Source organism: Trichocoleus sp. Lan, from assembly GCF_039961855.1.
Classification (GTDB): domain Bacteria; phylum Cyanobacteriota; class Cyanobacteriia; order Cyanobacteriales; family FACHB-T130; genus FACHB-T130.
In genome coordinates this window covers 57,672-168,601 of record NZ_JAMPKA010000016.1, presented here as the reverse complement: position 1 = coordinate 168,601, position 110,930 = coordinate 57,672, and the positions used below count along the sequence as shown (strand labels likewise).

Here is a 110,930-nt window from a genome sequence, read left to right as displayed (position 1 = left end):
TTTCGGACAGCGATGTCTTTCCGTTTTATGGAGTGGGTGAACGCTAATCGAGATGTATTCTCAGCCTATAAAGCTGCTTTGGGTTTTATTTGGGCTTGAAATCTGTTTAAGTCCCGCTAACTACTCCAGTGCTTTTCCCTAATCTTCACCAAAAATATATATCTTTAGATAGGTAACTTCTGACTGAATACCAGTGTGAATGTGCAAGCTTGGCAGACTGTACAAGGTTTTCAGCTGTACTCAAACGTAGAAAAAGATGCTGAGGCTGTGTGAAGTTTAAGGAAAGGTTTTATGTTGAAGAGCGCACGTTGCTGACGATAGTGTACACCAGAGCGTTGCGCTGAAAGAGTCAGTTCGCACCTGGTTCATACACGCAGAAGAAGCGATCGCTCTGGTAGGGACACTCGAATTCAACATCCCTTCTCAAAAAAACTGCCGTGCCTCCGGATGGAAGACACAGCAGTTCTCAATATTGGTTTTAGATTCACTTGGGCCTGTTTTCCTAAACTTTGTTTTACTGTTGTTTCCGCAATAGCCACGAAACGGAACCTAACGCACCAAACGCTAATATACTCAAGCCAAAAGAGGATTCAGGAACAGCCGCAACTGTACGGGATGCCAGACGAAACTCAGCCATGCCAAACCCATGAGCAGCACCGTTCGAGAGATCAGTAATTTTGATGGTGGAAAGCAAATCTCCCTCAGTGGCGTAGAACCCAAAATACTTAGCACCTGACAAACCACTGACTTTCTGCAATAGGGTTGTCGAGGTACCATTCATACCCGTTACGGCGATGTCGAATAAGCCAAAGAGGTTTGGCTCCACATATAAATCAAATGCACTAATACCGCCAGGCAGTGTAATCGTCGTGGTTAAGACATTCCAGCCGCTAAAATATACCTCCCCGGTGTAGCCATGACTCCAGGTTGTCCAACCGGAATTAATATTTATTTTCTGAACCTGGGGGCTGAAGGTCAAATCGCCCAAGGGCGAGGAGAGAGTCGAGAGAATCGAAAACTCTGGTAGGGAACTATTTTCTACCTGAACCATATTGAAACCCAGCTTAGATAGGGCATTTGACCCTGTTGCCCATGACGCTGAATCATCCACTGCGAGAATTGCCGCTTTGAGGGGGGGTGCATTCGCGCACATCCCTCCCACGGAGAAACAGGCTACTCCAGCAGCAGTCATAGATAGTTTTTTCATAAAACTCAAGGCACTCATAAAACTTTTTTCTAAAAAAGTGAATATTGACTGTATAGGTTGCCCGTTCGGATTGAGGGAATCTTGAGGATTTCGTGGCGATCGCAAGTCCAAGCACCGGCAAGGATGACTAATGAGGATTTCGGTTACTCTCAGATAGAATCAATCGCTACAGATGAATTTTGAAGGTTTTGTCTCAACCGTTCGTCAAAGCCGCTCTGGATATAACTTTTTACAACTTCGTGCCTATACAGTTAAATGTTGATAACCGTATATTCTCTGACGTGCCAATATCACTGTTGTTTCAATAAAACCTACAAAGCTCCTTGTGTCTTTGTATACTTTTAAAAATCAAAATTTTGTTGTACATATTTCTGTGCAAAGTCTGGCATATTTTTTGAATAGATTACCAGTACCTTTCGATAATCTTTATTGAAACAATATATTAAAATCGCTAATTTGAATCAAAATCGGAAGCCGAAATCAGCCCTCAGACTGAATTTATATGACTCGGTTAATGCTAAATCGTAAAAAATTATACGCAGGCTTCATGAATTTTTAATAAAGGCTCGCTGTTGAGAATAGGAGTTTAATAGCCTTTCACCGCGATCGCCCTGCAACTTTACTTTCTAGAGGCGATCGCATCGGGTTTTAGGGATGCAGAACGCTGATTTGGCGCTGATTTGGCGCTTTTTCGGCTCGCGCCGTGCAGATACTCCCCAATCCGCCATAAACTACGCAAAGTCGTTATTGGATATCCCCCACCCCCCCTTAAATAAGAGGCTTTGACGAAATTTTCTCCTTTGAAAAAGAGGTTTGGGGAGAGCAGCCAAATCATTGCGGCATAGGCTAACTGCAAAGTAGCTGCTTTGCAGCTAGGGTGTTGGATGTAACGTGAAGTAGCAAATAGTATTGCCCAATACACCTCTCATCTCTGGGAACAATTGCGATGCCTTCCAAGGAAGATCCGGCAATTGCTAATTTTTCCTTGCAGTTAGTTAAGGATGTTTATCCCTAGCTTTCTGTTCCCATTTTCGCTTCAGCATTTCATTGTGATTATTAGCACTAATCACCCATCCCCTGAATGCAGAATCTGGTTCTCCAGACACTTCCTAAACCTGTGGATTCCACGTCATCCCATTTTGAACTTTAGATTTGGGATTATTGATTTGGAAATGCCGCTTGATAGGCAGTTTCAGAGATTCAAACCATACAAGGGTCGCACCAAATATATGACTTTCCCACATGGTTGCTACCTAGCCATTTGAAAAGCTACTGTACGATTTGTAACTGAAATTTTTCCCTTTTTTAGTCCTACATAAACTTATATGGAATTTCCCGTTTATAAATTGGGGAGAAGCAATATGCTCCTAGCATTCGCTTCGCTACGCACATTTAGGAAGACTCCACCCCAATCTAAAGGGGTCCTGCTTCCCTTTCCCTTTCGCTCACGGTGGTTGAGGGTGTTAAGTTTGCTGTATCCAAATTGGGTTGGAGCCGTTCAGATGCGTAGCGAAGCGGATGCTAGGAGCATATCGCTTTTTGACAAAATTTTTATCTAGATATGAGAAATCAGCAGGTTGGGCTGTGCCAACCTGCCTAACCAAGAAGCTAATTTTTTAGGGATGTTTGCGCTTGCGGATAGCACCCGCACCAACAGCACCAAACGCCAATAGAGCGATCGCACTCGAAGGTTCGGGGACGTGTTCAACCGTCACATCAAAAGCACTGAAAGCAAATCCACCATCGCCATCAGAGACTCTCAAGGCAACGGTATAAGTCCCGCTATTGCTAAAAGCCCACTGCCCCGCTGTGCCAGTGAAGTCATCAAAAACGCCATCATTATTGATGTCCCAATCAAAGCTGAGCAGATCCAGGATGCCCGGATCGGTTGCGGTAGCAGCAAAATCAAACTTCTGGTTTTCTAAAACCGTGAGTGCTGAAGTGATGCTAGTAATGGTGGGGGCAACGTTCTCAACCGTCACGTTAAAACCACCGTTAGCATACCCGCCATCGCCATCTGAGACTTGCAACCCGATCGGGTTGAAACCTTCATCGGCAAAGGAAGATTGCCCGTTGGGTCCAGTGAAGTTATCAAACAGACCGTTGTTATCTAAGTCCCAATTGTAGGTGAGAACATCATAGATTCCCGGATCGGTTGCGGTGCCATCAAAATTAAAGCGATCGCCTTCTTTAATGGTTAAATTTGGGGTCAGGCTAGTGATGGTGGGGGCAACATTCAGAACCGTCAGCGTTCGAGTGACGGGTACACTATTCTCACCTCGACTATCCTGTGCTTGCGCCGTTAAGGCAAAACTTCCCTCATCTGCATAAGTCCCTAAGGGTACGGACAATGCACGGACTCCTGAAGTATTTGGATCGCTACCAACGACATTCCCATTTAGCAAGAAGGCGATCGAGTCGGGATCGGGATCGGTCGCATACAGTATCGGCGATACCGATTGACCCTCATAAATTGTGTAATTGTCGAAACTTAGAACCGGCGCGATGTTTGGAGGTGGCGGTGGTGGTGGCGGTGGTGGTGACGGTGGCGGCGGTGGTGGCGGTGGTGGTGGCGGTGGTGGTGGTTCTAAGGGCTTCACTGGATCGGCGGTGGTGCCGCTATCCGTATCGGCGATAAACCGCATTGTCCCGTTAAATCCGCCGTTCCAGGACATCGAAAGTGCCCCAAATAAGTCGCCTTTTGAAATGTCAATCGGGACTGAGTAGGCATAGGCAGAGGGAGATTGCCCTGATAGTACCTGGAATTCCCAACCCTCTGCTGACCCAGGCGTATTCTGAGGGCCATCTAAATAAGGATAAGTATCAAAAACGGCATTTCCAGGAATTGCATTGATTAGCAGTGAGGCAATAGGGCTGACGCCGGAGTTGGTTAATCTCCAGCCGTATGCACCATAGTCTGGATCGTAACCGTATGTGTTACCCGCTTGGGTGAGAGACCAGCCACTCCCAAATGCGCCGCCCGAAATAGAATCTGTGACCCCCCAAGTTGCCGTTTGGGAAGTTCCATCCAGGAAACCAACTGTAATCTGCATCCCACTCATCATGTTTCCGGTCGTTGCATAACCGGAGAGAGTGGTTGCTAGGGAGGGTGCGGCTGTTCCCAAAGCGATACAGGTGGAAGCGATACAGGTGGTCGCAATACCGGCTGATAGATGTTTCCACAAAGAGGTAGTCATTAAACCGGCTCATCCTCAAAAGTAGATATTTTAATGCTGCAACGGGTTTTCTCGATGCCCTAATCAACCGACTCCTGAAAAGCTCTTTTTTTGTGGAAAAAGAGTTTTAAATGCTGGAGTGATTCTCTTTTTATTGTTAAAGGCAACCCATAAATTTCCTATCCACCCACAGCAGTAAAAACAGCCAATCCGTTTAAGTTTGGCTTTAGAGAGAGGATTAAGTTAGATGACAAATTAGACCAATTCGCCCTAAGTTTGCATGATAACTTAGTTTGCTCTTAGGAGATAGGAGAGCATAAAAGGCTGAAAAAGAAGCTGATTTATTTTAGTTTCAAGAAATAAAAATAGGATTAAAAACTTGGTGAAGGCATTGATAGGATGAGTGCCCCCCTCCCGCAGATGTCAGGAAGTTCCTATGCACAGTAGCGAACTGACTCTTTCAGCGCGAGGCTAACGCCTCGCTTCGCATGAGCGCGATCGCATTGAGCGCATTCAGGAGCGATCACTATTATGTATCCCCAGGCTCCGCATCTGCTTTGACCCGCCGGATGGGCAAATTGGCAATCAATGCCGTTGCCCGTTGGTTACTTTCTAGAGAAAACTCCAACCCCTCTGCCTCGATTTCGACATAGCGAGAGACGACTTCCAGGATTTCCTTCCGCATTGACTCCACCATCTCTGGTGTTAAATCAGCTCGATCGTGGGCAATGACCAATTGCAGGCGGCGCTTGACTTCCGCGCGGCTGTTGTCAGCACTAATGCGAGGAAAAAGTCGTTCTAAAAGTTCGCTAATCATGGATCGGGCAGATGTGAAGGTTAGATAATCTTAGACCACAATAATTTTCGGATGCGAGAAAAGAAGTTATCATTCCCAGCATCCAAATTCAGAAACTCAATTGGCTCCCCTTCTAGGCGGCGGGCAATGTTGAAAAATGCCGTTCCCGGTAGGGTGGGATTTTCAGCCAGTACCAGAGGTTCGCCCCGATTGGTGGAGACAATGACCCGCTCATCGTCAGGAATCACACCAATTAAAGGAATGGCGAGAAGTTCCTGCACATCTTCTACCGACATCATGTCATTGGCTTGCACCATTGCCGGTCGAATGCGGTTGACGATCAGGTGGGCACGCTTAATGTTTTGGGCTTCTAGTAAGCCGACAACCCGGTCAGCATCCCGCACGGCGGCAATTTCTGGCGTTGTCACAATCAAGGCTTCCTGGGCGGCAGCGATCGCATTCTTGAAGCCCATCTCAATCCCCGCCGGAGAGTCAATCAAGACATATTCGTACTTCGCAGCTAATTCATTAACCAGCTGTTTCATCTGATCTGGGCTGATTGACTCCTTGGTTCGGGTTTGGGCAGCGGGTAATAATACCAATCCCGGTTGCCGCTTATCTTTCACCAATGCTTGATCTAACCGACATTCGCCTGCCAAGACTTCAACCGCCGTGTAGACAATCCGATTTTCCAGCCCCAGCAGCAAATCCAAATTTCTCAAGCCAAAATCTGCATCGACTAGAGCAACTTGACGCCCCGCCCTAGCTAAAGCCATACCTAAATTTGCCGTTACGGTGGTTTTCCCCACCCCTCCTTTGCCGGAGGAAATCACAATAATGCGACTCATGTTGAAAAGTTCTTAGCTTCGTTTTAGTGCGTGAATGTATAGGGGCGAGTTTAATCGAATTGTCTATTCTCCCACAGCTATGCCTCGTAAATTCGCCCTTGAGAGAGTTTTGATTTTGGCGTTTTAAATTAGGTTAATCAATTATTTTTGAGTTTTTTTGTTTTGAGTTCAGTATATACTTACTCCTCAAAAATAATAATGCCTTCACTTAAAACTAGCGCCAAACTGAGGGCAGGCACCGAGTAGACACTGCCCTTACAACCCCTACAGAACTTATCACTCGCCCTAGATTGCCTCTTTAACGTCCAACCCCCATCGATAAAGACTGAGTTTTAGAAAACTCAGTCGTTCTAGCGATCCGAATTCCTTCCGGCGTTACGTAGGCAACTTCCGGATAAAATTGAGCGGGTGGATTTTCCGGTGCCCTCGCCAGATAATCAGCGATTCGCAGTTGGGTGGGTTCCATCTGTAGCGCCATAATTAAACACTCTTGATTGCCCTCGGCACCAGCATGAGCAATCCCGCGCAGACGTCCCCACACTAAGATATCGCCGGATGCGATGATGCTGCCGCCCGGATTCACTTCTCCCAGGATAATGACAGTACCGGGATGACGAATTTCCACTCCCGAACGCACGGTCGTTTGCACATATAGGGGTTCAGCTAATACAGTCGTTGGCGGCGAAGGCGGTTGATTGAGGGGGGAAACCGGAGGTGCCTGTTCCACCGAGTAACCGGCTGCTGCTGCCGCAACAGCAGTTTGACGGCGACTGGTGTAGACACGCTTGAGTTGCAACCGATCTTCGGCAAGGGCATCTGCGATCGCTTGCAGCTGGCGTCCATCTAATAAGCGATCTTTTGCCACCAAATGCACCTCTGTATTCGGCTGCCAGAAGCGTTCACCGGCATTGAGGCGCTGCTTCAGCTGTTGCCAAAGGTCAGACCAGCTAGCCGTGGTGGGTGTCTCCGCTTCTGGGGGCAAAATTAATGTCAGCCACCTCTGGTCGCTTTTGATGCGGACTTGTTCGTGGCAATTTACTTCCCCTGTATTTTCGGGAACAACTGAAACAGCGATTGGAACGGACGAATCAGAAGTCATGGACGAAAAGCCTGACCTGGGCGGATTGACTAATTATCCATGATATAGGCAAGCGGCATCAGGGCAAGGAGACAAGAGGGCAACAGGAGAACTTCTTATCCCTCAACCTTCAACCTTCCTGATGACTAACGATGCTGGCTCAGACGCCGATAAACCGTGGCTAATCCATCCGCATCCCCCACGTTGCCGGGAAACAGCACCACGGGCAAATTGGGAAATTGGGGATGATTCTCTGGAGTCCGTACCATCGAACATCCGGCCAAAATTTGACCGAGTAACCGCGCTGAGGTTAACGCCAAACCTGTACTCAGAACATCATTAGAAGTAATGCCGCCTTTGCTGATGAGAAACCCAATATTTGCAGGTAAACCCTGTACGATATCCATCAACAAAGCAGAAACATCTTCCCCAAACAGTAACCGCGTTTGCACATCCTTAAAAGTAAGTTCTTTGCGGCTAGTGTAAACTACAGGCGTTTTCCCCGAATTGTACGCTGCATGAACTTTTTCCAAAGTTTCCTTAAGGAGACTTTCTAACCCAGTGACAGAATCATCAAGTAAACGTTCAATCTCTACTTCAATGCCAACTGTACCCAGTTCTTTTAGCAGTTGTTCTAGCTGTTGTGTCGTCTTTTTGACATGAGAACCGACAATCACTGCGCCCGGTTTGCCTTCCCGCACATATTGCGCCATATCTTCTGCGGCTACAGGTTGCGGAGGCAAAGCAGCCAAGGCGGTTAAGATACTGGCAGCACTGCGAAATAGGAAGCGTTTTCCCTGACTGGCTGCTGCTAGAATATCTTCTGCAAAGCGGTTTAAATCTGCTTGAATTTCCCCATCTACGACGCCGCACCGATTGCCACTGAGGTTCATCAGCCGTTCCAAACTTCCAGCCCGAATATCTGCAAGTAAAAAGCGTTCTACTTCGTTAGCTGGAATTCTATCCTTTGTCTTTTCTTCCACATAATCAGGCAAATAACTATGGTGGTAGCCAAAGACTGAATCGCGGGCAAACTCAGTTTCATGAACAGGTGTCGGATCGCCGTCAATTATCAGATAATGTACGCTGTCGCGGGTCACTCGTCCCCCCTCGAAGAAGGCAGGAACCAGGAAATGAGCATCAAAGGAACCCAATTCTTCTGCAATCACATCCGTTTCGACTGGGTAATGTCCGCGCAGAGTGGAGTCAGAACGACTGACAATTAGAAAGTCATGGATGTTTGATTGGGTAATGGCTTCCTTCAAGTTATGGCAAGCTTCTCTAGTAACCTTTGCCGCTTCTTCTGGAGTCAGCGCCCTCGTATTCGTCAGTACAAAGAAAATCGGTGACTCGTCCGCCAACCCCAACCGCAAGGTATCTACATCCCAGCGCGTCAGCAGCAAGCAGCCGTGAACCGTCTGAGAACCAGTAGGGTCATCATCAAGGACAATAATTTTTGGTTTGGTTGTCATGCTAAATCCGAACGCTGCCCCTATAATTTTCTCATCTCTTTCTGCACGCTGACTCCAATCTCCAACGCTTCAAATTCGTGACAGGAAGTTTCAATTTATTAGTATAGGCGATCGCCTGTACTAATTCGTTTTGCTAGAAGGATGCGATCGCTCTTTTATAACCCATCACCTTCATGTACTAGACCGAGTGAATGATGATAGCAATCGCCTTAAAATTAAGTTAAATATTTATAGCTAAATCCAGTTTTCTAACTGTAGTCCCGGAATGCGCTCATAGTGACGAGTGTTATTAGTAACTAAAATATAACCTTCTGCAAGCGCAACACTAGCAATTAGCAAGTCAAAATCAGCAACGGGTCGTCCTATCCTGCGAAATTCCGCCTTAAATTCTCCAAAGCATCTGAGAGCAGTATCATTTAAAGGTAAAACAGGTAACTGTTGAATAAATATTTCTGCACGAGCTAGATTTTCTACGACTCGATTGGAATTGTATGCACCATAGTACAACTCCGCAGCGGTAATGACACAAATGCCAATCTCACCCCATCCTACTGCCAAGAGTCTATCTCTAACTGACTGACGACCATTGAGCCAATAGATACAAATGTCAGTATCGAGTAAATAGTTCACTGCTTATTTTTGACTATTCAGATAAAGTCCGACTGCCATAGATATCGTCAATTATTTCTTCTGTGGTACGTGTATCTTCCCAAGTTCCAAATGTTTCCAAAAAGGCTTCGGGTGGATTTTCCGCCTGTCCTGTTTCAACTTGCACCTCTTCGTCTTTTATCCTAAGTGTTTCTTGTTTGAGAACCTGCTGAACAATTTTGACGATCATACCTTCTAAGTCAGCTACCGTAAAAAGACTAGTAGGCTGGCTTGACTCTGATTTAGAGTTTTCCATAAAAACCAGATTGACTCCTTTTGAATCTAAAACTATTCTAGTGATTGCCTACAATAAATTTAATTTTGAGGAGGGCACTCTTTTCCAACCATTGCCTTCTCACCCAGTCAGGTGTGTGAAGGCAATAGAGAATTTTCTACAGCCAACTCGTTCTTTATTACTGCTACAAATCGCTTGCCTGTGATATTTCACGCCAAAACTCTAGTGCTGTTTGGGTTCGATCTTTAACGTGTCTACGTAGTGCTTTTGCTATAGCAACTCCATAGGGTGAATTAATGTTCTCACCTAATTCACGTGGTCTACCTTCACATATCTCTTGATGTGTAAATTGTGGCACATTGCCAAGAATTAAACTTAATAACAATAATCCTGTGTGATATATATCGACCTGTCGCCCAATCCGACCAAATTCCTCTGGATTAAGAAATTCCGGCGGTAACATCCATTCTGCGAGTATTGTATTAAATATGTTAATGTCGCTCTCTAATCTACTTATTCCCAAATCCCCTATTTTGAAAAGATAAATAGGCTTTTTATCCGCTATCATTTTATCTTTTACTTGAGAGATAAAAACATTGCCAGGATGTATGTCTTTGTGAACATAACCTTCGCTAGAAATAAATTCAACTGCTTGCAAAATATCTCGTGCCACGTAGGGCAACCAAATATTCCTGTCTTCTTGTGGCAGTTCTATAAGCTCTTTTAGTGTACCGAAACAGCGTTCAATTATTAGGTAAAATGTATTATTGCACTCAAAAGCATCATAAACATAAGTGATGTTTGGATGCCTTAAATGAACCAAATTATATAGTTCATGAAGCCAGTGTTTCTGAACCTCTTTATATGTCTGATTTTTAGGTACAACTACTTTTGCTACAAGTTCATTTCCCAATTCATCTTCACATTCGTATACCTTTCCAAAAGACCCTTGCCCAATCTTCTTACCGATAAAGTATGAATACCCATTATGTTGAATGACATCGCCATGCTTAGGAGGAGAAAAAACCTTTGGTAGTTGAAAATTAGGTCGATTAATCATTACTTTTTAACCCTCATCATTCAAACCACTATGATAGCAAACCCCCACCTAGAAACTAGGCAGGGGCATCACTTCCAACTTAATGCACTAACTCAATCGCGCGTTTCGTTAACGCTTCGGCAGTTAATCCATTAAATGCCATCAATTCACCCGCACTCGCTGTCGTTTCGCCACGCTTCCAGGCGAAAGTATCGCGCTTGCAGTTACTCCGCAGCATGATGGGTTCTAGCATCCCAGAAGCGCCACCTGTGACGCCAACTAAAGCATCACCATTAAATAGTTTGGCAAAGCCAGCATCGTCCAAGAAGCCGCCATCAGATTCGGAACAGGTATCCCAGGAGACATCATGGGGACGATACAAGCGGCGGGGATTAACAATCGAGACAATCCGCGCGCCAATTCCTTCGGTTTCTAAAAACGCAGCGGCTTCAAAGACTGGCATCAGCGTCATATCGCCAATCACGGCAAACACCACCATCTTGTCACCGGGGATTTCATGCAGCACAATGGCACCGTCGCGCAACCCTTGGCGAGTTTGTTCAAAAGTCGTGCGAATCGGTAGCGGTGACTTGCTGGCAGTAATCACAATTCCCTTATTCTTCGTTGTCAGCGCCCATTCGTAGCAGACTTGGATACTATTCGCATCGGGGGGAAACAGGGGGAAAACGTTGCCATTCCGCATCATGGCGGCGAAATACGCTTCAATTTCCGGACGTTGGTGCGTCCAACCGTTGCGCCCTTGTTCCAATGCTCCAGCAGTGTATAAAGTAATCGTAGAGGGAGTGGGACGGCGTAATTCTGCCATCGCTTGCGTTACGGTTTGCCAAATCGGTAAGCCGTTGATGGCAAAGGATTCGTAGGAACACCAGAGAGTTCTAGCACCCATGAGGCATAAGCCAACCGCTAACCCGGCACAAGCGTCTTCACTCAGGGGTTCGTAAACTTGCCCTTGGGGTGTTTGATTGTAGAGATCGTCCACTGTGGGGTGGATAATCTTGAGGGCTTGGTTAATATTGGCAATCCCAGAAGCTTCGTTGCCATCGGCGTTGGTAACGAGGAAATTGCGATCGCTTTCTCCCACTTTCCCCACCAAACGCCCCATTGCTGTCGTTGACACCTTTGCCTCGCCACCGACAGAATATTCTTCCAAGGGCAATTCACCCAAGTCTGGCAACGGTAACTCAAATTCTGTCACAACCGTCTTAGAGGCAGGGCCACCACCAGCGCGTTCGCAATTCGTCCGCACCAATTCCCACGCCGCAGATGATAAGGCGCGTGTTTTCAAAGCGTTGGAGATGTGGGCACTATCCAGGGTGTCTTTAGGATAGAGGTTGTGGGATTTTGCGCCTTTGGCGTGGACACCAGCACCCTTGAGCTGTTTAATAATCAGTACGGTGAGTTTGCCGCCGAGTGCAGATTTCGCTGCTTTATCTACTGCCAGTAGCACCGCTTTGGTGAATTCCAGACGCTTCTCGAAGGAAAAGGCTGTGCTATCAACATAATCTCCTGGCTGATTTTGATCGTCGAAGTCTTTGGCGTTAATTAAGACAACTTCTTCAAACCCATTGCCACGCCAGTAACCGATCATCTGCTCGTTGGATTTGGTGGACACCATGCTATGGTGTTCCTGGCTGTAGCCGTTCCAAACCAGTACGGGCAAGAAATTCGTGGCTTCGGGATAGGCGGTGTGGAAGTGTCCCATCCCACTCATAATGTAGGGTTCGCCTAAGCCTCCGTCGCCGAGGGTGAAGGGGAAAAGCTTGTCGCGATGCAGCTTTGCTGCTGCCATTGCGAAGTGTTGCCCTTGTCCCAAGGGGCCAGCGGGTGCGAGAATGCCCGGAATGTAGCCGGAGAGGTGTCCTAAGAGTCCGTGTTTTTCCCGGAAGCGATCGCGCAATTGCTGCACGGTCGTGATTCCCATGTCCTCTAGCGACCGATCCAAGAACATGGCACTATAAAATCCGGGGGCGTGATGCCCGACTTCGGTGATGATATTCTTGTAACCGAGCATAACCAATGCGGCATACGCTTCCGCTTGACTCGCAAAACCGCCAGGGTGCCCAGACGCCTTACTTGCAGTGACTTGCAGGGTCAAATAGCGTAAAGCATCTGCATACAATAAAGTTTGGAAGACAGCAGCCGGATCGGTGGGAGATGCGATGCTTGGCTTACCTTCTTCTATGGCAGGAGATTTTCCAGCCGTCTCAAATCCTGGCAAATTCTCGCCAAAATATTGAATTCCATCGCAAAAAGCAGGCGTCGCTAACATCGCCTCTTGAGTCGGTGCGGTCATAATCTCAGATTCCTCTTGTAAATTAAGTGCGCGAGAAGCTAAAAACGTAAAATGGCGTTGGCTTCCCGTAGGGTAGGTTCGTCAGCAGTGCTAGGATTGCGCGATCGCTACTCGCACCCATCCCATTGCTCGCTCTGTTGTATGGTTATTTCAGCCGGTAGGCGCTCATCAACCCAAAAACCGTTTTCCTGAAGACATTCGTACTCCAGACGCTAAGAAGTCCGTCCTTCAGCCAACTCCTAGCCTCTTAACCCTCGATCCTACAGCCTTCTAGGTCTATAAATCTCTTTTCTTTCTCCAGTTGTGAAGATTAAAATCTTATTAGAAATTAAACTTCTACTTATCTTTGTGTGAAATTCAATCAGAGGCTAACAAATTAGAATAATTTTTTACAACTAACAGGCAATTCCGGTTGTCAGTGCGGGTATAACTCAGATAGTCCGCGATTTTTTGTAAAATGGCGATACCCCGCCCCCCCGTGGCATTCTTGCTGATCTCCTCTGGTTTTTTAAGGCGGGCTTCTAAATTAAAAGGCGGTCCTTGATCCCAAATTCTGATTTCTAAACATTCCGAAAACAAATTAACTTCAATATCAATTGGAACATCTGAAGTTTTGCCTTTGTGGGCATGACGAACTGCGTTAGTAAAGCCTTCGGCCAAAGCTAATTGGCACTGTAGCCAAACTTTTTTAGGAATCTCAGGTTGATTTAAACCTTCAAACCATGACAAAACACCATCTAACGCCTTGAGGTCGCTGGAAACTTGTACAGAGATTTTTTTGATGAGTTTCAACTGTTCAAAGCCTTTTTAATCAACGACACTGAAACTTTGTATTAAACATCGGCACAAATTAGAGAGAATCCAGTCTAGCCTATAGGTAATCGTTGCGATCGCAATGAATTTTCTGGTTAGTGGGCAGCGTGCCACTTTCTCATTAGCCTCATGAATGGGTGGCATGAGTGAAGAAGTCGGAGGTGCTTAGACTGGAAGTATTGATAGCTTTGGGCGTAGAACTTGCTAGATTTGGTGATGACGGCTCTCAAAATATCTACATGAGCATTTTCGATCGCAGTAACAATGTTGATCATCATAATGCGAGTCAGTAACGAGTGGAAAGCCTAGATAACTTCGAGCAACCGATGACTATACTTGTTTATGATTGGGCATATTTTCGGTGAAGTTTAGCGATCTTCACACTTGCCTCAGGTGTCATCCTTCAGTTTTAACTGCCTTCCATCTTAAGCGACCTGTAGTCCCTCTATCTCATGGTTCAAGTTCTGATTATTGATGATGACCCGGCGATTCAGCTATTGCTCAAAAGAACGCTAAAAAGCGAGGGTTATGAGTTAACCGTCGCCAGCGATGGCGAAGCCGGTTTGACCCTAGCGCAAAAGTTACGACCCGCACTGGTAATTTGCGATTGGATCATGCCGCGCATGAACGGACTGGAAGTGTGCCGTCAGGTCAAGGCAACCGCAGAACTTTCAACAACTTTCTTTATTTTGCTGACATCGATGGGTTCCGTCGAGGATCGGGTGAAAGGGCTGGATGCTGGGGCAGATGATTTTTTGTGCAAGCCCATCGATATGTATGAGTTGAAGGCGCGAGTGCGCGCAGGCTTGAGGTTACACCAACTCAGCCACGACTTGCAGCACCAAAAACTGCTGTTGGAGGCGGAATTAGCAGAAGCAGCCGAGTATGTGTGTTCCATCCTTCCTTCTCCGCTGACCTCACCTCCTGTAACCATTGATTCTCGTTTTGTTCCTTCCCGCCAATTAGGAGGGGATGGCTTTGATTATTACTGGCTAGATCCAGATCATTTAGCGATTTATCTGCTAGATGTCGCCGGACATGGATTGCGGGCTGCTTTACCGTCTCTTTCTGTAATGAACTTACTCAAAAGCCAAGCCCTTCCTAAAATTAATTACTATGAGCCTAGCGATGTCCTGAAGGCGTTGAATGAAACGTTCCAGATGACTCAGCGAAATGATAAATATTTCACTATCTGGTACGGAGTCTATAACCGAGTTAAGCGCACCCTAGTTTACGCCAGTGCTGGGCATCCACCGGCAGTTTTAATCTCTGCAAACTCGAATTTAGTAACCCAAGTCAAACGCTTAAAAACCCCAGGGTTGCCAGTTGGGATGTTTCCTGATGCTGAATTTATGGATGGTAGCTGCGAGGTGGAAAAATCCAGCACACTTTACATTTTCAGTGATGGGATTTATGAAATTAACCAACCAGATGGCACGATTTGGGGTCTTGATGCATTCATCGAGCTGCTGACGGAGTTTCCGAAAAATCATCAGAATAATCTAGATGGGATAGTGAATTCTGTTCAAGATAAGAATCCAAAAGACTATTTTGACGATGATTTATCGTTGCTGCAAATCAACTTTGATTAGTCAACTGCTAAGTGCTAATTGCTAAGTGCTAATTGTCGATCGCGATTAGCCATTAGCGATTAGCCATTAGCTATTGACTAATCGCGTTATTAAATTCTTCACGATTCGGAAAGATTTCAAAGACGCGATCCATACTGGTCAGTTCAAATAACATTCTTACTTGCTCATTAATCGAGCAAATAAAGAGTTTACCACCGGCGGCGCGAACAGTTTTGAGTGCAAGCACTAGCGCCCCCAACCCAGAACTATCCATAAAGGTAACGTCCTTAAAGTCAATTAACACCATATTGCCTCCGTTTTCAACAATATCGCTAATTTCTTGACGAAACTGAGTCGCCTTCATACCGTCTAAAATGCCAGAGGGTTGAACAATTTTGACAACAGGATTCATATTCTGTAGTGCTGACCCGTTCCAAGACGATGTAGACCTAGCCAGTATAACTGCGAGAATTGCTTTGGGCTAGAGTTTAGCCGCGGTTAACGAAGAAAATCAGCGAACTGACTTTTTCTGCGCTAGGCTAACGCCTCGCTTGGCATGAGCGCGAACTGACAAGTCAGCGCTTCGCTATCGCGCCTCTTACCATCTCTCACCACCTCTCACGATTCTGTCCGCTTTGCCCTACGCCTCTCCGAGTAGACGCCATGCCCTTAGCGGCTGCTTGCCCTGTGCTTGCCCTGATATTCGCGCCTCATCACAAACAGCCCTAAAGGCGTTTTCTCCCGCGTCTAGCTGGCGGCTCCGGGCGGAGGATATCCTTCGAGTGATAGACCCTTTAAAGTTCTTAACTTTCTTAGAATCGGGGATATACACGGGTCTGAGAGTATTGTCCATGCAAGAGTACGATGTTGTCATTATTGGTGCCGGTCACAACGGACTTGTCTGTGCCGCCTATCTGCTCAAAGCAGGCTATAGCGTTCTGTTACTAGAAAAGCGCTCCATTCCGGGCGGCGGCGCAACAACCGAAGAAATCTTACCGAAAGAGGCACCGGGTTTTAAGTTCAACCTCTGCTCGATTGACCACGAGTTCATTCACTTGGGTCCGGTAGTCGAAGAGTTAGAACTCACTAAATATGGCTTGGAATATTTATATTGCGACCCAGTCGCTTTTTGCCCCCATCCTGATGGCAAATACTTTTTAGGTCACAAATCCGTTGAAAAAACTTGTGCAGAGATTGCACGTTATAGCGATCGCGATGCCAAAAAATATGCCGAATATACCGAGTACTGGCAGCGCGTACTGGGTGCAATGATCCCGGTGTTCAACGCACCGCCAAAATCGATCGTTGACATTGCTGGCAATTACGACCTCAAAAAGCTGCAAGATTTATTCTCCGTCTTGGGTGGGCCAAATAAGACGTTGGATCTGATTCGTACCATGCTCACCAGCCCGGAAGATATCCTCAACGAGTGGTTTGATTCCGAGTTTCTGAAAGCGCCCTTGGCTCGACTCTCCGCAGAGCTTGGCGCACCTCCGTCCCAAAAAACCATTTCTGTCGGTTCAATCATGATGGCGATGCGCCATGACCCCGGAATGGCGCGACCTAAAGGTGGTAGCGGCGCACTGGTTGATGCTTTGCTGAAGTTAGTGAAAAGTAAAGGCGGTGTCGTCCTGTGCGACCAGACCGTTGAAAAAGTATTAATCGATGACGGTCGTGCAGTGGGCGTGCGGGTGGCAGGTGGCACCGAATACCGCGCTAAAACTGGGGTGATCTCCAACATTGATGCCAAGCGCTTGTTCCTACGCCACATGGATGAGAGCGATGTTGATTCAGCCGACCCGAATTTAAGGGAACGCTTAGAGCGCAGAATTGTCAACAACAACGAAACGATTCTCAAGATCGATTGCGCCCTCTCGGAGCCTTTGCGTTTTGAACACCACAACCACCAGGATGAGTACCTGATTGGCTCAGTTTTGATTGCTGACTCGGTGCGCCATGTGGAAATTGCTCACAGCGAGGCTTCTATCGGCAACATTCCCGATGCCGACCCCTCAATGTATGTGGTCGTACCCACGGTACTCGATCCGTCGATGGCTCCGGAAGGCAAGCATACGCTGTGGATTGAGTTTTTCGCACCTTATCAGATTGCCGGTGCGGAGGGTACGGGTTTGCATGGTACTGGCTGGACGGATGAACTGAAAAACAAAGTCGCAGACCGGGTGTTAGATAAGTTAGCCGACTATTCGCCGAATCTCAAGCACTCGATTATCGCTCGTGCTGTTGAAAGTCCAGCGGAACTCGGCGATCGCTTGGGCGCTTATAAGGGGAACTACTACCACGTTGATATGACCCTCGACCAAATGGTCTTTTTCCGTCCGTTGCCGGAATTGGCGAACTACAAAACTCCGATTGAAGGGTTATTTCTCAGCGGTGCGGGTACTCATCCAGGCGGTTCTATTTCCGGGATGCCGGGACGCAACTGCGCTCGTGTGTTCCTGCATACTCAGCAGCCAATTGCCCAAAAGCTGAAGGATGCGGGAAATTCTCTCAAATCTACGGTTGAGTCTGTGTTTAAAATTTCGTAGCGATAAATCGGGGCACGGCATTGCCCGTGCCCCTACCAATGGAAGGATTAGGAGATAATTTGAGCTGAGCGATCGCTCGGTAACTCGAGGATAAAGCAGGTCTGACGATCCTTACTTTCCACTCGCAGAGTCCCTTTCAAATGGGCGATTAATCTTTTCACGATCGTCAACCCTAATCCCGTTCCCCCTTGCTTCCACGGGTCATTACTGGGAATGCGGTAAAACTTGTCAAAGATATGCGGAAGTTCGCGTTCCGGAATCTCCACGCCGGAATTGCTGACGCTAAACTGAACGCTCCCTGGCTGACTCTGGACTTTGAATGCGATCGTTTCTGATGCGGGGGTGTACTTGCAGGCGTTTTCTAGTAACTCGCTCAAAATCCTGCCTAGCGTCGTGGGGTCGCAGATGAAGCGAGGGAGGTCGCGAGGGAGGTCAAGGAGCAAGGTTTGCTGGTGGTTTCTGGCTCGCTCTTGAAAAGGTTCTACAATGGGCGGCAGCCATTCCTGGAGCTGAATCGCACTCAGTAATAAAGGGTGAGCGCCTGCATAGAGTTTTTGTAAATCCAGCAGGTCATCAATCAGGCGAATTTCTCGTTCGCACTCGTTCTGTAAAATCTGAAAGTAGCGAGCGACTTTGCTTTGTTGTTCCCTCGGCTTGCCCATTTCGGCAAATAAGGCATAGTCACGATTCAAAGCAATGGACAACATCTGAATCGCCATTTTCATGTTAGAGACTGGTGTGCGTAACTCGTGGGGAACGGTATTGAGAAAGTCATCTTTGAGGCGATTGAGTTTTTCCAGTTCCTCGACTTGCGATCGCGCTGCTTGATGCAGTCGGGCTTGCCGAAGGGCGATCGCGCACTGATTTGCGACTTGTTGCACCAGTCGAATTTCTAACTCGCTGAAGACTTCTTGCTGGGGCTTAAATAACCATAAATCTCCCAATACTCCTTGGTCGTCAACAATGGGGCAAGCGAATCTGGTCAGCGCACCTCGACTATCGGGCACCATCTGACAAAATTGGAAATATTTGCCTTGCAGCAGCTGAGAATAACCCTCCCAGAAGTCTGCCATCTGCACTACCTGTCCCTGAGCAGAAGGGATTCCTAGGGTGTATTCGTAGCTGATGGTAGACGTGGTCTGGTCGGCATCGTATAAACCTGTATCGCAGCCATCAATATTCAGCCCGACGCCTAATTCCCAGACGACGACTTGTAAAATCTGGTTTTCATCAAGGCGATCGCGGACATCGTCGGTGATGCGTTTGAGCAGTGCTTCAAAGTCGAGCGCTTGTTGCAATTGGGCAGTGCGATCGCGTACCTGGCGTTCCAGGTTCGTATTCAGTTGCTGGACTTGCCGATACAGTTCTGATTGCTGAATGCCAATAGATACTTGGATTGCCAATTGCTTGAGCAGATCGATCTCTAGCGGTTCCCAGTGACGCGGTGCCGAACATTGATGAGCTGCAAGTAACCCCCAAAACCGACCGCCATGCATGATGGGAACGCCTAAGGCGGCGTTGACTTGCGACGAGTGGAAAAACTCAGTGATATCTGCTGGAAACCCTACTTGTTGAATGTCATCAATTACTCTAGCGTTCCCCTGCCGATAGAGGGGCATACATTCTCTAAACATGGCTGCGGGTGCGGTATTGCCTAAGAATGAGAGCCAATCTGCATCTACTGATTCAGCCACCACGACGCCATCCCCATTCGGCTCTGTGCGGAAAATCAGTACGCGATCGCTCCCTAGAACTTGTCGAATTTCTGCTACCGTCGTGTTGAGAATTTCCTCTAGGTTGAGCGACTGGCGGATGCGTTCGGTAATCACCCGGATCGCCCATTCCCCTTCCGCCCGCTGCCACAGCGCTTTTTCAGCCCGCTGACGTTTAGCGATCTCCTGTTTGAGCCGCTCGTTGGTTTCCAGAAGCTCAGCGGTTCGTTGTTCGACTTGGGTTTCAAGAAGATGGCGATCGCTCTGAAAAGCCGCTTCGTGCCGCTTGCGCTCGGTAATGTCTTGTAACAGCCAGAGCAGTTCTACCACCCGCCCGCTTGAGTCGCGCACTGCTTTAACTTTGAAGGTGGCGGGAAAGCGCGTACCCTGCCGGGTTTGAATCTCAACCTCCCATTTGCTTACTTGGTCAGTTGCGAGGAATTGGCTTAAGTTTGTATAAAAGTTTTGCAAAGCCTTACCCGTTACAAAAATAACTAACGGTTTGCCGAGCAAGTGTTCCTGAGAAATATTCAGCAAGTGCGCTACCGCTTGGTTGGCTTCTAGAATCACGGCATCAAGATTCGTCGCCAAGTAAGCGTCTGGAGCCAGCTCGAATAAATCTTGGTAGCGCTGTCGCTGGATTTCCACAGTCTGACGGCTGGCGATTAGCTCTTCATTCTGCGATCGCAGTTCCTCTAAAGTTACTTGCAATTCTTCTAGAGTTTGGTCGTGTTCTTGCAAACTTTCCACCAGTAGTTGCTTGTCCTGGGTGGGAAATTCCTCAGTTCGTTGCCAAAGCTCTTTCCGGCGTTGTGAGGTCGCCTCAATCTGCTGCTCGAAAATTTCCTTTTTCACCGCTGGACACTTCCATTGAGAAGTTATACCAAATCCAGCTAATTACTCCCTTCATTCGCAACTCAATGATGCCAACCTAAAGTTATCTTTAGAATTTAGGAGTTCTTAGCAATTAAAAAAAAGATTTTATTTTCCTTGATTCACGAACGATTGATGCCCGCTTTATGGGTACTTCATGGGTATTTGTTTGTTTATCATAGAAGATTTTTTTATACATCTTTCTTAAGTATAGTGTAACAAAGTGAAGTTTTCGGGTAGATACTACTTCCCAAAGCTGGGTGTAAAAGTCATCTAATATCTCATGTAGGTCAGCCGATCGACAAATTGATCTTCCGGATTTCGATAAAATTTGTCTGTTCTACTGAAAAAAAGTCTGCCTTGGTACCGATGGAGAGAAGCAGGCAAACCTGATGAACTGAAGATAGCGTTAACAACTTGATTAATGACACGGGTTTTAATTCTGGGAGGAAGCGGACGGATTGGTAGCAATGTGGCGGCGGATATCGTCGCTCACACACAGGCGCAAATTACCGTTACTGGCAGAAACCCAATCGGGGCGCACGGTGTTGCAAGCTTGCCAACGTTGGTCAGCGAAAAGCTGGGATCGCAAGTGCAATTCCAGGTTTTAGATTTAGCGGATCGAGAAGTGTTGAGGGATGCGATCGCTGCTTGCGATCTTGTAATCCACTGTGCGGGACCATTTCACTACCGAGATGCCCAAGTCCTAAAAACTTGTATAGAAGTGGGTGTCAACTATCTGGATGTCAGCGATCACCCATCTTTTACTCGCAAAGCATTGGATTTCCGAGACGAAGCTGCTGCTGCTGGAGTTACGGCAATTATTAATACGGGTATTTTCCCCGGTATTTCTAATAGCATGGTACGCCAGGGCGTCGAGCAACTAGATGAGACAGAACGCATTCATCTGAGCTATCTAGTATCGGGGTCGGGGGGCGCTGGCATTACGGTGATGCGAACAACATTTTTAGGGCTACAAAGCCCTTTTAAAGCTTGGATAAATGGTCAGTGGCAGATAATCAAGCCGTATAGCGATCGCGAAACCATTGAATTTCCTGCTCCCTATGGTCGCATCGGCGTTTACTGGTTTGATATGCCAGAAGCCTTCACGCTACCCGACACTTTTCCTGTTAAAACCGTCATTACCAAATTTGGTACAGTTCCCGATTTTTACAATTATCTAACTTGGAGCGTTGCCCACTGGTGGCCCTCTAGCTGGCTCAACAATCCAAAAGTCATCGAATTTTTAGCTCGCGTCAGCCACCGAATGACAGATGTTAGCGATCGCTTCACTGGCATCGGTGTAGCAATTCGCTCTGAAGTCAACGGTTATAAAGATGATCGGCCAGCAAGTTATTGCTCAACTTTAGTGCATGAAAATACGGCCGTGGCAGCCGGTTATGGCACCGGCACCCTTGCCGAATTATTGCTAGCAGGCAAACTCAAAAAACCAGGCGTCTGGCCTGTAGAACAGGCACTTTCCACCGATTTATTTGAACAAACTATGCAGAGCCGAGGAATAAAAATTCATCATGAATGGTTAAAAAAATAAACGAATGTATCCTGCGGCAGACGGCATAGATGTAACTAGATAAGTACGATTCATTTCGTACTTAATAAATGGTGTTAGTAGTCCTATCTACTCGCGCATCATCAATTCTCACAAAAAGCAATTGGGAGGAAATTTCCATGCAACGAATTTTAGTAACTTTAAAACAAAAACTCCATAAAAATATTTTTGTTTTAAGTTTAATGACTTTAATCAGTGTGGCAAGTTTATTCATCGCCGCACAGCCTAGTTATGCAGTATTACATTCAAGAGATAAGCTGACATCAGACGACCGAGTTGACCGCGCCTATCAATATAGCGAAGCAACAGGTTTTCTTGAAGAGGATAAGCAGCAAAAATCAGCAAACCCCAATGAACCCTTTGACTATAGCGAAAAGGCAAACGAAAAGACTGTACTCAATTCCACAGAAAACAATAACGACTCTAATTTAATCGAAAAAGCACAAGACTTGATTCAAAAGGTCACAGGCAACGACTAAATCCAATCTTTAGCATTCTAAGAGTACGGGATTTTCAGTAAAAGAGCTGAATGAAACGATGTCATTTTTTAGTATTAGGTTGGGTTTCATTCCTAAACCTAACCTACAACAGCAGTCCCAAATGATTCGTTAAAGCGGGATCCCCGACTTCTCTAAGAAGTCGGGGATCTAAACCACTGGATATCACCCCTAGCATTGCTAGCGATTAAAGGTAAAGCGACCGTTCACTTTTTCGCCATTAATTTCAGAGAGGATAACCACTTTATACTCTCCTGATGCTTGTTCGGGTAGCAAAACAGCGTAGTGCTTACCCTGAACATCGTATTTCATGTCTAAGGTTTTTTGGCTCCCATTGGGTAACTGAACTTGAGCCGTCACGTTGGCATTAGAAACTGCTTCGTGGGTGTCCCCTTTCTGTAGATATAAATCTAAGTGAGTGCCGTTCGCTTCTTTTTCAGGCACAAACTCTAAATGATATTTTCCTGTCTCGACGACTTTACCGCCTTTGGAGGGTTGTGAGTGATCGGGTTTGGCTGCTGTTTTTGAAGGAGAAACAGCAGGAAGATTAGTTTTCGCTTCTGTGGGAGTATTATCAGGTTGTGCTGTCTGCTGTTCCCCAGTGCAAGCTCCTAAAAAAAGCACTCCGACACTACTCAAAACAATTAAACTTACTTTCAATAATTTCATTTTTTCTTCGCGTCCTCTGCGTCTTTGTGGTTTAAATTTTTCTTTTTGCAACTTATAACTCAGGCACAGGTTTTTCCTGTTTCGGCACCAAAACTTTGCCAAACTTGGCGTACAAAGCGGGTAGAACTAACAGCGTTAAAGCTGTAGAAGTAAACAACCCTCCTAATACAACCACCGCCAACGGTTGTAGGATTTCCTTTCCTGCACCTCCTCCCACGACCAGAGGTGCTAACCCCAAAGCGGAGGTAAAAGCCGTCATTAGAATGGCATTGAGCCTTTCCATTGAACCTTGAATGATTACTTCCCAAAAAGGCATTCCCGTGGCAAATTTAGCGTTGTAATTATCAACTAATAACAATCCGTTGCGAGTGGCAACTCCAAATAGAGTAATAAAGCCAACCAGAGAGGCGACGGAAATAATCCCACCCGTTAATGCCACTGAAATGACACCTCCCACCAATGCCAAGGGTAAATTAATCATAATCATCGCAGTTGAGGGGATGGACTTAACAGACAAGCAGATTAAGACCGTAATCACCACAAATGCGATCGCACTGAATATCAAGATGTTTTGAGTAGCGCGTTGTTCCGACTCAAATTGACCGCCGTATTCGATAAAGTAACCAGCTGGTAATTGTACTTGTTGTTTAACTTTGCCTCTGATTTCATCAACGACAGAGCGCAAATCTCGACCGCTAGCATTAGACGAGACGACAATTAAGCGGGAAACATTCTCGCGGTTGATGGTATTCGGGCCAGTGCCGTAGCCAATTTGTGCTAACTGAGCTAAGGGAATCTTTTGATTTGTTGGTGTACTCACTAATAAATTGCGGATGGTTTCTAGATTGCTCCGAGCATCTTCTTTTAACCATACAACCAGGTCAAAAGTTTGTTGTTCCTCCAAAACTTGAGAAACTACACGTCCATTGAGCGCAGTTTCAATCGTTTCGGAAAGTTCTCCGACGGTTAAGCCATAACGAGCTGCTTGTTGGCGATCAAACTGAATTTGTACTTGTCTAATGGGCAGTTGGGGTTCGAGTTGCAAGTCTACAACACCCTCAACAGTTTTCATAATCTCTTCGACTTGTTTACCCAGAGTGCGGAGTTGTTCTAAATCCGGACCAAAAATTTTGACAGCGATCGCACTCCTCACTCCAGACAGCACTTCATCCATCCGGTGAGAAATAAATCCGCCAATATTTGGCGCAACTCCTGGCAATCTAGCAAATTCCGCTCGCAACTTTTCAATGCTTCCTTTCCGGTCTTTTATCCCCTTTTCACTCAGTTCTACATCCAAGTGCGCCAAGTTAACACCCGCCGCATCCGCATCTCCCGGCGCACGTCCCGATCGCAACTGAATAAAATCAAAGCGCGGGTCATCCTTAAGCGCATCCTGAAGGGCGAAACCGGCGCGATTAGTCGATTCTAGGGAGACACCGGGATAGAGAGTCAGGGTGTTGACGAGCGATCGCTCTTGGAACTCCGGCAAAAACACCCGTCCTAAGGAGGGGACAATAGCGATCGCTGCCACCAAACTAGCAGTCGCAACTCCCAAAATCAGCTGAGAATTCCGCAAAGAAAACATTAAAAACGGACGATAAAGCCCTTTGAAAAATCTCGCCACCCACGGTTCTTTTTCTGGCAAATGACCGTGAGGCAATAAGATGGCACATAAAGCTGGAGTGATGGTGAGTGCGGTAACGCTAGAAGCCAGAACTGCCACTAAATAAGCCACTCCCATCGGTGTAAAAATGCGACCTTCCACACCCGCGAGGGCAAAAATTGGCGAGAAAACCACTACAGTAATTAAAGTGGCACCAAATAGAGAATCACGTACCTCCTGACAACCTTCAAAGACAACTTCTAATGGTGGCTTTGGTTTCCCTGCTAGCTTATTTTCTCGCAAGCTACGGTAGACATTTTCGGCGTCCACAATAGCATCATCAACGGCTGAACCAATCGCAACTGCCAAGCCTCCCAGAGTCATCGTATTCAGACCATATCCCAGCCAATTTAACGCTAGCAATCCTAACAACAAAGACAAGGGAAGTGCAGTGAGACTCACGACAAGCGTGCGCCAATTCATCAAAAACGGGACAAGAATAAAAGCAACAATAATACTGCCTTCAACGAGTGCTTCCCGAACATTTTCAATCGAGGCGTCGATAAAGTCTTCTTGACGGAAAGTAACCGTCATTTTTACATCCGGAGGCAAACTCGATTTCACCTCTTTCATTGCCGCCTCAATGGCACGAGTGACCGTGGGAGTATCGGCTTGTGGCTGTTTGTTAATCATGACCACAATTGCCTTTTTGCCATTCAAACTGCCATCGCCCCGCTTGAGTGCGGCACCAATTTTGACATCAGCGACCTCGCCTAATCGAATCGGTGTTCCATTTCGAGCGGTAATCGCTGATTGTCGCAAGTCTTCAATGGACTCAATCCGCCCAACACCCCGAATTAATAGCTCTTGGTCAGGGTTAATGAGAAATCCACCCGGAGCGTTAACATTGGCTTTTTCTGCGGCTTCAGTCACGTCCTGTAAAGACACATCAAACGCTTTTAGTTTCGCTGGATCGACTAATATTTGATACTGGCGAATATCACCCCCATAAGCGATTACCTGCGAGACGCCAGGAACCGCTAAAAGACGGTTTGTCACCTGCCAATCTACAATACGTCTGACTTCCATCAAGTCAGTGCTAGGTGAAGATGCTTGTTGCCTATTGCCTTCTTCAACAGTGAAAGCATATTGCAATACAGTGCCAATTGGAGAACTAATCGGAGAAATTTGTGGCGAATCAACACTTTCTGGCAGCTTTTCTTGCGCTTGCTGCAATCGCTCTGTCACTAACTGTCGGGCTTGATAAATATCAGTTTCCCAATTGAAGATAACTTTCACAACTGAAAGCCCCACCGCTGAAGCAGACCGTACTGTTGTGACGCCGGGAGTCCCATTAATAGCACTTTCAATCGGTAAAGTAACCAGAGATTCTACTTCTTCTGGAGCTAATCCGGGGGCTTCAGTTTGAATTTCGACTTGGGGTGGAGCAAAGCTGGGAAATACATCCACTGGCATTTGTGACGCCACGCGAAATATCCAAACTGTCACCAGCATGGCGGCAAGGACAACTAGCCAGCGTTGTTTAATAGACCACTTGATAAGCGCACTAAGCATAGTTAAAGGCAAAAGACAAAAGAAAGAGAATTATTGACTTTTTACTTTTTCCTGTTTGCTTGCCGAGTCATTAACAATTTCTGATTCGTGGGGTAAAGGTATTGAAGGCAACGCCTCTAAGGTTTTAGGCACCCGGCGCGACTGAGTGCGGCGTCCTAACCAAAAGGCAACGAATGCGATCGCTCCCCCGGCTGGCAAAACCCACAACCAAGGAAGTGAGTTTTGAATGGCAGAAACCCGATTAATCGTGTCTGAGTTTGGAATTAAAGGCTGTTTCTCTTCGCTTTTGCCTTCTGAGCTGCCGCCGCGTAAGGATTGGGCATACAGTTGAATTGCGCCTTGGGTGACAATGCGATCGCCCTCAAACAAACTTCCCTTGACTTCAACTACATCCCCCACAGTTCGTCCCAAGGTGACTTCAACTGGCTCAAAGGCGGTACCATTTTGCACGTAAACTCGCTGCCTGCCATTGGTTTCCACCACGGCTGAAGTCGGAATGACTAAGATAGGCGCGGGAGTTTGGTTGGTTAACACTTCCAATTCTGCAAACATCCCCGGCTTCAACTGTCCGCCAGGGTTATCCAGTTCAGCTTTGACTGGCACGACTCGCGTTTCCCCTTCTACAACCGAGCCAATCACCGCAATCTTGCCTGTGAAGGTGCGATTCGGCAAGCTGGCAACCTTCACCCTAACTCGTTGCCCAATTTTTACCTTATTTAAATCTTTTTCGTAGATACTCGCCGTAGCCCACACCCGATTATTATTCAGGATGGTCATCAGCTTTGCCCCCGCCTCCTCCACCGATTGACCGAGGGTAATTTCCCGGTCGGCAACGGTGCCAGAAATGGGAGCTGTTACCGTCACCAACCCTTTGTCATTGGCGCGGGTTCCCAGTTGTTGCAGCCGCGTCTGATAAGCGGTATTACTCAGGCGAATCCGGGAATTTGCGACTTTTACAGCTGATTGGGCGCGTTTGAGTTGCGCTTCGGCTTCCAGCACTTCCCGACGGCTGGTTGCTTTGGTCAATTGCGTTTTGGCTTCTGCCAGGTGAGCAAGAGACTCCAGCATTTGGCGACGTGGCAACGCTCCTGCACGCTCCAACTCGCGATCGCGTTCATACTGTTCTTGAGCGACTGCTAGTTCAGTGCGAGCTTGCTGAATGTCTGAGGCGGCTATCTGCGAGTATTGCTGATAATTTTCTTGAGCTAGCTTTAAATCTGCTTGCGCCTGTTGCAGATCCGCTTCGGCTTCGCCTCGTTTTTCCTGGGAACCTACGCGCAGTTCTACTAAGTCGGGTGCGGCGATGACAGCGACGACTTTGCCTGCTTGCACCACTGCACCGGGTTCCACGAGAAGCTCAACGATTTTTCCCGGAGTAGGTGCTGTCACTTCCGCTTTTTGGCTGGGCAACGTTTCAATTTGACCCGTGGTTTTAATGCCAAAACCCAGCCGTTGTTGAGAGACTGGTTTTACCTCGATTCCCATCCGTTTTGCTGTTTGGGCATCTACTTGAATCCCTTGGGGAGTTCCCTGGCTAGCTTCGGTTTCTCCATGAAACTCATCCCCATGTCCAGCATGGGCGAGAACCGAGGTTGGTGCAGCCAGTAGGAGTAGGCTCAGGAGTGTCCCAAATAAGCGATCGCGTGCCTTAGATGGCTTGGAGTTAGGAAAAAAAAGCATAACTAAGGGGTTCCTTGCGTTTGGATGGGATACCGAGGTTTAATTCAGCCCTCTAGCAAGGGCACTTACCTAGTGCCGTAAATAGCCAGCGATGCTGACCGCAACAGCGTTAAACCACCATCTAGATATTAAGTTTGCACAAAAGAATGAAATTAGGATGAAATCAGGAACCCCACCCCAACCCTCCCCGTTCACGGGAAGGGAGAAATCCTGGCCTAGGCGGCTATCGGTGCTGTTTTGTCACCCCTTCCTGCTTTCAATTAATCTGAATTACTTTTTGTACCAAGCTTGTTGCCACTGCTGCATTTTCTCAATTTCTGCTTTTTGTGAAGTGATAATTTGTTGGGACAATTGTTTAATTTCGGGTCGCTTCGACTTATTCAGTGCATCTTCAGCCATTGTTAAAGCGCCTTCATGGTGAGCAATCATCCCATTAATAAAGCGCAGATCGAACTCAGCATCAGCAGCGCCCATATCTCCAGACATCATCATGCTTTGGCGTTGTTGTTCTGACATGGGGACGACGGATTTGTCTGCACCTCCGTAAGCAACCGGCTGATTGCTGGCTTGGGGATACCATGCCTGTCGCCACTGTGTCATCTGATTAATTTCTTTGTTTTGATCTTGGATAATATTGTCAGCCAAGTGCTTGATTTCAGGGCGTTTAGATTTTTGTTGGGCTTCTTTTGCCATCATCACCGCACCTTGATGATGCACACTCATCGCGTCAATAAACCGCAGCTCGTAATTAGCATCGGCTGGCCCTAAATCCATTGCCATGCTATGATTCATGCCGCTTCCGTGTCCCCTGTGTTCCATGTGTTCCATGCCGCCAGCATCTGATGGGGAGGCGGTTGGGGCTTGGGCTTGGTTTTGAGAGCCACTAGAACAAGCTGTCAGAAATCCGCCAGTCATGGAGGCGATCGCTACCAGGGTGACAGCCAAAAAACCATTTTTAAAAGAATTAATTTGCATAGATAGGGGCATCAATTTATTTAACTATCCTCGCTCCTGATCTGTAAGTTAGTTCAAGAAAGCAGTAGGTATTTCTCAGTGTTTTACAAAAAAATGAAATTAGGATGAAATCCTGATAGGTCATTCGGAAGAAATTTAAAGCATTTAATTAGATAGATGCGATCGCACCTTCCGCATTCTTAAGGTTAACGCCAACAAAAGTACCTTTAATGACGGTGAAGTTAAACCAAAATCGAATTAGCCAAGAAATGCAGCAGTGCATTTAATTATGCAAAGGCAGTCGAATCGTAAATGTGCTGCCTTTGCCCAATTCGCTCTGAACGTCGATGCTGCCGTTGTGGGCAATTGCGATCGCTTTGGCGATTGACAAGCCCAATCCAGAACCGCCTGTGTGTCGAGAGCGATCGCTATTTACCCGATAAAAGCGGTCAAAAATCCGCGTCTGCTCTGGAAGTGCAATGCCAACGCCAGTATCTTTTATAAAAATTAGTGCTTGGGTGCTGCTCTCTAAAATCACCGCCACCTGACCCCCAGGGGGCGTGTATTGGATAGCATTCACCACTAAGTTAAAAATCAGGCGATACAGCTGTTCTTCGTCGCCGTTGACGTGCAAAGGTTCTGGCGTGCGAATATCTATAGAAAGCGTCAAATCGGCAGCGATCGCTAGTGCTGACAATTCTTCTGCAACGTCGCTGACAAGATCGTTGAGACAGGCGGGACGATATTTAATTGACAAAGCCTGCCGATCCATACGGGAGAGTAGCAATAAATCCCGAACCAATTCAGATAGGCGGTAATTTTGCCGTTCAATGGTTTTTAGAGTATCCCGCGCCTCTAGTTCGCTGAGTTGATTCATTCTCAACGTCGATTCAACGGTTGCTTGGATTGCCGCTAAGGGCGTCCGCAACTCATGGGCGGCATCGGCTGTGAATTGTTGGATTTGCCCATAGGATTGGTAAATTGGTTGCATTGCTAGCCCTGCCAACCACCAACTGGAACCAGCAACGACAATCATTGCCACGGGCAACCCCAGTAAGAGAATAAATTTCAGGGCAGTCAGATGATCGTCCAATTCTTTGAGACTTCGCCCCACCTGAAGATATCCCCAAGGGCGATTGTCTTTGGTATGCAGCGATAGAGAAATTTGATGAAAACGGGTGCCCTGGCGATTCTGGAGGATTTGCCACAATTGGGGTGTAGAAACGCGATCGCCTTTATCTGCCGCTAGCAATCCCACTGGCTGAAGTCCTGCCAAGGCAACTGGGCGTCCCGAATTCTCTAGCAGCCGCACGTAGTAGTCGCCTTGGTGAATTGCCCCCAAAGTGTGCCGAGTCGGATTTTCTATCTGACTAACGCATTTTTCCCCAAGCAAACAAATATCCGGCAACAGTTGTTGGATAGCAGGTTCCAGGCGTCCCGGTTGCTGCAAAATCGGCTCAATACTGTCGTGAAGCGTACCGGCAACAGATTCTAATTCTCGGTCGAGGGCAACCCAATTCGCACGCGCGATCGCTTCATAAACTGCAACTCCACACAAGCTTAAAATCACTCCCATGACGCCTGCATACCAACCTGCCAGTCGCCAACGAGTTAGTTGAAAAAGTTTGTTTTCATTCACGTTAATTGGTAATTGGTAATTGGGGAATCTTATTAGTCATTGGTCATTTGTCAAAAACCAATGACCAATGACTAATAACTATTCAAACGATAGCCGATGGTCATTTGTCAAAAACCAATGACCAATGACTAATAACTATTCAAACGATAGCCGATACCGTAAACAGTTTCGATAAAGCGATCGCATCCAAAAACCGCTAATTTACGCCGCAACAATCGCATCTGCGCGGCTACTACATTACTCATCGGTTCTGCACTAAATTCCCAAAGCTGAGTTAATAACTGATCGCGGGTAATAATTTGATTGGGATGCTTCATCAAATATTCCAGCAACTGAAATTCCTTGCTAGTCAGAGGAATGATTTGTTTGTCATCCGATGGATTGTGATAGCAAACTGTATGAGTGCCGTAATCTAAAGTCAGGTTTCCCACTTGTAGTTGTTGGGGGTGAAGCTGAGGCGATCGCCTTTGTAATGCTCGCAATCGTGCCAATAGTTCCGCCATCCCAAACGGTTTCACCAAATAGTCATCTGCACCAGCATCCAATCCAGCCACCTTATCTTCCATCCGATCTTTAGCAGTTAACATCAATACTGGCAGAGGATTATTTTTTCCCCGTAGTCGCTGACATAACTCAATTCCTGATAATCCTGGCAGTAACCAGTCAAAAATAGCCAGCGTATATTGCGTCCACTGGGTTTCTAAAAACTCCCATGCCTGCGTGCCATCCAGAACCCAGTCAACCACATACGCTTCTTGACTGAGAGTTCGCTTAATTGCCGCCCCTAAATCTGGCTCATCTTCAACTAGGAGAACCCGCATAATCCCCTTTTTTCTTCGATTTGCTACACATCAGCAAGGTAGCACTCTGTAGGGGCAAAGAAATTGCGCCTCTACAGCAGTATTTTAAGCACTTTGGTAGATGTAGATAAGAGTAAATATTGCTACAAAATTGGTAGCAAACCACAATTTCCCTGCTCCCACGCAGAAAAAAAAATGCAGACTAGACCAAACCAACCGATGACACCAGATAATGCATCTACATGGGTGGAAAGACTGGCACGTTTGGGCTTTGGGGCGAGAGGGGTAGTTTACGCGACGGTGGGAGTGCTGGCGGCGCAGGCAGCGTTTGGTGCAGGCGGCAGAACCACCGATACAGAGGGTGCGCTGGTGACGATTGTGACACAGCCTTTTGGAAAATTCTTGCTGGCAATCGTTGCTTTGGGTTTGCTTGGTTACGTGTTGTGGCGTTTCGTGGAAGCGATCGCCGATCCGGAAAACAAAGGCACCGATGCCAAAGGTCTTGCATCGCGCCTGGGAGCGGTTGGCAGCGGCTTAATCTATGCTGGTTTAGCCTGGAGTGCGATTAAGCTGATCATGGGTTCGGGAGGCGGCGGTAATAGTAATTCCTCCCAAGACTGGACAGCACGCTTGTTAGCGCAGCCCTTCGGTCAATTTCTAGTTGGAATTGTGGGAGCCGCTGTCATCGGCATGGGCTTCTATCAATTTTACAGAGCCTATAAAGCGAAATTCCGCAAAAAGTGGAAAGTCAACCAGATGAGCGAAAAAGAGGAGAAATGGGCGACCTTTGCGGGCAGATTTGGGATTGCTGCCCGTGGTGTCGTTTTTAGCATTACTGGTCTTTTTCTGCTCCAAGCGGCGCGGCAGTCTGATGCTAACCAAGTTCAGGGGCTAGGTGGGGCGCTAGCTGCACTGGCACAACAACCTTTTGGCCCTTGGTTGTTAGGAACTGTGGCGCTTGGTTTAATCGCTTACGGTATTTATAATTTCGTAGAAGCTCGATACCGCCATTTTGCTACCAGGTAGTCAATTTTTAATGCAGAGGTAATAGCAAAGATAGGCTTTACGGTGGTTGAATAGATAGTTAGGTATGTTCCTAACTTCAGATATTTCTAAGTCCTATGCTCAACAAGCATGATGAGTTGTTACTGAAGGATCTTAAGCTTCAACCACTTTGGCTGCTCCAGTTATATGTAGTTCTAGGAGTAGCGGCAGCAATTTCTGGATTCGTTCTTGAGAGCGGAAATCTCTCAAAAGCTGCTTGTCTTGGAGGGGGTTTCCTGATTGCTCTGGGAGCTGAAAAATTAGTAACGCACCGAATCAGAAAGGCTGCACTTTCTTTGATTAATAGAAACTAACGCTATTTTTCAAGCTTATCCTCTCACTTCTCAACCATCGGTAAAATATCTGCACTGTAAAATTCAAAATTCAAAACTTATCAAATGGTTTGACGGCAAAATCTCCCAGTGTCACCGTGAAACTTTCCCGATTACCAGTGGCGACAAAATTAATAATTACTTCACTCGCTACGGCAACAGCCAACATTACTAAATTTCGCGCTAACGGGTAGTCGCAAACGTCATCGTTTACTGGTGAAGGAACGCGGTAAATTTCGTTCCAGATAATTTCAGCATAATCGGAAGCTAAGCCAACGTGCAGACAAGGAATATTTGCCGCTGTGCAATAATCTTTGACAGCTTGACGGCTGATGCTGTTATCAAAAGTATCAATAACAACACTGCTACCACTAAGCAACTGGGCAGCATTTGCCGATGTTAATTCTTTCGGACGCCCATCAACAGCAACACCCAAAGCACGGTAGAGGGTATTGGTGAGAATTTTAGCTTTGTAAGCGCCAACATCTGAGCGGTAGTAAGGCTGAGTAGAAAGGTTGCGTTCCTCAATGCGATCGCGATCAATAACCACCAGCTTCCCAAAGCCAGAACGTGCAAGATTTTCAGTAATATTCGCCCCCAGCGCCCCCGCACCGCACACCGTCACCGGGAAGTCTTTTAGCTTCGCCATCAGTGCAGATGTTCTGTGGAGTTGTTCGTGAAAGAAGATAGACATTTTTGCTAATGGCTAATAACTAATTCAAAAGTCCCAGTTATCTCGCGCTTCGATAACGCCAACGAGGGATTGCAAGTCAAAATCGCGATCGCGTCCGCTTAGGCAAATGCCAGAACTAATCACTGTCAAATCATGCTTGTCAATCGCAGAGATGTGACGTTCACCGCTGCGAGTCATCCACTCCACTTGCCAAAAGTCACCGCGATCGCGCACATCTTCGAGTTCGCCACCACCCATCCCCAAGGCATCGCGCACGCGGCTTTCATCACCTGACATCGCCCGCCGATACGGATCTTGCCGTACCTCTTGGTAGTGTCTGTATGGGCGCTGTGCCTGCTGCTGGCGTCTTGTATCCCGTCGCCGCTGGCACAAGCGTTCTTCTTCAAGTTGTTGCTGCCTTCGGCGTTGATATTCTTCCGTCTGCTGCAACGCCAAGTCATAGACGGTACGCATCTCTGGCGTCATCCCCGCAAAGCGAAGATTTTCCGTTTCCGTCACATTCCTCAATTGTTCTTTGAGTTGTTCCGCCACCAGGGGATCTGCTCGTCGATCGAGTTCATCAAACCACCAAGCACCGCCATCCCAACGCGCAATTATTGGCTCAAATGCTGCACCCTCAGTAACTAAATATACCGGCACTGGCTTAGCGGCACCCAAGCGCTGCTGCATATCAGATTCGTTAACAGGGTACGCAAGCCAAGTTTGTCCTTGCAACACATAAGCCAAACGCAGGCGCAACGGCTTCAACAGTCGCAGATATTCCGCCACCTGCGGCAAGTTTGCTTCCTCCACCATTTCAGCCTTTTTTTCGTTCATTGGCTGAAAAATGCCCCATCCTTCAAAGTCTTGTGGCTGCGGTTTAAAGGTATAAACCATCCCCGCTACAGAAGCGCGTACTTTCCCCCCACCTACGCATGGTGCGAGAAACTGAGTATCGCGCAATTGCACTTCCTGTGCAGCAATTTGGTTAAGGAGGTTGCGAATATCTGTCATGATATTGCCTTGATTAAGATGTTTGGCTTAGTTAATTTTTTTTGTAAATAGTGATAAGGCTGACTGCGGGCAACTGTAGGTTTGATTGAGCGGCGAAAACCAATATTCCCAAGATGATGCTGAGTTTCGTTACCTCAATCCAGCCTACAAAATGGGTGTTTAAATTAACATAACACTATTGCCTTTTCCGTATGCCGTTGTTCAGCAAAGCTTATGTCGCCAGTTAAATAGAATACATATATGTCTCTTCTTTCTTTATTTATTTGTGGTTAAATAACAACCTTGTATCTTCATTTATCTAACCTTACACAAATCGGTGAGCAAATTCATAAGTGAAATCAACTCTTCCTTTGCGTAAAACGGCTGGATCTAATCTTTCAGTTGTATTGCAAGTCATCAAAACCACTAACTTTTGCTTCGTATGAATTCCCGAATCATCAATCACGCTTTGATACAATGTTCCATCCAGTAAGCTCAAAATATGCTCAGTCTTATTATTATTTTGAGCGGCTTCAGAAGCGCGATTCTTTGCTAAGTTATCCGCTTCGTTAATAATTAGACAAATTCGCTCTAAGTAACTTGGTGGTACAAAATTCTCAACCGCATCGTGATCCAGAATAAAAATCACATATCCGAGAGGCGCGAGAATTTCTTGTGCTACAGCTTGCGTCCAAGCAGTTTTCCCCGTACCCGGATCTCCGTGGACGAGAACCGCCAACTGACTTTGGTCGAGAATTGCCTGCTGTACCGTATCAGTAAAACTTTGAATGTCAGCGGGAAACGACCGAATTGGAAATTCGCCGTGAATTTTTCCTACACGACTTTGGTAGCCACTCAGCATCACTGCAAGATTGAAAGTTGCTTTATTGATCAGTGGCGCTAGTTCCTTCGCCATTAGGGTATAGCGTCGCCGTCCCCGATCTAAATTTTCAATTTCTAACCAAGCTTGCTGTTGAGGCCAATAGGCATAAACTGTGTTAATGATATCCAGACGTTCCCAGTTAACAAATCGATCTACCGGAAAATAAAAATATCGATCTAGATAATACTGGGTAATCATATCTGGACGACCCAATAATTCCAGAATTTTGAAAATCGTTATTTCCTGTAGCCGGTTGAGGACGTGTTCAATGGGAATGCTGTTACGACTGACAAATTGAATCACCGGCGAATCAACACTTAAAACGTCTTGGAAGCGATAATCTGGAGTTGGAGGATCTGGGGTGATGTAATTCCAGAATTCATCAACTTCATATCGCGTACTTTCAGAAAATACATTTAAAATATTTGCCCACCAAGTATATTCGTTGCGACCCATTGCATCAGCAATGTCGCTTGCTAAACCCAAAGTTTTCTGGCTTAGCTCTTTGGAATCGTTAAATACTAAATGCCAAAGAAATCCCCAGTCTATCTGCCGAGTTAAGGGTCGCCAACCTGCACCTAATAAGCCTTTGGCTTGCGGGTTTTTGTTGCCTGGATTGCTTTCGTCGTTTCCGAAATATCCCGATCCCATAGTTTCAGTTCTTCTTGCTTTGTGATGGAATGATGAGAAAGTAATGCGCTTAATTTTTTTCCAAGCTGCCATTAAATTTGTTGCAAGTATTCGGCTGGAACGCAATCCACCAACCAAACCCCATTTTCAGAACAGTAAAATTCATATCCTGCTTTGTGCATCGCCGCCGCATCTACAGCAAAAACTACTGGACGACCATGTCGTGCGCCGACAGTTTTTGCGGTGGAAATATCCTTCGATAGATGAACGTGGTGCCGCAACATTTTACACAGTCCTGTACTCAAAATTGATTCGACTGTACCCTGTCCTGTACCGTGGTATAACACATCTGGAGGAACAACGGCTTCTAGCTGCAAATCAACTTCTGTACTATGTCCTTGATTCGCCCGAATTAAGGTACCTGTTGAGTCAAAAGAAAAGCGTTTTTTGTCATTTTTAGCAACAACTTCATCAAGTTCAGCACGAGTAAGCATAAAAGAACGATCTGCACACGCTTTTAGAAGTTCATCAACAGCAACCCAGCCACCAGGTGCAAGTTCAAGACCAATGGCTTCAGGAGTATGCCGAAGATGCTTGCTGAGATATTTGCTAATTTTAACTAAGCGAGAATTATTCATTAAGTCGCTCTTTTTAGCTTAACAATACCAGTCATCTTCTAAATATCGCTTGACCAATCCTGCGTGGGATAAAGGACTCGATAAATCGTCTAAATCGCAGTTTGTTTCATAATCTAATAACAATACTGTTTGGTCTGCACTTAGCTGTTTGAGTTCCGCAAGTAGGTTCTGAAGGCGGTTCTCTAGTACCCATTTATACGATGGTAGGTAGATGGCACGACGCGCTTCTACATAGGACAATAATTTGTCTCCGGTTAAGCCTGCACGATGCCCTAGAACCTTGCCGAAAGTTTGTGTCGTGCGCTTGATCCCTTTCATATTAGCGATCGCTAGTTTGCCCGGATCTACATCCGCAGACTCAAAAACTTTTAATCCTTGCCAAATTCCTTCAACGGTATAGCTGAAGTGTCCTGGGGAAAAAGGAACGGGAATTCCACCATGCGGATAAAAAGGGCTAAAGCGAACCCAAGGTTCGGTACTGCGAGAAGTTACGTCGAGAATCGTTGCTGCATCATAGCGTTTACGCAAAGTATCTAGGGATGTGCGGCGATTTTTTACAAAGAGCGGCATTGAGGGCTAAATGTGTAGAGACGCGATGAATCGCCTCTTGAGTCCTGAGTGGGAAAGAAGAAAGGGAAATTGAATATTTGTATTATAAGGTACTACAGGATGGTTGTGGCAGATTCCCGATCGTTTCTATTTTCCCAATCATAGGGGCGCACAGGCGTGTGCCCCTACTGTATTACCGTGCAATGAGTTTGATATTTGGCTAATGCAACTCAGTACCGTCTTTGTGGAGGAGGTAGCGATCGCTGCAAAAGAAGCAACGCGCAGAGAACAAAGGTTTAATAAAGAAGGAAATTAACACCGAGTTTGATGATGAACTTTGTGCTGAATACGACATTGCTCAAATGGATGGCTATGTCAAGGGGAAGTATGTTGAACGTTACAAACAAAGCACTAACTTAGTATTGCTAGCACCCAATGTTGCTAAGGCTTTTCCAGGTGAGGAAGCAGTGAATAAGGCTCTATGACTTTTAATTAGACTTTCTACATCTCAACTGGAAAATCTTGAGTAAAAAAGAAATTTACCTTTGATTGAACTGAATGGCAGGCATTGCTTGTCAGGTAATTGTTGGCTCAAACTGGAAGCATTGATCTCAATCAAGCCAATTTAATATAAAAGCCTTTGTAGGAATCTAGGATTTTCGCGGCCAATACTCACCCTACAAGCCATCGCACTGGCAAAATTACGACAGATGCTAAAAATGAAGCATTGGTACTGGTGAGCTATATGACAAATCCAAATTCCCGACCATCAACTTATCCTTTAGGTACGCTAAATTCTCGGTATGAATCGTCCGTTGATGATGCAACACCCTTGACGGAATTTGATTCAGGCGAGCCTCCAAAACCTCCACGACGCAGACCTCCTACTGGAGGAGAGCTTGAGCCAACCGAGCCGGGTGAAAAGATCGTCAACGTCATGGAAGAATTGGTGCAAGAAGAGGCGATCGCACAGTTGGAGGAAATTGAAGCCACAAGCGATTGCATCCAGAAGCTGGGAGATATTGTTGCCTATGTCTTGAATAGAGTGCCCCCTCTCTATGCCACCACAAAAGAAGGTGCCGAGTATCAGCAACAACGTGCCAGAGACGAACTCCAACAACTGATTTCCCAGCAAGTCACAGAAGCGATCGCCTACATCAATAGACCATAATTTTTCCCACAACGACAAGCCAAGGCTTGGAGTAGTAAGGTAGGCTTTTGCCCACCCTACTTGCTTGCTACTTATCATCCCGCACGGGTAGCGGTGTTTCCAGAATTGCCATCAGCAATTCTAGACGCGAAGGAGCAGCCAAAAGCGGGATTAAATTCGGTAGAGAATAGTAATCACCCGCAAAGGTGAAAGTATCTATCTGCGCCTGTTTTTCCTGTAACTTGCGCTCTAACCAATCGTAGGAATAACCTACTTTGACGATGAGGACGCTTGGCTCTACTTTGAGATCGCGCTTGTAGGCGTCGAAAGTTTCCACAAAGTAGGGAGCTTTATTTTCTCCTCCGTCCGTCACTAGGATGATTTGCTCAACCAGTTGCTTTCTCAGGCGCATCGCTTCCAACCCGCAACCGATGCTGGTGGCACCGTTTGCCTTGATGTGCTGGAATGCCCGTTCCCAGTCGCTCAACTGGTTCCCAGACGCTTTGACGGGGTAAGGCATGGTGTCAAAGGCGTAGACAAATAAATCTGCCACCGCCATCCCGGAAATGAGGGCAGCGATGCGCTTTCCGACTTCGATGGCGCTTTCCATCGAGCTAGATTTATCTACTAATAAGGCAGTCGGTTTGGCAATTTTGCCACGCTTTTTTACCTGCTCGTCCATGACGCGCTCTAACTTTGCGGCTGTTTCGGCGTCTAGTTCCGTCGCGTCTGCCGCAACGCGCCCTTTTAAGGCTGCTACCCGCCCATCAGTTTGCGCTTTCTCTAATTTCTCGTCGATGAGTGCTTTTACCTGGGGGTTTCCCATCGCACCGCGAGTTTGGAGCGACTGGAGGTTATTAATCACCTCTTGGGGTGTCATGGAGTTAATTAGCGCGACTAGCACGGTGGGGGTCATCTGTTTGATGGCTCCCACGGCAACTGTGTAGGGAATTTTGTGTTCTACAATCAGTTGCGCTTGTTCTAAGGGTGAAGATGCGATCGCCATCAGCTTTAGCGCAAAGGCTAAACTATCTTCTGGCGGGTTGTCCTTGAATAACACTGCATCCGCGCGATCGCTCGGTTTAATATGCAAGCTAGCATACAGGTGCTTCATCGCACTCCGTGCCCGGAGCGCTGCCCGATCGAAGAACGCAGGATTTTTCTCCCGTTCCTTCAGATAGCGCCGCACCGCAGTTCGAGTAGAACGCGGCAACTTACCCCGGTGTTGCTTCAAGAAGTCTACAATCCGCGCGACTTGATAAGGCGGAAACTCTTGCAAAAGCACATAACCAGCATCGCGGTGTTCCCCTAAACTACTGGTAAGCAGACTCCCAACAAATACCTCTTTGTGGTCGCGGACATCCCCATTGCGCTGATACCAGACTGCCAAATGTCCATAGAAGATGGGGTCGCTTTCCACCATCGTCTTGTGAACTTCACTCACCTTCTCTAGCTCCCGGTGAGGCGTGGTTAGCAGACTATTCAACATATCTAAACGCAAGTCACGCTCGGCTGTTTGCACAGGAATCACCTCGATATAAGTCACCCCGTACAAGTTGAGAAAGCTCTTGGTTACTTTGGAAATAAGTATGTAAGCTTTCTCGGTTTGGATACGGGGTGAACGCTTGAAGAATGGGAAATTATAAGCTCCGCGCAAGTCGGCAAAGCCGTTTCACTTTTTCTGATGCTCTACCACTGAGCTATACCTCCAATTGGAGATAATGGGATTTGAACCCACGACAACCAGAACCCTAGGTGTGTATGCTTCACTCATCTGGGCGCGGAGCAGAAAATTATAAGCGCCGTCTGCTCTTGGAGATAAAATCACTTCGCCTAAAAGCGTCGGTTTCGCTTCCACGGCTACTGGCAGATGGCTTCAAAATTAGATATTCATATACTACAAATATAATACAAGAGCGTCAAGAGACTGGAAAAAAATTTTTGCGCTTTAGAGACTGACGATAGAATACAAATTCTCTACCAAGTCAGAACACCTGTATGGGGATGGTTCATTTCTATCGCCGTCCGGTTGCGGTCGATTTATTTGCGGGTGCGGGTGGATTTTCTTTAGGGATTGAGCAGGCTGGGTTTGATGTAGCGGTGGCAGTTGAAGTTGACCCCGTTCACGCAGCCGTTCATGCCTTTAACTTTCCCCATACCGAGGTTTTGTGTGCAGATGCGAGGACGCTATCCGCTGAGGCAATTAGAAAAGCGCTACAGAGATGGGCATTGCACAAGGGTAGCAGCGGAGTTTCCCTACCCGCCCCCGCTTGGAATGGTGAAATTGATTTAGCAATTGGGGGACCCCCTTGCCAAGGCTTCTCTTTAATGGGCAAGCGGCGTCTCGACGATGAGCGCAACGATTTGGTGTTGCATTTCTGCCGATTAGTCATTGAACTACAACCCCGTTACTTTCTCATGGAGAACGTACCCGGCATTGCTCAGAAAGAACACGCGATTTATCTGGAGCGACTCAAGAGTGCGTTTAAATCTGTTGAGTACCACATCACCGAACCCGTGCAGGTATTGAATGCGGCAGATTTTGGGGTGCCGCAGAATCGGAAAAGGCTATTTTTATTAGGAACTCGTGCCGGAGAGGTGCCTTTGTCTTATCCTGTTGTCGCAGGTTTTGTCGCAGGTAAGGGCGTTAAGACAACCTTCCCCGATACTTCATTCCCCGATATTTCCTTGCCAAAGACTTCCTTACCAAAGAAAAGAGGCAAGAAGAAGAATCCTTTGATTTTTCACTCTTTATCCTTTCGAGTCACTGTGAAGGATGCGATCGCTGATCTCCCCAATCTAGATGATTTTCCCGAACTCCTGACAACCGATGAAGTCTTACTACAGCAGCGACAACTAGAGCAGATGGAGACATTAGCCAGCATCTATGCACAGCACTTAATGGGGATTGCACCCGAACCAAATAATTTCGCCTATCCTCGGCTAGTCAATCCTCATCTGTTGACCAGCTCTCTGCGAACCCAACACACAGCAGCTTCGATTGAACGGTTCGAGAAAACAGTGCCCGGACAGCTAGAATCGGTGAGTCGCTTTCGACGGTTGAATTGGGATACCCTGTCTCATACCTTAAGAGCCGGTACGGGTTCTGGAGGCGGTCGCTACACCTCTCCCCGTCCGATTCATCCAACTTATCCCAGAGTGATTTCAGTCCGCGAGGCGGCGCGACTGCACTCTTTTCCGGACTGGTTCCGCTTCCACACAACAAAATGGCACGGGTTTCGACAAATTGGAAACGCCGTGCCGCCAAAACTGGCAAGAGCCGTCGGGTATCAAGTTATTGCTGCCTTAGGGATCAGACCACCCATGCCACAACAGCCGATAAATTTGGGTGATATCGAGCTAGTGAGGTTTAACCCGTGGGACGCGGCTCACTATTGGATAAGCGTCAATCGTCATGGTTGATTGAAACCCACTACTGAGAACTGACGACTGACAAATCGCTAAATCTACTTTTGTACCTGACTCTTTGTTGCAGAGACAGGATTGTATCCCGGTGCTCCTGGAGGATTTTGGGATTCAGCAGCCCCTTCTGTAGGACCCGCGATCGCTTTCCATGCAGGAAAACCGCCTTTGAGTTCAGCCACGGACTGGAATCCAGCCGAGCGAAGTTCGGAAGCTGCGCGAGAGGTTTCGGTGTCGCTGTCGCCATAGACGTAGATATCGCGGGCGGGACGAAGGCTAGTTTTCGCACGCTCTACTAATTCATCCATCGGCATGGACATGGCTCCCATGATGTGGCCTTCGTTGAAGGCACCGCGCTCGCGCACATCGAGAATTGTTAAAGCTGGCTCGCCCCATTCCAGACGGGATTTCAGGTCATTCACGCTGGACTGCGTTTTCATTCCCGGTGGGGTGGGAGTAATATCTGGAAGGGCTTCTTTTGCCTTAGAAATGGTGTCTTGAACCTTGGCACTAGCGCTTTCAACGCCACTTACGGCTTTGTCTTTAGCGCCTTCAATGTTGTTTTGAATGTCACTCATAAAAAAACTCTAAGTAATTGATCTCTTCAATGGAAATTTAATCAAAATTTGATATTTAACTTCTCTTTCTGGAGAAAGAACATTTAAATAATCCTTCTTTAGGCAGAGTAAAGTGTTAGAATTCCTATCCCAATTGACAAATATTTTCGGCAAAATTGCGGCAAATAAACAGCAACTCTCACCTAAACTAAACTGGATCTCATGGTGTCTAGTATTCAAACTCTACCGACAGAGGTAGTAAATTTAATCGCAGCTGGAGAGGTTATTGACTCTTTGGCGGCTGTGGTGCGGGAATTAGCGGAAAATGCCCTTGACGCTGGTGCAACGCGCATCAGCATTTGCCTATCGCCGGAACAGTGGCGGGTACGAGTCGCAGACAATGGCTGCGGCATGGATTTGGTAGACCTGAAACAAGCTGCAACTGCCCACAGCACCAGCAAAATCCGCGACTTAGAAGACTTGTGGAAAATTAGCAGTCTGGGATTTCGGGGAGAGGCGTTGCACAGTTTGGCAGCGTTAGCAGAGTTGGAGATTTTTAGTCGTTCTGCGGGAAGTTGTGAAGGTTGGAGAGTGGTTTATAACTCAGTCGGGGAATTCGTGCAGGTGGAAACTGTAGCGATCGCGCCCGGTACTGTTGTCACCGTCTCTAATCTGTTTGGCAATTGGTTGGCGCGGCGTCAGGGAATGCCTTCCGTCGCTCAACAACTCAGATCAGTGCAAGCGACGATTCAGCAAATCGCCCTTTGTCATCCTCATGTCACCTGGCAGGTTCAGCAAAATGACCGCCAATGGTTCACCATTAGTCCTGGGAAGACAGCGCAACAGATTTTGCCTCAAATTCTCCGGGAAATCCGACCGAGTGATTTGCAGCATCTGACAGTGGAAGTGCCCACGCTTCCAGAAAAAACAGCAACAGACACGCCGGGAAGCGGCGGAGAATCCAACTCCACTCTAAACTCAACCCTGACAGTGGTACTCGGCTTGCCAGACAGATGCCATCGCCGCCGTCCCGATTGGGTACGAGTGGCGATGAATGGAAGGCACGTAAAGTCGCCGGAACTGGAGCAAACGATCCTGGGGGCTTTAATGCGAACGCTACCGCGCGATCGCTATCCGATCTGTTTTCTGCATCTTTTCATTTGTGCCAGTCAAATAGACTGGAACCGCCATCCCGCCAAAGCCGAAATTTACTTAAACCAGCTCAATTACTGGCAAGAACAGGTGACATCAGCGATTGAGCAAGCCTTGCGTCTGAATGTGGGGACGATTTTGGAAAAAACCCCAGAGCGAGTCAGCCGCCTGATCAAAGCAGCGGAAGCAAAAAGTGCCTACAGCGTCAATCGTTCCCTGCAATCGCACCCAACCGATACTCAGGCAAAGAAAACTGATGACATTGGATTGATGGAACTCCGAGCCGTTGCCCAAGTTCACAACACCTACATTGTGGCAGAGCATCCGGCTGGGGTGTGGTTGGTGGAGCAGCACATTGCCCACGAACGGGTTTTGTACGAGCAGTTGTGCCAAGCTTGGCAACTCGTCCCCCTAGAACCCCCCGTCATCTTGAATCATCTCTCTCCCGCCCAGATCCAGCAACTCGAACAGATCAACTTAGATATAGAACCTTTTGGCGAGCAACTGTGGGCAATTCGCACCGCACCCGCACCCTTACGAGAGCGAGAAGATTGTGCCGACGCCTTAGTGGAACTCAGTTTAGGTGGAGATTTGCAAACTGCTCAAGTAGCGATCGCCTGCCGCACCGCCATCCGCAACGGGACTCCTCTCGGCTTACCCCAGATGCAAACTCTCTTAGAGCAATGGCAGCGAACTCGTCATCCTCGCACTTGTCCCCACGGTCGTCCAATTTATTTGTCCCTAGAAGAATCAGCGCTTTCGCGTTTCTTCCGCCGTCATTGGGTAATTGGCAAAAGTCATGGGATTTAGAAATAATTCAGTAAGGACACGGCATTGCCGTGTCCTTACTGAATTATCAAGAATCAGCAGTAACCTTTTGTTTCTTTTGCCTGCCTCCTCTCTTGATATTGTGTTCGTACCAATTCATCAAAGGAGTAGCACTAATCCCATGCAAAAAGATAGAAATCACGATAACGATGTAAGTAATCCAGGCAATTTGTTCGCCCAAAGTATCTTTTAAACCTTCGCCAAAAGCATAGGAAAGATAATATAAAGAACCAACGCCACGAATGCCGAACCAGCCAAACAAAAAGCGGGTTTCAGAGGGGTAGCGACGACCGAGAAAGCTAATCCAAACGCCCAGAGGTCGAATCAAAAAAATCAACAAGACTGCTACCAAGAGACCCTGACCACCAAACTGGCGAATCGGCTCATACCGCAATAGCGTTCCTAAGATCAAAATTGTTGCGACTTCCAGTAGTTTCTCAAGTTGTTCGGTGAATTCAAATTGCGAAATTTTCTTTTCGGGATCGCGGTAACTCCGCTGAACGACGACTCCAGCCACAAAAACTGCCAAAAAGCCGTAGCCGTTAACAATTTCTGTCAAAGCATAGGCGATCAAAATCGTACTGAGAGCAACAAAATCCTCCATCAATTCATCGACCTGGCGGAAACGTTGCAGTTGCTGGTCAACGAAAACAACTATTTTTGCCGCGATAATTCCCATGACAATGCCAGCCGCGACCGCCCAAAGTAAATCAACCGCTACCCATTGTTTAAACCAGTTGTCCCAGTTGCTATCTTTTAAGGCGTGAATCCCGAAATAAACAAACGGAAAAGCAAGCGCATCGTTTAAACCGCCTTCCGAAGTCAAACCAAAGCGCAGCTCATCTTTATCTTTTAGATCTCCCATCTGAACTTCTGAAGCCAAGACGGGATCGGTTGGGGCGAGAATTGCACCGAGTAAAATCGCTGGACCCCAATCCATTTTTAAAAACCAATGACCAACGGCAGCGATCGCAAAAATTGAAATCGGCATCAGAAATCCAATCAACCGCACCGTTGTGTTCCACGACCTTAATCTGAATGGGCGATTCATCTTTAGACCGCAGCCAAAAACGGAGACAATCACCACAAATTCCGTTAGTCGTTCCAGAAACTCCGCGTCTGGTCGTATCTGAATTAACTTAAGCCCGTATTGCCCTAATCCGATACCCACGATCAGGTAAATGATCGCATAGGAGAGGGGTATTCGCGAAATCCAGCTCGATCCCAGCGTGACCATGAGCAGGAGTAGACCAATTACCAACACGTTAAGAATATAGTTACTTACAGGAGGGAATAGGACTTGGAGCATGACTTGGCGATCGCATAGTTGAAAACAGTACCCTCTGAACTCTACTGACTTGCCGAAGACCCCAAATCATCACCGGGCTAGATTTTAGACAAAATGCATCGATCCACTTTTACGACTGAAGGCTGAGGATTGCACTCGTTGAAATCCTCTAAACGCTGACGTCGAATTATCCTGTAGTGGAAGGTTTTCTAGTGGAAGGTTTTCGCCCCAGATTACAGCGATCGCATCGCTGCCTCTGCTAGCTTAGTTTTGCGATCGATAAAAGGAAAAAATAAAAGGAAAAACGCTATGACACTGCCTGATGGGTCGCAGACGTCGCAATTCCTGCAACTACTCCAATGGATTTCCCAACCCGTGCAGTACCTAGAAACATCTGTTAAAGCTTATGGTGACTGCTTCACAGCCCGCTGGGGTGGCTTTCCCCCGTATGTACTCATTAGCAATCCGCAAGGAATTCAGGAGCTGTTAACGGCAGATCCCAGACAATTTAACAGCGGTAGTGGGAATAAGATTTTACAACCTTTGCTGGGCGACCAATCTCTGATATTACTAGATGGCGATCGCCACCAGCGCCAGCGACAGCTATTGACTCCCCCCTTTCACGGGGAACGAATGCGAGCTTACGGCAAGTTGATTGGTGACATTACCGAGGAAGTCATGAATCGGCTAACGATTGGCAAACCCTTCCTAATTCGTGCCACCGCGCAAGAGATTTCTCTGGAAACCATCTTAGGCGCTGTCTTTGGGATCAATGAGGGTCAGCGTTTCCAGGAACTCAAGGGACTCCTTACTTCGATGCTGGATGCTGTGAGTTCTCCCCTTTCCTCCGCCGTCCTCTTTTTTCCATCACTCCAACGAGATTTGGGTTCTTGGAGTCCTTGGGGAAAATTTCTTCGCCGACGGCAGCAACTTGACCGACTCATTTACGATGAGATTCAGCAACGCCGGGAGCAATTCGATCCAGATCGCACAGATATTCTCACGCTGCTGATGTCTGCGCGGGATACTGATGGGCAACCAATGACGGATGAAGAATTGCGCGATGAGTTAATGACCCTCCTGTTGGCGGGTCACGAAACCACGGCTTCAGCGATCGCTTGGGCATTGTATTGGATACACCGTCAGCCAGAGGTACATGACAAGCTTCTCCAGGAACTGAATAGTGTTGGGGATGTTTCAGATGTCAGCGCCATTTCTAAACTTCCCTACCTCAACGCTGTTTGCTCGGAAACGTTGCGAATTTATCCAGTGGCGATATTTACTTTTGGTCGAATTACGCGATCGCCAGTGCAACTGATGGGCTATCAATTTGATGCCGGTACACCGCTTGCTGCCTGTATTTATCTGGTTCATCACCGTGAGGATATTTACCCCCAAGCAAATTCTTTCAAGCCTGAGCGCTTTTTGGAACGGCAATTTTCTCCCTATGAATATTTGCCCTTTGGTGGCAGCAATCGTCGTTGTATCGGGATGGCATTTGCCTTGTTTGAAATGAAGCTGGTACTGGCGAAGATGCTTTCGCGTTATCAACTAGCTCTCACCGATCAACGTCCGGTTAAACCTGTCCGTCGTGGCGTTACCTTAGCACCCCCGGCAACGATGCAGATGCTTATCACCAGTCAGCGTCCCCAGAATACTCAAATACATCAGCCCCTTTCTACGTCTGCATAAATAACTGTTCGCTCAATTGTCATTCAGTTTGAGCTTTAGCCAGTCCAATCAGGATTTACAAGAAACGCTTGGAAAACTAACAGGTAAGGCTGAAGATATGCAAAAGACTCTATACACTGCAAAAATGGCTTGTGAAAATCCCTAGTAAATTTGCACAGTTCTGACTCTTATTGATTCCTTCTGTCTTCAGTCCTATCTTCTAATGAAAAGGTCATGGGCTTAAAATATGCAAATCTTGGTGCCAAATCTTCTTTCCCATGTCCTCTTGCAATTCACAGCAGCGGCGGGAAAACCCCGCCTCTACAGGATTCAGCAGTTTTTAAAGTCAGGACATCCAGAGGCGATCGCTACCAAGATAGCGATCGCCTCTGGTTTAAGATTGAGAAAAACAACGATTTGGTAAATATGGTGAAGTAAATGCTCAATTTCTATGTATTTTTAGCTAAAGGCTGGTTAAAATCTGGAACTTTTAAGTGTTTTCTTCATTCTCAGATTTGTTGAAGCATAGTATCTTTAGTTAAGAACTAATCAGGGCAAAATAATGATAATACTTAACATTATTCTAATTTGTGCAGGTTTAGGGATTAGTAGTTGGTTACTTGTAAGTTATGGAAATGAGTTAGTTAAAGCGATAAATGTCTTGTTTTCAGGATTAGAATCTATATTTATGGTGATTATCGTTATTGTTTTTAAAACTGTAAAATCCCTAATAATTGGAGGAATCATTGCTCTAGTCTGTGCTGGAATATTTAAAATAGCGGGTGCCCAGATAAGCCTTTTAAAAGTCGCTGCGATTACAGTAGGAATTATATGTTTCGCTTTTCTCATGCTTAAAACCTTCGTAGAAGAGTGGAGTAACTTTTACTGGAGTATCCGCAATGTGATTCGCAACAAATATCGCTAACGGTGAAAACATCTAGTTTCTAAACAGAGCAAACTAAGCTAAGATTTTGAAGATTGTCATCTTCCAGTTTTTCTTATGAGAATTGCCCAAATTGCACCGCTGTGGGAACGAGTGCCACCTTTTCGCTACGGCGGGATTGAACTCATTGTCAGTTTACTAACTGATGAATTAGTTCGGCGCGGTCATCAGGTAACATTATTCGCCTCTGGAGACTCGATTACAAAAGCTCAGATGAAATCAGTGCATAACCAAGCGCTGCGCTTAGATTCAAAGATTAAAGAGCCTGGAGTTTATGAGCTAATGATGCTCTCTCAGGTCTATCAACAGGCGCATCACTTTGATATTATTCACTCCCACGTCGGCTATGCAGCTCTGCCCTATACGCCTTTTGTGAAGACGCCGACCGTACACACAACACACGGCATTTTCACGCCAGATAATGAGAAAATATTCCGGCAATTTGCATGGGAGCCTTATATCAGTATCAGTGAAGCTCAGAGAGAACCCCGACTCGGTTTAAATTACATCCATACGGTCTACAACGGCATCGACCCAGCAGTATATCCCTTTCAGGAAAAACCAATTGAACCGCCCTATCTAGCCTTTGTGGGGCGTATTTCCCCAGAAAAAGGTCCGGAAGGAGCAATAAAAATTGCTCGTGCCAGCGGCTATCCTTTAAAAATGGCAGGTAAGGTTGACCCGGTAGACAAAGTTTATTTTCATGAACAGATAAAACCGCTGATTGATGGCGAACAAATCCAATATCTCGGTGAAGTTTCTCACGAAGAAAAGGCGCAGTTACTAGGAGGTGCCACCGTGACGCTATTCCCGATTACCTGGCGGGAACCATTTGGCTTGGTAATGATTGAATCGATGGCAACGGGGACGCCGGTGATTGGAATGGCGATGGGTTCGGTGCCAGAAGTCATCGCGCATGGCAAGAGTGGATTTGTTTGTCACTCTCTGCAAGAAATGATTGACGCAATTCCACAAGCGATAACCTTAAACCGCCAGACGTGCCGAGACTACGTTTTGAATCGCTTTAGCGTCAAGACGATGGTGGATGAGTATGAACGAGCTTATCAAATGACGCTAATGGGGAATCCGGAAGGAGTAAAACACTAGCAAATTACTAATTTTTGGCATAAGTTTTTTCCTTGAATTTGATTAATTCTAAGGGATCTAAACCAGAGGGCGTCATCAATTCTTTTGCTAATAAATACCCGGCACAAGTCCAGGTTTGATGCCTTCTGGCTTCTCGACCAATTAAGTGACCGCTTTTCCCGTCATAATATTCAGGCCAATCTTCTTTTTGCAAACGTTTTCCAGCTTTTTCAATTGCTGCTTTTGCAAACTGCATATATTCTTCTTCTTTTGAATCTTGACCCAATTTTCGAGCGGCGGCTGCCCACATCCACATCAAAACAGGCCAACTTCCCCCATTGTGATACGACCAAGGACTATTTTTAGGATCGCAACCCGTCAAAATTCTCCAATCTTCGTCTTCTATGGCTGGATAACAGATTTTGAAAGGCATTTGTCCAATTAGCTCTTTATCTCGTTTTTCGATGAGATTCATGATTTTTTCGGACTGATCGTTGGTAACTAAGGAACAAACGATTGCCATCAAGTTACCAACCGAAAAGAATCGAAAATCCATCTGCGATGGGCCAATATTTCCAACTAAATAACCCCCGTCTTCTGGCAGCCATTCGTCTAAATTAGCATAAGGAATAGATGCGGCATAGATATTGTATTTGTTGATAGCGGTTGCCCCATATTCCTCAACATTGTACTGATAGGTTTGATTTAAACGATCCATATCCATCCAATACTCAGTCCGAATATGGTTAGCCAGAGAACCCAATCGTTTCTCTATCGCTGAGAGAATATCTTTATTGTTGTGATTTTTGCGGTCGAGTAGCTCATCAGCAGCACGCAAGGCAGCGTAGAATAGGACTTGGATTTCTAGTGGGTATCCATAGATGCCCATTCGACGGTCAATCATAAAAGCTCCATCGGGAACTAAGAGAGTAGGTTCTCGATCGAAGCGATCGCTAAAACAAAGTTCCAGAATTAATCTGATTCCTTCTTGGAAGTCGGCTTGATGGACTAAAGAGGTGTCGCCCGTCGCTTTCCAATAAGCCCGCAACAGGATAATCCACCAGAGGCTAGAATCAACTGGCGTGACTCTAGCGATCGCGTGCTGACCAAAATCGGGGTCTAAGTGTTCTTTGCCCTTCTTATTCTTAATAATTTTGAAGCTAGCTGGCATTAAAACTCGACCCGTATTCAAAAAAGTTTCGGATCTTTCTTGCTGGTGTAGTTCTAACGTTACTTCTAGAAAATTTTTGACAATTTCCTTGCCGTTGACTGTAACCTCTTTTTTGTTATCAAGTTGAACGGAAAATTCACCTTTAACTAAAAATAAAAGTGCTACTGGAACAAAATCACGAATAAAAACTTGGTCATAATTCAGCGTATCTCTACTAACTTTTTTGGGGATATTTATTTCATTTTTATCTTTTTTATAAGTATGAGCGGCTGGAGTTCCAACCAGCCGTCCTTTATAAGAGATAAGCGAATCCACCAGTATTTGTAATGCTTCTATTTCCAGTGCCTCTACTCCCATCAGATGCGAACCTCCTTAATTTCTAGAGCAATCTATTATACGAGATGCTGCTTCATCACAGACACTTTTAAGCCAGAGAATTGTGCAACATAATCCCTTAAATAGAGCGTACTATAGAATGCAGGGTGTGGTGTATTGTTGAATTTCCATTTAACGCCGTCATCCCCGCAAAGGGCATGATTGACCAGGTTGAGCGAAGAAAAAATCCGTCCGCAGTAAGAGAGTTGGAAAAAAATTGGAAATTTTGTTCTCTCCGAACGATAGAGCGGATCGTTGATTAGATTTGTAGAAGTATAAAAAGGGCACATTTGTCGAAACCTCGATCCTCTACTGAATATCAGTAGCGATGGGTAAGGTTTTAAATTAGATCGTGTGACCCTGATTAAAGCCTCACAAAGACCCTGTATTCTTGAGCAGAAACCTGATTCATGGCACCGGATATTCTTGAACTGGACGGAAAAACCTTTGTTCCCGCACAAGAGCTGCCCATTCCAGAGTGGCCTTGCGTTCTTGGCGATCGCCCCCAACCGACTCTTACTATTAAAGACAATGACCTGTTTTTAGTCACCGATACCCTGGGCAACATTGCCGGGTGTTTAGGCGATGACATGAATGCCAGCATGGGGCTTTTCTGCGCCGATACGCGGTTCCTTAGTCGCCTGGAACTGCAAATTAACGGACGCTCCCCCGTCTTGCTCAGTAGCACAGCTGACAAAGGATTTGCCCTTTCAGTTCTGTGTACCAATCCCAGCATGGACGGAGGAGAGCGATTAGAGGGAGGGGATAAATTAGAGCCAAATGAGCAAATTGACGGCGGGGCAATTTTTGACTTTGCACCTCTTCGAGCCGACACCATCGGAATTAACCGAGAAATTGTCCTAAATGGAGCGCTGTTTGAAGAATTAACTGTTTCCAACTACAGCACCAGTTCCATTCGCTTTCAACTGAGTCTCAGCTTTGATGCGGATTTTGTGGACTTATTTGTAGTCCGGGGGTACGGTCGAAAAAACAAGGGGCAGCTGTTACGAGCCGTGCCTAAAAGTCAAGCCGCAGAACCCGAAAAGCAAGAAATGACGCTCGCTTATCAAGGGTTGGATGGCTCTGTAATGGAATCGCACATCGAGTTTGTTCATCGCCAGCCAGACACTCTCAGTGGTTATACGGCAGTTTGGCAGCTGGAGATGGAGCCTCACGAAACCCAAAAACTGGGCTATCGGCTGCAAATGCGTACCAATAACCGTCCCACTTCTAGGGTATCTGCCCCAGTCACACTGGTACAGGCTAGAGCCGCAGAGTTATCGGAGCAGCAAGAGTGGCGTCAACACGTAACCGGGATTCGCTCAGACAAAAACACGTTTAATCGAGCGATCGAGCGAGCCGAGCAGGATACTTATTTACTGCGCCAGTCTTTCGGCAAAGGGAAGGTACTCTCGGCTGGGGTGCCTTGGTTTTCGACGTTGTTTGGGCGCGACTCGATTATTGCGGCGTCGCAAACGCTGATGCTCGATCCTACAATTGCCCGCGAAACTCTTACGATCTTGGCTGAATACCAAGGGAAGACGGATAATGAGTGGCGCGATGAGCAGCCTGGGAAGATTTTGCACGAGCTGCGTTTGGGTGAAATGGCGCGTTGTGAAGAAATTCCCCATACACCTTATTACGGCACCGTAGATGCGACACCGCTGTGGTTAATGCTGTATGCGGAACACTTTGCCTGGACAGCCGATCGGGAAACCCTGGAGCTACTGTGGCCTAATGCCTTGGCGGCAATGGATTGGATTGACCGCAACAGCAAGGAAACGGGTTATCTCATCTACCAACGTCAATCGAAGCGGGGTTTGGCGAATCAGGGGTGGAAAGACTCTGGCGACTGTATTGTGAATCGCAAGGGGCAGATGGCGATGGGCGCGATCGCTCTTTGTGAAGTGCAAGCTTATGTCTATGCTGCCAAAATCCGTCTGGCAGAAATTGCCCGCATGAAGAAGCGCCTTGATTTAGCCGACAGGTGGCAAGATGAGGCGAGAGATTTGAAGAATCGCTTCAATCGGGATTTTTGGATGCCAGAGGAAGATTTCTGCGCCTTGGCTTTGGATGGCGACGGCAATCAGGTTGATAGTATTACTTCAAACCCCGGTCACTGTCTGTATTTGGGCATCTTGACACCAGAAAAAGCTTATAGCGTCGCGGAACGGCTACGGGCACCGGATATGTTCAACGGCTGGGGAATTCGCACCCTCAGTAGTTTGTCACCGGCTTATAATCCGATGGGCTATCATGTCGGTTCTGTGTGGCCTCACGACAATGCCATGATTGCGATGGGGGTGCGATCGCTCGGTCTAATCGAGCAAGCGCTGGAACTTGCCAAAGCTTTAATGGATATGACTTTACAGCAACCTTATCAACGACCGCCAGAACTTTTCTGCGGTTACGAACGCACAGAAGATAACACCACGGTCAAATATCCCGTCGCTTGTTCTCCTCAAGCTTGGGCAACCGGCAGTATCTTCCAGTTGCTGCAAATGATGGTAAATTTAGTCCCCGATGCTCCCAATAACTGCTTGCGGATTATCGATCCTGCTTTGCCGGAGTCGATTAATCGTCTAGCGCTACAGAACTTGAGAGTGGGGCAGACTTTGCTGGATTTGGAATTTGAGCGCTCCGGCAATACCACTGCCTGTCGGGTTGCCAAAAAACGCGGTAATTTGCGGGTTGTGATTGAAGCTTGATTTAGAAGCTGGGTGGGGAATGCCCACCTAGCTCTATCAAGCTGATTGCCAGTCTCTAAAAAACCTTGCTAATTTTTCGGCTAAATTATCCAATTTTACTTTTGAAATAGCTCTGATTCATGCTTCCTCGGTGTCCCCATTGATACCGGGAGAAGATTTATAGAGGGCGTCCAATTGTTCGCGGGCGTCTTCTACGGTCATGGAACGCATCACGAGAAGCGGTTCATTAATCGGGTTCCCGGCATCATCTAATAGTTCCGGGTGTGGGATTGACCCATAAGGAGAGCGAGAATCTCTAAATTGGGACTGCATCCCTGGTGGGTAGCGCCGTTGAGAATCCATACTACTGATGGTTAACAAGTTGCGGAGCATATTCCCTATAGCAAGAAACGCCAGAACAGTAAAGGCAATTAAATAAAGCAGGTGTAACATACGATTTTCCTCCAAGCCGCACAGTCTAATGGGATGTTCGTCAATAGGGGCTTTCGCATTCGTGGCGAAACGGTAATGCTTGCCCCCGGATTTTCCGTAAAAATGTTTCGCCCTTAGATTTACTTGTTCGTGGAAGTGGATTGCTCAGCGTGGAAGCGCATCGACACCTGCCAACACTCAGTAACCAACTGGTGCCAAGGCATCAGAACTGACGTTTCAATGCCAACTTGAGCATCAGTCGCTTGAAAGAGCATCTGAGCGGTGCTGACTTCCGCGTGAGCAAGCTTGACTCGATCCAGTAAGTCGGATTGCTGTTGGGCACTTAAAAAAGTAATTTCTTCAGTTTCTAAGAGAGCGCGCGATCGCGCAAACCAATACTGAAAATCTTCTAAGAGCGGTTGTAATACCGTTTTCAGCAATTCATTTTCAGGCAAGTTGGAAGCAGCCATGAATCAAAAACCGAATACTATCTAAATTTAATCTTAACGTAGTTTACAATTCGTAATAATATTTTTAGATTCTCTTAAACAACAACCACATCGCCAGGGAAAAACAACCTCGGTATGATAGAGGCAGTAACACCCGATTAATTGCCCGTTTCTTCGTCCTTATGGAACCGCCGATGAGCGTCTCAGAATCTCCAGCGTCTCAAGAACAGCCAGAAAAAATGTATTTGCCCCGTACCAGCGAATCTGAATCGTTGAAGAAAATCCGTCACACCGCTTCCCACGTTATGGCAATGGCGGTGCAAAAGCTGTTTCCCAAAGCGCAGGTGACTATCGGCCCTTGGATAGAAAACGGCTTTTACTATGACTTTGATAATCCAGAGCCATTTACCGAAAAAGATTTGAAGTCCATCCAGAAAGAGATGGTCAAAATCATCAATCGGAAATTGCCAGTGATTCGGGAAGAAGTCAGTCGCGAGGAAGCTGAAGGTCGGATCAAGACAATTAATGAGCCTTACAAGCTAGAAATATTAGAAGACATTGAGGAACCAATTACCATCTACCACTTGGGGGATCAATGGTGGGATTTGTGTGCAGGCCCTCATTTGGAAAATACCAGTGAGTTAAATCCGAAGGCAATCGAACTAGAAAGTGTTGCCGGTGCTTATTGGCGGGGGGATGAAACGAAAGCTCAACTCCAGCGCATTTATGCCACCGCTTGGGAGACGCCAGAACAGCTGGCTGAATATAAGCGCCGCAAGGAAGAAGCCCTGCGCCGAGATCACCGCAAACTCGGCAAAGAACTGGGATTATTTATTTTCTCAGATCCGGTGGGACCGGGATTACCGCTGTGGACGCCGAAAGGAACGGTGTTGCGGAGTGTTCTGGAAGACTTCCTGAAGCAGGAACAGCTGAAACGCGGATACCAGCAGGTGGTGACGCCTCACATTGCCAGAGTCGATTTATTCAAAACTTCCGGACATTGGCAGAAATACAAAGAGGATATGTTCCCGCTGATGGCGGAAGATGAGCAGGCGGCGGCGATAGAACAGGGATTCGTCCTGAAGCCGATGAATTGCCCCTTCCACATCCAAATCTATAAGAGCGAGTTGCGTTCCTATCGGGAACTGCCGATGCGTCTGGCGGAATTTGGCACCGTCTACCGTTACGAGCAATCTGGGGAACTGGGCGGCTTAACGCGGGTGCGCGGTTTCACGGTGGATGATTCTCACTTATTTGTGACGCCAGAACAGCTAGACAGCGAATTCCTGAAAGTGGTGGATTTGATTCTGTCGGTGTTCAAGAGTCTGCAACTGAAAAACTTCAAAGCGCGACTCAGTTTTCGCGATCCGGCTTCAGATAAGTACATCGGTTCCGATGAAGCTTGGGAGAAGTCTCAAGGAGCGATTCGCCGCGCCGTGGAAACCTTGGGCATGAACTACTTTGAAGGCATTGGCGAAGCCGCATTTTATGGCCCGAAACTGGATTTTATCTTCAGCGATGCCTTAGACCGCGAGTGGCAGTTGGGGACTGTCCAAGTGGATTACAACCTGCCAGAACGGTTTGATTTGGAATATGTGGCGGAGGATGGTTCCCGGAAGCGTCCGGTGATGATTCACCGCGCTCCCTTTGGCTCCTTGGAACGGCTCATCGGGATCTTGATTGAAGAATATGCAGGGGATTTCCCGCTGTGGTTAGCGCCAGTCCAAGCGCGATTGCTGACGGTGAGCGATGCCCAGTTGCCTTTCGCTCAGGAAGTGGCACAGAAGATGCGATCGCTCGGTATTCGCGTGGAAGTCGATACCAGCGGCGATCGCATGGGCAAAATGATTCGCAATGCCGAAAAGGACAAGATCCCTGTCATGGCGGTGGTAGGGGCGAAAGAGCTGGAATCAAATAGCCTGAGTATTCGCACCCGCGCGGCTGGCGATGTGGGGGTCATTCCTGTAGAAGAAGTGTTGGAGAAGATGAAAAACGCGATCGCTAACTTCGACAATTTTTAAGAAGTTGCCAGTTCATAGTTCATATAGGGGCACTCCAAAAGAGTGCCCTTTTTCAATTGGGTGCATCTCAATAACAGCAAAAATGCTACCCCAGCCCAGCCTCTCTCCGCTTGCAAAGAGGGGTTAAATCTTTCCCCCTCTCCGTCCACGGAGAGGGGCTGGGGGTGAGGTTCCGCCTTTATATTGCACGCTATAAATCCGTTTAATATTGATATTTTTCAGCTTCCCAGTGCCTGCCGATTCCAACATTTTTTAGAGTGCTGGTTTGGGAAATCTAACAAATAGATTGCTAATCCCGATAACAAATACATAGAGTACAACCGCACCCGCAAGCGTTACCGCAGTGTAGGCGGTTGCTTTATTTTTCGGACATTTCATCACAATCGGCAATCCCAGATATAACAGATATACGCTATACAACCCAGCAAGAAATGCGAAAATCGTGAAACTTGGGATTACACGGAGGATACCGGCTAACCAGGCAGGTGTGTTGGCATAAGCAGCAACTTTAAGAGCTTGTAGCTGATTTTTCTCGGCTGAAAATTGAGGAGCGAAAGCATTAATAATCAACGACAAAAAAAATACGCTTAATAGTGTTAGTAAAAAGCTAACACCTGCATATAAAATAGCTGGCACTAAGGGCAACCGAGACGTAACGATACTAGAGGTATTGATGCCGATAACTGCCCAACCAACAGCTGCGGCGATTGGAGCGATCGCTGCCAGAGGAGCAATATAGGTGTTATACAATCTAGCGCTAGAGGTTGTTTCTTTTGCGATCGCTCGCCACTCACTTTTGGGGTGCAACAGGATATTTGGAATGCGCTTAATTAAGTTCATTTTTCACTTTGTTTTATTGATTTGATGTAGCAGAACTGATTTTAAGCCCCAATCCAGCTAAACACTATATATCTTCCCAATTATTAGGATTTCACCCTTTTGTCAGATGTTGCCAGCGCAGATATTAGTCGAAATCAATATCCATTTAAATATTCCTTTAGTAAGAGGATTTAAGAGGTTGACAAAAGGTATGCTAAAAAGGGTTTTGTCTTAACTCTCTGGCTAGGTAGGATCTAGCTAAGGTGGAGGTGGTAAAAAAGCGATCGCCCTGGTAAAACATCCGAATCATATGGGATTTCACGGTTGCGGGGATGTTTTCTTGCTGTCATGAATTTGATGAATGAGGGCAAAAGCACGCGAAGCCTAGAGACGAATCAAAGATTTACCTTCCTGCACGCAAATAGGGTGCCGGTAGTAGCGATTGGTGAATTTTGACTGTACCGCAAAAGGCGCGGCAACTTGTGTGAAGGCAATTTGTGTCAAATAAATCCCGTTGCGAGGCGGCGATGTGATACCGAATACAGTTCTGGCGGGAATCCTAAGTGAAGGAGCAACTGCTTTTCGCAAAATCTATTTGGTAATAGAGGAATTGCAAATGCAAGTATGCGATCGCCCACTGCAATACACCGCAATAATACACAGGTTGACCCATGCCAACAAAGGGATTGCTTAGCTTAGAATCTGTCATCGATCGTCGTCCTCTGACTGTATCGGCTGACACCCCACTGATGGACGCGATCGCCATGATGGGCAAAGCGAAAAGCAGTTGTGTACTTCCTAGTTTGAAGATACCCCCAGAAGCAGTGCTAATGAGCGAAGCACGAGCTAGCGCTGTCTTTGTAGTAGAAGGGTTGCAGTTAATCGGAGTGTTTACCCACACAGATGCTATCCAGGTAATTGCCTCAGGAATCAATTTAGCAGAAGTCAATATTGCCTCGGTGATGACGCAGCCGAGCATCGCTCTGACTGAATCTGACAGCGAGAATATTTTCACAGCATTGTCAATCCTGCGCCAGCATCAAATTCGCCACCTACCTGTTATAGACGCGCAAAGGCAAGTGGTGGGCATTATCACCCTCGAAAGTATTCGTCAAGCACTGCCCCTCGATGAGCTAATCAAATCGCAGCCTTTGACAGAAGTAATGACTGCCCCGGTTATTCAAGCACCGGCGACGGCTTCAGCGCTGAGCTTAGCTCAATTAATGGCAGAACACCAGGTCAATTGTGTTGTGCTTACAGAAGAAAGTTCCGAGTCGAGTTCTATTGAAAACTCAAAACTTCAACCCGATCCCTTGAGCGAAGCAAAGGTTCAACACTCAAAACTTCCTACGCATCGCTACACTAACAAAACTCAAAACGTGCGACCTACCGCTACGCTAACAACCCTCCTGAAGCCAGTAGGGATTGTCACCGAACGGGACATCATCGATCTTCAGGCTCTCAGCCTGGATTTATCGCAGATACAGGCGTTTAGGGTAATGAGGGCATCCGTGTTATCTTTAAGCCCCTCAGATTCAGTGTTAGTTGCCCTTTGGGAAATGCAGCAGCACCAGGTGCAGCGAGTTGTGGTGTCGGAGAATCCCAGGGAGCTGTTAGGTATTGTTACCCAAACCAGTTTTTTGCAAACGCTCGATCTCACACAAATATCTACAGCAGTAGAGCAATTGCAGCAATCGATCGAGCAGTTTGAAGCCGAATCCTCTCTCCCCCCGCACAATGAAACCCTAGAACCTCAAGGACAGGAAAGCCCAGCGGAACTCTTGGAACAGCTTGAGCGCAATCGCCTGTTAACCACAATTGCCCTTCGCATTCATCAATCACTCAATTTGGACGAAATTCTGAACACCGCCGTCGCTGAAGTGCGGCAATTTCTCCAAACTGACCGCGTGATTATCTACCGTTTTAATCCAGATATGAGTGGCACTGTCGTTGTCGAATCGGTTGCTGAGGGCTGGCAACCTGCTCTAAGTAGCACAATTCACGACAATTGCTTTGGGAAGAATTATGCCCAAGCCTACAAAAAAGGGCGTATTCAAGTCACAGCAGATATTTATACCACCGGGTTAACCCAATGTCACATCGATATCCTGGCTTTGTATGATATCCGAGCGAGTCTCGTGGTTCCGATTCTGCAAGGAGAACATTTGTGGGGTCTGCTGTGCGCCTATCACTGTTCGGGACCCAGGCGGTGGCGGGAGTTTGAGATTGATTTGCTCAAACAATTGTCAACGCAAGTAGCGATCGCAATTCAGCAGTCTGAACTTTATCAGCAAGTACAAGCTGAACTCGCCGAACGCAAACGAGCAGAAGAGCAACTCAAGGCTTCGCTTAAAGAAAAAGAGGTGCTGCTGAAGGAAATTCACCACCGCGTCAAAAACAATTTACAGATTATTTCTAGTCTGTTAAAGCTGCAATCTGCCTATACCAAAGAGGAACAGGTTCTGGGAATGTTCAAGGACAGTCAGAATCGCATTCGCTCGATGGCTCTGATTCACGAAAAATTGTATCAGTCCAAAGACCTATCTAGGATAGACTTTGCTGAGTATATTCGCGACCTGGCAGGAAATTTACTTCGTTCCTACAAAGCAAGCTCTCAGGCAATTACGCTGAAAACAAACGTTAATGACATTAACCTAAACATTGATACAGCGATTCCTTGTGGTCTAATTATCAATGAATTAATATCCAATTCCTTAAAACACGCTTTTCCAACGCCCAGTATCGATAAGGAAATTTGTATTAATATTTACTCAAACGGCAATCATCAATTTATTTTGAACGTCAGTGACAACGGAATCGGTTTCCCGAAAGACTTGGACTTCCGGAATACTGAATCCTTGGGGTTGGAGTTAGTCTGCACCCTCACTGAACAATTAGACGGGACTATCGAACTTGATAGTCGTAGAGGGACAAGCTTTTTTATCACATTTTCAGAAATCGGCAACATTAGGAAGACATAAATAAAAAAAATGGCAAAGGAAAAAATTTTAGTAGTTGAAGATGAAAGAATTGTTGCCAAGGATATCGTAAAGAGCTTGCAACGCTTAGGATATAACGTTGTCGCTTCTGTTGCTTCGGGAGAGGAAGCGATTCAAAAAGTATTGGAGATTCAGCCCGATTTAGTGTTAATGGATATTATGTTGAAAGGACAATTGGATGGAATAGAAACCACTGAAAAAATTCATAAAAACTTCGATATTCCAGTAATTTATTTAACTGCTTATGCCGATAAAAAAACCCTGGAAAGAGCCAAAATTACAGATCCATTTGGCTATATAATTAAACCGTTTGATGAAAGAGATTTACATACTACGATTGAAATCGCACTTCGCAGACATTTAGCCGAAGCAGCAACTCGCGTAGCTCTTGAAAAAGAAAAACAATTAAGCGAACTTAAATCTCGCTTTTGGTTCATGGTTGCCCACGAATTCCGTAACCCGCTGACCGCAATTTTATCTTCTGCTGAACTACTGGAATCTTATAGCCACGAATTAACAGAACTTAGAAGACGTGAGTATTTCTATCTTATTCAAACCTCGGTTCATTCGCTGAACAATTTGTTAAACGAAGTTTTAGAGTTTGGAAAAGCAGACGAAGGAAAACTAGAATGCAAGCCAAAACCCCTGGATTTAGTATGCTTTTGCCGGGATTTGGTAGACCATATGCAATTCAGCTCTGGTTCAAAACATAGAATTATTTTCACCAATCAAGGTGAGTGTACTGATGCTTGTTTGGATGAAAAACTGCTGCGGCATATATTTAGTAATTTGTTAGGGAATGCTATCAAATATTCACCCGAAGGCAGCAATATCTACTTTGAACTTTTGTGTGAGAATGGAGAGGCAGTTTTTCAGGTAAAAGACAACGGAATTGGCATTCCTCCAGGCGACCGAGAACTATTGTTTGACTCATTTCATCGAGCGACAAATGTGAGTAGTATTCCCGGTCATGGACTAGGACTAACGATTGTCAAAAAATGTTTAGACTTACAGAGTGGAGAGATTGCTGTAAATAGTGAAGTTGGAGTGGGGACTACTTTTACAGTCATGCTGCCATTGAACATCTGCGTAATGCCGGAAAAAAACGTTCCTTCATAGATAGCAGGCTGTTAAACGGTAGAGTCTATAATAGACTATTTCGCAATTCGTTGAGATGCATCCTGTTTCTACCGTTACCGTCAGCGTTCCAGCCACAACTGCTAACTTGGGGCCGGGTTTTGATTGCATAGGCGCAGCTTTAACGCTGTACAACCAGTTCAAGTTCACACGCCTGGAAGCGGATGCTGTAACACGACTCAGCATTACGGTCGAGGGAACAGAAGCCGCACGAGTCAACACGGGTGCTGATAATCTGGTTTATCAGTCATTTGTGAAATTGTACGAGCATATCGGGAAAACGCCACCGCCTGTGCAGATCGAGATCGAGCTGGGTGTGCCACTGGCAAGAGGATTGGGGAGTTCGGCGACGGCAATTGTGGGAGGTTTGGTGGGTGCGAACTGTCTGGCTGGGGCACCTCTAGATGAAAATGAGGTGGGAAGAATCGCGATCGCTCTGGAAGGACATCCTGATAATGTGGTTCCAGCACTGATGGGGGGGTGTCGTCTAGCAGCGACGGGTTTGAGTGACGAACCGCACAGACACGGAGAAAGCAAAGAAGAATGGGAAATTTGTGAGATTCCTTGGCATTCTGAGATTGTGCCAGTAGTCGCGATTCCGGATTTTGAACTTTCAACTGAAGAAGCGCGGCGAGTTTTACCAACTCAATACAGCCGTGCCGATGCAATTTTTAATACAGCTCATCTGGGTTTATTATTGCGAGGGCTGGAAACCGGCAGGGGTGACTGGTTGCGAGTTGCGATGCAAGACCGAATCCATCAGCCTTATCGGACAGCGTTGATTCGAGGATATGATGCTGTGCGCTCGGCAGCAATGGCTTCTGGTGCTTTTGGGATGGTAATTAGTGGTGCGGGACCAACTTTATTAGCTTTAGCAGAGGCGGCGTTGGCACCGACAGTTGTGGAGGCAATGGCGGCGGCTTGGAAGGATGAAGGAATTATGGCACAAGTGCGATCGCTCTCGATTGACACCCACGGGGCGAAAACCTCTAATATTTCCTAAATTGGTCACTCAGATTTTTGCGTAACTGCTGAATTTGTCGAGATTGATTTCTAGGTCCTGAAACAAAAACGAGAACTTTATCCCCTTCAGGCGCACAAATTAAATAAGCTGACAGATTCCCAAATCGTCCGTAAGCTGCTTCTGTGATAACTCCTGTCTCTTGGGCATTACTACTTTTCAGGAATTCAAGCGCATTATCCAGACAGTTGTTCTGGCTGGTATCGTCTCTCCGATTCGTCACTCGGCTGACACTGTTGGTTTCATTGATTTCAATCCATTCGCTCCAGTTACTTGTAGTCATATCGGCTAAAGCAGGCATTGACTCATTTAGCAATCCCGTTTCCATACTTAAAATTGTGGCAATGACTAAAAACGAATTTGCTGTCTTTTTAAGACTAATTCGGTTCAACATAAGTTAGGTCAACAAACGGGTGAATTAATGTCGAGTAATCGTAACCCTGTAAATTGATTCACAAAATGCCAGAAGTTTTACGGAACTATTCACCTAAGTTAGGAAAGTAATTATGGAGCCAATTCAAGTAGAAATTGAAGCGATTCGCACTCAGATTGAGGCGCTCACAGAAGAACGCGCCATCCTGAAAGTCGATCCAGTATTGCCGAGCTATAACACGCCAGAAGCAATCGTTGAGGCTTATCGTCGTCATGCTAGAGAAACAGCACAAATCTCTGCTGAAGTCAAGGGAATCGATGATGCGATCGCTGCCTTGGAAGCTAAATTGAAGGAGATCGGGCGATCGCAAGGATTGGCGCAACAGTTATTGCATGAGCGGACACAACATCCTCTCGCAGAGCAGGTAGAGGAAGGAAAACAACGCGCTCAGGATCGCGCTGAACGAATTAACGAACTGGCGGAGGAACTGAAGCAGGAAGTGCAAGCGCTCAAGGCGATTGCTGATGAGATTAGTCCCAGTTATTGGCAGTTATACAACAGACCTTTCATTACTGGATTTAGCAAAATTTCGGTTCCCTACGTCCGTTCGGATAGCACTGTGTGGATGATTACGAATCAAGTCGTGTGAACGGGAAAAACCTCTCCCCAAACCCCTCTCCGGATCGGAGAGGGGCTTTGAAGATAGCATGCGCCCCTTTCCTGGTAGAAAAAAGGGGCGGAGGGTTAGGTTTGGGAGCGCTAGCTATTTTTCCAGGTTCGCCAACGTTGCCGGTAAAGGCGATCGCTCTTTTACAGGATAATTCCGCTGCTCAATTAAGCGCTGCAATTCTTTAACGCGCCTACCAGGGGCAGGATGGGAGGTCAAGAAATCAAAGCCTGCACCACTTTTGCGACTCATTCGAGCAAAAAAGTCGGTTGCACCCGCAACATGACCGTAAGTTTGTTGCAACAATGTTAAGCCAAACTCATCCGCCTCAGATTCCTGAGATTGAGAGAATCGGGAACTGCTAACAGCTTGAACACCCGTCGCCGCTGCCGATGATAACCCAGCAGCATCCCCAAAGACAGTAGCGATCGCAATGGGTAACAGTAGTTGTCGCACCAACGCCCGTAAATGATCGCGGTGGGCAAAATGCCCCAATTCATGCCCCAACACCATCATCAGCTCATTTTCCGATTCCGTCTGTTTCAGCAAACCGGCGTAGATGATAATGCGATCGCCCGGTAGCGCCAGCGCATTCACTGTATTATCGGGCACATATAGCACCCGATAATCTCTCTCTTGGCGCTGCTCGGAAGGCAACTTTGTCTCCAGCCTATCGAGCAGCTGATTGAGCGAATCTTGAGCCGGTGAGGGCTTCGCCAAGCGTTCATAAGCCGGGACAATGACGGCACCCAACTGTCGCTCCACGCTGGGAGGAATTACCCACACTAAGCTATTAATAAACAACCCCAGCAGCCAAATAACGCCGACGATAAATCCAATAAATAGCCCTAAGAAAATCAGTAACTGGCGATTATTGGGAGGTGGGTTGCGATCGCTCGATGTTGCAGTTCCAGACACTTCAGGCTTGCTCCAAAAACGCTATTGTTACTGCATTGCCTAGTTGCATCCGATATAGCAATGCGTTGACCTTCTTTCTATTGCATCGTGAGTTACCTGCACGCGCTCGCAATTCTCTATTTAGATGCCCTACAGTTCACCCCCACCCCATTTACCCACAGGGGTTCAATATTCTCCCCTCTCCGTTCGCGGAGAGGGATTGGGGGTGAGGTTCCTCTCTATTGCCCTTAAGTAAGAACCGACATAACGCGACCGTCTAAAAGTTCTATTTCGTGCAGTTACAGCAAGATTCAGCTTAGTTACTACTCTTCACGGGACGGAACGGATTCAAGAAATTTACCAGTGCATAAAGCTCACGCGACTGAATCCATAAACGTCCTTTACCCCGGAAGCGGCAAACTAATCCTTCCCCGCCCAAAATTCCAGTTCTCAGCCCTTTAAATGACAAGCCTCCCAACATTTCGACATTGTATTGTAACGAGTCTTCAAACGCCACAATATAGCCCGTATCTACTACATAATCACCGGCAACTGGAATTTCTACAATTGCCCCATAAGAACTAAACCAGATATCTCCTTGACCTGTTGCTCTCAGTAAAAATAACGACTCCCCACTAAAGAAGCCCTTAAAACCTTGAAACTTAGTATCAATTTCGACACTAGGGTTAGCTGCAACAAAACCCGAAGATTGCACCATCAATCCATTACCACTCAGGTAGTAATGCTGAATGTCTCCAGGGACTCCAGGCGAAACATAGAGTTGTCCTGCCCTTCCTTCAGCGGTAAATTCACTCAAAAATAAAGATTCACCGCCCAGCATCCGACCGATACCTTGCATTAAGCCACCTTTGACTTTGGACTTCATTTTAATGCAAGTATCCATTGCTGCCATTGCGCCCGATTCTACCAAGACAGTTTGATTTGCTTGTAAGTCGAGGCGTAGGGAAGCATAGGCTGGGGAATGCTCGATTTCGTAGGCAATCTCATTCATAATTATCCTTTGCTAATTCCTAATTGAAGGATGGGTAATCGTTCAAAATCTATTTATCAATGACAAATTCCCACTCTTTATCGCGGCGGAAGCTGAGAACCCACTAGCACCCCGAAGGCACCTGGATTGTGAGTTTGGCAAAACACTCGACCTTGCCCTTGAAACCGACAAACGAATCCTTCTCCGCCCAAAAACGAACCAATTAAACTGGAAGTTGCTTTTTTAATTTCAAACTTCAGGCTTTTTTCAAACGCCACAATATGTCCCGTGTCAACGATATATTCGCCATTCACAGGAATTTCATAAATTGCCCCAAAGGAAGAAAGCAGAACAGAGCCATGACCGCTAACATTTAACCAAAAAATTGATTCCCCAGAAAACAAAGATTTCATGCCTTGAAATCCTAATTCAAGATCAACATCTGACTCGCTAGCAAGGTAAGAAGCAGATTGGACGACTAGCCCAGATCCAGTCATTTCATAAAGCAAAATATCACCCATCAATTTGGGAGCTAAAAATACTTCACCGCCAGCCGTGGGAGAGCGAAAAACGCTCAAAAACAGCGACTCACCGGCAACCATGCGTTTCAGACCGCCCAAAATTCCGCCGCCTTTTCCTTGCCTTAAAGTCGTACTGGCATTGATATAACCGCTCATGGCAATCATCCTGCCAGCTTCTGCGACTAATTCTTCACCGGCACCGAGAGTAACGCGAGCGATCGCGCTGTCCGGTTGATGTAAAACTTCCACATCCATCGCTACAAATCCTCTTGATTTATGCACTCAGCAATTAGGTGAAAAAGCTATTACGATCGGCTTTTTCTTAACGAAATTTAGGACGTAAATATCCGACCAAACCCCCAATACTGCGAGATTGTAAATAAATTTCTCCTTGCCCCGTCAGCCGGTTGACTAACCCTTCCCCCGACGTGACAGAACCAAGCAAGCCGCCTGCGAGTCCAACATTCATTTTGATGCCAGGTTCGTAGGCAACTAAGTGACCGCTATCAACCACAAATTCCCCGGTTATCCGTTTTTGAATGATGCCGCCATAAGCACCGAAAAATACCTGACCTTGACCGCTTAACTTCAGCTTAAACAGCCCTTCTCCTGAGATCCAGCTCTTAAAACCTGCCCACTGAACTCCCATTTTCACGCCTGGACTATGGGCAATATAAGCACCTGGTTGAAAGCAAATTTCTCGTCCGCCCCGCAAGTCAATACAAGCTATATCGCCAATGGTGGATTGAGTCAAGATTAAATTCAGAGGTTGCTGTGTATTGTTGGTAAAAACATTCACAAAAAGGGATTCCCCACCAAAGAATTTCTTTAGCAATCCAGAGATTAAACCCCCTGAAAATTCCGTCTTTATCGACAATTTGGCATCCATACTGGTCATAGCTCCCGCCTCAGCAGTGAGGCTATCACCTGGATTCAGGATGACAAAAATAGAGGCAAAGGCTGGTTTATAGCGAATTTCGTACTTCACCGACAAATCTCCTGCTTGTGGAGGATGCAAACCTATACAAGTCTGGCAGAAGTTTTTCCGGTATCCAGATTTTTTTAAGAAAAAGCAATAAGTCGATCCGGGGCGACTGAGGCGGCTTGGCTCTAGATTTAGGGCATTATTTAGCTTTGGGGAAGCAGCAACTTGACCGCGTGGTAGGTTGGAAGGAAGACTGTAACAGCATCCTTTCCTCCATGCGATCGCCTCAACCTCGAAAACAATTTGCTCAACACTGGCTGCGGAGTGACAAGGCGCTCAATCAAATTGTCGCCGCAGCGGAGTTATCCAGCAGCGAGTCGCCTGAGGGCGATCGCTCCGCTTCACGGGTCTTAGAAATTGGCCCCGGCACCGGCATCCTGACTCGTCGCTTATTACCTTTAGCTCAATCTGTTGTTGCGGTTGAAATTGACCGCGATTTATGTCAACTGCTGGCTAAACAATTAGGTAAAGTCGATCATTTTTTACTTTTGCAAGGCGATTTCCTTTCATTCGACTTAGACGCTCAACTTGCTCCTTTTCCAGCGTTCCAACATCCCAATAAAGTTGTTGCCAATATTCCTTACAACATCACCGGCCCAATTCTGGAAAAGTTGTTAGGTACCATTGCCCAGCCAGCCGCTAAGCCGTTTGATTCCATCGTGCTGCTGGTACAAAAAGAAGTTGCACAAAGGCTTTATGCCAAACCAGGCACGAAACATTTTGGGGCATTAACCGTGCGGGTGCAGTATTTGGCAGAGTGCGAGTTAATCTGTATTGTGCCAGCGGGAGCATTTTATCCGCCGCCCAAAGTAGATTCAGCGGTAGTGCGGCTGCGTCCGCGATTGATAGAACCGCCCGCCCAGAACCCCAAGCACCTAGAGAATTTAGTCAAACTCGGCTTTGCCGAAAAGCGCAAAATGTTGCGAAATAATCTGAAAAGTGTGGTTGAACGCGATCGCCTCACCCAAATACTGGAACAATTAGAAGTAAACCCTCAAGCCCGCGCCGAAGACTTGGGCCTTACCCAGTGGGTTGCTTTGAGTAATTTGCTCAAGCCTAACGACTAAAGTTGCGGCTACACAAACTCTTGTCAGGATGGTGCGCGGACTGAAAAGATCGCTTGTTTGACTAAGCCTGCTCTCGTCAAACTTGGTTTATGTAGCCCCAGTATGAGAGCCTGTGGGCATATATCTACAAAACCCTAATGCGTTCCTATACCCTGATTTCCCCAGCCAAAATTAATCTGTATCTGGAAATTATCAGCGATCGCCCGGATGGTTATCACGAACTGGCGATGGTGCTGCAAAGTGTCGGTCTTACCGACCAAATTGATTTGCGATCGCTTAGCACTGAATCCATCCAAGTTCACTGCGATCATCCCCTAGTACCGTCAGACAAAACCAACCTTGCCTACCGCGCAGCAGAATTGATGGCGGCAGAATTTCCCCAAGCTTTTGCCCAGTACGGCGGTGTCGCGATTAACATCAACAAACGAATCCCCGTGGGGGCAGGGTTAGCAGGGGGATCTAGCAATGCTGCTGCTGTTTTAATGGGAATCGATTTGCTGTGGCATCTAGGACTCACTCAGTCGGAATTGCAAGAACTGGCAGCAAAAATTGGCTCAGATGTCCCGTTTTGCATCGCGGGGGGGACAGCGCTGGCAACTGGGCGAGGCGAACAACTCTCTCCCCTCCCTAATTTGGAGCATCCCTGGGTGGTATTGGGCAAATACCGCAACCTTGCGGTATCTACACCCTGGGCTTATCAAACTTACCGGCAGAAGTATATCAGTACCTACGTTTCTGACGCTGATAGTTTAGAGGTTCGCAGACAACGGGTACATTCTGGAGCGATGGTTAACGCCATCTTCAAGAAAGATCAGGTGAAAATCGGTCAATTACTGCACAATGACTTAGAAAAAGTCGTATTGCCGGAGTATCCCCAAGTGCTGCGACTGCGGGAAGCGTTCTATGAAGCGGGGGTCTTGGGGGCAATGATGTCGGGATCGGGGCCAACCGTGTTTGCTCTTTCGGAATCAGAAGCCAAGGCACAACAAGTACAGCAGCACGTAAGAAAGTCAATCCCCGAACCCAATTTAGATTTGTGGGTAGCACCGTTTACCACCGCTGGGATTCGGGTTGTTGCCCATTGATTGCGCTAAATATTCACTACCCCCTAATTGCGAATCGCTCAATTAATCTATGAATAATCCGAACACTACCCAAAACCCACCAGCCCCAGTCCAAACGCCCACGAGTCCTCTACGCTGTTTGAGTGGTGCGTCGATCGCAGGAGCAATGGCAACAGGTTGTTATTTCCTCACCAATTCAATTGCTCAAAGCTTTGCTGCCAAGCCCATCCACTCGGATAATGTAACGACCATCAATATTGCGATCGCTGTTCGCACCCTCGTGGTGGGCGTCAGCACGCTGGCAACCTCTATCTTTGCCTTAGTGGCTGTTGGTCTAGTTGCCTTAGCGATCCAAATCGCCTTTCAACGCTTGACGAATCGGACGCCTCCACCCAGTCAAAATTAGAATTCTTATCTAATTACTTTCAGGGCAAAGCGAGATACCCGTCGAGAGCTTTAACATCCCAAAAGTCGGGTGGGCATTTTTATCTTGAGACAAATGGAATGAATCGGGGAAGCTTGCCGATGGTGGGTGCTAGCTTCCCAATTTTCCGCGCCGTTAGCGAACTAGAGCAATCCGATTTGAGCGGTGAGCCAGCCCATCATATCCCCGACTTCTCTCCCGAAGTCTGGGATCTCACCTTTCCGAGTTATTTAGAACTGCGATGCCTAATCCGATGAGCAACTACTAGGGAAATTGTAATGAGTATTACAATTTCGCACTGTCAAAAAGACTTGTCTTGGCAATTTTTTCTAATGCGGCTTTCTTGCCCATCACCGCCACAAACTCCTATTTTAAGGCAAGATGAGCTTGATTCTAGCTAACTTAGCTCGCATCTCCCGAAAGTCATTAAAAAGAATCAGTAAAAATGCCGATGACTGGTACGCCAAATTACCTGGAAATTAGAATTTAGGACTCAGCAACCAGTGTAAATTTTTCAAGAAGAATTATGAAGAATAGATGAAGTATGCAAATAAGTAATCACTCTAAAAAGACGGTTTTTAGCCTTTTCAACAGACTCGACAGTAACTTTCAAGACAAACTATGCTTCTGATTTCGTCGCAAATCTTGCTAACTTTATCTTTTCTTTAAAATCTCTGTTTAGAGCTGCGTAGAAATAGCAGATGATAGTCATAGAGAGGTTCGCTCCAAAAACTAGGATTAAAATACTCCTGGTTGAGCGAGGAGCATTACCGGCTGCAAAGATAAACCCGGTATTCCTGCTCTGCGGTGCCTGAGTTGCTTTTTTAGAAACCTATATTCAAGCAGCTACCATCAAGCTTACGTGTAATCAAACGGTGCATACTTATGACTGTCTCCCCTTGCCAGATAATCACAGCGAAGAACCAAGTGTGGCTTCCGGAAATCAAAGAGCCAGCAGAACTCATTGAGCAACTTTTGGCAATCGGGACAGCGCTTTCGAGCAGTCATAATTTAAAAGAATTACTGAATCTGATTTTATCGAAGAGTCGGGAAATTACTTGTAGTGATGCGGGGAGTGTTTATTTAGTAGAGCGAAGTAGTGCCACTCCCAAGTTAGTGTTTAAGGTCGCGCAAAATGATTCTCAATGCAGCGATTCCTTTCAAGAGTTTTTGATGCCATTGACTCCCAAAAGTCTGGCAGGGTATGTGGCGCTGACAGGTGAAAGCTTAAATTTGCCGGATGCTTATAATTTACCCCTGGAAGTTCCCTATCAGTTGGATCGCAGTTTTGACAGCTCGATTCCTTACCATACTCGCTCCGTCTTAGTGCTACCCATGCAAGACGGTGAAGGGGAAATTATTGGGGTGCTTCAGCTAATTAATCGCAAGGTTAATCGTGATGCGATTGTCACGCCTGAAAATGTGCTGAATGTTACCCAACCTTATTCTGCTTGGGAAGAGCGCGTTGTGCGCTCGCTTGCTTCTCAGGCGGCGATCTCGATCGAACGCAATCAGCTGCAAGAAAGTATTGAAAATCTATTTGAGGGCTTTGTTAGAGCTTCTGTCCAAATTATTGAAACACGAGATCCCACAACATCCGGGCATTCCGAACGAGTTGCCGACTTAGTGGTGCGTCTCTCGCAAGAAGCCAGTACAATTACCACGGGATCGCTGCGGTCAATTTATTTTAACGAACGCCAAATCCAAGAAATTCGCTACGCTGCACTGTTACATGACTTTGGCAAAGTCAGTACACCCGAAGCCATTCTGGGGAAGCAGAAAAAACTCTACCCATCCCAGATAGAGGTGATTCGTAACCGCTTTGCTGTGGCGCAGCGAACGCTGGAAATGGAATGCGCCCAGACTAAATTTAAGTATTTACTGGAGCATCCCAGCCATCAACATAAAGATTCGGAAATTGTCTGTTCCCACTGCCAACAGCTACAACAATTAGATAGTCAGTTAGAGGATGCGATCGCGCAACTCAATGAATATTGGCATCTCCTACTAGAGGCGAACGAACCCCACATTCTCGCCCAAGAGCTTCCAGAACGGCTCCAAGAGCTGTCTGGTTACACTTATCAAGATGTGGATGGACAGATCAAGCCTCTCCTCTCACCGACAGAGATTGCTCAGCTGATGGTGCCACAAGGCAACCTGACAACCGAAGAGCGTTTAATCATCCAAGCGCACGTCACGCACACTTTTGAGTTTCTCAACCGGATACCCTGGACGAAACACCTCAAAGATGTTCCCGCGATCGCCGCAGGGCATCACGAAAAACTCGACGGGAGTGGCTACCCTCAAGGCTTGAAACAGGAAGCGATTCCAATTCAGTCTCAGATATTGACAATTGCGGATATTTATGATGCTCTTACAGCAAGCGATCGCCCCTATAAGCGCCGCTTGCCCGTAGAAACTGCCCTGAAAATCCTCAAAGCAGAAGCCGCCCAAAACAAAATCAACAGCGACCTCGTTACCCTGTTTGAGCAACGCCAAGTTTTCGCTGCTTTGGGACATTCCCTCTCAGTTCCAGCTCCTTCAGCCGCCTGATTCCGTAGGATAGCCATTTAAGGTTGAAATGTTGGATCGGATTAAAACGTTAAATTTTAACCGACCAACGTTTTAAAGTATCAACATTTCAACCCTCGACTGAGTATCAGCCGTCCTTCGATTAGCACTTTGCAATTCTTATCTTTCACCCAACTTTTCCCCACCCATTCCCCAGCCTTTCCACAAAGGCGTTCAACTTTTTCCACAGGTTCTCTGACCTTTTCCACAGGGTTGAACACTCGGATCGGGTTTTGCTGTTCGATTGGGGATTTTTCTAAAAGACAGTAACTCAGCCGAGAGCAACCGAGTTTTTGTAAAGATAAGTAACAAAAATCCGCCTACAAAGCTGATTAACTCGTGAATATTTTTTAGACATACCCCGGCCTGTAATATTTCGCAGCATTGACAACCCTACCCCCTCTCAGCAGACAATGATGCGACGGTCAGTGTGATTGGCAACTGCAAGACTGACCCTTGTAAGGGCATGGGCCTGTTGCGCCCTTACCCATAGACAACGCAAAGGAATTCTATGAACACAAATATCAGTATCTTGGCAGAAATTCCCGAAGACCTACACGAATCTCTCAAAGATTACCTGGAAACTCATCCCGATTGGGATCAAGACCGGGTATTTGCCGCAGCGCTGTCGCTGTTCTTGCTGCAAAATGGTAATGGCAGCACCCCAGAAGCTTCGCACAGTTATCGCAAAGCAGCACGGGTCTATCTGGAAACTCTCTTCCAGCACTCAGTTTGAAAAATTGCTCTGCTACCCTTGCAAAAACTTGTTGATTTTACAGAGTTTGACTGTAGAGGACACGATTGATGGCTTATTTCTGGTTTAAGGCTTTTCACATTGTCGGCTTTGTGGTTTGGTTTGCAGGCTTGTTCTACCTAGTACGTTTATTTATTTATCACGTAGAGGCGTCGGAACAGCCAGAACCTGCCCAAACGATTCTGAAGAATCAGTATCAGATTATGGAAAAACGCCTTTACAACATCATCACTACACCGGGCATGATTGTCACGGTAGCGATGGCAATTGGTCTGGTAAGTACTGAGACTGAAGTGCTACGAGAGAGTTGGTTGCATATCAAACTCGGTCTGGTGACTGCTTTGATTGGCTACCATCATTACTGTGGTCGTCTCATCAAACAGTTAGCCGAAGACCGATGCACCTGGAATAGTCAGCAGTTACGCGCTTTGAATGAAGCGCCGACGTTACTTTTAGTGGTGATTGTTTTGCTGGCTGTGTTTAAGAATAGCCTGCCTACAGACATTACCACTTGGCTCGTTGTTGGGCTGATTGTGACGATGGCAGCGACCATTCAGCTTTATGCGAAAAAGCGCAAGCGAGACCAAGAAAAACTCATTGCTTCTGTTCCCCAAGAAGAGGCTCAACAAGTAATCTGACGAAGTTAGCGATCGCTTCTTAATTCGCTTGACCCAGGTTAGTGGTTACTAATCATCGACAATTGATAATGGACAATCAAAAAATGACCACTGACAACGGAAAGGCAACCTCTACTCTAGTGATTCCCCAGCTAATCGTTGGTCTGGGGAATCCAGAACCCAAGTACGAGAAGACGCGACACAATATCGGGTTTGAAGTGATTGATGCCTTAGCGCGTTCCTGGCAAATTTCCAAGAGTGAAAATCGCAAGTTCCAGGGGGAGTTTGGGGAGGGACGCGGATTACACGGAGACAAGGTGCGGTTACTCAAACCCCTTACCTATATGAATCTCTCCGGACAGGCAATTCGCGCGGTGACGGATTGGTATAAATTGCCGCCAGAGTCTGTCCTAGTAATTTATGACGATATGGATTTGCCGCTGGGAAAGATTCGCTTGCGTCTTTCTGGTTCGGCTGGGGGACATAATGGAATGAAGTCTGCGATCGCTCATCTCGGTACTCAAAATTTCCCTCGATTGCGGATTGGCATCGGTAAAACCAAAGTAGAACAGGACACGGTTTCCCACGTCTTGGGTCGGTTTTCCCCTGATGAAAGTAAAGCTTTGTCTGATGTCATGCAACTCGTGGTTGAGGCGGTGGAGTTGAGCCTCAAACAAGGAGTTGAGAAATCTATGAGTCTTTACAATAGCCGTAGTGTTATGGCAAATAAAGAATCTAAAGAAGCGCCCTAGCTGATGCTGTAGTGGTAGCACGCCAGGGCAACTCACTTTTGTTACCCAAAACGTCTTTTTTTGCGGCGGGCAGCAGTTGCCTTGCGCTTGCGCTTTTCTATGGGAGTTTCAAAATGCCGCCGATATCTAAAATCTGCTAAGATTCCAGCCTTGGATACTTGCCGTTTGAAGCGGCGCAAAGCTGATTCTATTCCCTCATTTTCGCCTAAAACCACTTGGGTCATTCTTGATGATTCCTCTGTATAGGTGATTAAGTTGCTTTTCGGGTGTGAACTTAATCCACGATCGATGGCTTCCCGTGAGCGATCGCAGCTTTCGTTCATTCCTCCTGCGATTGGAGCAGGGGCAAGGGTTATGACCATGTCCCTACTGCCGTTTTCGGTGTGTTTCGGGTAAAGACTTGGCTGCCGAGTCTCTAGTGCCCTACTCACCTCCAGACCCTTTGCGTACTGGAGTTGTACAGACCCAATATCGCTTCTGTACAAAGCTTTTTGCTTATTGTTTTTCCCGACGAGTGCGATTAGCCTACCAACGTACTCAGTCTCGAACTTCCAGGAGCAGCCCTACCTTATTCAGTCGCTCTGAGTACCTGAGATGACTCCAGCCAAACGACGGGCGAGCAGCACACTTAAGCTACCCTAAGCATTGATTGTACCATGCGCCACCCAGCATCTTACGACTAACCTGGTCTGGTGTAGTCGTAAGATGCTGGGCGCATTTTTACTCAATTTTGACCAACTAACACTGCTAGTCCCTAACCGAAATCAAGCAGAGAATTACAGGCAATCGATCTTTGCTGTTATTCCAATCTCAAGTTGACATGATTAAGCCACTAGCTCAATAGCGCCGGGAAGAGAAATTTCCTCCTCCTCCTTGACCGCTCCTGCTTCCTGGACTGCGACTCCCACCCCTATCTTCACGGGGTTTGGCTTTATTTACTTTCAGGGTGCGACCCATCCACTCTGCTCCATCGAGGGCTTCAATTGCAGCTTCCTCTTCAGCATCCGTTCCCATTTCCACAAATCCAAAGCCACGCATCCGCCCCGTTTCTCGATCTGTAGGCAGCTGAACTCGTTTAACGGTTCCGTACTCTGTAAAGACAGATGTGAGATCGTCTTGCGTAACTTCGTAGGATAGGTTTCCTACATATATCGACACGGAAATATCTCCACCATTCAATATTTTCAAGCTCCAGTTTCGGAGAGCTATTTGCCCACACAGTAGAGATAAACTTGCTGCGCGAGTAACAAAGCTTACATCCGATTCTGATTCACGAGCAAGATTTTAGCATAAAATTTATTTTCTGCATCGAACCGTTCCTAACTTTTCATTAAGCAGGCGTACAAAATCAGGGGAAAACTGTTTTTCACCAGCAGCAGAAGTCGGATTTCTTCGTCTGTGTACCCTCCTTGCGCCCCCGCGAACCCCCTCAATTCCTCCACTAAGGGAAGGAGGCTTAGGGGGTTAGGGATTGTATTTGAGCTAACTGTTACCATTTCACTTTTGTGAGGCTACACATCAGCTTTCCTGAACCCCTGCTGAATTCGGGGCAATAGACAGATGAAATGTAGTGGTAATTGGAAAAACTAGAAAAGTAAAAAATAATGCCTCTTGCCTTCGTTGGGGCAATCAGCGGCAATTCCTGATAATATTTAGCTCATAATATTTGGCTCAAGCAGGAAACATCAGCATCCCCAAAGTGTAGGCTTAAAGCTACATTCAGATTTTCCAGAGATTTGATTAACCACGGCACACCATCTCTGGCATAAGACTCGTAGTGGTTAAAAAGAATTGAAAATCGCTTTTCCAAGTAGGGCTTGACCTTGCGGCACAGCAGCACTATTTTCAAAAGCAAGCCGGTTGTGAATGTCGCCCCCAAATTCGTAATCAGATCGACGAAGACATAGTGATTCGGTCGCTGCGGACTTTCTACCACTAAAAAGTTCAACAATTGACTACAAGTTCGGACAATCAAGAATTCGCTAGGTCTTTGGGAATCGCTATTCGGGAGAGTGTTTTTTAGCTGGGCATACAAGCGCTCGTTAAACTGACGTTTACCAAATTCTGGGTCAATGGAAGCGGTCAGATATTCGTATAAATCCCATTTAAAAGCTCTGTAGGAAGGTGTTTGGCTAGTGTGGGTGAGGAAGCGCTGTGATAAATCCCGGTAGGTGTGGGAGCCTTCTACTTTGCCGTAAAATTGTTTGAGAGCAACACCCAGTTCGCGATCGCTCAATAACGTTGGATTCGTCACCGGCTGGATAATTCGTTCGCGTTGACTGGGGCAAGTCTGACGCGACACTTGGGCACGCCGTACTTGGTAAGTCACGTACTGAGACAAATCGACTTCAAATCCCCGCTGAATTCGGGATTGAATTTGCCGAACTGTTTGCTGATGCTCGTAAGAACTGTCTTCACTCAACAGGCAATGTTCATATAGGTAGGGATACCGGCGAATTAAGCTTCCTAAAGGCTTAGAGTCATTGCCAGCTGCCTCTGCGGCTTGACTCATCACCTGGGCTAGCCGTCGCAGGGTCAGATATTGCTCCGTCTGGTTGAAAATCCTTACCAGTTCCCGCAAACGTCTGGCTCCGCGAGAGCGAACCGTTCCCATGACCGGAGGCGTCTGGAATATTTCTACCAAATCCGGGATGGACGCTTGGAGATTGGGGTGCATCTGCCAGCGATTGATCAGAATATGGCAGCACCGATTAAGAATAAACCGGAATTCCTGCTCAGCCTGCTTGGAAGTCGTAATTCTCTCCAGCGCCATCCAGATTTTTGGCTCTGAATACCCCACGCCATCCATGAACAGCTGGCGAAATCGCTCGATCATCCGACTGGGTGATTCATGTTGAACCCAGTAAAGCAAATGATCGTAAAGCTGCTGCTCTTCAGTGCTAGTGTGTCGGTGATAACAGTCTGTCCAGGTTGTCACTTCAATGCCCCCCTACGTACGCACGCTAGGGCTGAGTTTATATCAGTTCGGTTGATTCGGTTTATTTCTATTGCAACTGTCGTGTAGTAGACGCTTGAATCGATGCACCCTAAATATCACCCTGATAAGGGGGCTATTTTCTATACTCCTATAATCGGAGAAAGATTACCCCAAATAGAGCATATCTTGGTTGATTCTTCAAATGGTTCCGCAAATATGCGGCAAAATTGTGAAGTTTCGATGAAGTAAAAATACGGATGCCGCAGAGCATCAATTATTCACTTCGCGCATCTACCTCTAAAGTAGTGGGACAAGATAGCGGATTATGTGATGGAAATCACTGCTCAAAATGCATCTTTTGTTCTAACGCTTTGCGTAGTGCATGATAAGGATGAATCTTCTTGAATGAACATAAGCCTCATGCCTTGTCACGTCCTCCTCTCTCAAATAGCCCAAATCATAGGGGCGAAACCAATCAATCTATCTGACGCCGAATTAGCAAGATATGTTGCAGGAATTACAACTGACACCCGTAGTCTGAAGCCGGGGGAAATTTTTGTGGCACTACGGGGAGACAAGTTTGACGGGCATGAGTTTGTGGAAACGGCTCTAGAAAAAGGAGCGATCGCAGCCATTACTGACCACCCATTGTCGGGATCTATTCCGCATTTGTGCCTAGAAGACACCTTGAAAGCATATCAGACGATCGCTCATTGGTGGCGCTTGCAGTTCGATATCCCTGTAATCGGTATAACCGGCTCGGTAGGTAAAACCACTACCAAAGAATTAATTGCAGCAGTTTTGTCAACAAAGGGCGACATTCTTAAAACTCAGGCTAACTACAACAACGAAATTGGTGTTCCCAAAACACTATTAGAACTTTCACCAATGCATAACTATGCTGTTATTGAAATGGCAATGCGTGCTAGGGGTGAAATTGCCCTATTAACACAAATTGCACAACCTTCTGTAGCGGTAATTACGAATGTGGGAACCGCGCATATCGGGCGGTTGGGTTCGGAGGAAGCGATCGCCCAAGCGAAATGCGAATTACTCGCGGAAATGCCTTCCAATAGCATCGCTGTTCTGAATCACGACAACCGCTTGTTAATGGAAACTGCGGCAACAGTTTGGCAAGGGCAAACCATTACCTACGGCTTGGAAGGGGGAGATTTACGCGGGGAATTGATTGATAACGAGACATTGTGCGTCGAAGGGGTGCATCTGCCGTTACCGCTACCGGGGCGTCATAATGCATCTAATTTTCTGGCAGCCTTGGCAGTAGCTAAAGTTCTCCAGGTTGACTGGAAATTGTTAACCGCCGGTTTGTCGGTAAATCTCCCATCTGGGAGGGCGCAGCGCTACGATTTGCCCAACGATGTTGCCATTTTGGATGAAACCTACAATGCTGGGCTAGAGTCAATGCTGGCGGCGCTGCAATTGTTGGCACAAACGCCAGGAAAAAGGCATATTGCGGTTCTGGGGACGATGAAGGAATTGGGAGAGCGATCGCCCCAATTCCACTTTGCAGTTGGAGAAGCGGCGCGGCGGTTGAATCTAGACGCTTTGCTGGTGCTGGTAGATGACAAAGAAGCCGAAGCGATCGCTCTGGGTGCTGCCCCTTTACCTGCTGAGTGCTTTTCGACGCATCAGGCTGTGGTAGAGCGTTTGAAAGAAATGGTGCAAGAAGGCGATCGCATCCTTTTCAAAGCCTCCCATTCAGTAGCCTTAAGCCGAGTTGTCAATCAACTTCGCACCGAATTAACTGACTAATTATTTCAAATTCCCAATACCCCGTAGAGGCACCTCTACGGGGTGTCCACACCAAACAAGAAGTCACCCCAAAATGACTAAGAAATTAGACCAAATCCTTGTGGTTGATATTGAATCAACTTGCTGGCAAGGAAATCCACCCGCTGGACAAAAAAACGAAATCATCGAAATTGGGATTTGTCCAATTGATATCGCTACGGGAGATCGCTTGGAAAAAGAAAGTATCCTCGTGAAACCCGAACGTTCCCAAGTTAGTCAATTTTGCACCAATTTAACCACATTAACTCAAGCACAAGTTAATCTAGGAATTTCTTTTGAATCAGCCTGTTCAATTTTAAAGAAAAAATATTTATCAAAAAATAGAGTTTGGGCAAGCTACGGCGACTACGACCGACGACAATTTGAAAAACAATGCCAATCTCGCCATATCAGTTATCCTTTCGGAACCCGACATATAAATATCAAAACTCTTTTTGGGATTATTCATGCCATGCCAAATGAAATTGGCATGGATATGGCATTAGAATTACTGAATCTTCCCCTTGAAGGAACTCACCATAGAGGAGGAGATGATGCTTGGAATATAGCCGGTATTTTATCGAAATTAATATTACAAAAAAGAATAAATGTAACACTAGGTGCAAGTTAAAAACTTAAACTCACCCATTCGTTATGCCCGCCGAAACACCAGCACCCACATTACTTCCATCCAGTCTCTTAGGTTAAGCAGAGGCTGATATCGAGTTACACTTCTTTGAGCTTAGACTAGAAGTATCTGAAGTGTAGCATCACAAAAGTTAAATGGTATTAGTATAAGTTAGCTTAAAATAAAATTGGGGCAACAACCTGTGGAAAAATATTATCAATAGCTGCAATACTACTCATCTTGTTCCCCATAAAATAATTTGTTTTATATTTATCAATTAAAAAAATCGCAAATATAATGAACGCTTTCTAGAGAGGATATTTCCTGCTGACCCCAGCTAGACCAATTAAATAAAAGTAGATAGAATCTAGAAGCAAAATTCTTTTAGTGTCTTAGTAGTCCTGAGTCCTTAGTCAAGAGGTAGTAGGTAATAAGTGGTCATCCTTACCAACTACCCACCACCCATGACCCACTACCCACTATCCATGAGCAAGAAAACTATTTGCCTAGTTTTAACTTTGTTTCTGGTGGCCTGCGGTGCAACCGGAAGCAAGATTACACCTACACCTGAGGCTGGAAAAGCCGGGACTTTTAAAGTAGCAATGCTTTTTCCTGGCCCTATAAATGACAAAGGTTGGAATCAATCAGGTTACGAAGGGCTGAAATTGATTGAAAAAGAACTTGGGGCTGAGGTGGCTTATACTGCTAGCGTTCCTGAAGCTGATGGTGAGAAACTTTTTCGTCAATATGCCCAAAAAAGTTTTGATTTCCTCATCAGTCATGGTGATGAATATCGCGACGCCGCCGAAACAGTTGCCAAAGATTTTCCTCGCACTAAATTTGCCCTCATGAGCAGTTATGCCGGTAACAATAAAAACGTGGGTGCTTTGGCGTTTCGGAGTGGGGAAGTGGGTTATCTAACTGGGGTCGTTGCCGGACTCAAAACCAAAACTAAAAAAGTTGCCTTTATTGGCGGTCAAGCATATCCAGTGATGGAAGAAGAGGCTATCTTATTTAAACGGGGTGTCCGGGCAACGAAACTGGACAGTACAGTTTCTATCAAGTGGCTTAACAGTTGGTCAGATGCGGACAAAGCTAGAAAAATTGCCCAAGAGCAAGTAGCAGCGGGAACTGATGTTTTAGTCGTTGATGCCGATAGAGCCAATATAGGTGTTATTAAAGTAGCTGCCCAAAGTAAGGGTGTTTACGTTATCAGCTGGAGACATGCCACCAATGAGATTGAAAATCAGCACAAACTGGCTCCAAAGACGATTGTTACCAGCGTTATCCAGCAGGTGCCTATGTTAATGCTGGAGGGAGCAACCTTGGTACAACAGGGGCGATGGGAAGGCAAGCAATACAAGTTTGGGCTGCTAGAGGAAGTCCAAGATTTAGCTCCTTTTTATGGCTCGTTAACTCCAGAGCAAGAAGCTTTCGTCGCTTCTGTTAAGCAAGAGATCGTCACTGGCAAAATAGATGTTTCACCCTAGAGGCAATTTACATCGCTTCTCTAAGGGTTTTAAACAATTGCGAATCAGCGGGTGCAACTTTCTGAGCTAGGAGGCACGATGAACAAAAGAAATCGCAACAGTGCTTCGCATCAAGCTAATACAGGTATAAATTTACCTTTATCTTGGCTTTCTTCAATTGCAAATCAGCTGAGATACGGCCTGGTCTTGCTAGTCGTTTCAACACTATTGCTCACTTCGGGAATTTTAATCTATCTAAGCTTTCAAGCTCAATTGCAACAAGTAGAAATTGCCCAACAAGAGCGTAGTCATGCGGCTGCTGGGGAAATCAATGCTTACTTGGATGACTTGCAGCGGAAACTAAGCTATTTAGCGAGAGTGCAAGGATTGACCGATCTTTCGCCTGAGATTCAAGATAGATTTCTGGAAGCGTTAACCCGCCACAATAGTGCTTATGAAACAGTGGCAATTTTTAATAATAAGGGTAATATTGTTTCTTCCTCTTCGCCTTATGGTAAAGCAATTTTCTATCAAGAAGAAGCTTCTACATCATTTTTACAAGCTTTTAGACAACAGGAAGATTTTGTCAGCCCCGTTAGAATTGACCCTAAGACTCACTTGCAGACGGTCATCTTAGCTGTGCCCATTCGCAATCAACAGGATGAAATTAATGGCGTTTTAATGGCTTGGATCAATTTAAAGTTTCTCTGGAATGTTCTCTCTCACACCAAAGTAGGGAAGATGGGTTATGCTTATGCGATCGATAATCGCAATTATTTAATTGCTGAGAAAGGAAAATCTCCTGAAAATTTTAATCTGAAAGACCTCTCAGACTACCCATTCATCCAAAAATTAACTAAATTAAATGGTGCAAAACGGCTGACTACTTATCAAGGTTTGCGAGGTGTTGAGGTAGTGGGAGCCATTTCTACCATCCGTACTGGGCGCTGGAAGGTGGTGGTAGAACTACCCACCGTTGAAGCCTACGCTCCGGTGCGAAAAATGCTTTTGGTGATGGGGATAGCATTGAGCGTGGCGATGCTAGTGGCGATTGAGCTGGGTTGGTTCTTCTCCCGGCAAATTGTATTACCTTTGCAGCGTTTAACAAAAGCAGCAGCCCAAATTAGTGGGGGAAATCTAGATACGGAAGTCACAGTTAGACAAGGCAATGAATTGGGGGTATTAGCGACCACTTTTAATGAAATGACGTCTCAATTGCGGGGACTCATTAAAGATTTGAGGAAGGAGCGAAATTTTGTTTCTGCCATCCTTGATACGGCTGGTGCTTTAGTGGTAGTTCTCGATTGCCAAGGACGAATTATCCGTTTTAATCGAGCTTGCGAGAAAACAACTCAATATTCATTTGAAGAAGTCAAGGACAAGTATTTCTGGGATTTATTTATAATTACGGAAGAATTGGAACCCGTCAAAACTATCTTTAAAGCTCTTCAATCAGGGGAATTTCCTAAGACTTATGAAAACTACTGGGTAACGAAAGATGGAAGCCGAAGACCGATTGCTTGGTCGAATACGGTTCTCGTCGATGCCGATAGCTCAGTTAATTACATTATCAGTATTGGGATAGATATCACCGAGCGAAAACGAGCGGAAGAGGCTCTGACGCGAAGTGAGGAATTATATCGCACGCTTGCAAGAAACTTTCCGAACGGCGCAGTTTTCTTATTCGATCAAGACCTCCGTTACACGATTGCTGAAGGTGCAGGATTAGCTGCGATTGGTCTTTCTAAAGAGTTGTTAGAAGGAAAGATGCTTTGGGAGACATTACCTCGTGAAACTTGTGAATTGTTAGAGCCGACTTATCGGGCAGCGCTGGCAGGAAAAGCCACTGTTATTGAAGTTCCTTACAATAATTCGTCTGATAGCGATCGCGCTGCTTCCAGGATCTATCTTTTGCACGCACTTCCCGTCAAAAATGAGGGCGGAGAAATTTTTGCGGCAATGGTGATGACGCAAGACATTACCGATTGGAAGCAAGCAGAGGAGAAACTACGTCAAGAAAGAGATTTTAACACTACCATTGTCCAAACTTCTCCAGCTTTTTTTGTGGCTATCAATCCGGATGGCACCGTCAGAATGATGAATGACGCAATGCTTCACGCTCTTGGTTATACCTTTGAGGAGGTTTTAGGAACTGATTATCTTTCAACGTTTATTCCCCAAAGCGATCGCGCAATCGTTTCTGAAGTCTTTGAGCATGTCATCCAACTACAGCAACTGCCTCAAAGGCACAACTACGTGCTTACCAAACAAGGCGAAAAACTGCTAGTAGAATGGCACGGAAAGTCGGTTGCGAAAGAAAATGGGGAACTTGACTTTTTCTTTGGGTTAGGAATTGATATTACCGAGCGCCAGCGTGCAGAAGAGGCGCTGTTACTCTCGGCGGAGCGCGATCGCTTGTCGGGCGCGATGGCACTCCGGATTCGACAATCACTCGATATTCAGCAAATTCTAGATACTACTGTGATAGAAGTCCGAAATTTTCTGTTAGCAGATCGGGTTTTTATCAGTCGTATTTATAGCAATTTTGAGGTGGTTGCGGAATCGGTCGCTCCCCCTTGGCGACCTGTTTTGGGATGGAGTCCCACAGATGAAGAACATATGCAACAAATCAGAGCGATGTTTGAGAATAAAACTATCCACGTTGTCAAAGATACTTCTCAAATAGAGCTTTCTTCAGCCATTTCTCAAGATTTTTCCAATTATCACATCAAAGCTTATCTGGCTGTACCGATTCTTCTGAACGACGAGCCGTGGGGAATCCTGATGGTCGATCAATGTACAACCCCGCGTGACTGGAAACAATTGGAAATTGATTTGCTTTCATCGCTGTCAACTCAAGTGACGATCGCCATTCAGCAAGCAAAACTCTATCAACAAGTACAGGATCTCAATGCTAGTTTGGAACGTCAAGTTGAGACGCGCACTGCCCAACTTATTCAAAAAATGGAGGAACTCAAAGAGCTGAACGAACTCAAAGATGAGTTTCTTCATGCAGTTTCTCACGATCTTCGCACGCCGATTATGGGAATGTCCTTGGTAGTGAATAACTTGTTGAATAAGCCAGGAGACACGATTCCCATTCCTCGCTCAATTTTAGAGCGGATGATCCAGAGTAGCGATCGCCAACTGGGTTTAATCAACTCTCTCCTCGAAGCGCATTCCAGCGAAGTTCGCGGCGTTGTCCTCCAATATGAGTTTGTAGAATTGAGTACGTTGATTCAAGCGATCGCAGAAGACTTAGAACCGCTGCTATCAAAACATCAAGCGTCGCTGATAAATCGAGTTCCCGACGATTTACCGGGCGTGACAGCCGATCCATTGCAGCTAAGACGAGTTTTTGAAAATCTGCTGACTAATGCTCTGAACCATAACCCACCCGGACTTCGCATCACCTTGGAAGCCACCATAGAAGAAGAGATGATTCATTGCACCGTTGCTGATAACGGGATCGGGATGACTCCAGAAGCGTGCGATCGTCTTTTCGATCGTTATGTTCGAGGAAACCGCGCCCGTTCTGCTGGCATCGGTCTAGGGTTATATCTTTGTCGGCAAATCATCACCGCTCATGGGGGACAAATTGGTGCCATTAGCGCCCCCAGAACTGGAGCAACTTTCTGGTTCACATTACCTTTAGCAACCTCACCAGAGGCAGAAAAAGCTGGTTAGTTCATCGTCATTATTGCGTTACCACTGACTAATGCCCGATCGCTAAAAATCACCCAATCGGGTGAGTCACCTGCACGAAGGCGATCGCCAGTGCTTATTGTAACTTGGAATAAGACTGAATAATACTGAAAATGAAGGGTGAGTGCAATGTTGAAAAAGAAATTCTTGGCTCAGAGAACTCAATCACGTGCTGCTCATCAATCAGTTTTTCAGTGTCATCCCATATCTAGGAAGGACATGGTTTCTGATTTAAATTATTTACAAGCTTTACGGGCTTGCTGTCGAGATGAAGCAGCTTTTGAACAGTTAAAGCTGCTCCTGAATTTAGAGGGAGAAAGTGTTGAAGAAATAGTCAGCCAAACTCAAACACAAGTCGATTCAGATTTTCAGTTCCCAACTGTCACCCATTCCTGGGAAAATCTTTTACCCGCAGAAATTTATTTGGCACAAAGTGACTCAACACTTGAAAAAGTGGCAGCAAATAAGCTGGGAATTATTTTTCAGCTTCTCAATTGTGATGATTCTCGCTGGTTACTATTTACCCATTCCGGTTGCCAAGAATTCTTAGAATTAGCATCTTATTCAGCTTATACAGACCCACCGCTGTTATGGAACCTGATCCATCCAGACGATCGGGAAGCTTATGAACAATCATTAGTTATTTCGGCAGCGAATCTTCAACCTTGGATATGGGAAGGTAGTGTGATTACCAAATCGGGCAACCTCAAGTGGATGCAAACTGCGGCTCGACCTATTTTGCAAGGAAATAATGACATTTATTGGAATGGTTTACTGATAGATATTACCGAGCGCAAGACTCGCGAAGAGGCACTCTTGCTTTCGGAAGAAAAGTTTTCTATAGCGTTTCGTTATAGCCCTGATGCTATGAGTATTACAACCTTCAATGAGGGGCGTTATATTGATGTCAATGATAGCTATCTCCGCCTTAGTAATTATAAAAAAGAAGAAGTTATTGGTTGTACCTCACTTGAAATCAATGCCTGGGTGAATCCAGAAGATCGCATTAGGATGCAACAGATGTTGCGGGAACAGGGAGCGATTCACAACCAGGAATTTGAGTTTCGCAAGAAGTCTGGCGAGGTGGGAATCTATTTATTTTCAGCAGAAATTGTCAACATTAATGGCGAATCATGCTTAGTTTCTGTAAGGAGCGATATTACTGAGAGCAAAGCTGCTGAAGCTTTGGCTCGCGCCACCGCAGAACGCGATCGCTTGCTCTACGAGATTGCCTTGCGGATTAGGCGATCGCTCGATTTGAATGAAATTCTCAACACCACAGTTGAAGAAGTTAGGCAGTTTTTGCACGCGGATCGCGTGTTTATTAGTTACTTTGATGAAAAGGGGCAAGGTACAACCGTTGCAGAGTCAGTAGATCCTAATTTTCCGTCAATTTTAGGTTGGGTTACGGAGAACGTTGCTTACAAAGAAGTTCAACAAATATTTGAACTCGATCGCATCCGAGTTGTCAACGATACAACAAAAGTAGAAAAATCTGCATTTATCGCTGAATACCACAATCGATATCAAGTCAAAGCTGGCATCGGTGTCCCAATTATGCTAGGAGACAAACTTTATGGCATCTTAATTGCCAATCAATGCTCTGCACCACGGGAGTGGCAGCAGTATGAAATTGACTTGCTCGATCAACTGGGAGTACAGGTAGCGATCGCAATTCAGCAATCTTCTCTCTTCCAACAAGTACAAACGCTAAATGCTAATCTAGAACGCCAAGTAGAAGAACGTACCGCTCAGCTACAGCAGAAAATGCAAGAACTGCAAGAGCTGAACCGGATTAAAGACGTTGTTTTACATACAGTTTCTCACGATCTCCGCACCTCGGTTCAGGGCACTATCATGGTGTTAAATAATCTGCTCGGATCGCCAGAAGAAAAAGTGACCATTTCTCGCTCTCTTGTAGAGCGAATGATCCAAGGCAACGAACGCCAACTGAGCATGATTCAGTCATTAATCGAAACCAATACTAACGAAAATAGAGGGATTGTTCTTCAGCGAGAGTTAGTTCAATTAAATACATTGGTTCCGGCGATTCTCCGAGACTTGCAACCCATGCTGGCGGAAAATCAAGCAACTATCAAAAATATGATGGCGGCAAATTTACCGTTAGTCATGGTCGATCCGTATCAGAGTCAGCGGGTTTTTGAAAACCTATTCACCTATGCTTTAAAACAAAATCCACCTGGATTGAAATTGACTCTAAAAGCTAAAGTTGATAAGCAGATGATTCGCTTTACCATAGAGGATAATGGTAGAGGAATGAGTCAGCTTGAGTGCGATCGCTTATTCAATCTCTTTGTCCGCGATCCTCAAGCTCGCTGCTCGACTAACATCGGGTTAAAATTGTATCTCTGTCGGCAAATTATTACCGCTCACGGCGGAGAAATTGGAGTGACAAGTCGCCCGAATCGCGGCTCTACTTTCTGGTTTACCTTCCCTTTGGCAACAGCGGAAAGTTAAAACTGCAAAATTAAAAAATTTAAAGTCTATCTTTTATTTTTAAATTTTTCATAGAGTTACTTGCGATCGCTTCTTCCCCTGTGCCTTACTGGATCTATAGGCAGTAACTCAGCGCAAACATCATGGCAATGCAAGAACTGGCTTCTCGGATTGACGCAGTTAAAGTCTACGCTGCCGGTGCCACCGTGACTCGGATTGCTGAGTTACATCTGAACGTTGGGGAACTGCCAGAACACGTTGAGATACCGGGATTGCCTCTGGCGCTAGATGATAGCAGTGTCCGAGTGAGGGTTGAATCTGTAGAGACGCAAAACCCGTCCCCGATTGCCTCAGATGTTCGCATTGGTTTAGCCGTTCCCCCGCCGCAAGAGACACAGAACCCACCCCCGGAGGAGGAACTGCGTGCAGCGACGGCTGAGGTACAACGCATTCAGGACGCGATCGCCCTCATCGAAAAAGAAATTGGCGTCCTCAGTAATCTAAAAGTACCCGATCGCCCCAACGCTCAACCTGGGACAGCACCGCCGCCTTCGCCAATGAACGCTAGACTTGCCTTGGCAAACTTCAGCGACGAACAAATCCGCGCCCGAATCCAGGAAAAGCGGGAAAATTTGGAAAAATTGCGTCTAGCTCAGGAATATCTTGCCGATTTGCAACAAAAGCAGGCGATCGCTTCCACCGCCAGAAATGCTAGACCTAATGAGCTTCGCAAGACGGTAATTGTCCGTTTGAGTTACGAAGAGTTTACTCCCCCTACCTCTCTTCTACCAGGAGAAGGGCAAAATTCCCCTCCTTCCCTTGTAGAAAAGGGGGAATTAGGTTTTTCACGCTTAGTTATCGAATATTTCGTCCCCGGTGCGCGTTGGACACCGACCTATGTTTGCCGCCTAAATAGTGCGGAATCTAGTGCCAGCATTGCCGTCAGGGCGTTGATTTGTCAGCGCACAGGTGAAGATTGGTCAGCGGTAAGATTGGAACTTTCTACAGCCGAACCGATGGGTTGGTGTGCGCTACCGGAATTGCCCTCGCTGCGGCTAGGACGAGTGCAACCAGCGATGAGAAAATCAGGCTGGCGTCATACCCCAATCGGTGCAGAGATTCTTTTTGAGGACTACGATAGCCAGAGACCGACAGCTTTAGCCGCTGTGTCGTCACAAAGCGCGATCGCGAATTTCTTAGACAACGCTCCTTCAGTTCCACCCTTACCCGATCTGACGGCGCAGGATCGCTCTGAAATGTACGCTAGTTATGGGATGGCTATGCCAGCAGCAGCGCCTTGTGCAGACTATATAGAGGAATCACTGGCACCGCAAGTAGAATCCCCTTCCCTAGGAGACCGACTAGCGGCTCACAAAGCACTGAAACGGGCGGCAGCTGCCCCACCAGCAGCACCAGAATTTCTCCAGCGTCGAAGGAGGCAGAACCTGGAGGATACTACAGATGAGAATTCTGTAACCGATTTACTGGCATACGGTCTCATGCGAATGGGCGCAGCAGATGACCGAGCAAAGCGGGGTAAATTGTCGATAGAACAACAGCAGGAAATATATTTAGAAATCCTTCAACGTCAGAAAGTTACGGTTACGTTTAATGTCATGCAGGTCGTGCAACAGGCTTTTGATAACGCCCAAAAATGCCTCTGGATGATGCTTCCTCCCGGTGGTATCCATGTGCGAGACGTTGCAGGTTCCTTCGACTATGCCTATAGCGCTGATGGACGAATTGATGTCCCCTCAGACGGGCAATTTCACTCTGTCGCCCTAACTAGCAACAGTACAGACGTAGATTTGCGCTACATCGTCGTTCCCCGCGAAGATACTAACGTCTTCAGAATTGCCCAACTCCGCAACCCCCTACAAGCACCGCTACTCGCTGGCCCTGCGGATGTCTACGTCGATGGCGAGTACATCTTATCTACAAATATTGCCACAGTTCCACCAAAAGCACAGATGGAATTAGGGCTAGGAGTGGAACAAGCCATCAAAGTTGCTCGAAACACCGTTTATGAAGAAGTTCGTTCTGGCGAAACCATCGTCTCCTTCAACGAACTGCGCCACAAAATTAAAATCGATATTAACAACTATCTACCAAGAATTGCCAAGATTGAAGTACGAGAAAGACTCCCCATTCCCCAAGAAGGAGCCAAAGTAGATATCCATTGCGATCGCGTCTCGCCACCTTGGGAAAAATACGAACAACAAGAACGTAACTCACCCATCAAAGGCGGCTATCGCTGGCAAGTCGAAGTCCCCGCAAAAGAGAAAATTACCTTATCAGTTGATTACATCATTAAAACTTTTGTGGACAGTGAATTGATTGGGGGAAATCGGCGGGAGTCGTAATTTTAATTGAAGATTTGGGCTTACTAAATATATAGCCTAAAGAGAGTAAGTTGTACCGTGGAAAAATACAATCGGCGGGAGTTTATTGTGTATGGCTCAGCCACCGTTTGCAGCCTCTTGCTACTGAGCGTTAGTGCTAGCAGCAAGCCTTCTCAAGCATCAACCAATCCTATTTCCACAAAAATATCAACGAATGAGTATGTTGAAAATAAATGGCAAGAACTCGAACAGCGGTGGCAAGAAATTTTGCAAAAACACGAGCAGCGGTGGCAATACACAGAGCAAACTTGGGAAAACAATCAAATGCCCCCTATCATCCGAATCCGCATGGTTGAGTCTCACCGTTCTGTGTACGATTTAGTTCATCTTATTCAAACTGCTAGAAAACACTCAGTGCTGAGTCAACTTTATCCGTATACCAGTCATTATTGTTTAGGTTTCAGCAGATATACGGAACCTCCTTTTTGGTATGATTGCCCTGCTGCTGTACCCACCGGAAAGGGGCAGTATGAAGTATTGGCTCCTAGTAATTATCAACAGATTATTGCAATCGTTAATGATGCACCAACAGCAATTAGCTTGATAGTTGAAAATTTACCGCGTAAATATTCTAATCTTTATACTTAAAGGCAAAAGCTAAATGATATTAAATCCGGTTGATTATTCAGCATTTGCAAACAACCTCTCCCCGCCATCGCCGATGGCTCCGGTTTCCCTCTCCGTCAACGGAGAGGGGGTAGGGGTGAGGTTCCAAATGATGTCATCAAATCCGGTTGATTATTCAGCATTTGCTTTAGCATTCCCTCAGAAACTCTTCCCGCGATCGCCTGCGGCTCCGGTTCCCCTCTCCGTTAACGGAGAGGGGATAGGGGTGAGGTTCCAAACAATGACGATTTAAATGAATTTGATATGAGGAAGTGGTAAATTATGCAAGCAATTCAAAAGTCGCCAGAAGTCATTCAAGAATTAACGCTCGATGCACCTGTTTGTGTAGTAACACTCTTAGAAGATAGGGCACAGGTGCGACGAATTGGCAAAATTAATTTAACCCAAGGACTGTGGAGAATCCAAGTCCAGAAAGTTGCCCCAGTTCTTTCAGATAAATCTCTTCGGGCAGAGTTTTGTGAAGAATATCCAGAGGCACGAATTGACGATGTTCGCGTTCGCCGCCAGATGTTGGTTAAGGAAACAGATCGACTAACCAATGAAGAGATGCAAAATTTCGCGTCTCTACAAGCAGAACTGCGATCGCTACTTAACTCCTTCAACAATATCAGCGAAGACCGCCAGCACCTCGAATCGTGCTTCGAGCGAGTAAACACCATCCTTGCTAAAGGTTTGCAGGAACTCCCCGTGGATGCGATTTGGGGACAAATTGACCCTAAATCCTGGCGAGAGCAAATTTCTACTTTATTTAAACAATTGCGAGATTTCCGATCGGAAATCTTAAGCAGCTATCACACTCAAGAACAACTACACCAGCAAATTCACGACTTAATTGCCAAAGCAGAAGCCTTATCGCGTCCCGATATGGTCTATGTTGCCAACATCGAAGCCGACTTAATGATTCCCCAAGCGGGAGAGTATGCGATCGCTTTCGACTATGTGGTTCCCGGTGCCATGTGGCGACCTTGGCACCAAGCACGCCTTCTCCTCGACGAAAAACCGACGCTCTCTTTCCGCTTCGATGGCTGTGTCTGGCAACGCACGGGAGAAGATTGGAAAGACGTAGATTTAGTCTTTTCTACCGCCCGCGCATCCTTGGGAACTGAACCACCCCTGCTGACAGATGACCCTTTAAATGTTCAAGAAAAATCTCAGCAGATAATCATTCAAGCGAGAGATCAACAAGTTCAGACAGCCGGACTCGGAACCGACACCACCCCCGCCACAGTTGATTTACCCGGTGTTGATGACGGCGGCGAAGTTCGCAACCTACGCAGCCAGACAAAAGCAACGATTCCCTCAGATGGTCGCCCTTACCGCGTTTCCATCTACTCCTTCGACTCTCCCGCCTCTGTAGAGTATGTCTTGATGCCAGAATTATCCTGTCAAGTCATCCTCAAGAGCGAACAGACAAACACTTCTAAATTCCCGATTCTAGCTGGGCCAGTGGATTTAGTGCGGACTTCTGGCTTTGTCGGTCGTACCTCAGTTCTATTTATCGCGCCTGGAGAGAAATTTGCTTTGGGATGGGGAGCGGATAATGCAATGCGCGTGCAGCGCACCCAAACCCAAAAAAGAAAACAGGATCACTTGACTAAATGGAACAGTGTCACAACTACAACAACATTGTTCCTTTCCAATATTGGCGAAGAACAAAGAGCGATCGCAACCACTGAGCGGGTGCCGGTTTCTGAGCTAGAGCAAGTGAAAGTTGAGGTAATCTCCGATAAAACTACCGACGGCATCCAGGCAGATGAAAACGGCTTTTACACCTGGAATTTTACCCTCGAACCTTACTCTCAACTCCAGGCATCCTTGGTCTACCAAGTTTCAGCCGCACCGGAAGTACAAGGCATCTAGGGCTTTGCTCCCATGAATTTAGGCGCTATGACGGGGGAACTTTTGGGTGAGTAATATTATCACATAACTAAAGAAAATAAATCTACCCAGCTCCATAACCTCCTCACCATGTCTTTGCCGTCAACCTCCTCCAAGCGTCTATTTGGACGGTCAATTGCCGCCCTAGCCACCGTCGTCCTCTCCACCCTCAGTGCCGTCAACCCCAGCCCAGCCGCCGTTTTTACTCAAAAAGAAGTTGAACAAGGTAAATTTATCGCCGTAGCTGCCCCATACGGCACGAATAGTCATCAACTGCTGATTCTGGAACAGATATCCGATAAACGGGCGTGTTGGAGTGAAAGTGGCGATCGCCCAACAGCAGTCGATCCGCTGCTACTCAACTTTGACTTCACCGGCATTTGCGGACGCAGTACCGATAGCAACGGCTATTCTATGCGTATGGCGGGGACGGATTTGGGGCTGAAGTACAGCTTCAACTTAGTAAAGCGCGACGGCGAACTCGTCCTTGTCGGCACCAACTTTAGCGATCGCACTGTCCCAACCATTGAAATTGGCAGAACCAACGGACTCAGCGATGGTTTTATGAAAATCAATCTCGATCCGGCGTGGCGGTTCGCCAAAAGAACCTACAACGGTAAAACCCTCGGTCACGTCTATCTTGCCAGCGACCAAGCCGCGCCGGGAATCGACCCTGGCGATATCGCAACGCCTCCCGGAAGTTCCACCTTCGGAGATATCGCCTCAGATGTCTACGCGAAAGAAATTGAACAAGCCGTTGCGCTGGGGTTCGTCGCAGGCTTTAAAGAAGACAACACCTTCCGCCCTCAAGTCGCCTTAACCAGAGAGCAGCTCGTGTCTATGGTGTTGGAATCTTTAACCAAGCTACCCGGAGCCAATGTCACGATCCCGACTCAAGCGGCATCCCGACCCTATCCTGATGTCGATGCTTCGCGCTGGAGTGCCGCTAAAATTAAATGGGCGCGGGATAACAACATTGTCAGTGGCTACCAAGACGGCACCTTTAAACCCACTCAACCCGTCACGAGAGCTGAATTGATGGCAGTGCTGCGACGTGCTGCTGAATTTGGCAAAAATATGCGTGGCCTTAGCCCAGAATTAGCGACTAAAAACTTAGCGAAAACCTTCTCAGACACCGAAAAACACTGGGCTGCCTCGCTGATTAGCCAAATGTCTTCTTATTGCAACGTCGCCTCCCCAGTTAATGAAGTCGGTAGCAAGTTTGAACCCAACTCTCCGACTCGCCGCAACTATGCTGCCGCCGCCACTCTGCGGATGCTCAACTGCGTCAAAACTGAGTAATCCTCATCGTTCTTTCGCGTCTAAATAGACTCTCAAGACAATTTTGATAGTTTGTTCTAGACGCGATAAACCCTTGTCTCTACGATCAAGTAACCTTCCGCTTAACCCTGACCGATTAATAGACATCCGGTTATAAAAGCCTTCGTTGCGATTAAAAATCAGCTGATTCTGGTCAGCGCGTAGCCGCTAGCTTCGCTAACAACAGATCCAACTTTTGCTCAATTTCTCCAGCGCACTGTCGATAAGTTGCCAAGTCGCCACCATAGGGATCGGCAATTTCAGCTTGCTCGTGATAGCCAACGTATTTTTTCAAGGTATATACTTTGTCGGCAGCAGCAGAGAATGCATCAGCGATCGCTTTCTTTTGTCCGCCCGTCATTGTCAGCACCAAATCCGCCCAATCGAAGAGCTGGCGATCCAGCCGCTTCGCTTCATGGTAGTAATCGATACCATACTCCTTCAGGACGCGCTGGGTCTGCGGGGATGCAGAATCTCCCTCAAACGCCACGACGCCTGCCGACCGCACCTCGACTTCCATTCCTTGCGCTTTTTGGCGGAATAGCGCTTCTGCCATCGGGCTACGACAGGTATTGCCCGTACACACAAATAAAATCCGCATTTGTGACCCTCTCTTTTCTCTCTCGCTGTTGCTCAGCCAATAAAACTGCTGTAGTTAATTCTACGGAAGATTGGGTCTTTTTATTGCATAAACGCGAACAGTCTTTTCCTGAATAATTGTGTCTTTTTCGTAAGTTAAGCCGACTTTCATTGCGACATTCTGAGACGCGATGTTTCCCGGATGGATTAAGGAAATGAGGCGGTTATAACCCAGCTCAAAACCATAATCCCGAATTGCACTAGCCGCTTCGGTTGCCAAACCCTTTCCCCAGTATTCCTTAGCCAGCATATAACCAATCTCGACTTCTTCTTGCCCATCCACTCGCTGCGGTATTAATCCACACCGACCAATAAACTGGTTGTCAGCCTTGTGAATGGTCGCCCACAAACCGAAACCGTATTTCTCGTAGCAGCTAAATATCCACTCGATGTTGAGCTTAGTTTCTTCAGATGTTCGCGTGTTGGGGAAGAACTTCATCACGACTGGATCGGCAAAAATGGCTGCCAAGTCGTCTACATCATCCCATGTGAGATGTCGGAGAATTAAGCGCGGTGTTTCAGTTACAATCATCTGATTTTTGGGTGCCTGTTTCACAAAGTTGAGTTCAACTGATATCTTGCACCAATATCTTGCAATCTTGCACCAACCCGATAACCTGCCCAGAATTCAAATTCTGGGTGAATAAATCAGGTCTATTGAAATAGACTAAAAACCTTAATATTTCTGATTTTTAGCCCGTTTTAACGAAATTAAAGCTATCAGCAAAAAAATTGCTTTCCTTGCGCCTCATTAAACTTCAGTTCTCATGCCGAGAAATGTAAAACGCACTATCTTTGTTATTAGACCTATTTTGACACCGCAAAAATGAGGCTGAGGATAACACGGCGACGGTTCGGTATGCTAACGATCGCAAGTACCTTGGTCGTTGCTAAGGACGCGATTGCATCCCGCATCGCGAATGCAAACCTTACAAAAAATATTTTTATGCAAACAAGCCCTAAGACTTCCACCGCAGTCGCGAAAACCCAGGAGCCTGGTCGTATTGACGTGACGCTGCGAATCAATGGTAAATCGCACACTTTGCGAATAGAACCGCGCGTGACGCTACTGGATGCACTGCGCGAACGCATCGGTCTGACAGGCACCAAGAAGGGTTGCGATCGCGGACAATGCGGTGCGTGTACTGTGTTGGTTGATGGACGGCGCATCAACTCGTGCCTGACCTTGGCGGTGATGCAGGAGGGCGCGGAAATTACAACGATTGAAGGTTTAGCTCGTGGCGATGAACTGCATCCCATGCAGGCGGCTTTCATTAAGCATGACGGCTTTCAGTGTGGATATTGTACGCCCGGTCAGATCGTGTCTGCGGTGGGTCTATTGGCAGAAGGTTGCCCGACATCCGATGAGGGAATTCGGGAGTGTATGAGCGGCAATCTCTGTCGCTGCGGTGCTTATCCAGGCATTGTTGCCGCTGTGCGCGAAGTTCATCAGACGCAGACTAGCAATGGGTAGTCGGGACGCATGAGCAATTCCGTCGTTTCACCAATCAATTGCATACCCGCTCCGCCTGAAATAAATTTTGGGCTAATCGCTAAAGTTAGCTAAAGCTAACTGGATATGGATTTCAACGGATTGAAATAGGTTTGAGCGGTGAAGCCGGAAATTTATTTCATGGCTCTTAAGTCAGTGCCATTCAACTTAAACCCATGCACAGGAGTTTTAATGAAACCTTTTAGTTATGTGCGTGCTACTGAAAAAGGCACAGCCATTCAGACAGTTGCGGGGGATCGGGCAGCGAAATTTATCGCAGGCGGCACTAATTTAATCGACTTGATGAAAGGAGGCGTAGCGCAGCCTGACCAACTGGTAGACATCACCCGGCTACCATTGGCAGACGTGACGGCAATCTCGAATGGCTTACGCATCGGGGCGATGGCACGCAACAGCGACGTGGCAAATAATCGGGTGGTGCGCGATCGCTATCCGTTACTTTCTCAAGCGTTACTCGCTGGCGCGTCACCGCAACTGCGGAATATGGCAACCATCGGCGGCAACTTGATGCAAAGAACGCGCTGCTACTACTTCAACGATTCGACGATGCCGTGCAACAAGCGCGAACCCGGTTCCGGTTGTTCGGCGATTGAAGGGTACAACCGCATTCACGCGATTTTCGGTGCCAGCGAACAGTGCATTGCAACGCATCCCTCGGATATGTGCGTGGCGCTGGCAGCCCTTGATGCCGTGGTGCGCGTTGAGGGGCCGAACGGAGAGCGACAAATCCCCATCAGTGACTTTCATCGCTTACCGGAAGATACACCTCAAATCGACACGGTGCTTCAACATGACGAACTAATCGTTGCGGTTGATTTGCCCAATTCACCCTTTGCCGAGCGATCGCACTATTTAAAAGTACGCGATCGCGCTAGTTATGCCTTTGCCCTGGTTTCCGTCGCCGCTGCCCTCGATATCGACAACGGCACCATTAAAGCGGCGCGAGTCGCGATGGGGGGCGTCGCACATAAGCCGTGGCGGGCGGTTGAGGCGGAGAAAATTCTAGTTGGTGCAAAAGCGAACGAGCAAACCTTTGCAGCAGCAGCAGAGGCAACAGTTCGGGAAGCCCAACCCCAAAAATACAACCGATTCAAAGTTGAAATGGCAAAACGAGCGATCGCGCGGGCACTCACAAAAGCAGCAGGAGGCACCGTATGAGTCAATCTGAGAATGCAACCAACCAAGCTGTGGGCAAGCCGATAAATCGGGTGGATGGACGCCTGAAAGTGACCGGCGGTGCCCACTACTCAGCGGAAATCCCCTTGGAAAATCTCGCCTACGCCGTCACTATCGGCAGCGCGATCGCCCGTGGGCGGATTAAGAGCATCGACACCCGTGCGGCGGAACAGTCCCCTGGTGTCCTGGGCATCTTAACGCACCTCAACCCGCCTAAACTCCTTCCGGTTGCCACCTTGTTCGGGGGTGGGGCTGCCGCCGAAAACCGCCTGGTGCTGCAAGAGGCAGTTGTACATCACGTCGGACAGCACATCGGCGTTGCGATCGCCGACACCCTAGAAAACGCCACCCACGCCGCATCCCTCGTCCGCATCGATTACGAAGCCGAAACTCCGGTGGTGGAGATGGAAAAGGCGCAGACATACGCGCCGAAGTCCGTGTTTGGCAAACCGCCAGAGACGATACGCGGCAATCCGGCGCAAGCGTTAGCCGATGCTGAGGTGCGGATTGAAGAAACTTACCGGACGCCCACCGAACACCACAACCCGATGGAGACGCACGCGACAACTGCCGTGTGGGAGGGCGATCGCCTCACCATTTACGACGCAACGCAGTATAACTTCGGCGTGCGTCAGGCAATGGCGACGACGTTTGGCATCCCCGAAGAGAACGTGCGCGTCGTGTGTCAATTCATCGGCGGCGCGTTTGGCGGCAAAGGTTTGGTTTGGCCTCACGTAACGCTGGCAGCGATCGCTGCCCGTCAGGTTCGTCGTCCCGTGAAATTAGTTTTAACCCGCGAACAGATGTTCACCACGGTCGGGCACCGGGCGGAAACCGAGCAACAAGTCGCACTGGGCGCAACCCGCGACGGTCGCCTCACCGCGATCGCCCATCGGGGCATCTCCCATACTTCAACGTTCGAGGAATTCCTCGAACCGTACACTGTGGGAACCCACATGATGTACGCCACTCCCAACTTGCAAGCAAAGCAAAGTCTCGTCCGTCTCAACAAGGGAACGCCGACCTTTATGCGTGCCCCCGGCGAAAGTCCAGGGATGTTCGCCCTCGAATCGGCGATGGACGAACTCGCTTATGCCTTGAAACTCGACCCGATTGAGTTGCGCCTCCGCAATCATGCAGACATAGATCCCAGCAATAACCTGCCTTGGTCGAGCAAGTCGCTCAAAGAATGTTACCAACTCGGCGCAGAAAAATTTGGCTGGTCGCGGCGCACTCCCGAACCGGGTTCGATGCGGGACGGTCGTTACCTAATCGGCATGGGAATGGCAAGCGCCACGTACCCCGTGAATCACTTCCCGGCTAGCGCGAGAGTCCGTATTTTGCAAGACGGCACCGCCTTGGTGCAGAGTGGTTCTCAAGAGATGGGGACGGGTACGGCGACGGTGATGGCGCAAGTCGCCGCTGACGCCCTTGGTTTGCCGGTTGAGCGAGTGCGATTTGAGCTGGGAGATACCCAGTTGCCCCGTGCGCCGATATCGGGCGGATCGGCGACGATGGGAAGCGTGGGGACTGCCGTGCATGAAGCGGCACAAGCAGCCCGTAGGAAGGTACTGGAGTTGGCACGCACGGATGCTAGTTCGCCGCTTTACAACGTCCCGGAAACGGACATGGCGATTGAGGGCGGACGCCTGTTTCGCAAGAGCGATCGTAACCAAGGCGAAACTTACCAAGCGGTGCTGACGCGCCAAAATTTGCCGCAAGTCGAAGAAAGCTTTGATGCCAAGTTTAGCCGCGCCGAGAAGAAGTATTCCATGCACTCCTTCGGCGCTCAATTTGCCGAAGTGCGCGTCGATCCTGACTTTGGCGAAGTGCGCGTAACCCGCTTTGTGGGAGCCTTTGGGGTGGGACAGGTAATCAACCTCAAAACAGCGCGATCGCAAATGATTGGCGGTATCGTCATGGGGCTAGGTATGGCACTACTAGAAGAAACGGTGACAGACTCCCGTACCGGACGCATCATCAACGCCAATTTGGGCGAGTACCACGTACCTGTCAACGCAGACATCCCTGCAATTGAGTCGTACTTCGTCGAAGAAATCGACCCGTACATTAACCCGATTGGAGCCAAAGGCGCAGGCGAAATTGGCATCACTGGCGTGGCGGCGGCGGTGGCAAACGCTGTCTATCACGCCACCGGCAAGCGCATCCGCGACCTCCCGATTACACCGGATAAGTTGCTGTAATCTGTCTTAGAACCTAACCCCCCAGCCCCCTTCCCTACCAGGAAAGGGGAGCCATATTCAAAGCCCCTCTCCGTGTCGGAGAGGGGTTTGGGGAGACGTCAGTCCGTATTGGCTCAAACTGCAAAGCGCTCTATGAAAGAATTACAGGAGATTGTTGCCGCATTTGCAAAAGCCAAAAATTGCGGCAAGACAGTAGCGATCGCCACCATAGTCAAAGTCAGTGGCTCTACCTACCGGCGACCGGGCGCTCGAATGCTGATAACTCTAGAAGGTGAGAGAATCGGCTCAATTAGCGGCGGTTGTCTGGAGAATGACGTTTTTGAACGCGCTCAACAGGTCATCGCGTCCGGTCAACCCATGTTGGTGAACTACGATACGACCTCCGACAATGACATTGTTTGGGGGCTGGGACTCGGTTGCAAGGGAATGGTACAGGTTCTGATTGAGCGCTTAACTCCAGAGAACGAGTTAAGTCCGATGACCTTTCTGGCAGAGTGTCTGCATCGGCGGCAAGTGGGAGTTCTGGCAACGATATTTCACATTGAAGGTCACATAAAGGCAGAAGTCGGAACCCATTTAATGCTGCATCAAGATGGCACAATTTTCAGTAACCTCGAAGATGCCGATTTGAGTGCAGACATCCTCGAAGATGCCCGTGAAGTGCTTGATAAAAATTGCTCGCTTTTTAAAGCGTATCCCTTACTGGGAGGGAAAGCAGAAGTTTTTATCGAAGCGATTCAGCCACCTGTTTCGCTGGTCATTTTTGGCGCGGGTGACGATGCCATCCCGCTTGTACGCTTGGCGAAGGAATTGGGATGGTACGTAACAGTCATTGATAGCCGACCTGCCAATGCAAAATCAAACCGATTTCCCAGCGCCGATGAAGTCATTTTGTCTCACCGAGAAATCGTCAATGAAACCGTAGAAATTGATAACCGCACGGTAGCGGTGGTGATGACCCATAATTATCTTCACGACCTAGAAATCCTGAAAACACTCTTGCCTTCTCCCGTGCAATATTTAGGCATTCTTGGCCCTAAAAGAAGAACCGAACAGTTACTTCTTGAGCTAAAAGAACAGGGAATTCAGCTTACAGAAGCCCAACTTCACCGCTTGCATGGCCCTGTTGGACTGGATATTGGGGCTGATACACCGGAAGCGATCGCACTCTCAATTGTGGCGGAAATTCAAGCGGTTCTCGCCAATCGTTCCGGCGGGTTATTAAGAAACCGCCAGCAACCAATTCACAACCGGAGTACCGGATGAATGCGCCTGTCGTCGGTTTGATAATTCTGGCAGCAGGAGCATCCACTCGCATGGGGATGCCAAAACAACTGCTGTTGTATCAAGGGCGCAGCTTCCTGCGCCACACCGCAGAAATTGCGATCGCTTCCCGCTGTCAACCCATCGTTGTCGTTTTGGGTGCAGATGCGGAACGAATGAAGCCGGAAGTTAACTTATTACCCGTCCAAATCGTAGAAAACCCACAGTGGGCGGAGGGGATGAGTTCTTCGATTCGGGTGGGTATTGAAGCGCTGAGTAATTTAAATCAGAACATAGAAGCCGTTACGATCGCTCTTTGCGATCAGCCTTTCATCTCTTCCCAACTACTCAATCAAATCGTGGAAGCTTATCAGGTGACGCGCCGACCGATTATTGCTTCAGAGTATGCAGGAAGCTTGGGCGTCCCCGCTTTGTTCAGCCGCACCTTGTTTCCAGAACTCATGAGCCTGAAAACTACCGCAGGTGCAAAACAAATCATTAAAAAATATTCCGCCGAAGTCTTTCACATCCCCTTCCCGGAGGGTGCTATCGACATCGACACGCCAAAAGATTACCAGGAATTTCAAGTGATCGCTGATGAGGCTCTACAAAGGAGGACGGGTATTTAGCAAATATCAAAATGAAAGATGGTGCATTTTTTACTTTTTAAAGTATTTTCTCCATGAACACAGTACAGTGACCCTCGTTGTATCGGTCAATAAAATAGAAGCCGAGCCGCTGATAAAGCTTCAGAGCTTGTGCTTGTTTTTGTTCATCAATCGTATCCAGCCTGACTTTCTTATAACCTGTAATTCTGGCAAAATCTAAGAGCATCTGAGCCATTTTCGTCCCCAACCCTCGTCCTCGATAATCTTTAAGAAACCACATTCTCTTTAGTTCGCAGATGTCGTCGCTCAAATGCCGAATTGCGCCACTACCAACAACCCGCTCCTCATCAATCAGCACCAAGAATGTGCCCTTATTGTCGAAGTAGTGCGATTGCACGTCATCTATATCAGACATGGCATCGTAACGCCTAATCACTTCTTCAGGAAGCTGCCATATTTCGTTGCAAACCGCGATGATTACGCGCTTGACTTCTTCAACTTGGTGTGATTGTATCGGTTTGATTTCTATCATCTGTTTTTCTGCCGTTAAGTATAAACGGGACAGATTATAAGTTTGAGATCCTTAAAGTCGATGTGCAACCGCTGAGTAAAGCCCCACCAAGTGTGAAGGCGGAAAACCGATTGCCAGTTAGGAAAAATGTCTATCTTAAGACGTATCCCCAAGCAAGTGACAAAACATCGTTCCCTGCGTAGACTGAGCGCAAGTCAATCAGGCAAACTTTAACAAAGAAATTAGCGATGAAGATACGACAGTTAGGACAAAGCGATCTCACCGTCTCGGCAATCGGTTTGGGTTGCATGGGAATGTCAGATTTTTACAGCAACCGCGATGATACTGAATCAATTGCCACCATTCATCGGGCGCTGGAGTTGGGGCTAAATTTTCTCGACACGGCTGATATGTATGGGCCATTCAAGAACGAAGAATTAGTTGGACGAGCAATTAGCGATCGCCGCGACTCTGTGGTTCTCGCTACTAAATTCGGCATCGTTAGCAGCGAAGACCCTAACGTTCGCGGTATCAATGGCAAACCGGAGTATGTTCGCTCAGCCTGCGAAGCGAGTTTGCGTCGTCTGGGTGTAGAGACGATTGACCTCTACTACCAGCATCGAGTTGACCCCAATACTCCCATCGAAGAAACCGTCGGTGCGATGGCGCAACTGGTTCAAGAAGGCAAAGTCAGATATTTAGGACTCTCGGAAGCCGGATCGGAAACCTTGCGTCGTGCTTGCTCCGTACATCAAATTACCGCATTGCAGAGCGAGTATTCCCTGTGGAGCCGCGATCCAGAAGACGACATTCTTGCCACCTGTCGAGAGCTTAACATTGGCTTTGTTGCCTATAGCCCGCTCGGACGGGGCTTTTTGACCGGGCAGATCAAAAGCTTTGATGACTTGGCTGCTGATGATTACCGCCGCAACTCACCGCGTTTTCAGGGCGAGAACTTTCAGAAAAATCTGGAACTGGTACAACGGATTGGCGAAATTGCCCAAGAAAAAGGGTGCCGACCAGCGCAGCTGGCTCTTGCTTGGGTGCTGGCGCAGGGTGAAGACATTGTTCCCATTCCCGGAACTAAGCGACGACAATATTTGGAAGAAAATACCGCTGCGCTGGAAGTGAATCTGACACCAGAAGATTTGCAGCGCATCGACGAAGTGGCCCCCAAAGGCGTCGCTAGCGGCGGACGTTATCCGGAATCGATGATGAGCATGGTAAACCGCTGACATTTTTTATCAACGGTTTCTGCTACAAAGATGCTTGTGACAGGTCAAAGTTACTGCGTGCAATCCTGAAAGCGGTTAATTCCGAGCCATCAGATTTTTTGTCCATGCTAAAACTCCCTTCGTTCTACGAGGAAAACCATGAGATACAAGCTATTAGGAAAGAGTGGATTAAGAGTTTCCGAACTCTGCCTTGGCACAATGACTTTTGGTGAAGACTGGGGCTGGGGCGCATCCAAAGATGAAAGCCGCCAAATCTTTGATGCCTTTGTGGAAGCAGGCGGTAACTTTATTGACACTGCCAACGGCTACACAGAGGGCACCAGCGAGAAAATGGTTGGTGAGTTCATTGCCTCAGAACGGGAACGCTTTGTCGTTGCTACCAAATACTCATTTCCCTTGCACATGAGCGATCGCGCGGGCAATCCCAATGGCAGTGGCAACCATCGCAAGAACATGATGCAGTCGCTAGAAGGCAGTCTGAAACGCCTGAAAACTGACTACATTGACATATACTGGCTGCACGCTTGGGACTTTATGACGCCTGTAGAGGAAGTGATGCGTGCCTTCGATGACATGGTACGCTCTGGCAAGGTTCTCTACATTGGCATTTCTGACGCACCCGCCTGGATTATTTCCCAAGCAAACACGCTGGCGCAGTGTTACGGCTGGACGCCGTTTGTAGCGCTGCAAGTCGAGTACAGTTTGATTCAGCGGACGCCAGAACGCGACTTGCTACCGATGGCAAAGGCATTCGACTTGGCAATTACGCCGTGGTCGCCCTTAGGCGGCGGTGTGCTAACGGGCAAGTACAATCAGCGCACCCAGAGCAACAGTGGCGAACAGGGGGGCGAACAGGGGCGAATCGGAACGATAGGGGGGAATATTTCCGAGCGGAATTTAGCGATCGCTGACGTTGTGTGTCAAGTTGCCGAAGAAATTGGGCACACGCCTTCACAGGTGGCGCTGGCTTGGCTAAGCGCTCAAAGCAGCGTCATCATCCCGATTATCGGTTCTCGAAAGGTTAGCCAGATCGAAGATAATCTGGCTTGCCTAGATGTCCATCTGACGCCAGAGCATTTGCAACGCCTCAGTGAGGTGAGTCAGATCGATCTGGGCTTCCCCCATGACTTCCTGAGTAATGACACGATCCGCGATCGCCTTTATGGCGGCACATTCAACTTAATCGACAATCATCGCAGCTGAAACCAGGGTAAGGAATAAATCAATAAACCCATGCTATTTCCTGATAATTTCCAATGGCGATCTAATTCACCTTGCAGAATTTACGCTAAAGCCAGAGAATCAGGAATGCTTGGGGGAATTGGAGCGGGAATCTGTAATGTTAAGGTTGCAAAATCCAGAACGAAACGATTTTTAAATCTCCCACAAAAATGTATCGCTTAAATAAGGTGAAGTTGCCATGAAAGTTAAATCTGCATATACAAGGCTTCTGGTTACTGATATTGAAGCTTGCTTTCTGTTCTACCGAGATGTAATGCAATTCAAGGTAAATGTAGAAGATTTCACGAGCGGATATGCTGAATTTGAAGCGGGAGATATGAAGCTGGCTTTATTCAGGCGCAAGGAAATGGCAGAGATGATAGGCAACGATCAGAAGCCCTCCAGTGCCGAATGTCAAGACAAAGTTGTATTAATTTTCACAGTACCTAACTTGGACGAAGCCTATCACGAATTAAGACATAAAGACATCGAATTTACTACAGATCCGATGACCAACCCATACTATGGAATGAAGACAGCCTATCTTCGAGATCCTGATGGAAATCTTATCGGTTTATATCAATTTTTAGACTGATATAAAAGAGCCAGTCTGGTTAGCGATTCCTACGCTAATGATTGTGCGATCGCTATTTGTATTTTGGGCCTGCCGTCAGCATTACAAAAAAAGCGCTGCCCCTGGATAGCAGTTTATCTCAGCGTTCGGAAACCAAAGGCAAACCAGATTCCGCATCCCTCTTAGGTGCGGCTTGCTGACGGACACAGTGCCTTCGATACCTTTAAAGAACTCCTGACACAAGGCGGTGCAGGTTTAATCGAACCCATGTGAAATGAGCCAATATCCTGGCGTGCTACCGATCCGAGAAGAGGACTTTCCAGCGAATAATGTAGCTGAAGAGAGAAGATCGCAACTTTAATCTGGCGAACTGACTTTTTCCGCCCTTGTTGTCCCAGCGCTAACTATCGGTCTCCAAACCCCCATTGCTCCCCTAAATCGAAATATAAAATTACAGTTTTCCGTGTTCCGAAATCTGTAAATTGTTCCACAATTAAGGGAACCTCTATTAAGGAATTGTTATGGGCAAGGAAAAGGAAAAGGGTGGCAAAGAAGCCAAAAAGCCTAAAAAGGAATCTGACGGCACTAAGAAGCAGAAGAAAGATCCGAATAGACATGACGGACCACCAGGAGGGAAGTAAACCGAGCTAGACGAGTTCCGTCTTCATATGACCCGCCCCACTTGTAGGATACGGTTGGCATCCCGATCTAACCTCTCCCTAGCCCCTTCCCTAGCAGGGAAAGGGGCTAGGAAATTCGATTTGCCAAGCATGGCGCTTTAAGTTGATAGCCACGACCTCATTTGCTTACAACATAATCAAACCCAACCTCGCACCCAGAGTCACCGCCTCAGTTCGGCTGGAAGCGTTGAGCTTTTGAAAGATTGATGATACGTGAAACTTGACGGTATGCTCAGAAATGCTCAACTGCTTGGCAATGTTCTTGTTCCCCATTCCCAGCGCCAGCATCCCTAAGACCTCGATCTCCCGTGGTGTCAGCGCCTGAATCGGGGAAGCAGGGAGTCGGCGTGCGGAGGACTCTCTGAGAGGCAGCAGAGAATCCATAAAGTCTGGATGCAGCACCATCAGCCCCAGCGCTGCTGTCACCACAGTTGCTACAATTTCCTCAGCCGTTGCCGTTCGCGGTAAGATTGCCCGCACGCCGACTTGCAAAACCGACTCTAGCCAAGTGCTGTGGGGGTTGTTCGCTAAGATGACAAGTGCCGGAGATTCTGCACCAAGCGCGAGTAATTTCTCTTCAGCCGGATCGTCATCTGAGAAGGAATAATCCAGCAACACCACATCGGGTTGTCGTTCCTCAAGCAGCTGCACCAGAGTGTCTGTGCTAGAGGAACTACCGACGATTTCCAGCAACTCAGAGGTGCGGATGATGCTCTCCAACCCCGCACGCACGATGGGATTTTCGGCTGTCACCACGACCGAAATCACGCTGACTTCACCTCTGGAAAGGTTGGTTCGATAGTGTCTTGAGGAGCAGATGCGATCGCGTAGCACCGTCTTCCAGAACGCAGAAATTCAAACGCTAGGGGCTTTCCGGGTTCGGCATCCTTGAGAATGCTGAGCAGATCGTCAGGGGTATGAAAAGATTCACCGCCCACGCCTATTAGCACGTCGCCCATTTGAAGACCCACCGAGGCAGCTAAACTCCCCGGAGCAACTTCCAACACTAATAAGCCCAAAACACGCTGATTTTCTAACCGAAGCAGCACGGGACGGAGAGTGACGCCCAGAGAGAGTGGGCGATCGCGTTTGAGAAATCGTTCTACTCTCTTACTGGGGATTGCCAACGCTAAACCATTGGCAATCATCGTGTTAATTGCGATCGCTCGCCCCCGTGCATCGGCAAGCAAACCCCCAGAATTTCCGGGTGCTAGCCGAATATCAGCCTTAACCCATCTTTGAGTGCTGAAGTCATCGGTGGCGTTAGTCGCGTGGATAATGCCCTTGGTGAGTGCGCCGACTAGACCCAGAGGATTTCCCACTGCCAGCACCAGTTCGCCGACTCGGAGAGCCTCAGAGTCGCCAACCGTGACGGCGGGAAGGTCAGTTGCCTCAACTTGGAGTGCGGCTAAATCCTGTCTGGAGTCGATATCAGTGCGGATAGCCTCAATGACTCGTCCATCCCAAAGTTCCACAATCGCCCGGTCGAAAGGGGCGACATGAGCGTTGGTGATAATCAAACCTTGAGAATTCCAGATTACACCCGATCCGCCACCCCCGCGACTGCTGCGGACTTGTACGGTACAACGGCGTAGTTGTTCGGCGATTTGCGACAACTCCAGGGCAATCTCTGCACTTGCACCTGTATTTTCTAGGGTTGCGATCGCGAAGCGCTGACTGGTCAAGTTCGCCATCTTAATCCTCCCTCGCCGGTCGTTCGCCAACGGTGAGTGCGACTTCCAGGGGCGCACCCCCCCGAACCAGCTGCACTTTCAGAGTTTTTCCGACGGTTTCCGTCCCCAACATCGCCTGCACGTTCCCCGTGTCGCTGACCGGATTGCCATCGATTGCGACTAGCACATCGCCAATCAGCACCCCAGCTTTATCCGCAGGACCATTCGGCTCAACGTTGATAACAATCACCCCACCATTAGAAGCCAGAGAAAGCGCACTCTTCAGCGTATCGGGCAAGCGAACCGGCTGCATTCCCAAACCCAGGTAGCCGCGTGCAATCCGTCCTTTGGAGAGCAACTGATTGACTACCCGGTTCACCGTAGAGGCGGGAATGGTTAAAGCCATATTGCGAGGCCCGGAGGTATTCATGCCTGCAACTTTACCGGCTGCATCGACCATCGGCCCGCCGGAGAATCCGGAGTAGAGGGTTAAATCGAGACGCACAAATCGATCGATCGAACCACCGCTCATACTACGCCAAGCATCCCCAATCGCGCTCACCACACCCATAGAGGCACTGACGCCGTTCTCAGTCCCTCGTCCGAGTGCAAGTGCCAGATGACCGACCTTTAGCGTTGCCGCATCGCCAATTTCCGCAACCGGGAATTCGATGTTTTCTAGCTTCAGGACAGCGACATCGGTGCTAGCGTCACGCCCCAGGATGGTAACGGGGACTGTCCGACCATCGGGTAAGGTGACGGTGATTTCCTCTTCGCGCTTGATGGTTTCGTCAGAGGTGACGATGATACCGGGTCGCCAGTGGATACCGCTTGAGGAGGAATTCCGCCTTAGCCATCCTCTTCTCCCGTGGGAGGTTCGCCCATTGACTGCAACAACTGAGGCACCGACTCGCTCAACAGTATCGGCTAAATTGTTGGACAGAGCCAGCAAGGTGCTGGATATCTCCGATGAAGATAAAGACATTCCATTTCTCCCATGCGATCGCTTTTACGGGACAGCTGCCAATCCGGTTCGGTAAACTCCCTCAACCCCTCTCCATCTCTCCCTAACCCTCCTCGCGGGGGTAGAGAAGCGGGTTCGGGGGTGAGGTCTGCCCGATTTAAACCGAATTGCCACTTCCTGCTGATATCGTGCCGTTTTCAAAAGACGGGCGGCATCGGAGAAATGGGGAGAACCCACCCTAGAAAAATGGCTAGGGTTGCGTGTATTCCTAATTACAAGCCAACTTTATGAGGGCTAACTCCTCTGGCAGAACGCTACCCCGCACGAAGGTAGTTCTTAAGAACGAGGTAAGCTGAGAGCGGTTTCTCCAACATAGACAGCAGGCAAGTCATGCAGAACGCAAAAAAAGTCTATGGAACCAACAGAAACTAATCCATCCCAAAAACCGGCAGACAAGAACTCCAAGCCAATTACTCAGGTACAACGAGATAGTGTAATTACCTCTGAAGACTTGCCTCCGAAGGCATTTCGCATCAGCGTGACGCTAGCGGCTCTGGCGATTCTGTTGCTGTTTTTTGGCTTTTACTTCGGCATCATTAATGTTTAAAGTATTGCTAGCAAGATGAGCTACTTCGCATTTCACCTTGTCTTTATCCTGCCACCACTCCTCTTCCTAGCATGGCTTCAGCGCCAACCTCTGGCTGGTATCGGAGGAATCAGAGCGTGGTTAGGGCTACCCCTGATTGCGCTGATTGCCCTGATTTATACGACACCGTGGGATAATTACCTGGTTTGGCGCGGCGTGTGGCACTACGGCACGGATCGCGTGGTAGGTACGATTGGCTACGTACCCATTGAAGAATATTTATTCTTCATCCTTCAGCCACTCCTAACGGGTCTGTGGCTGTACTGGCTATTTCCTCTCACAACTGAGCCAGCACAGGAGGAGGATTCTCCTTGGCTGCGAGCATCTGGCATCGTTTTCTGGCTCGTTCTCAGCATTGCGGGAGCTTTCATGTTGCAGTCGGAGAAGACTGTGTACATGGGGCTAATTTTAGCTTGGGCATGCCCCATACTGGCGCTACAGTGGGGAGTTGGAGCAAAGCAACTCTGGGCGAGAAAAGATGCTTGGCTGATTGGCACTCTGATCCCCACAGTTTACCTGTGGATAGCCGACCGCATTGCCATCGGACAGAGCATTTGGAGCATTTCTGAGACCTATAGCACTGGATTTAAGCCGTTTGGGTTGCCGATTGAAGAGGCGACATTCTTTTTAATCACGAACCTGCTAGTGGTGCAAGGACTTTTACTGTTTCTATTGGTGGGGAAGATGCGATCGCTTCTACCACTAATCTCTTTCCCCATTCTCAATAATGGGCGACCAGAACTTCCAAAAGCTCTTGCTCAGGTAGAGCCTGGAAACGATACGGTTTGAGATGGTTGCCTCTATTTTCCACATCACCTTTTGGGAGTAAAACCGAGATGCCTATTAAGGAATTTTTAGAACAAATTTCTGACACGGTATGGGAAATTCCGGTTTCCTACAAGGAAGGGATGCGCGTTCCCGCCCGGATTTATGGAACAGAAAAGATAATTTCCGAATTAGACGAAGCGGTTTACGACCAAGTAACGAATGTCGCGACGCTGCCAGGGATAACCAAATATGCTTTGTGTATGCCTGACGGACACTTTGGCTATGGTTTTCCCATTGGTGGCGTAGCGGCGATGGATGTGGAAAAGGGGGGCGTGATTTCCCCCGGCGGTATCGGTTTTGATATCAATTGCGGAATGCGCTTGATGGTTACAAACCTCACCTACCATGAAGTCAAACCCTATATCAAAAAGCTGGTAGATAGGCTCTACGAAAGGGTTCCTGCGGGAGTGGGAAGCAGTGGCTTTGTAAAATTATCGCGGAATGAATTTCGCAAAGTGGTCGAACAAGGCGCTCAGTGGTGCGTCAATAATGGCTATGGTTGGGAAGAAGATTTAGAACTCGTTGAAGAAAACGGCTGCATTAAAGGTGCTGATTCTGCAAAGATTAGTGATAAGGCAATTGACCGGGGTTTTAATCAAATTGGAACTCTAGGATCTGGCAATCATTATTTAGAAATTCAAGTTGCTCGAAAGCAAGATATTTTCGATCCAGAGTTAGCCAAGACGATGGGAATTACCATGCCGGATCAGGTGGTGGTGATGTTCCACTGTGGAAGTCGCGGATTTGGTCATCAGGTAGCAACAGACTATCTGCAAAGATTTTTGAAGGTAATGGATAGCAAGTATGGAATTAAAATACTAGACCGAGAATTAGCTTGTGCGCCCTTTGATTCTCCGGAAGGACAAGCCTATTTTTCTGCGATGAAATGCGGCATCAATATGTCTTATGCAAATCGTCAAGTGATTCTGCATCGCATCCGCGAAGTATTTTCGGAAATCTTTGAGCGTTCTGCGGAAGACTTGGGGATGCACATGGTTTATGATGTGGCACACAATACCGCCAAGCTAGAGAGTCATATTGTGGATGGGAAAAAGCGATCGCTTCTCGTCCATCGTAAAGGTGCAACTCGCGCTTTCGCACCGGGAATGGCAGATGTTCCAGAACGCTACAAGAATATTGGTCAGCCGGTTATCATTGGCGGCAGTATGGAAACCGGATCTTATTTATTAGTCGGAGTCCCCACTGGCGACCAAACTTTCTTCAGCACTGCACACGGAAGCGGACGCACAATGAGCCGTACCAAGGCGCGAAAAGCTTGGAAGGGAGAAACACTCCTGAAGGATATGCAGAAGAAGGGCATATATGTCCGCAGTACCTCAATGTCTGGACTAGCAGAAGAAGCGGGTGCAGCTTACAAAGACATCGATGATGTGATTGAAGCGGCGGAGTTAGCAGGGATTAGTAAAAAGGTGGTGCGGTTAACACCGATTGGAAATATCAAAGGATGAAGCAAATTTAACATTTGCGCGATCGCCATCTCCTACTAAAATTCTGGCTTTTTAGGTTGCTCTAAAAATTCCAAATCTTTACAGAAACTAGGCTTACCTTTTTTGAAGTCACTAAGCTTGTATTTGTAGAGGGTTCCTTGTTTGGCAAACACTAAATTACCCAGAAAATCCCAAGTAGCCCAGTCAATAGAATCAAGAAGATCGGGATATTCATCTAACCTAAACTTGAAAGTATAGCCACGTTGCAAAAAACCTGTGTAATACATTCTTAATGTCGGATGCTCTCGACTCGGCTGCCAATACCAGCCGTCGTCATTTTCGCACTTGACCGTATACGTTTTGGAATTCTCAACTTTCACATTATTGCCGTAATTGTCTCCAGCTCTAGTCCATCCATCCCGCTCTAACCGGGGATATAGTACGCCTAAATCTTCTCCTCCAAACTGGGAATTCAACTGTCCTAATTTAAAAGGGATGCTGCCTTTTGGCTGTCCCAAACCATTCAATAACAGTTCTTTCTCATCTTTCCAATAGCCTCCTCCAAACCACGTTCCCATATTGT

The 110,930-nt window shown here is 47.1% G+C and carries 94 protein-coding genes (1 of these 94 only partly in view); 47 read left to right on the top strand and 47 right to left on the bottom strand.

Annotation, left to right across the window (positions count from 1 at the left end; all coding sequences use genetic code 11):
• Window positions 1-514: 514 nt before the first annotated feature.
• The 12 genes from NDA03_RS15975 to NDA03_RS15920 form a co-directional block, all read right to left on the bottom strand.
• A complete protein-coding gene (locus tag NDA03_RS15975; protein WP_348238560.1) occupies window positions 515-1,207 on the bottom strand; it encodes a PEP-CTERM sorting domain-containing protein in 693 nt (230 codons plus the stop codon).
• Window positions 1,208-1,826: 619 nt separating this feature from the next.
• Window positions 1,827-2,129 (bottom strand): hypothetical protein, encoded by a 303-nt coding sequence (locus tag NDA03_RS15970; RefSeq protein ID WP_190674794.1) that lies wholly within the window; start codon window positions 2,127-2,129, stop codon window positions 1,827-1,829.
• A gap of 694 nt (window positions 2,130-2,823) precedes the next feature.
• On the bottom strand, window positions 2,824-4,404 hold the full coding sequence (locus tag NDA03_RS15965; RefSeq protein WP_348238559.1) for a PKD domain-containing protein: 1,581 nt from the start codon (window positions 4,402-4,404) through the stop codon (window positions 2,824-2,826).
• Between the two features lie 508 nt (window positions 4,405-4,912).
• Window positions 4,913-5,200: a cell division topological specificity factor MinE gene (gene minE / locus NDA03_RS15960; protein WP_190426276.1), complete on the bottom strand. Its 288-nt coding sequence runs from the start codon at window positions 5,198-5,200 to the stop codon at window positions 4,913-4,915.
• Window positions 5,201-5,220: 20 nt separating this feature from the next.
• Complete coding sequence (gene minD / locus NDA03_RS15955; protein ID WP_190411646.1) at window positions 5,221-6,027, bottom strand: septum site-determining protein MinD; 807 nt, start codon at window positions 6,025-6,027, stop codon at window positions 5,221-5,223.
• Window positions 6,028-6,325: 298 nt separating this feature from the next.
• Window positions 6,326-7,126, bottom strand: coding sequence for a septum site-determining protein MinC (gene minC, locus NDA03_RS15950; RefSeq protein ID WP_190432437.1), 801 nt, complete (start codon window positions 7,124-7,126; stop codon window positions 6,326-6,328).
• A gap of 125 nt (window positions 7,127-7,251) precedes the next feature.
• On the bottom strand, window positions 7,252-8,577 hold the full coding sequence (locus tag NDA03_RS15945; RefSeq protein ID WP_348238558.1) for a four-carbon acid sugar kinase family protein: 1,326 nt from the start codon (window positions 8,575-8,577) through the stop codon (window positions 7,252-7,254).
• 234 nt (window positions 8,578-8,811) lie between these two features.
• Entirely contained in the window at window positions 8,812-9,207 is a 396-nt protein-coding gene (locus tag NDA03_RS15940) for a type II toxin-antitoxin system VapC family toxin (RefSeq protein WP_348238557.1), read from the bottom strand.
• Window positions 9,208-9,220: 13 nt separating this feature from the next.
• Entirely contained in the window at window positions 9,221-9,481 is a 261-nt protein-coding gene (locus NDA03_RS15935; RefSeq protein WP_348238556.1) for a hypothetical protein, read from the bottom strand.
• Window positions 9,482-9,644: 163 nt separating this feature from the next.
• Window positions 9,645-10,520, bottom strand: a complete 876-nt coding sequence (locus NDA03_RS15930) for a protein kinase family protein (RefSeq protein WP_348238555.1) — start codon at window positions 10,518-10,520, stop codon at window positions 9,645-9,647.
• Between the two features lie 79 nt (window positions 10,521-10,599).
• Entirely contained in the window at window positions 10,600-12,813 is a 2,214-nt protein-coding gene (locus NDA03_RS15925) for a phosphoketolase (RefSeq protein ID WP_348238554.1), read from the bottom strand.
• A 357-nt stretch (window positions 12,814-13,170) separates the two neighbouring features.
• Window positions 13,171-13,605: an ATP-binding protein gene (locus tag NDA03_RS15920; protein WP_190411642.1), complete on the bottom strand. Its 435-nt coding sequence runs from the start codon at window positions 13,603-13,605 to the stop codon at window positions 13,171-13,173.
• Between the two features lie 473 nt (window positions 13,606-14,078).
• Here NDA03_RS15920 and NDA03_RS15915 point away from each other — a divergent pair, with 473 nt between their 5' ends.
• Entirely contained in the window at window positions 14,079-15,218 is a 1,140-nt protein-coding gene (locus tag NDA03_RS15915; protein ID WP_190674806.1) for a SpoIIE family protein phosphatase, read from the top strand.
• Between the two features lie 70 nt (window positions 15,219-15,288).
• Here NDA03_RS15915 and NDA03_RS15910 read toward each other — a convergent pair whose 3' ends face one another.
• Window positions 15,289-15,609: an STAS domain-containing protein gene (locus NDA03_RS15910; RefSeq protein WP_190411640.1), complete on the bottom strand. Its 321-nt coding sequence runs from the start codon at window positions 15,607-15,609 to the stop codon at window positions 15,289-15,291.
• 439 nt (window positions 15,610-16,048) lie between these two features.
• Here NDA03_RS15910 and crtO point away from each other — a divergent pair, with 439 nt between their 5' ends.
• Window positions 16,049-17,743 carry a beta-carotene ketolase CrtO gene (crtO, locus tag NDA03_RS15905; protein ID WP_190430098.1) on the top strand — a complete coding sequence of 565 codons (1,695 nt, stop codon included), beginning with the start codon at window positions 16,049-16,051 and terminating at the stop codon, window positions 17,741-17,743.
• 47 nt (window positions 17,744-17,790) lie between these two features.
• Here the strand turns inward: crtO and NDA03_RS15900 are convergent, their stop codons facing one another.
• Complete coding sequence (locus tag NDA03_RS15900; RefSeq protein ID WP_348238553.1) at window positions 17,791-20,310, bottom strand: GAF domain-containing protein; 2,520 nt, start codon at window positions 20,308-20,310, stop codon at window positions 17,791-17,793.
• 442 nt (window positions 20,311-20,752) lie between these two features.
• Between NDA03_RS15900 and NDA03_RS15895 the strand changes: the two genes are divergently transcribed.
• A complete protein-coding gene (locus NDA03_RS15895) occupies window positions 20,753-21,880 on the top strand; it encodes a saccharopine dehydrogenase NADP-binding domain-containing protein (RefSeq protein WP_190432453.1) in 1,128 nt (375 codons plus the stop codon).
• A gap of 137 nt (window positions 21,881-22,017) precedes the next feature.
• Window positions 22,018-22,377 carry a hypothetical protein gene (locus NDA03_RS15890; protein ID WP_190430095.1) on the top strand — a complete coding sequence of 120 codons (360 nt, stop codon included), beginning with the start codon at window positions 22,018-22,020 and terminating at the stop codon, window positions 22,375-22,377.
• A gap of 198 nt (window positions 22,378-22,575) precedes the next feature.
• Here the strand turns inward: NDA03_RS15890 and NDA03_RS15885 are convergent, their stop codons facing one another.
• From NDA03_RS15885 to rppA, 6 genes are all read right to left on the bottom strand, one after another.
• Entirely contained in the window at window positions 22,576-23,064 is a 489-nt protein-coding gene (locus tag NDA03_RS15885; protein ID WP_348238552.1) for a hypothetical protein, read from the bottom strand.
• Window positions 23,065-23,116: 52 nt separating this feature from the next.
• The gene (locus tag NDA03_RS15880) at window positions 23,117-26,242 is read right to left on the bottom strand and encodes an efflux RND transporter permease subunit (RefSeq protein ID WP_348238551.1); all 3,126 of its coding nucleotides are present in this window, start codon (window positions 26,240-26,242) and stop codon (window positions 23,117-23,119) included.
• A 30-nt stretch (window positions 26,243-26,272) separates the two neighbouring features.
• Entirely contained in the window at window positions 26,273-27,922 is a 1,650-nt protein-coding gene (locus NDA03_RS15875; RefSeq protein WP_348238550.1) for an efflux RND transporter periplasmic adaptor subunit, read from the bottom strand.
• A 270-nt stretch (window positions 27,923-28,192) separates the two neighbouring features.
• On the bottom strand, window positions 28,193-28,909 hold the full coding sequence (locus NDA03_RS15870) for a DUF305 domain-containing protein (RefSeq protein ID WP_348238549.1): 717 nt from the start codon (window positions 28,907-28,909) through the stop codon (window positions 28,193-28,195).
• Between the two features lie 250 nt (window positions 28,910-29,159).
• Window positions 29,160-30,515, bottom strand: a complete 1,356-nt coding sequence (rppB, locus tag NDA03_RS15865) for a two-component system sensor histidine kinase RppB (protein ID WP_348238548.1) — start codon at window positions 30,513-30,515, stop codon at window positions 29,160-29,162.
• 128 nt (window positions 30,516-30,643) lie between these two features.
• Entirely contained in the window at window positions 30,644-31,336 is a 693-nt protein-coding gene (rppA, locus tag NDA03_RS15860; protein ID WP_190411629.1) for a two-component system response regulator RppA, read from the bottom strand.
• 174 nt (window positions 31,337-31,510) lie between these two features.
• Between rppA and NDA03_RS15855 the strand changes: the two genes are divergently transcribed.
• Window positions 31,511-32,341: a DUF1206 domain-containing protein gene (locus NDA03_RS15855; RefSeq protein WP_348238547.1), complete on the top strand. Its 831-nt coding sequence runs from the start codon at window positions 31,511-31,513 to the stop codon at window positions 32,339-32,341.
• Window positions 32,342-32,743: 402 nt separating this feature from the next.
• Here NDA03_RS15855 and NDA03_RS15850 read toward each other — a convergent pair whose 3' ends face one another.
• The 5 genes from NDA03_RS15850 to NDA03_RS15830 form a co-directional block, all read right to left on the bottom strand.
• Window positions 32,744-33,385 carry a ThiF family adenylyltransferase gene (locus NDA03_RS15850; RefSeq protein WP_190523993.1) on the bottom strand — a complete coding sequence of 214 codons (642 nt, stop codon included), beginning with the start codon at window positions 33,383-33,385 and terminating at the stop codon, window positions 32,744-32,746.
• 24 nt (window positions 33,386-33,409) lie between these two features.
• Window positions 33,410-34,378 (bottom strand): hypothetical protein, encoded by a 969-nt coding sequence (locus NDA03_RS15845; protein WP_348238546.1) that lies wholly within the window; start codon window positions 34,376-34,378, stop codon window positions 33,410-33,412.
• Window positions 34,379-34,682: 304 nt separating this feature from the next.
• Window positions 34,683-35,891, bottom strand: coding sequence for an AAA family ATPase (locus tag NDA03_RS15840; RefSeq protein ID WP_190432469.1), 1,209 nt, complete (start codon window positions 35,889-35,891; stop codon window positions 34,683-34,685).
• Window positions 35,892-35,962: 71 nt separating this feature from the next.
• Window positions 35,963-36,508, bottom strand: a complete 546-nt coding sequence (locus NDA03_RS15835; RefSeq protein ID WP_190429776.1) for an RNA 2'-phosphotransferase — start codon at window positions 36,506-36,508, stop codon at window positions 35,963-35,965.
• Window positions 36,509-36,526: 18 nt separating this feature from the next.
• On the bottom strand, window positions 36,527-37,078 hold the full coding sequence (locus NDA03_RS15830; protein WP_348238545.1) for a hypothetical protein: 552 nt from the start codon (window positions 37,076-37,078) through the stop codon (window positions 36,527-36,529).
• Between the two features lie 724 nt (window positions 37,079-37,802).
• Here NDA03_RS15830 and NDA03_RS15825 point away from each other — a divergent pair.
• The gene (locus NDA03_RS15825; protein ID WP_190411622.1) at window positions 37,803-38,228 is read left to right on the top strand and encodes a late competence development ComFB family protein; all 426 of its coding nucleotides are present in this window, start codon (window positions 37,803-37,805) and stop codon (window positions 38,226-38,228) included.
• Between the two features lie 67 nt (window positions 38,229-38,295).
• Here the strand turns inward: NDA03_RS15825 and NDA03_RS15820 are convergent, their stop codons facing one another.
• The gene (locus NDA03_RS15820; protein ID WP_348238565.1) at window positions 38,296-39,729 is read right to left on the bottom strand and encodes a hypothetical protein; all 1,434 of its coding nucleotides are present in this window, start codon (window positions 39,727-39,729) and stop codon (window positions 38,296-38,298) included.
• 482 nt (window positions 39,730-40,211) lie between these two features.
• Here NDA03_RS15820 and NDA03_RS15815 point away from each other — a divergent pair, with 482 nt between their 5' ends.
• A complete protein-coding gene (locus tag NDA03_RS15815) occupies window positions 40,212-41,630 on the top strand; it encodes a DNA cytosine methyltransferase (RefSeq protein WP_348238564.1) in 1,419 nt (472 codons plus the stop codon).
• A gap of 44 nt (window positions 41,631-41,674) precedes the next feature.
• On the opposite strand, the gene NDA03_RS15810 is transcribed toward NDA03_RS15815, so the two are convergent.
• Window positions 41,675-42,208 (bottom strand): rhodanese-like domain-containing protein, encoded by a 534-nt coding sequence (locus NDA03_RS15810; protein ID WP_190411620.1) that lies wholly within the window; start codon window positions 42,206-42,208, stop codon window positions 41,675-41,677.
• A 201-nt stretch (window positions 42,209-42,409) separates the two neighbouring features.
• Here NDA03_RS15810 and mutL point away from each other — a divergent pair, with 201 nt between their 5' ends.
• Entirely contained in the window at window positions 42,410-44,149 is a 1,740-nt protein-coding gene (gene mutL, locus NDA03_RS15805; RefSeq protein WP_348238544.1) for a DNA mismatch repair endonuclease MutL, read from the top strand.
• Window positions 44,150-44,195: 46 nt separating this feature from the next.
• Here the strand turns inward: mutL and NDA03_RS15800 are convergent, their stop codons facing one another.
• A complete protein-coding gene (locus tag NDA03_RS15800; RefSeq protein ID WP_190411618.1) occupies window positions 44,196-45,476 on the bottom strand; it encodes a sodium:proton antiporter in 1,281 nt (426 codons plus the stop codon).
• A gap of 288 nt (window positions 45,477-45,764) precedes the next feature.
• On the opposite strand from NDA03_RS15800, the gene NDA03_RS15795 reads away from it, so the two are divergent.
• The 4 genes from NDA03_RS15795 to NDA03_RS15780 all read left to right on the top strand — a co-directional run bounded on the left by NDA03_RS15795 (window position 45,765) and on the right by NDA03_RS15780 (window position 49,176).
• The gene (locus NDA03_RS15795) at window positions 45,765-47,147 is read left to right on the top strand and encodes a cytochrome P450 (RefSeq protein WP_348238543.1); all 1,383 of its coding nucleotides are present in this window, start codon (window positions 45,765-45,767) and stop codon (window positions 47,145-47,147) included.
• A 238-nt stretch (window positions 47,148-47,385) separates the two neighbouring features.
• Complete coding sequence (locus tag NDA03_RS15790) at window positions 47,386-47,550, top strand: hypothetical protein (protein WP_348238542.1); 165 nt, start codon at window positions 47,386-47,388, stop codon at window positions 47,548-47,550.
• A 138-nt stretch (window positions 47,551-47,688) separates the two neighbouring features.
• The gene (locus tag NDA03_RS15785; RefSeq protein ID WP_348238541.1) at window positions 47,689-48,051 is read left to right on the top strand and encodes a hypothetical protein; all 363 of its coding nucleotides are present in this window, start codon (window positions 47,689-47,691) and stop codon (window positions 48,049-48,051) included.
• A gap of 75 nt (window positions 48,052-48,126) precedes the next feature.
• Window positions 48,127-49,176: a glycosyltransferase family 4 protein gene (locus tag NDA03_RS15780; RefSeq protein WP_190432493.1), complete on the top strand. Its 1,050-nt coding sequence runs from the start codon at window positions 48,127-48,129 to the stop codon at window positions 49,174-49,176.
• 7 nt (window positions 49,177-49,183) lie between these two features.
• Here NDA03_RS15780 and NDA03_RS15775 read toward each other — a convergent pair whose 3' ends face one another.
• Window positions 49,184-50,683 (bottom strand): glycoside hydrolase 100 family protein, encoded by a 1,500-nt coding sequence (locus tag NDA03_RS15775; RefSeq protein ID WP_190432495.1) that lies wholly within the window; start codon window positions 50,681-50,683, stop codon window positions 49,184-49,186.
• Between the two features lie 428 nt (window positions 50,684-51,111).
• Between NDA03_RS15775 and NDA03_RS15770 the strand changes: the two genes are divergently transcribed.
• Entirely contained in the window at window positions 51,112-53,409 is a 2,298-nt protein-coding gene (locus NDA03_RS15770; RefSeq protein WP_348238540.1) for an amylo-alpha-1,6-glucosidase, read from the top strand.
• Window positions 53,410-53,526: 117 nt separating this feature from the next.
• On the opposite strand, the gene NDA03_RS15765 is transcribed toward NDA03_RS15770, so the two are convergent.
• Both NDA03_RS15765 and NDA03_RS15760 read right to left on the bottom strand, forming a co-directional pair.
• Window positions 53,527-53,841 (bottom strand): DUF2973 domain-containing protein, encoded by a 315-nt coding sequence (locus NDA03_RS15765; RefSeq protein ID WP_190411611.1) that lies wholly within the window; start codon window positions 53,839-53,841, stop codon window positions 53,527-53,529.
• 119 nt (window positions 53,842-53,960) lie between these two features.
• On the bottom strand, window positions 53,961-54,290 hold the full coding sequence (locus NDA03_RS15760; RefSeq protein ID WP_190411610.1) for a DUF2605 domain-containing protein: 330 nt from the start codon (window positions 54,288-54,290) through the stop codon (window positions 53,961-53,963).
• A gap of 173 nt (window positions 54,291-54,463) precedes the next feature.
• Between NDA03_RS15760 and thrS the strand changes: the two genes are divergently transcribed.
• Window positions 54,464-56,290 (top strand): threonine--tRNA ligase, encoded by a 1,827-nt coding sequence (gene thrS / locus NDA03_RS15755; protein WP_190411609.1) that lies wholly within the window; start codon window positions 54,464-54,466, stop codon window positions 56,288-56,290.
• A gap of 252 nt (window positions 56,291-56,542) precedes the next feature.
• On the opposite strand, the gene NDA03_RS15750 is transcribed toward thrS, so the two are convergent.
• A complete protein-coding gene (locus NDA03_RS15750; RefSeq protein ID WP_348238539.1) occupies window positions 56,543-57,130 on the bottom strand; it encodes a Yip1 family protein in 588 nt (195 codons plus the stop codon).
• Window positions 57,131-57,780: 650 nt separating this feature from the next.
• On the opposite strand from NDA03_RS15750, the gene NDA03_RS15745 reads away from it, so the two are divergent.
• The 3 genes from NDA03_RS15745 to thrB are packed head-to-tail and all read left to right on the top strand — an operon-like array spanning window position 57,781 to window position 62,248.
• Window positions 57,781-60,090, top strand: a complete 2,310-nt coding sequence (locus NDA03_RS15745; protein WP_348238538.1) for a CBS domain-containing protein — start codon at window positions 57,781-57,783, stop codon at window positions 60,088-60,090.
• A 9-nt stretch (window positions 60,091-60,099) separates the two neighbouring features.
• On the top strand, window positions 60,100-61,227 hold the full coding sequence (locus NDA03_RS15740) for an ATP-binding protein (protein ID WP_190411606.1): 1,128 nt from the start codon (window positions 60,100-60,102) through the stop codon (window positions 61,225-61,227).
• Window positions 61,228-61,282: 55 nt separating this feature from the next.
• Window positions 61,283-62,248 carry a homoserine kinase gene (gene thrB / locus NDA03_RS15735; RefSeq protein WP_348238537.1) on the top strand — a complete coding sequence of 322 codons (966 nt, stop codon included), beginning with the start codon at window positions 61,283-61,285 and terminating at the stop codon, window positions 62,246-62,248.
• Here thrB and NDA03_RS15730 read toward each other — a convergent pair.
• Window positions 62,235-62,660, bottom strand: coding sequence for a hypothetical protein (locus NDA03_RS15730; RefSeq protein ID WP_190429155.1), 426 nt, complete (start codon window positions 62,658-62,660; stop codon window positions 62,235-62,237). The genes thrB and NDA03_RS15730 overlap by 14 nt on opposite strands.
• Before the next feature lie 112 nt (window positions 62,661-62,772).
• Between NDA03_RS15730 and NDA03_RS15725 the strand changes: the two genes are divergently transcribed.
• A complete protein-coding gene (locus NDA03_RS15725; RefSeq protein WP_348238536.1) occupies window positions 62,773-63,288 on the top strand; it encodes a hypothetical protein in 516 nt (171 codons plus the stop codon).
• Window positions 63,289-63,402: 114 nt separating this feature from the next.
• On the opposite strand, the gene NDA03_RS15720 is transcribed toward NDA03_RS15725, so the two are convergent.
• The 4 genes from NDA03_RS15720 to NDA03_RS15705 form a co-directional block, all read right to left on the bottom strand.
• Complete coding sequence (locus NDA03_RS15720; protein ID WP_348238535.1) at window positions 63,403-64,224, bottom strand: M48 family metallopeptidase; 822 nt, start codon at window positions 64,222-64,224, stop codon at window positions 63,403-63,405.
• A gap of 295 nt (window positions 64,225-64,519) precedes the next feature.
• Window positions 64,520-65,218, bottom strand: a complete 699-nt coding sequence (locus NDA03_RS15715; RefSeq protein WP_347276185.1) for a TIGR00266 family protein — start codon at window positions 65,216-65,218, stop codon at window positions 64,520-64,522.
• 74 nt (window positions 65,219-65,292) lie between these two features.
• On the bottom strand, window positions 65,293-65,970 hold the full coding sequence (locus NDA03_RS15710; protein ID WP_348238563.1) for a TIGR00266 family protein: 678 nt from the start codon (window positions 65,968-65,970) through the stop codon (window positions 65,293-65,295).
• Window positions 65,971-66,037: 67 nt separating this feature from the next.
• On the bottom strand, window positions 66,038-66,703 hold the full coding sequence (locus NDA03_RS15705) for a TIGR00266 family protein (protein WP_190429149.1): 666 nt from the start codon (window positions 66,701-66,703) through the stop codon (window positions 66,038-66,040).
• Window positions 66,704-66,915: 212 nt separating this feature from the next.
• Here NDA03_RS15705 and rsmA point away from each other — a divergent pair, with 212 nt between their 5' ends.
• The 8 genes from rsmA to pth all read left to right on the top strand — a co-directional run bounded on the left by rsmA (window position 66,916) and on the right by pth (window position 73,949).
• Complete coding sequence (gene rsmA / locus NDA03_RS15700; protein ID WP_190429159.1) at window positions 66,916-67,767, top strand: 16S rRNA (adenine(1518)-N(6)/adenine(1519)-N(6))-dimethyltransferase RsmA; 852 nt, start codon at window positions 66,916-66,918, stop codon at window positions 67,765-67,767.
• A 137-nt stretch (window positions 67,768-67,904) separates the two neighbouring features.
• Window positions 67,905-68,852 carry a 4-(cytidine 5'-diphospho)-2-C-methyl-D-erythritol kinase gene (gene ispE / locus NDA03_RS15695; protein WP_348238534.1) on the top strand — a complete coding sequence of 316 codons (948 nt, stop codon included), beginning with the start codon at window positions 67,905-67,907 and terminating at the stop codon, window positions 68,850-68,852.
• A 49-nt stretch (window positions 68,853-68,901) separates the two neighbouring features.
• Window positions 68,902-69,237 carry a DUF3082 domain-containing protein gene (locus NDA03_RS15690; protein WP_348232039.1) on the top strand — a complete coding sequence of 112 codons (336 nt, stop codon included), beginning with the start codon at window positions 68,902-68,904 and terminating at the stop codon, window positions 69,235-69,237.
• A gap of 98 nt (window positions 69,238-69,335) precedes the next feature.
• Complete coding sequence (locus NDA03_RS15685; RefSeq protein WP_348238533.1) at window positions 69,336-69,512, top strand: hypothetical protein; 177 nt, start codon at window positions 69,336-69,338, stop codon at window positions 69,510-69,512.
• Between the two features lie 628 nt (window positions 69,513-70,140).
• Complete coding sequence (locus NDA03_RS15680) at window positions 70,141-71,808, top strand: HD family phosphohydrolase (protein ID WP_190674875.1); 1,668 nt, start codon at window positions 70,141-70,143, stop codon at window positions 71,806-71,808.
• 529 nt (window positions 71,809-72,337) lie between these two features.
• Window positions 72,338-72,562 (top strand): DUF2811 domain-containing protein, encoded by a 225-nt coding sequence (locus NDA03_RS15675; RefSeq protein WP_190411595.1) that lies wholly within the window; start codon window positions 72,338-72,340, stop codon window positions 72,560-72,562.
• A gap of 68 nt (window positions 72,563-72,630) precedes the next feature.
• Window positions 72,631-73,218: a protoporphyrinogen oxidase HemJ gene (hemJ, locus tag NDA03_RS15670; protein ID WP_190429146.1), complete on the top strand. Its 588-nt coding sequence runs from the start codon at window positions 72,631-72,633 to the stop codon at window positions 73,216-73,218.
• Window positions 73,219-73,286: 68 nt separating this feature from the next.
• Entirely contained in the window at window positions 73,287-73,949 is a 663-nt protein-coding gene (gene pth, locus NDA03_RS15665; RefSeq protein WP_242037719.1) for an aminoacyl-tRNA hydrolase, read from the top strand.
• Between the two features lie 41 nt (window positions 73,950-73,990).
• On the opposite strand, the gene rpsU is transcribed toward pth, so the two are convergent.
• The 3 genes from rpsU to NDA03_RS15650 form a co-directional block, all read right to left on the bottom strand.
• The gene (gene rpsU / locus NDA03_RS15660) at window positions 73,991-74,173 is read right to left on the bottom strand and encodes a 30S ribosomal protein S21 (protein ID WP_190411722.1); all 183 of its coding nucleotides are present in this window, start codon (window positions 74,171-74,173) and stop codon (window positions 73,991-73,993) included.
• 613 nt (window positions 74,174-74,786) lie between these two features.
• Window positions 74,787-75,107, bottom strand: a complete 321-nt coding sequence (locus tag NDA03_RS15655) for an RNA-binding protein (protein ID WP_190411592.1) — start codon at window positions 75,105-75,107, stop codon at window positions 74,787-74,789.
• 499 nt (window positions 75,108-75,606) lie between these two features.
• Entirely contained in the window at window positions 75,607-76,887 is a 1,281-nt protein-coding gene (locus tag NDA03_RS15650; RefSeq protein ID WP_190524064.1) for a hypothetical protein, read from the bottom strand.
• Window positions 76,888-77,307: 420 nt separating this feature from the next.
• On the opposite strand from NDA03_RS15650, the gene murF reads away from it, so the two are divergent.
• The 10 genes from murF (at window position 77,308) to NDA03_RS15600 (ending at window position 93,146) form a co-directional block, all read left to right on the top strand.
• Window positions 77,308-78,660 (top strand): UDP-N-acetylmuramoyl-tripeptide--D-alanyl-D-alanine ligase, encoded by a 1,353-nt coding sequence (gene murF / locus NDA03_RS15645; protein WP_348238562.1) that lies wholly within the window; start codon window positions 77,308-77,310, stop codon window positions 78,658-78,660.
• Between the two features lie 73 nt (window positions 78,661-78,733).
• Window positions 78,734-79,309: a 3'-5' exonuclease gene (locus tag NDA03_RS15640; protein WP_348238532.1), complete on the top strand. Its 576-nt coding sequence runs from the start codon at window positions 78,734-78,736 to the stop codon at window positions 79,307-79,309.
• Window positions 79,310-79,791: 482 nt separating this feature from the next.
• Window positions 79,792-80,796 carry a BMP family protein gene (locus tag NDA03_RS15635; protein WP_190411589.1) on the top strand — a complete coding sequence of 335 codons (1,005 nt, stop codon included), beginning with the start codon at window positions 79,792-79,794 and terminating at the stop codon, window positions 80,794-80,796.
• 78 nt (window positions 80,797-80,874) lie between these two features.
• Window positions 80,875-84,462: a PAS domain S-box protein gene (locus NDA03_RS15630; protein ID WP_348238531.1), complete on the top strand. Its 3,588-nt coding sequence runs from the start codon at window positions 80,875-80,877 to the stop codon at window positions 84,460-84,462.
• A 237-nt stretch (window positions 84,463-84,699) separates the two neighbouring features.
• Complete coding sequence (locus NDA03_RS15625) at window positions 84,700-86,958, top strand: PAS domain S-box protein (protein ID WP_348238530.1); 2,259 nt, start codon at window positions 84,700-84,702, stop codon at window positions 86,956-86,958.
• Between the two features lie 122 nt (window positions 86,959-87,080).
• Entirely contained in the window at window positions 87,081-89,300 is a 2,220-nt protein-coding gene (locus NDA03_RS15620) for a DUF4139 domain-containing protein (RefSeq protein ID WP_348238529.1), read from the top strand.
• Window positions 89,301-89,357: 57 nt separating this feature from the next.
• Window positions 89,358-89,927 (top strand): DUF6193 family natural product biosynthesis protein, encoded by a 570-nt coding sequence (locus NDA03_RS15615; RefSeq protein WP_190524081.1) that lies wholly within the window; start codon window positions 89,358-89,360, stop codon window positions 89,925-89,927.
• A 13-nt stretch (window positions 89,928-89,940) separates the two neighbouring features.
• Window positions 89,941-90,198 (top strand): hypothetical protein, encoded by a 258-nt coding sequence (locus NDA03_RS15610; RefSeq protein ID WP_190411584.1) that lies wholly within the window; start codon window positions 89,941-89,943, stop codon window positions 90,196-90,198.
• A gap of 29 nt (window positions 90,199-90,227) precedes the next feature.
• A complete protein-coding gene (locus tag NDA03_RS15605) occupies window positions 90,228-91,826 on the top strand; it encodes a mucoidy inhibitor MuiA family protein (RefSeq protein WP_348238528.1) in 1,599 nt (532 codons plus the stop codon).
• Window positions 91,827-91,934: 108 nt separating this feature from the next.
• Window positions 91,935-93,146: a DUF3747 domain-containing protein gene (locus NDA03_RS15600; RefSeq protein WP_348238527.1), complete on the top strand. Its 1,212-nt coding sequence runs from the start codon at window positions 91,935-91,937 to the stop codon at window positions 93,144-93,146.
• 172 nt (window positions 93,147-93,318) lie between these two features.
• Here NDA03_RS15600 and NDA03_RS15595 read toward each other — a convergent pair whose 3' ends face one another.
• Together NDA03_RS15595 and NDA03_RS15590 are read right to left on the bottom strand one after the other, a co-directional pair.
• Window positions 93,319-93,765, bottom strand: coding sequence for a low molecular weight protein arginine phosphatase (locus NDA03_RS15595; RefSeq protein WP_190986361.1), 447 nt, complete (start codon window positions 93,763-93,765; stop codon window positions 93,319-93,321).
• A gap of 60 nt (window positions 93,766-93,825) precedes the next feature.
• Window positions 93,826-94,335, bottom strand: coding sequence for a GNAT family N-acetyltransferase (locus NDA03_RS15590; protein ID WP_190432610.1), 510 nt, complete (start codon window positions 94,333-94,335; stop codon window positions 93,826-93,828).
• Window positions 94,336-94,749: 414 nt separating this feature from the next.
• Here NDA03_RS15590 and NDA03_RS15585 point away from each other — a divergent pair, with 414 nt between their 5' ends.
• The 5 genes from NDA03_RS15585 to NDA03_RS15565 all read left to right on the top strand — a co-directional run bounded on the left by NDA03_RS15585 (window position 94,750) and on the right by NDA03_RS15565 (window position 100,588).
• A complete protein-coding gene (locus NDA03_RS15585) occupies window positions 94,750-95,277 on the top strand; it encodes a 2Fe-2S iron-sulfur cluster-binding protein (protein ID WP_199299435.1) in 528 nt (175 codons plus the stop codon).
• A gap of 210 nt (window positions 95,278-95,487) precedes the next feature.
• Window positions 95,488-96,474 (top strand): xanthine dehydrogenase family protein subunit M, encoded by a 987-nt coding sequence (locus tag NDA03_RS15580; RefSeq protein WP_190432558.1) that lies wholly within the window; start codon window positions 95,488-95,490, stop codon window positions 96,472-96,474.
• A complete protein-coding gene (locus NDA03_RS15575; RefSeq protein ID WP_348238526.1) occupies window positions 96,471-98,696 on the top strand; it encodes a xanthine dehydrogenase family protein molybdopterin-binding subunit in 2,226 nt (741 codons plus the stop codon). The genes NDA03_RS15580 and NDA03_RS15575 overlap by 4 nt, the downstream gene beginning before the upstream one ends.
• A gap of 132 nt (window positions 98,697-98,828) precedes the next feature.
• Window positions 98,829-99,962, top strand: coding sequence for an XdhC/CoxI family protein (locus tag NDA03_RS15570; RefSeq protein WP_348238525.1), 1,134 nt, complete (start codon window positions 98,829-98,831; stop codon window positions 99,960-99,962).
• Complete coding sequence (locus tag NDA03_RS15565) at window positions 99,959-100,588, top strand: nucleotidyltransferase family protein (protein WP_348238524.1); 630 nt, start codon at window positions 99,959-99,961, stop codon at window positions 100,586-100,588. Before NDA03_RS15570 ends, NDA03_RS15565 begins: the two co-directional genes overlap by 4 nt.
• 37 nt (window positions 100,589-100,625) lie before the next feature.
• On the opposite strand, the gene NDA03_RS15560 is transcribed toward NDA03_RS15565, so the two are convergent.
• Window positions 100,626-101,099 (bottom strand): GNAT family N-acetyltransferase, encoded by a 474-nt coding sequence (locus tag NDA03_RS15560; RefSeq protein ID WP_348238523.1) that lies wholly within the window; start codon window positions 101,097-101,099, stop codon window positions 100,626-100,628.
• 227 nt (window positions 101,100-101,326) lie between these two features.
• Here NDA03_RS15560 and NDA03_RS15555 point away from each other — a divergent pair, with 227 nt between their 5' ends.
• The 3 genes from NDA03_RS15555 (at window position 101,327) to NDA03_RS15545 (ending at window position 104,129) form a co-directional block, all read left to right on the top strand.
• Complete coding sequence (locus NDA03_RS15555) at window positions 101,327-102,313, top strand: aldo/keto reductase (RefSeq protein WP_348238522.1); 987 nt, start codon at window positions 101,327-101,329, stop codon at window positions 102,311-102,313.
• 138 nt (window positions 102,314-102,451) lie between these two features.
• Window positions 102,452-103,516 carry an aldo/keto reductase gene (locus NDA03_RS15550; protein ID WP_348238521.1) on the top strand — a complete coding sequence of 355 codons (1,065 nt, stop codon included), beginning with the start codon at window positions 102,452-102,454 and terminating at the stop codon, window positions 103,514-103,516.
• 217 nt (window positions 103,517-103,733) lie between these two features.
• Window positions 103,734-104,129: a VOC family protein gene (locus NDA03_RS15545; RefSeq protein ID WP_190411571.1), complete on the top strand. Its 396-nt coding sequence runs from the start codon at window positions 103,734-103,736 to the stop codon at window positions 104,127-104,129.
• Between the two features lie 785 nt (window positions 104,130-104,914).
• Here NDA03_RS15545 and NDA03_RS15540 read toward each other — a convergent pair.
• The 3 genes from NDA03_RS15540 to NDA03_RS15530 are packed head-to-tail and all read right to left on the bottom strand — an operon-like array spanning window position 104,915 to window position 107,446.
• The gene (locus tag NDA03_RS15540) at window positions 104,915-105,556 is read right to left on the bottom strand and encodes a response regulator transcription factor (RefSeq protein WP_190411570.1); all 642 of its coding nucleotides are present in this window, start codon (window positions 105,554-105,556) and stop codon (window positions 104,915-104,917) included.
• Window positions 105,553-106,482, bottom strand: coding sequence for a trypsin-like peptidase domain-containing protein (locus NDA03_RS15535; protein WP_348238520.1), 930 nt, complete (start codon window positions 106,480-106,482; stop codon window positions 105,553-105,555). The genes NDA03_RS15540 and NDA03_RS15535 overlap by 4 nt, the downstream gene beginning before the upstream one ends.
• A 1-nt stretch (window position 106,483) precedes the next feature.
• On the bottom strand, window positions 106,484-107,446 hold the full coding sequence (locus NDA03_RS15530) for a trypsin-like peptidase domain-containing protein (RefSeq protein ID WP_348238519.1): 963 nt from the start codon (window positions 107,444-107,446) through the stop codon (window positions 106,484-106,486).
• Between the two features lie 391 nt (window positions 107,447-107,837).
• Between NDA03_RS15530 and NDA03_RS15525 the strand changes: the two genes are divergently transcribed.
• The 3 genes from NDA03_RS15525 to NDA03_RS15515 are packed head-to-tail and all read left to right on the top strand — an operon-like array spanning window position 107,838 to window position 110,368.
• The gene (locus NDA03_RS15525) at window positions 107,838-108,032 is read left to right on the top strand and encodes a hypothetical protein (protein ID WP_190428193.1); all 195 of its coding nucleotides are present in this window, start codon (window positions 107,838-107,840) and stop codon (window positions 108,030-108,032) included.
• A gap of 15 nt (window positions 108,033-108,047) precedes the next feature.
• Window positions 108,048-108,860, top strand: a complete 813-nt coding sequence (locus tag NDA03_RS15520) for a lycopene cyclase domain-containing protein (RefSeq protein WP_190428192.1) — start codon at window positions 108,048-108,050, stop codon at window positions 108,858-108,860.
• Window positions 108,861-108,907: 47 nt separating this feature from the next.
• Window positions 108,908-110,368, top strand: coding sequence for an RtcB family protein (locus NDA03_RS15515; RefSeq protein ID WP_190674938.1), 1,461 nt, complete (start codon window positions 108,908-108,910; stop codon window positions 110,366-110,368).
• Window positions 110,369-110,403: 35 nt separating this feature from the next.
• On the opposite strand, the gene NDA03_RS15510 is transcribed toward NDA03_RS15515, so the two are convergent.
• Window positions 110,404-110,930, bottom strand: the 3' portion of a protein-coding gene (locus NDA03_RS15510) for a hypothetical protein (RefSeq protein WP_190432582.1). Its footprint extends 286 nt past the window's final position; the window shows 527 of its 813 coding nt (coding positions 287-813); its start codon lies off the right edge, out of view; the stop codon is at window positions 110,404-110,406.

What these genes read in the sequence shown, in the direction of transcription:
- NDA03_RS15580 (WP_190432558.1), top strand. Translation starts at nt 95,488, where the DNA reads ATGAAACCTTTTAGTTATGTGCGTGCTACTGAAAAAGGCACAGCCATT.
- NDA03_RS15890 (WP_190430095.1), top strand. Translation starts at nt 22,018, where the DNA reads ATGCAACGAATTTTAGTAACTTTAAAACAAAAACTCCATAAAAATATT.
- NDA03_RS15595 (WP_190986361.1), bottom strand. Translation starts at nt 93,765, where the DNA reads ATGCGGATTTTATTTGTGTGTACGGGCAATACCTGTCGTAGCCCGATG.
- NDA03_RS15710 (WP_348238563.1), bottom strand. Translation starts at nt 65,970, where the DNA reads ATGGATGTGGAAGTTTTACATCAACCGGACAGCGCGATCGCTCGCGTT.
- NDA03_RS15525 (WP_190428193.1), top strand. Translation starts at nt 107,838, where the DNA reads ATGGAACCAACAGAAACTAATCCATCCCAAAAACCGGCAGACAAGAAC.
- minE (WP_190426276.1), bottom strand. Translation starts at nt 5,200, where the DNA reads ATGATTAGCGAACTTTTAGAACGACTTTTTCCTCGCATTAGTGCTGAC.
- thrS (WP_190411609.1), top strand. Translation starts at nt 54,464, where the DNA reads ATGAGCGTCTCAGAATCTCCAGCGTCTCAAGAACAGCCAGAAAAAATG.
- NDA03_RS15830 (WP_348238545.1), bottom strand. Translation starts at nt 37,078, where the DNA reads ATGCCGCTCTTTGTAAAAAATCGCCGCACATCCCTAGATACTTTGCGT.
- NDA03_RS15555 (WP_348238522.1), top strand. Translation starts at nt 101,327, where the DNA reads ATGAAGATACGACAGTTAGGACAAAGCGATCTCACCGTCTCGGCAATC.
- NDA03_RS15575 (WP_348238526.1), top strand. Translation starts at nt 96,471, where the DNA reads ATGAGTCAATCTGAGAATGCAACCAACCAAGCTGTGGGCAAGCCGATA.
- minC (WP_190432437.1), bottom strand. Translation starts at nt 7,126, where the DNA reads ATGACTTCTGATTCGTCCGTTCCAATCGCTGTTTCAGTTGTTCCCGAA.
- rpsU (WP_190411722.1), bottom strand. Translation starts at nt 74,173, where the DNA reads ATGACCCAAGTGGTTTTAGGCGAAAATGAGGGAATAGAATCAGCTTTG.
- hemJ (WP_190429146.1), top strand. Translation starts at nt 72,631, where the DNA reads ATGGCTTATTTCTGGTTTAAGGCTTTTCACATTGTCGGCTTTGTGGTT.
- NDA03_RS15845 (WP_348238546.1), bottom strand. Translation starts at nt 34,378, where the DNA reads ATGACAGATATTCGCAACCTCCTTAACCAAATTGCTGCACAGGAAGTG.
- NDA03_RS15535 (WP_348238520.1), bottom strand. Translation starts at nt 106,482, where the DNA reads ATGGCGAACTTGACCAGTCAGCGCTTCGCGATCGCAACCCTAGAAAAT.
- mutL (WP_348238544.1), top strand. Translation starts at nt 42,410, where the DNA reads ATGGTGTCTAGTATTCAAACTCTACCGACAGAGGTAGTAAATTTAATC.
- NDA03_RS15855 (WP_348238547.1), top strand. Translation starts at nt 31,511, where the DNA reads ATGCAGACTAGACCAAACCAACCGATGACACCAGATAATGCATCTACA.
- NDA03_RS15560 (WP_348238523.1), bottom strand. Translation starts at nt 101,099, where the DNA reads ATGATAGAAATCAAACCGATACAATCACACCAAGTTGAAGAAGTCAAG.
- NDA03_RS15590 (WP_190432610.1), bottom strand. Translation starts at nt 94,335, where the DNA reads ATGATTGTAACTGAAACACCGCGCTTAATTCTCCGACATCTCACATGG.
- rsmA (WP_190429159.1), top strand. Translation starts at nt 66,916, where the DNA reads ATGCGATCGCCTCAACCTCGAAAACAATTTGCTCAACACTGGCTGCGG.
- rppA (WP_190411629.1), bottom strand. Translation starts at nt 31,336, where the DNA reads ATGCGGGTTCTCCTAGTTGAAGATGAGCCAGATTTAGGGGCGGCAATT.
- NDA03_RS15675 (WP_190411595.1), top strand. Translation starts at nt 72,338, where the DNA reads ATGAACACAAATATCAGTATCTTGGCAGAAATTCCCGAAGACCTACAC.
- NDA03_RS15915 (WP_190674806.1), top strand. Translation starts at nt 14,079, where the DNA reads ATGGTTCAAGTTCTGATTATTGATGATGACCCGGCGATTCAGCTATTG.
- NDA03_RS15600 (WP_348238527.1), top strand. Translation starts at nt 91,935, where the DNA reads ATGTCTTTGCCGTCAACCTCCTCCAAGCGTCTATTTGGACGGTCAATT.
- NDA03_RS15745 (WP_348238538.1), top strand. Translation starts at nt 57,781, where the DNA reads ATGCCAACAAAGGGATTGCTTAGCTTAGAATCTGTCATCGATCGTCGT.
- NDA03_RS15550 (WP_348238521.1), top strand. Translation starts at nt 102,452, where the DNA reads ATGAGATACAAGCTATTAGGAAAGAGTGGATTAAGAGTTTCCGAACTC.
- NDA03_RS15850 (WP_190523993.1), bottom strand. Translation starts at nt 33,385, where the DNA reads ATGTCTATCTTCTTTCACGAACAACTCCACAGAACATCTGCACTGATG.
- NDA03_RS15925 (WP_348238554.1), bottom strand. Translation starts at nt 12,813, where the DNA reads ATGACCGCACCGACTCAAGAGGCGATGTTAGCGACGCCTGCTTTTTGC.
- NDA03_RS15760 (WP_190411610.1), bottom strand. Translation starts at nt 54,290, where the DNA reads ATGGCTGCTTCCAACTTGCCTGAAAATGAATTGCTGAAAACGGTATTA.
- NDA03_RS15610 (WP_190411584.1), top strand. Translation starts at nt 89,941, where the DNA reads ATGATATTAAATCCGGTTGATTATTCAGCATTTGCAAACAACCTCTCC.
- NDA03_RS15570 (WP_348238525.1), top strand. Translation starts at nt 98,829, where the DNA reads ATGAAAGAATTACAGGAGATTGTTGCCGCATTTGCAAAAGCCAAAAAT.
- NDA03_RS15585 (WP_199299435.1), top strand. Translation starts at nt 94,750, where the DNA reads ATGCAAACAAGCCCTAAGACTTCCACCGCAGTCGCGAAAACCCAGGAG.
- NDA03_RS15780 (WP_190432493.1), top strand. Translation starts at nt 48,127, where the DNA reads ATGAGAATTGCCCAAATTGCACCGCTGTGGGAACGAGTGCCACCTTTT.
- NDA03_RS15730 (WP_190429155.1), bottom strand. Translation starts at nt 62,660, where the DNA reads ATGTTGAACCGAATTAGTCTTAAAAAGACAGCAAATTCGTTTTTAGTC.
- NDA03_RS15795 (WP_348238543.1), top strand. Translation starts at nt 45,765, where the DNA reads ATGACACTGCCTGATGGGTCGCAGACGTCGCAATTCCTGCAACTACTC.
- NDA03_RS15770 (WP_348238540.1), top strand. Translation starts at nt 51,112, where the DNA reads ATGGCACCGGATATTCTTGAACTGGACGGAAAAACCTTTGTTCCCGCA.
- thrB (WP_348238537.1), top strand. Translation starts at nt 61,283, where the DNA reads ATGCATCCTGTTTCTACCGTTACCGTCAGCGTTCCAGCCACAACTGCT.
- NDA03_RS15685 (WP_348238533.1), top strand. Translation starts at nt 69,336, where the DNA reads ATGAATCGGGGAAGCTTGCCGATGGTGGGTGCTAGCTTCCCAATTTTC.
- NDA03_RS15530 (WP_348238519.1), bottom strand. Translation starts at nt 107,446, where the DNA reads ATGTCTTTATCTTCATCGGAGATATCCAGCACCTTGCTGGCTCTGTCC.
- NDA03_RS15775 (WP_190432495.1), bottom strand. Translation starts at nt 50,683, where the DNA reads ATGGGAGTAGAGGCACTGGAAATAGAAGCATTACAAATACTGGTGGAT.
- NDA03_RS15750 (WP_348238539.1), bottom strand. Translation starts at nt 57,130, where the DNA reads ATGAACTTAATTAAGCGCATTCCAAATATCCTGTTGCACCCCAAAAGT.
- NDA03_RS15765 (WP_190411611.1), bottom strand. Translation starts at nt 53,841, where the DNA reads ATGTTACACCTGCTTTATTTAATTGCCTTTACTGTTCTGGCGTTTCTT.
- pth (WP_242037719.1), top strand. Translation starts at nt 73,287, where the DNA reads ATGGACAATCAAAAAATGACCACTGACAACGGAAAGGCAACCTCTACT.
- NDA03_RS15520 (WP_190428192.1), top strand. Translation starts at nt 108,048, where the DNA reads ATGAGCTACTTCGCATTTCACCTTGTCTTTATCCTGCCACCACTCCTC.
- NDA03_RS15930 (WP_348238555.1), bottom strand. Translation starts at nt 10,520, where the DNA reads ATGATTAATCGACCTAATTTTCAACTACCAAAGGTTTTTTCTCCTCCT.
- NDA03_RS15640 (WP_348238532.1), top strand. Translation starts at nt 78,734, where the DNA reads ATGACTAAGAAATTAGACCAAATCCTTGTGGTTGATATTGAATCAACT.
- murF (WP_348238562.1), top strand. Translation starts at nt 77,308, where the DNA reads ATGCCTTGTCACGTCCTCCTCTCTCAAATAGCCCAAATCATAGGGGCG.
- minD (WP_190411646.1), bottom strand. Translation starts at nt 6,027, where the DNA reads ATGAGTCGCATTATTGTGATTTCCTCCGGCAAAGGAGGGGTGGGGAAA.
- ispE (WP_348238534.1), top strand. Translation starts at nt 67,905, where the DNA reads ATGCGTTCCTATACCCTGATTTCCCCAGCCAAAATTAATCTGTATCTG.
- NDA03_RS15880 (WP_348238551.1), bottom strand. Translation starts at nt 26,242, where the DNA reads ATGCTTAGTGCGCTTATCAAGTGGTCTATTAAACAACGCTGGCTAGTT.
- NDA03_RS15515 (WP_190674938.1), top strand. Translation starts at nt 108,908, where the DNA reads ATGCCTATTAAGGAATTTTTAGAACAAATTTCTGACACGGTATGGGAA.
- crtO (WP_190430098.1), top strand. Translation starts at nt 16,049, where the DNA reads ATGCAAGAGTACGATGTTGTCATTATTGGTGCCGGTCACAACGGACTT.
- NDA03_RS15680 (WP_190674875.1), top strand. Translation starts at nt 70,141, where the DNA reads ATGACTGTCTCCCCTTGCCAGATAATCACAGCGAAGAACCAAGTGTGG.
- NDA03_RS15740 (WP_190411606.1), top strand. Translation starts at nt 60,100, where the DNA reads ATGGCAAAGGAAAAAATTTTAGTAGTTGAAGATGAAAGAATTGTTGCC.
- NDA03_RS15620 (WP_348238529.1), top strand. Translation starts at nt 87,081, where the DNA reads ATGGCAATGCAAGAACTGGCTTCTCGGATTGACGCAGTTAAAGTCTAC.
- NDA03_RS15910 (WP_190411640.1), bottom strand. Translation starts at nt 15,609, where the DNA reads ATGAATCCTGTTGTCAAAATTGTTCAACCCTCTGGCATTTTAGACGGT.
- NDA03_RS15635 (WP_190411589.1), top strand. Translation starts at nt 79,792, where the DNA reads ATGAGCAAGAAAACTATTTGCCTAGTTTTAACTTTGTTTCTGGTGGCC.
- NDA03_RS15605 (WP_348238528.1), top strand. Translation starts at nt 90,228, where the DNA reads ATGCAAGCAATTCAAAAGTCGCCAGAAGTCATTCAAGAATTAACGCTC.
- NDA03_RS15630 (WP_348238531.1), top strand. Translation starts at nt 80,875, where the DNA reads ATGAACAAAAGAAATCGCAACAGTGCTTCGCATCAAGCTAATACAGGT.
- NDA03_RS15975 (WP_348238560.1), bottom strand. Translation starts at nt 1,207, where the DNA reads ATGAAAAAACTATCTATGACTGCTGCTGGAGTAGCCTGTTTCTCCGTG.
- NDA03_RS15965 (WP_348238559.1), bottom strand. Translation starts at nt 4,404, where the DNA reads ATGACTACCTCTTTGTGGAAACATCTATCAGCCGGTATTGCGACCACC.
- NDA03_RS15945 (WP_348238558.1), bottom strand. Translation starts at nt 8,577, where the DNA reads ATGACAACCAAACCAAAAATTATTGTCCTTGATGATGACCCTACTGGT.
- NDA03_RS15835 (WP_190429776.1), bottom strand. Translation starts at nt 36,508, where the DNA reads ATGAATAATTCTCGCTTAGTTAAAATTAGCAAATATCTCAGCAAGCAT.
- NDA03_RS15840 (WP_190432469.1), bottom strand. Translation starts at nt 35,891, where the DNA reads ATGGGATCGGGATATTTCGGAAACGACGAAAGCAATCCAGGCAACAAA.
- NDA03_RS15800 (WP_190411618.1), bottom strand. Translation starts at nt 45,476, where the DNA reads ATGCTCCAAGTCCTATTCCCTCCTGTAAGTAACTATATTCTTAACGTG.
- NDA03_RS15565 (WP_348238524.1), top strand. Translation starts at nt 99,959, where the DNA reads ATGAATGCGCCTGTCGTCGGTTTGATAATTCTGGCAGCAGGAGCATCC.
- NDA03_RS15825 (WP_190411622.1), top strand. Translation starts at nt 37,803, where the DNA reads ATGACAAATCCAAATTCCCGACCATCAACTTATCCTTTAGGTACGCTA.
- NDA03_RS15810 (WP_190411620.1), bottom strand. Translation starts at nt 42,208, where the DNA reads ATGAGTGACATTCAAAACAACATTGAAGGCGCTAAAGACAAAGCCGTA.
- NDA03_RS15690 (WP_348232039.1), top strand. Translation starts at nt 68,902, where the DNA reads ATGAATAATCCGAACACTACCCAAAACCCACCAGCCCCAGTCCAAACG.
- NDA03_RS15725 (WP_348238536.1), top strand. Translation starts at nt 62,773, where the DNA reads ATGGAGCCAATTCAAGTAGAAATTGAAGCGATTCGCACTCAGATTGAG.
- NDA03_RS15785 (WP_348238541.1), top strand. Translation starts at nt 47,689, where the DNA reads ATGATAATACTTAACATTATTCTAATTTGTGCAGGTTTAGGGATTAGT.
- NDA03_RS15545 (WP_190411571.1), top strand. Translation starts at nt 103,734, where the DNA reads ATGAAAGTTAAATCTGCATATACAAGGCTTCTGGTTACTGATATTGAA.
- NDA03_RS15895 (WP_190432453.1), top strand. Translation starts at nt 20,753, where the DNA reads ATGACACGGGTTTTAATTCTGGGAGGAAGCGGACGGATTGGTAGCAAT.
- NDA03_RS15935 (WP_348238556.1), bottom strand. Translation starts at nt 9,481, where the DNA reads ATGGAAAACTCTAAATCAGAGTCAAGCCAGCCTACTAGTCTTTTTACG.
- NDA03_RS15815 (WP_348238564.1), top strand. Translation starts at nt 40,212, where the DNA reads ATGGTTCATTTCTATCGCCGTCCGGTTGCGGTCGATTTATTTGCGGGT.
- NDA03_RS15625 (WP_348238530.1), top strand. Translation starts at nt 84,700, where the DNA reads ATGGTTTCTGATTTAAATTATTTACAAGCTTTACGGGCTTGCTGTCGA.
- NDA03_RS15885 (WP_348238552.1), bottom strand. Translation starts at nt 23,064, where the DNA reads ATGAAATTATTGAAAGTAAGTTTAATTGTTTTGAGTAGTGTCGGAGTG.
- NDA03_RS15875 (WP_348238550.1), bottom strand. Translation starts at nt 27,922, where the DNA reads ATGCTTTTTTTTCCTAACTCCAAGCCATCTAAGGCACGCGATCGCTTA.
- NDA03_RS15870 (WP_348238549.1), bottom strand. Translation starts at nt 28,909, where the DNA reads ATGCCCCTATCTATGCAAATTAATTCTTTTAAAAATGGTTTTTTGGCT.